This is a genomic window from Sorangium sp. So ce375, from assembly GCF_051473855.1.
In the GTDB taxonomy this organism is placed as follows: domain Bacteria; phylum Myxococcota_A; class Polyangia; order Polyangiales; family Polyangiaceae; genus Sorangium.
Genome location: NZ_CP150335.1, coordinates 8,196,979 through 8,312,321, shown reverse-complemented (window position 1 = coordinate 8,312,321; position 115,343 = coordinate 8,196,979). Strand labels below are relative to the sequence as shown.

90 protein-coding genes (2 of these 90 only partly in view) are annotated in these 115,343 nt (G+C 72.6%); 54 read left to right on the top strand and 36 right to left on the bottom strand.

Annotation, left to right across the window (positions count from 1 at the left end; all coding sequences use genetic code 11):
- The 3 genes from WME90_RS30760 to WME90_RS30750 form a co-directional block, all read left to right on the top strand.
- Window positions 1-375, top strand: the final stretch of a protein-coding gene (locus tag WME90_RS30760) for a class I SAM-dependent methyltransferase (RefSeq protein WP_437275591.1). The gene continues 390 nt to the left of window position 1, outside the view; the window shows 375 of its 765 coding nt (coding positions 391-765); its start codon lies beyond the left edge, outside the window; its stop codon occupies window positions 373-375.
- A gap of 46 nt (window positions 376-421) precedes the next feature.
- Entirely contained in the window at window positions 422-1,672 is a 1,251-nt protein-coding gene (locus WME90_RS30755) for an NAD(P)/FAD-dependent oxidoreductase (protein WP_437275590.1), read from the top strand.
- A 90-nt stretch (window positions 1,673-1,762) separates the two neighbouring features.
- Window positions 1,763-3,526, top strand: coding sequence for a serine/threonine protein kinase (locus tag WME90_RS30750; protein WP_437275589.1), 1,764 nt, complete (start codon window positions 1,763-1,765; stop codon window positions 3,524-3,526).
- A 31-nt stretch (window positions 3,527-3,557) separates the two neighbouring features.
- Here the strand turns inward: WME90_RS30750 and WME90_RS30745 are convergent, their stop codons facing one another.
- Genes WME90_RS30745 through WME90_RS30735 form a run of 3 tightly spaced genes read right to left on the bottom strand, consistent with a single transcriptional unit; the run spans window position 3,558 to window position 7,473 of the window.
- Window positions 3,558-4,451 carry a hypothetical protein gene (locus tag WME90_RS30745; RefSeq protein WP_437275588.1) on the bottom strand — a complete coding sequence of 298 codons (894 nt, stop codon included), beginning with the start codon at window positions 4,449-4,451 and terminating at the stop codon, window positions 3,558-3,560.
- Window positions 4,448-5,332 carry a hypothetical protein gene (locus WME90_RS30740; RefSeq protein WP_437275587.1) on the bottom strand — a complete coding sequence of 295 codons (885 nt, stop codon included), beginning with the start codon at window positions 5,330-5,332 and terminating at the stop codon, window positions 4,448-4,450. The genes WME90_RS30745 and WME90_RS30740 overlap by 4 nt, the downstream gene beginning before the upstream one ends.
- A gap of 8 nt (window positions 5,333-5,340) precedes the next feature.
- Entirely contained in the window at window positions 5,341-7,473 is a 2,133-nt protein-coding gene (locus WME90_RS30735; RefSeq protein ID WP_437275586.1) for a TonB-dependent receptor, read from the bottom strand.
- A gap of 288 nt (window positions 7,474-7,761) precedes the next feature.
- Between WME90_RS30735 and WME90_RS30730 the strand changes: the two genes are divergently transcribed.
- From WME90_RS30730 to WME90_RS30720, 3 genes are read left to right on the top strand one after another with little or no spacing between them, the layout of a single operon-like run.
- On the top strand, window positions 7,762-8,691 hold the full coding sequence (locus WME90_RS30730; RefSeq protein WP_437275585.1) for an MbnP family copper-binding protein: 930 nt from the start codon (window positions 7,762-7,764) through the stop codon (window positions 8,689-8,691).
- 5 nt (window positions 8,692-8,696) lie between these two features.
- On the top strand, window positions 8,697-9,941 hold the full coding sequence (locus tag WME90_RS30725) for an MbnH family di-heme enzyme (protein WP_437275584.1): 1,245 nt from the start codon (window positions 8,697-8,699) through the stop codon (window positions 9,939-9,941).
- Window positions 9,938-10,639 (top strand): hypothetical protein, encoded by a 702-nt coding sequence (locus tag WME90_RS30720; RefSeq protein WP_437275583.1) that lies wholly within the window; start codon window positions 9,938-9,940, stop codon window positions 10,637-10,639. Before WME90_RS30725 ends, WME90_RS30720 begins: the two co-directional genes overlap by 4 nt.
- A 205-nt stretch (window positions 10,640-10,844) precedes the next feature.
- On the opposite strand, the gene WME90_RS30715 is transcribed toward WME90_RS30720, so the two are convergent.
- Window positions 10,845-11,834, bottom strand: coding sequence for a hypothetical protein (locus WME90_RS30715; protein ID WP_437275582.1), 990 nt, complete (start codon window positions 11,832-11,834; stop codon window positions 10,845-10,847).
- 330 nt (window positions 11,835-12,164) lie between these two features.
- On the opposite strand from WME90_RS30715, the gene WME90_RS30710 reads away from it, so the two are divergent.
- The 5 genes from WME90_RS30710 to WME90_RS30690 are packed head-to-tail and all read left to right on the top strand — an operon-like array spanning window position 12,165 to window position 17,049.
- Window positions 12,165-12,758 (top strand): hypothetical protein, encoded by a 594-nt coding sequence (locus tag WME90_RS30710; RefSeq protein ID WP_437275581.1) that lies wholly within the window; start codon window positions 12,165-12,167, stop codon window positions 12,756-12,758.
- Between the two features lie 54 nt (window positions 12,759-12,812).
- A complete protein-coding gene (locus tag WME90_RS30705) occupies window positions 12,813-14,591 on the top strand; it encodes an OmpA family protein (protein WP_437275580.1) in 1,779 nt (592 codons plus the stop codon).
- 3 nt (window positions 14,592-14,594) lie between these two features.
- Complete coding sequence (locus WME90_RS30700) at window positions 14,595-15,116, top strand: Rab family GTPase (RefSeq protein ID WP_437275579.1); 522 nt, start codon at window positions 14,595-14,597, stop codon at window positions 15,114-15,116.
- The gene (locus tag WME90_RS30695) at window positions 15,116-16,261 is read left to right on the top strand and encodes a sensor histidine kinase (RefSeq protein ID WP_437275578.1); all 1,146 of its coding nucleotides are present in this window, start codon (window positions 15,116-15,118) and stop codon (window positions 16,259-16,261) included. Before WME90_RS30700 ends, WME90_RS30695 begins: the two co-directional genes overlap by 1 nt.
- Window positions 16,262-16,266: 5 nt before the next feature.
- A complete protein-coding gene (locus WME90_RS30690; RefSeq protein ID WP_437275577.1) occupies window positions 16,267-17,049 on the top strand; it encodes a response regulator in 783 nt (260 codons plus the stop codon).
- Here the strand turns inward: WME90_RS30690 and WME90_RS30685 are convergent.
- From WME90_RS30685 to WME90_RS30650, 8 genes are all read right to left on the bottom strand, one after another.
- Entirely contained in the window at window positions 17,018-17,752 is a 735-nt protein-coding gene (locus WME90_RS30685; protein ID WP_437275576.1) for a high-affinity nickel-transport family protein, read from the bottom strand. The two genes, WME90_RS30690 and WME90_RS30685, sit on opposite strands and share 32 nt — an antisense overlap.
- Window positions 17,753-18,088: 336 nt before the next feature.
- Window positions 18,089-18,331 (bottom strand): hypothetical protein, encoded by a 243-nt coding sequence (locus tag WME90_RS30680; RefSeq protein ID WP_437275575.1) that lies wholly within the window; start codon window positions 18,329-18,331, stop codon window positions 18,089-18,091.
- Window positions 18,332-18,485: 154 nt separating this feature from the next.
- On the bottom strand, window positions 18,486-21,200 hold the full coding sequence (locus WME90_RS30675) for a vWA domain-containing protein (RefSeq protein ID WP_437275574.1): 2,715 nt from the start codon (window positions 21,198-21,200) through the stop codon (window positions 18,486-18,488).
- A 316-nt stretch (window positions 21,201-21,516) separates the two neighbouring features.
- Window positions 21,517-25,149, bottom strand: a complete 3,633-nt coding sequence (locus WME90_RS30670) for a S8 family serine peptidase (RefSeq protein WP_437275573.1) — start codon at window positions 25,147-25,149, stop codon at window positions 21,517-21,519.
- Between the two features lie 132 nt (window positions 25,150-25,281).
- On the bottom strand, window positions 25,282-26,811 hold the full coding sequence (locus WME90_RS30665) for a hypothetical protein (RefSeq protein WP_437275572.1): 1,530 nt from the start codon (window positions 26,809-26,811) through the stop codon (window positions 25,282-25,284).
- A gap of 8 nt (window positions 26,812-26,819) precedes the next feature.
- Window positions 26,820-29,465: a TonB-dependent receptor domain-containing protein gene (locus WME90_RS30660; RefSeq protein ID WP_437275571.1), complete on the bottom strand. Its 2,646-nt coding sequence runs from the start codon at window positions 29,463-29,465 to the stop codon at window positions 26,820-26,822.
- Between the two features lie 235 nt (window positions 29,466-29,700).
- The gene (locus WME90_RS30655; RefSeq protein ID WP_437275570.1) at window positions 29,701-31,548 is read right to left on the bottom strand and encodes a serine/threonine protein kinase; all 1,848 of its coding nucleotides are present in this window, start codon (window positions 31,546-31,548) and stop codon (window positions 29,701-29,703) included.
- Window positions 31,549-31,831: 283 nt separating this feature from the next.
- A complete protein-coding gene (locus tag WME90_RS30650) occupies window positions 31,832-31,984 on the bottom strand; it encodes a hypothetical protein (protein ID WP_437275569.1) in 153 nt (50 codons plus the stop codon).
- Window positions 31,985-32,375: 391 nt separating this feature from the next.
- Between WME90_RS30650 and WME90_RS30645 the strand changes: the two genes are divergently transcribed.
- Genes WME90_RS30645 through WME90_RS30635 form a run of 3 tightly spaced genes read left to right on the top strand, consistent with a single transcriptional unit; the run spans window position 32,376 to window position 36,545 of the window.
- On the top strand, window positions 32,376-34,061 hold the full coding sequence (locus tag WME90_RS30645) for a protein kinase domain-containing protein (RefSeq protein WP_437275568.1): 1,686 nt from the start codon (window positions 32,376-32,378) through the stop codon (window positions 34,059-34,061).
- Window positions 34,062-34,076: 15 nt separating this feature from the next.
- The gene (locus WME90_RS30640) at window positions 34,077-34,721 is read left to right on the top strand and encodes a hypothetical protein (RefSeq protein ID WP_437275567.1); all 645 of its coding nucleotides are present in this window, start codon (window positions 34,077-34,079) and stop codon (window positions 34,719-34,721) included.
- Between the two features lie 12 nt (window positions 34,722-34,733).
- The gene (locus tag WME90_RS30635) at window positions 34,734-36,545 is read left to right on the top strand and encodes a hypothetical protein (RefSeq protein ID WP_437275566.1); all 1,812 of its coding nucleotides are present in this window, start codon (window positions 34,734-34,736) and stop codon (window positions 36,543-36,545) included.
- Here WME90_RS30635 and WME90_RS30630 read toward each other — a convergent pair.
- Complete coding sequence (locus WME90_RS30630; protein WP_437275565.1) at window positions 36,502-37,542, bottom strand: FG-GAP repeat domain-containing protein; 1,041 nt, start codon at window positions 37,540-37,542, stop codon at window positions 36,502-36,504. The two genes, WME90_RS30635 and WME90_RS30630, sit on opposite strands and share 44 nt — an antisense overlap.
- 37 nt (window positions 37,543-37,579) lie before the next feature.
- Here WME90_RS30630 and WME90_RS30625 point away from each other — a divergent pair, with 37 nt between their 5' ends.
- The 7 genes from WME90_RS30625 to rbfA all read left to right on the top strand — a co-directional run bounded on the left by WME90_RS30625 (window position 37,580) and on the right by rbfA (window position 46,568).
- Complete coding sequence (locus WME90_RS30625) at window positions 37,580-38,788, top strand: phosphoglycerate dehydrogenase (protein ID WP_437275564.1); 1,209 nt, start codon at window positions 37,580-37,582, stop codon at window positions 38,786-38,788.
- A 331-nt stretch (window positions 38,789-39,119) separates the two neighbouring features.
- Window positions 39,120-39,761, top strand: coding sequence for a ribosome maturation factor RimP (gene rimP / locus WME90_RS30620; protein ID WP_437275563.1), 642 nt, complete (start codon window positions 39,120-39,122; stop codon window positions 39,759-39,761).
- A gap of 30 nt (window positions 39,762-39,791) precedes the next feature.
- Window positions 39,792-41,435 (top strand): transcription termination factor NusA, encoded by a 1,644-nt coding sequence (gene nusA, locus WME90_RS30615; protein ID WP_437275562.1) that lies wholly within the window; start codon window positions 39,792-39,794, stop codon window positions 41,433-41,435.
- Window positions 41,436-41,474: 39 nt separating this feature from the next.
- Entirely contained in the window at window positions 41,475-42,623 is a 1,149-nt protein-coding gene (locus WME90_RS30610; RefSeq protein WP_437275561.1) for a DUF448 domain-containing protein, read from the top strand.
- A 15-nt stretch (window positions 42,624-42,638) separates the two neighbouring features.
- Complete coding sequence (gene infB / locus WME90_RS30605) at window positions 42,639-45,782, top strand: translation initiation factor IF-2 (protein ID WP_437275560.1); 3,144 nt, start codon at window positions 42,639-42,641, stop codon at window positions 45,780-45,782.
- Window positions 45,783-45,792: 10 nt separating this feature from the next.
- Complete coding sequence (locus tag WME90_RS30600; protein WP_437275559.1) at window positions 45,793-46,188, top strand: DUF503 domain-containing protein; 396 nt, start codon at window positions 45,793-45,795, stop codon at window positions 46,186-46,188.
- Window positions 46,185-46,568 carry a 30S ribosome-binding factor RbfA gene (rbfA, locus tag WME90_RS30595; protein WP_437275558.1) on the top strand — a complete coding sequence of 128 codons (384 nt, stop codon included), beginning with the start codon at window positions 46,185-46,187 and terminating at the stop codon, window positions 46,566-46,568. The genes WME90_RS30600 and rbfA overlap by 4 nt, the downstream gene beginning before the upstream one ends.
- Before the next feature lie 193 nt (window positions 46,569-46,761).
- Here the strand turns inward: rbfA and aat are convergent, their stop codons facing one another.
- From aat to WME90_RS30575, 4 genes are all read right to left on the bottom strand, one after another.
- On the bottom strand, window positions 46,762-47,484 hold the full coding sequence (gene aat, locus WME90_RS30590; RefSeq protein ID WP_437275557.1) for a leucyl/phenylalanyl-tRNA--protein transferase: 723 nt from the start codon (window positions 47,482-47,484) through the stop codon (window positions 46,762-46,764).
- A 61-nt stretch (window positions 47,485-47,545) separates the two neighbouring features.
- Entirely contained in the window at window positions 47,546-48,568 is a 1,023-nt protein-coding gene (locus tag WME90_RS30585; RefSeq protein ID WP_437275556.1) for a glycosyltransferase, read from the bottom strand.
- Between the two features lie 172 nt (window positions 48,569-48,740).
- Complete coding sequence (locus WME90_RS30580; RefSeq protein WP_437275555.1) at window positions 48,741-49,493, bottom strand: hypothetical protein; 753 nt, start codon at window positions 49,491-49,493, stop codon at window positions 48,741-48,743.
- Window positions 49,494-49,579: 86 nt separating this feature from the next.
- A complete protein-coding gene (locus tag WME90_RS30575) occupies window positions 49,580-52,546 on the bottom strand; it encodes a carboxypeptidase regulatory-like domain-containing protein (protein WP_437275554.1) in 2,967 nt (988 codons plus the stop codon).
- Between the two features lie 341 nt (window positions 52,547-52,887).
- On the opposite strand from WME90_RS30575, the gene WME90_RS30570 reads away from it, so the two are divergent.
- Together WME90_RS30570 and WME90_RS30565 are read left to right on the top strand one after the other, a co-directional pair.
- Window positions 52,888-54,315 (top strand): sigma-54-dependent transcriptional regulator, encoded by a 1,428-nt coding sequence (locus WME90_RS30570; protein WP_437275553.1) that lies wholly within the window; start codon window positions 52,888-52,890, stop codon window positions 54,313-54,315.
- Entirely contained in the window at window positions 54,312-55,319 is a 1,008-nt protein-coding gene (locus WME90_RS30565) for an ABC transporter ATP-binding protein (protein WP_437275552.1), read from the top strand. The genes WME90_RS30570 and WME90_RS30565 overlap by 4 nt, the downstream gene beginning before the upstream one ends.
- A gap of 207 nt (window positions 55,320-55,526) precedes the next feature.
- Here WME90_RS30565 and glmM read toward each other — a convergent pair whose 3' ends face one another.
- The 6 genes from glmM to WME90_RS30535 form a co-directional block, all read right to left on the bottom strand.
- Entirely contained in the window at window positions 55,527-56,969 is a 1,443-nt protein-coding gene (glmM, locus tag WME90_RS30560; protein WP_437275551.1) for a phosphoglucosamine mutase, read from the bottom strand.
- 302 nt (window positions 56,970-57,271) lie between these two features.
- Window positions 57,272-58,297 (bottom strand): SDR family NAD(P)-dependent oxidoreductase, encoded by a 1,026-nt coding sequence (locus WME90_RS30555; protein ID WP_437275550.1) that lies wholly within the window; start codon window positions 58,295-58,297, stop codon window positions 57,272-57,274.
- 113 nt (window positions 58,298-58,410) lie between these two features.
- Window positions 58,411-59,724 carry a bifunctional folylpolyglutamate synthase/dihydrofolate synthase gene (locus WME90_RS30550; RefSeq protein ID WP_437275549.1) on the bottom strand — a complete coding sequence of 438 codons (1,314 nt, stop codon included), beginning with the start codon at window positions 59,722-59,724 and terminating at the stop codon, window positions 58,411-58,413.
- Entirely contained in the window at window positions 59,721-60,578 is an 858-nt protein-coding gene (accD, locus tag WME90_RS30545) for an acetyl-CoA carboxylase, carboxyltransferase subunit beta (RefSeq protein WP_437275548.1), read from the bottom strand. Before accD ends, WME90_RS30550 begins: the two co-directional genes overlap by 4 nt.
- Window positions 60,579-60,588: 10 nt before the next feature.
- Window positions 60,589-61,254, bottom strand: coding sequence for a CoA transferase subunit B (locus WME90_RS30540; protein WP_437275547.1), 666 nt, complete (start codon window positions 61,252-61,254; stop codon window positions 60,589-60,591).
- Between the two features lie 20 nt (window positions 61,255-61,274).
- The gene (locus WME90_RS30535; protein ID WP_437275546.1) at window positions 61,275-62,033 is read right to left on the bottom strand and encodes a CoA transferase subunit A; all 759 of its coding nucleotides are present in this window, start codon (window positions 62,031-62,033) and stop codon (window positions 61,275-61,277) included.
- A 340-nt stretch (window positions 62,034-62,373) separates the two neighbouring features.
- Between WME90_RS30535 and WME90_RS30530 the strand changes: the two genes are divergently transcribed.
- Together WME90_RS30530 and WME90_RS30525 are read left to right on the top strand one after the other, a co-directional pair.
- On the top strand, window positions 62,374-63,702 hold the full coding sequence (locus WME90_RS30530; RefSeq protein WP_437275545.1) for a penicillin-insensitive murein endopeptidase: 1,329 nt from the start codon (window positions 62,374-62,376) through the stop codon (window positions 63,700-63,702).
- A 153-nt stretch (window positions 63,703-63,855) separates the two neighbouring features.
- Window positions 63,856-64,482 carry a hypothetical protein gene (locus WME90_RS30525; RefSeq protein ID WP_437275544.1) on the top strand — a complete coding sequence of 209 codons (627 nt, stop codon included), beginning with the start codon at window positions 63,856-63,858 and terminating at the stop codon, window positions 64,480-64,482.
- Between the two features lie 15 nt (window positions 64,483-64,497).
- On the opposite strand, the gene WME90_RS30520 is transcribed toward WME90_RS30525, so the two are convergent.
- Window positions 64,498-65,676: a hypothetical protein gene (locus tag WME90_RS30520; protein WP_437275543.1), complete on the bottom strand. Its 1,179-nt coding sequence runs from the start codon at window positions 65,674-65,676 to the stop codon at window positions 64,498-64,500.
- Window positions 65,677-65,718: 42 nt separating this feature from the next.
- On the opposite strand from WME90_RS30520, the gene WME90_RS30515 reads away from it, so the two are divergent.
- Window positions 65,719-68,571 carry an ATP-binding protein gene (locus tag WME90_RS30515; protein ID WP_437275542.1) on the top strand — a complete coding sequence of 951 codons (2,853 nt, stop codon included), beginning with the start codon at window positions 65,719-65,721 and terminating at the stop codon, window positions 68,569-68,571.
- Window positions 68,572-68,636: 65 nt separating this feature from the next.
- Window positions 68,637-69,125 carry an acyl-CoA thioesterase gene (locus WME90_RS30510; protein ID WP_437275541.1) on the top strand — a complete coding sequence of 163 codons (489 nt, stop codon included), beginning with the start codon at window positions 68,637-68,639 and terminating at the stop codon, window positions 69,123-69,125.
- A 16-nt stretch (window positions 69,126-69,141) separates the two neighbouring features.
- Here the strand turns inward: WME90_RS30510 and WME90_RS30505 are convergent, their stop codons facing one another.
- Window positions 69,142-69,879, bottom strand: a complete 738-nt coding sequence (locus WME90_RS30505; RefSeq protein WP_437275540.1) for a M15 family metallopeptidase — start codon at window positions 69,877-69,879, stop codon at window positions 69,142-69,144.
- A 215-nt stretch (window positions 69,880-70,094) separates the two neighbouring features.
- Window positions 70,095-70,490 (bottom strand): VOC family protein, encoded by a 396-nt coding sequence (locus WME90_RS30500; protein WP_437275539.1) that lies wholly within the window; start codon window positions 70,488-70,490, stop codon window positions 70,095-70,097.
- Between the two features lie 610 nt (window positions 70,491-71,100).
- Here WME90_RS30500 and WME90_RS30495 point away from each other — a divergent pair.
- The 3 genes from WME90_RS30495 to WME90_RS30485 all read left to right on the top strand — a co-directional run bounded on the left by WME90_RS30495 (window position 71,101) and on the right by WME90_RS30485 (window position 75,043).
- Window positions 71,101-71,838: a DUF2378 family protein gene (locus tag WME90_RS30495; protein WP_437275538.1), complete on the top strand. Its 738-nt coding sequence runs from the start codon at window positions 71,101-71,103 to the stop codon at window positions 71,836-71,838.
- Between the two features lie 829 nt (window positions 71,839-72,667).
- Window positions 72,668-73,111, top strand: a complete 444-nt coding sequence (locus WME90_RS30490; protein ID WP_437275537.1) for a gamma-glutamylcyclotransferase family protein — start codon at window positions 72,668-72,670, stop codon at window positions 73,109-73,111.
- A gap of 174 nt (window positions 73,112-73,285) precedes the next feature.
- Window positions 73,286-75,043 carry an ATP-binding protein gene (locus WME90_RS30485; RefSeq protein ID WP_437275536.1) on the top strand — a complete coding sequence of 586 codons (1,758 nt, stop codon included), beginning with the start codon at window positions 73,286-73,288 and terminating at the stop codon, window positions 75,041-75,043.
- Between the two features lie 54 nt (window positions 75,044-75,097).
- On the opposite strand, the gene WME90_RS30480 is transcribed toward WME90_RS30485, so the two are convergent.
- Window positions 75,098-76,129: an isocitrate/isopropylmalate dehydrogenase family protein gene (locus tag WME90_RS30480; protein ID WP_437275535.1), complete on the bottom strand. Its 1,032-nt coding sequence runs from the start codon at window positions 76,127-76,129 to the stop codon at window positions 75,098-75,100.
- Between the two features lie 164 nt (window positions 76,130-76,293).
- On the opposite strand from WME90_RS30480, the gene WME90_RS30475 reads away from it, so the two are divergent.
- Window positions 76,294-77,352: a serine/threonine-protein kinase gene (locus WME90_RS30475; protein WP_437275534.1), complete on the top strand. Its 1,059-nt coding sequence runs from the start codon at window positions 76,294-76,296 to the stop codon at window positions 77,350-77,352.
- Window positions 77,353-77,415: 63 nt separating this feature from the next.
- On the opposite strand, the gene WME90_RS30470 is transcribed toward WME90_RS30475, so the two are convergent.
- Entirely contained in the window at window positions 77,416-78,282 is an 867-nt protein-coding gene (locus WME90_RS30470; RefSeq protein ID WP_437275533.1) for an oxygenase MpaB family protein, read from the bottom strand.
- Between the two features lie 321 nt (window positions 78,283-78,603).
- Between WME90_RS30470 and WME90_RS30465 the strand changes: the two genes are divergently transcribed.
- The 10 genes from WME90_RS30465 (at window position 78,604) to WME90_RS30420 (ending at window position 90,773) form a co-directional block, all read left to right on the top strand.
- Entirely contained in the window at window positions 78,604-78,948 is a 345-nt protein-coding gene (locus WME90_RS30465) for a sigma-70 domain-containing protein (protein WP_437275532.1), read from the top strand.
- A gap of 302 nt (window positions 78,949-79,250) precedes the next feature.
- Window positions 79,251-79,619: a ribosome hibernation-promoting factor, HPF/YfiA family gene (hpf, locus tag WME90_RS30460; RefSeq protein ID WP_437275531.1), complete on the top strand. Its 369-nt coding sequence runs from the start codon at window positions 79,251-79,253 to the stop codon at window positions 79,617-79,619.
- Between the two features lie 456 nt (window positions 79,620-80,075).
- Window positions 80,076-80,555, top strand: coding sequence for a PTS sugar transporter subunit IIA (locus tag WME90_RS30455; protein WP_437275530.1), 480 nt, complete (start codon window positions 80,076-80,078; stop codon window positions 80,553-80,555).
- A gap of 44 nt (window positions 80,556-80,599) precedes the next feature.
- The gene (hprK, locus tag WME90_RS30450) at window positions 80,600-81,847 is read left to right on the top strand and encodes an HPr(Ser) kinase/phosphatase (protein WP_437275529.1); all 1,248 of its coding nucleotides are present in this window, start codon (window positions 80,600-80,602) and stop codon (window positions 81,845-81,847) included.
- Window positions 81,844-82,905 carry an RNase adapter RapZ gene (gene rapZ, locus WME90_RS30445; RefSeq protein WP_437275528.1) on the top strand — a complete coding sequence of 354 codons (1,062 nt, stop codon included), beginning with the start codon at window positions 81,844-81,846 and terminating at the stop codon, window positions 82,903-82,905. The genes hprK and rapZ overlap by 4 nt, the downstream gene beginning before the upstream one ends.
- An 11-nt stretch (window positions 82,906-82,916) precedes the next feature.
- Window positions 82,917-83,186 (top strand): HPr family phosphocarrier protein, encoded by a 270-nt coding sequence (locus WME90_RS30440; protein WP_437275527.1) that lies wholly within the window; start codon window positions 82,917-82,919, stop codon window positions 83,184-83,186.
- A complete protein-coding gene (gene ptsP / locus WME90_RS30435) occupies window positions 83,183-85,153 on the top strand; it encodes a phosphoenolpyruvate--protein phosphotransferase (RefSeq protein WP_437275526.1) in 1,971 nt (656 codons plus the stop codon). The genes WME90_RS30440 and ptsP overlap by 4 nt, the downstream gene beginning before the upstream one ends.
- Before the next feature lie 86 nt (window positions 85,154-85,239).
- A complete protein-coding gene (locus WME90_RS30430) occupies window positions 85,240-87,411 on the top strand; it encodes a bifunctional metallophosphatase/5'-nucleotidase (protein ID WP_437275525.1) in 2,172 nt (723 codons plus the stop codon).
- On the top strand, window positions 87,408-88,853 hold the full coding sequence (locus WME90_RS30425) for a hypothetical protein (RefSeq protein ID WP_437275524.1): 1,446 nt from the start codon (window positions 87,408-87,410) through the stop codon (window positions 88,851-88,853). Before WME90_RS30430 ends, WME90_RS30425 begins: the two co-directional genes overlap by 4 nt.
- A gap of 72 nt (window positions 88,854-88,925) precedes the next feature.
- Window positions 88,926-90,773, top strand: coding sequence for a hypothetical protein (locus WME90_RS30420; protein ID WP_437275523.1), 1,848 nt, complete (start codon window positions 88,926-88,928; stop codon window positions 90,771-90,773).
- A 45-nt stretch (window positions 90,774-90,818) separates the two neighbouring features.
- On the opposite strand, the gene WME90_RS30415 is transcribed toward WME90_RS30420, so the two are convergent.
- Window positions 90,819-91,625, bottom strand: a complete 807-nt coding sequence (locus WME90_RS30415; protein ID WP_437275522.1) for a helix-turn-helix domain-containing protein — start codon at window positions 91,623-91,625, stop codon at window positions 90,819-90,821.
- Window positions 91,626-92,124: 499 nt separating this feature from the next.
- The gene (locus tag WME90_RS30410) at window positions 92,125-93,813 is read right to left on the bottom strand and encodes an acyl-CoA dehydrogenase family protein (RefSeq protein ID WP_437275521.1); all 1,689 of its coding nucleotides are present in this window, start codon (window positions 93,811-93,813) and stop codon (window positions 92,125-92,127) included.
- 299 nt (window positions 93,814-94,112) lie between these two features.
- Here WME90_RS30410 and WME90_RS30405 point away from each other — a divergent pair, with 299 nt between their 5' ends.
- The 9 genes from WME90_RS30405 to WME90_RS30365 all read left to right on the top strand — a co-directional run bounded on the left by WME90_RS30405 (window position 94,113) and on the right by WME90_RS30365 (window position 101,962).
- Window positions 94,113-94,592 (top strand): RrF2 family transcriptional regulator, encoded by a 480-nt coding sequence (locus WME90_RS30405; RefSeq protein WP_437275520.1) that lies wholly within the window; start codon window positions 94,113-94,115, stop codon window positions 94,590-94,592.
- 9 nt (window positions 94,593-94,601) lie between these two features.
- On the top strand, window positions 94,602-95,654 hold the full coding sequence (gene cysK, locus WME90_RS30400; protein WP_437275519.1) for a cysteine synthase A: 1,053 nt from the start codon (window positions 94,602-94,604) through the stop codon (window positions 95,652-95,654).
- Entirely contained in the window at window positions 95,651-96,529 is an 879-nt protein-coding gene (locus WME90_RS30395) for a HesA/MoeB/ThiF family protein (RefSeq protein WP_437275518.1), read from the top strand. Before cysK ends, WME90_RS30395 begins: the two co-directional genes overlap by 4 nt.
- A complete protein-coding gene (locus WME90_RS30390; protein WP_437275517.1) occupies window positions 96,522-96,800 on the top strand; it encodes a MoaD/ThiS family protein in 279 nt (92 codons plus the stop codon). The genes WME90_RS30395 and WME90_RS30390 overlap by 8 nt, the downstream gene beginning before the upstream one ends.
- Before the next feature lies 1 nt (window position 96,801).
- Window positions 96,802-97,164 carry a hypothetical protein gene (locus WME90_RS30385; protein ID WP_437275516.1) on the top strand — a complete coding sequence of 121 codons (363 nt, stop codon included), beginning with the start codon at window positions 96,802-96,804 and terminating at the stop codon, window positions 97,162-97,164.
- Window positions 97,161-98,111: a PLP-dependent cysteine synthase family protein gene (locus WME90_RS30380; protein WP_437275515.1), complete on the top strand. Its 951-nt coding sequence runs from the start codon at window positions 97,161-97,163 to the stop codon at window positions 98,109-98,111. The genes WME90_RS30385 and WME90_RS30380 overlap by 4 nt, the downstream gene beginning before the upstream one ends.
- A complete protein-coding gene (locus tag WME90_RS30375; protein ID WP_437275514.1) occupies window positions 98,105-98,677 on the top strand; it encodes a Mov34/MPN/PAD-1 family protein in 573 nt (190 codons plus the stop codon). Before WME90_RS30380 ends, WME90_RS30375 begins: the two co-directional genes overlap by 7 nt.
- A gap of 128 nt (window positions 98,678-98,805) precedes the next feature.
- A complete protein-coding gene (sat, locus tag WME90_RS30370; protein ID WP_437275513.1) occupies window positions 98,806-100,551 on the top strand; it encodes a sulfate adenylyltransferase in 1,746 nt (581 codons plus the stop codon).
- 13 nt (window positions 100,552-100,564) lie between these two features.
- The gene (locus tag WME90_RS30365; protein ID WP_437275512.1) at window positions 100,565-101,962 is read left to right on the top strand and encodes a hypothetical protein; all 1,398 of its coding nucleotides are present in this window, start codon (window positions 100,565-100,567) and stop codon (window positions 101,960-101,962) included.
- A gap of 4 nt (window positions 101,963-101,966) precedes the next feature.
- Here the strand turns inward: WME90_RS30365 and WME90_RS30360 are convergent, their stop codons facing one another.
- From WME90_RS30360 to WME90_RS30340, 5 genes are all read right to left on the bottom strand, one after another.
- Window positions 101,967-103,988 (bottom strand): serine/threonine protein kinase, encoded by a 2,022-nt coding sequence (locus tag WME90_RS30360; protein ID WP_437275511.1) that lies wholly within the window; start codon window positions 103,986-103,988, stop codon window positions 101,967-101,969.
- Between the two features lie 391 nt (window positions 103,989-104,379).
- The gene (trxA, locus tag WME90_RS30355) at window positions 104,380-104,703 is read right to left on the bottom strand and encodes a thioredoxin (RefSeq protein ID WP_437275510.1); all 324 of its coding nucleotides are present in this window, start codon (window positions 104,701-104,703) and stop codon (window positions 104,380-104,382) included.
- A gap of 251 nt (window positions 104,704-104,954) precedes the next feature.
- Window positions 104,955-105,395: an Rrf2 family transcriptional regulator gene (locus WME90_RS30350; protein WP_437275509.1), complete on the bottom strand. Its 441-nt coding sequence runs from the start codon at window positions 105,393-105,395 to the stop codon at window positions 104,955-104,957.
- A 107-nt stretch (window positions 105,396-105,502) separates the two neighbouring features.
- Window positions 105,503-106,903, bottom strand: a complete 1,401-nt coding sequence (locus WME90_RS30345; protein WP_437275508.1) for a hypothetical protein — start codon at window positions 106,901-106,903, stop codon at window positions 105,503-105,505.
- Between the two features lie 431 nt (window positions 106,904-107,334).
- Window positions 107,335-108,789 (bottom strand): PLP-dependent aminotransferase family protein, encoded by a 1,455-nt coding sequence (locus tag WME90_RS30340; protein ID WP_437275507.1) that lies wholly within the window; start codon window positions 108,787-108,789, stop codon window positions 107,335-107,337.
- Window positions 108,790-108,943: 154 nt separating this feature from the next.
- On the opposite strand from WME90_RS30340, the gene yedA reads away from it, so the two are divergent.
- Both yedA and WME90_RS30330 read left to right on the top strand, forming a co-directional pair.
- Complete coding sequence (yedA, locus tag WME90_RS30335; protein WP_437275506.1) at window positions 108,944-110,113, top strand: drug/metabolite exporter YedA; 1,170 nt, start codon at window positions 108,944-108,946, stop codon at window positions 110,111-110,113.
- A 231-nt stretch (window positions 110,114-110,344) separates the two neighbouring features.
- Complete coding sequence (locus WME90_RS30330; RefSeq protein WP_437275505.1) at window positions 110,345-111,421, top strand: SMP-30/gluconolactonase/LRE family protein; 1,077 nt, start codon at window positions 110,345-110,347, stop codon at window positions 111,419-111,421.
- A 34-nt stretch (window positions 111,422-111,455) separates the two neighbouring features.
- On the opposite strand, the gene WME90_RS30325 is transcribed toward WME90_RS30330, so the two are convergent.
- Window positions 111,456-111,740, bottom strand: a complete 285-nt coding sequence (locus WME90_RS30325) for a hypothetical protein (protein ID WP_437275504.1) — start codon at window positions 111,738-111,740, stop codon at window positions 111,456-111,458.
- A 347-nt stretch (window positions 111,741-112,087) separates the two neighbouring features.
- On the opposite strand from WME90_RS30325, the gene WME90_RS30320 reads away from it, so the two are divergent.
- Both WME90_RS30320 and WME90_RS30315 read left to right on the top strand, forming a co-directional pair.
- The gene (locus WME90_RS30320; protein ID WP_437275503.1) at window positions 112,088-114,352 is read left to right on the top strand and encodes a hypothetical protein; all 2,265 of its coding nucleotides are present in this window, start codon (window positions 112,088-112,090) and stop codon (window positions 114,350-114,352) included.
- 14 nt (window positions 114,353-114,366) lie between these two features.
- On the top strand, window positions 114,367-115,343 hold the 5' end (the start) of the coding sequence (locus tag WME90_RS30315; protein ID WP_437275502.1) for a M20/M25/M40 family metallo-hydrolase. Its footprint extends 1,315 nt past the window's final position; only the first 977 of its 2,292 coding nucleotides appear in the window; the start codon lies at window positions 114,367-114,369; its stop codon lies beyond the right edge, outside the window.

The window sequence follows — 115,343 nt, the reverse complement described above, 5'->3', positions numbered from 1 at the left end:
AGAGGGCGCCTCTCCCTGCTCTTCAACCTGCGCGACGAGCGCGTCGACTGGGTCGCCCGCATCTCGCACATCCTCGATCGCCACGGCCGGGACGCTCCGATACACAGGTTGGGCGCGTGGCGCCGGTCGTTCTCCGACTCACGCCTCTTCGCGCCGCTCGGAGAGCACGAGTTCACCCACACGCAGGAGCTCGATCTCGAGGGGCTCCTCGAGCGCGTCGCGTCGATCAGCTACATCTCGGCGCTCCCCCTGAAGGAGCGGTACGAGGTCCTGAACGAGGTCCGCGAGCTGGCCGCGACCCACCCGGATCTCGCGGGGAAGAGCGCGTATCTCTTCCCGTATCGGACGCTGGTGCCCCTGTACGAGCGGCGGTGAGCGTCCGTGGGCCCGCCGACGCAGGCGCCGTGCTAGAGGGCGCCGCATGTCGGCGCACGAGGTCGTGATCGTCGGGGGCGGGCCGGCGGGCGTGAGCACGGCGCTCTTCCTCGCCCACCATCGCCCGGACCTCGCCGACAGGATCGTGGTGCTCGAAAAGGAGCGCTATCCGCGGGACAAGTGCTGCGCGGGCGGCCTCGGAGAGCGAGCGGACAGGGCGCTGTCGGCGATCGGGGTGACCGTCGACGTGCCCTCGGTCGTGGTGCACGGCATCAGCGCGGCGTTCCAGACCGGCGAGATCGCGCTCCGCGAGGGGAACATCGGCCGCGTCGTCCGGCGCGTCGAGTTCGATCGCGCCCTGGCGCTCGCCGCGCGGGCGCGGGGCGTCCGGATCGTGGAGGGGGCGCGGGTGACCGGCGCGTCGCTGGGCGAGCGCGGCGCCCGCGTCGAGAGCTCGGCCGGGGTCTTCGAGGGCCGCGTCGTCGTCGGCGCGGACGGCGTCGGCAGCGTCGTTCGCCGCGTGATGGGGCTGCCGTTCGGCAGGCTGCGCGCGCAGGCCGTCGAGGTCGACACCGAGCCCGTCGCGGCGGACCGGGCGCGCGATCTCCTGCACTTCGAGATGCGGGACCGCTCGTTCGCCGGCTATCTGTGGGACTTCCCCACGATCGTCGGCGGGCGCGAGCTGGTCTGCCGGGGGGCGTACGTGCTGCACGAGGGCGCGCTCGGCGCAGCGCGCCCCGCGCCCGACGCCGAGCGCGTCCTCCGGAGCAGGCTCGAGGCGCTCGGGCTCGACCCGGACCGCTACCGAAGAAAGCGCTTCGCCGAGCGAGGCCTCGACCGGAGGGCCACGATCGCGCGGCCCGCGGCCCTGCTCGTCGGCGAGGCCGCGGGCATCGATCCGATGCTGGGGGAGGGGATCGCCCAGGCGATCGCGTACGGGGCCCTCGCGGGCGAGTACCTCGCCGAGAAGCTCGAGGCCCGCGATCTCGGGTTCCACGACTGGGGCCGGCGCGTCGAGCGATCGCTGCTGGGCCTCGACCTGCGGTTCCGGCGCCGGGTGATGCGCGCGTTCTACGGCGCGCCGCGGGAGCGCGTCGAGCGTTACCTCCTCGGCGAGCCTTCGTTCCTGCGCTTCGGCATCCGGCACTTCGCCGGCAGATCCCAGCCGGCGGGCGACGCGCTCCGCGCGGCGGCGACGGGCGCGCTGGTCGCGGGCCGGATCGGGATCGAGCGGCTCGTCGCGTCGCTCCCGCCGCGCGCGCACGGCGCAGGCAGCGTCGACGGAGCGCGTCGCTAGCGAAGCGCGACGTGCGCCGTGCGCGCCTCGCGTGCCGCGCGCGAAGCGCACGAAGCGCGCGTGAGCCCCGCCACCCCCCCGACGATCGCCATGCTAGCATCGCTCGCCATGGTCGCGCCGTTCCAGCCGGCGGTCGGGACGCTCTTCGGGGAGTTCCGGATCGTTCGGCCTCTCAGCGCAGGGGGCATGGGCGCCGTGTACGTCGCCGAGCAGGCGAGCACCGGCAAGCTGCGGGCCCTCAAGCTCATGCACCCCCAGCTCTGCGCGGACGCCCGGCTGCGCGAGCGCTTCGAGCAGGAGGCGCGCGTCGGGGCGCTGGTGGAGAGCGATCACGTCGTGCAGGTGATCGGCGCCGGCGTGGACGCGGCGAGCGGCGTGCCCTGGCTGGCGATGGAGCTGCTCGAGGGGGAGGACCTCTCGCAGCGCATGAGGCGCAGCGGGCTGCTCCCGGCGAAGGACGTACACGAGATCTTCCGGCAGCTCTGCCACGCGCTCGGCGCCGCCCACAGGGCGGGCGTGATCCACCGGGACATGAAGCCGCAGAACGTGTTCCTCGCGAAGACGCGCAGCGCGACGGCGCCCTGGTCGGTCAAGGTCCTCGACTTCGGCATCGCGAAGATCGCCGCGGAGGCGAGCACCATGGCGACCGCGTCGCTCGGCACGCCCCTCTGGATGGCGCCCGAGCAGACCGACGCGCGCGGGCACATCACGCCGGCGACCGACGTGTGGGCGCTCGGGCTGATCGCGTTCGTGATGCTCACCGGGCGCATGTACTGGCGCGCGGCGAACGACCCGATGGGCACGGCGATGCCGGTGCTGCTCCGCGAGATCCTCTTCGAGCCGCTCGATCCGGCGTCGGTGCGCGCGACCGCGCTCGGGCGCGCCGGCTGCATCGTGCACCCGTTCGACGCCTGGTTCGCGCGCTGCCTCACGCGGGAGCCGTCGCAGCGGTTCCAGACGGCGCAGGAGGCCTTCGACGCGCTCGGCCCGGCGCTCTTCGTCGACCCGCGCAGCGTGCGCGCCGCCGGCGCCGCGATCTCGGTGGTGCCGCCCGGCGCCGCGGCGAGCACCGCCGCGGGGGCCGCCGCGCGCCTGTCGCTGAGCGGACCGACCGAGATGGCCTCGGACGCGCAGCGCCCGCCGTCGTCGCCCGCCGGCGCTCTATCGTCGGGCGCCTCCGCGCGCACGCCGGCATCACCCGCGCCCGTCATGGTGAGCAGCGCGCCTCCGGAGGCCCCTCGCAAGCCTGCGCGGTGGTGGCCGCTGCTCGTCGCGTGCGGCGTGCTCGGCGGCGTCGCGCTGGCGGCGGTCTCCTTCTACGCTGGCCGCGCGCAGCGCGAGGTCCGGATGGCGCAGCGCCTGCCAGCGCCGGCGCACCCGGAGGTGGTCAGCTCGGGCCGCGGCGACGAGGCGCGCCCGTCGGCGATGGAAGGCGCCGCGGGCGACGCGCACGACACGGCCAGCGCGGGCGACCGACAGCCGTCGCCCGCCCCTCGTCAGGCGCCGGTGCCCTTGCCGAGGGCGCCCCGCCCCTCGCGCGAAGACACGGCGCCGGCGGTGGCGGCGGCGCAGCCGAGCGCGGCGAGGCCGTTCGACTATGGCGCGGCCCACGCGGCGCTGCAGGCGAAGGGCGCTAGCGCGCGGTTCCACTGCAAGGGCAAGACGGGGCCGAAGGCGGTGACGGCGCGGGTGTTCTTCAACCCCGCGGGCGCCGTGCAGCGCATCGCGATCGAGCCGCAGGTCGCGATGACCCCGGCCGGGGGCTGCGTGCAGATGCTGCTCGGCTCCGCGCGGGTGCCAGCGTTCGACGGGAGCGAGCTCAAGGACGTGACGACGGCGGTCGCGATCGAGTGATCGCCGCAGGCGAGCGCGCGGCCGGCTCCCGTCACAGGTCTTCGGAGACGCACTCTCCCTCGCCGCGGAAGTGCCCGAGCGTGCGCGAGAGCGCCGCGACGAACGCCCCGAGATCATTGATGTTTCCGGCGCTTCCCGTCCCGTAGGTGCCCTCCTCGATCGCGACGAGGCGCACGGCGGCGAGCTCCTCCAGGGTGACCGCGCCGTCGTCGTCGGCGTCCGCGGCGGCGATGGGCGCGAACCGGCGCGCGGCGGTCGCGGCCTGGAGGTCGTCGTAGAAGAAGTGGTCGCCGTGGATGGTGAGCTCCACGGCGTCGGTGCCGCCGTTCGTGACGAGGACGCCCTCGGTCTCCTTGCCGGCCTTCTCGCCCTTGCAGTCGGCGTAGCGCGTCGCGAGCGAGAAGGTCCAGTCGAGGCGCTTCTCGACGGCGCCGCCGTCGTCGCCGTCGTCGCCGTCGTCGCCGTCCGCCTTCCGCGCGATCGCCTCGATGTGGACCGACGCGCCCGCCGCGAGCATGAGCGCCTTGTCCTCCTCCGTCGCGCCGTCGAGCGCGGTGTCCGCGTCCACCGGGCCGATCTCGAAGGAGACGCGCTCCCAGGGCTTCGCCTCGAGGTCGTCGAAGGTCACCACCGGCTTCGCGCCGGCCTTCGTGTGGTCGAACAGGATCGAGCCCTGCATGCGCGCTCCGACGTTCCCCTCGCGATCGGCGACGGTCACGTTCCGGAGGACGAACAGGAACTTCTCGTAGTGGATGCTCCAGCCGTCCGCGAGATCGGCGGCCGGGATCTCCTGCTCGATGTACTCTTCTCCCCACGTCGAGAACGCCACGCTCCCGGCCCCGAGCTCCCCTTCGCCGCAGCCGGTGAGCGCCGCCGCGGCGAGCGCCGCCGCCCCCCACACTCTCTTCGTCGCTCTCATCTTCATTCCTTCTCCTCGGGGGAGCCGGGCGCGAACGAGAGCGCGTAGGCGGTCCCCTTCTTGAGGCCCCGCGTGAAGCCGCGCCGGGCCAGACCCTCGGGATCGAGCTCGACAGGCGCGCCGTCATCGCTCTCGGCGACACCCTCGAAGTCGACCTGATCGAGCCAGACCGTCGGCTTCACGACGAGCGTGACGACGCCGGGCCCGTCGAGGAAGGCCTCCTCGAAGACGCACCCCTCCACGGACGGCTCGCCGGTCGCGTCGTCGAGGACGTCGGAGGCCAGCGCGCGCGCGCGGAACACCCGCGCGAGCTCGCCCTTCTCGGCGCGGCCCTCGACGGCGACGACATGCCCGTCGAGCGCCGCGGCCAGCGGGCCCGAGGGCGGCGCGCCGAGCGTGAAGCGCGCGGATCGCACGACGCCGCTCACGGCGTCCGCGTCCGCGAGGGCCGTCGTGCCCTGCAGCAGGTCGACCGAGGTCGGCTGCGCCATCTGGCCCCTCGCCTCGCCGGCCTGGTAGTGGCCCGGGTGCGCGTGCGCCTCGGGCACGGCCCACCGGGCGAGCCGCTCGAGCAGCGAGGGGCCGCCGCCCGGCGCGGCCCGCCGCGCCGTGAACGGGGCGCCTTCGAAGTAGTGGAGCGACCCGATCGACAGGTGCGCCTTCGACAGCGTGATGGTCCAGCCGAGCGCGTTCGTGAACGGCTCGACCGACGGCGCGTCGGGGGCGATCTGCGTCGCGAGCGTCAGGCGTTTGCCGGAGGTCGCGCCGTCGCCTCCGGCGCCGCACCCGGCGGCGAGCGCGACCGCCGCGAGCGCCGCGGCGAGCCGCCCCGCCGCGGCGAGGGCGGCGCGCCGGCGGGATCGGGCCTGTGGGGTGGTGGGTGTCATCGAGGACCTCAGCCGATGTAGAGGGAGAGCGAGACGAGGAAGCTGCGCGGGGCGCCGACCGTGACGTGCCGCGCGGGCAGGAGGTCGGGCGCCGCGCCGCGGGTGAAGCTCGAGGGGTAGACGAACTCGCCGTCGAACCACGCCGCGTCGAGGAGGTTGTAGACGTCGAGCCCGAGCTCGACGTGGTGGTAGCGGACGTGCGCCGTCACGTCGGTGACGAGCGCGTCGTGGCCGAGCTCTCCGAACGGCAGGGGGCGGCCGTGGAGCAGCGTCGCGCCGGCGCCGGCGCGGGCCTCGACGCGCCGGCCGAAGAGCGCGCCGAGGCGCGGCGTCACCGCGAGATCCGCGCGCGCGACGATCTGCGGCACGAAGGGGAGGAGATCGCCCGCCGCGTAGCGCCCCCCGGAGGCGGTGAACGCGGCGCGGGTGTACGTCAGGCCGACGCTCGACACGAGCCACGGCGCCGGGTGCGCCACCGCGTCGAGGGCCACGCCGGTGCGGGCCGTGGCGGGCACGGGCTCGTTGCGGGCGGTCGCCTCGTCGAAGACGAGATCGTCGCTGAGGCGCGTGTGGAACAGCGCCGCCGACGCCCGCACGAGCTCGTCGGCGTAGCGGAGCCCGGCCTCGGCGGAGAGCACCCGCGTGAAGGGGGTCCGCTCGCCGTCGCCGAGGCTGCGCGCCTGGGGCGAGCGGAACCCCTGGCCCACGCTGGCGAGCGCGCGGAGCCCGGGGAGCAGCGCCACGTCGACCGTGCCCTTGCCGCCCACGTGGACGCCCTGCGCGCTGCGCGCCGCCGCGCCCTGGCCGACGTCGTCGACGACCTGGTAGGCGAGGCCATCGGCGCGCAGCCCGCCGCGCAGCGTGAGCCGCCGCGCCGGCCGGATCGAGGCGTCGAGGTATCCGGCGATGTCGGTCGCGCGGATCTTCGCGTCGACGAGCGTGGCGGTCGGCCTGCCGTCGACGGCCGCGAGGCGCCGCTGCGACTGCTCGATCCAGTCGGTGCGCGCGACGACGCCCGCCTCGAACGTGTCGCGATCGGAGAACAGGGGGAAGGCGAGCCGGTACGACGCGGTGGCGCCCGCCGTGATCGCCTCGTTGAGCTGCTGGGTGGCGTCGCCGTTCGTGGGATCCGTGAGGTACCCGGTGAAGTTCGAGCGCAGCCGGAGCGCGCGCAGCACGACGAACGGCGTCAGCGAGAGGCCCTCGCCGCGGGCGGCGCCGTCGCCCGAGCCGCGCAGATCGACGACCAGCTGCGCGCGCGACGAGTCGCCGCCCTGATCGGGATCGTACGAGGCGAAGCGGTCGACCTTGCCCGACTCGATGTCGCAGAGGCGCAGGACGCCGGCGGAGCCGCAGCGGGAGGCGAACGCCGACGCCATCACCCGCGCGGAGACGCCGGCGAGCGGCCGGTAGACGGCCTGCGCGACGAGCGACGTCCGGCCGGCGGCGCGGGCGGGCCCGAAGCCGTCGGTCCCGTACGCCTCGAAGGCGGCGAACGTCTCCTCGTCCGCGCCCTCGGGGTGGTAGGCGAGGAAGAGCCGGCGTGCGCCGAAGGCGCCCGCGGAGGCGGTCGCGGTGATCCCCGGCTCTCCATAGGCGAGCTCGAAGCGCATCGTCCCGGCGACCGCGAAGTCGCCCTGACGCGGGTCGTACGACCCCGGCTGCGCCCGGAGCTCGCCGATCACCTCCGGCATCACGAAGTGGAGGTCGGTATAGCCCTGGCCGTGGACGTTGGAGACCTCGTTGACCGGCGCGCCGGCGACCCAGACCTCCAGGTCCTGCCCATGGACCGCGTCGAAGCCGCGGAAGAAGATCTGGTGCGCCTTGCACTCGCCGCTGTGCTGGGAGGTGAACACGCCCGGCACGAGCTGCATCACGTCGCTCGCCGTCCGGTGAGGCGCCGCCCGGATCTCCGCCTGTCCGCGCACCGACTCCGAGGCGCTGCGCGGCGGCGGCGCCCCCCGCACCACGACCGTGACGGGCGCCGCGCCGGAGGCGGGCGCAGCGGCGTTGGCGCCGCCCTCGGCCGAGGTTGCCGCTTCGGCGGCGGGCGGAGGCGCCGCGCCTTCGCCGGCGCGCGCCGGCGCGGCGCACGCGATGAGAAGAAGCGCCGTGAGCGCCGTGGGCAGGGGACGGACCACAGGGGCCGGTCAGTAGCACGACTTTGTTGATTCGTGTTACGAAGACGGATGCGTGCGCTCGCCCGGCGGACGCGCCGGCGCGCTGGCTCGGTATCCCAGGCGGCGCGCGCGGCGGCCCGTGGTCGCTGTCCGCCGATCGTCGAAGGCCGCTCCAGGGCTGTCCGCGGGCCCCCTTTCGACGCCGGATCGACTCGCGCTCTCGGGCGGATCGCGATAGCGACAACATGTCGCATTCAGGCGAGGGGCGATGCGGCCTATCGTGGCGCGCGGTTCCCCGGGAGGACGCTCATGCAATCCGGTCTTCGTGCATCACGGCTCTGGTTCCCGCTTGTCGGGGCGGCGCTCGCGCTCATGGCGTGCGGCGGCGATGACGAGGTGAACCCCGTCGACGGTACATCCACCTCGACGGGCGTCGGGGGCGGAGGGGGGAACGGCGGCGAAGGCGGCGGCGATCGGGTCGCCGTCGAGCTCCAGTTCGAAGGCCGCGTCGGCGACGAGGTGTTCTCTTGCGGCGAGACGTACCCTGTCGGCACCCCCTCGACGGACGTCCGGTTCGACGATTTCCGCCTCTACATCCACGATGTGCGCCTCCGCCGCGCGGACGGCGAGGAGGTGCCGCTCTCGCTCGAGCAGGACGGGCTGTGGCAGTTCCAGGACGTCGTGCTCCTCGATTTCGAGGACAAGTCGGGCAGCTGCGCCAACGGGACGGAGCCCACGAACGGCCTGGTGCGCGGGACGGTCCCGGCAGGGGAGTACGATGGGCTGTCGTTCAAGCTGGGTGTCCCGTTCGAGCTCAATCACGCCGACGTATCGGTCGCGCCGTCGCCGCTCAACCTGTCGGGGCTGTTCTGGAGCTGGAACGCCGGTTACAAGTTCCTGCGCGTCGACAGCATCTCCACGGCGGACGACAAACCGTTCCTCATGCACCTCGGGAGCACCGGCTGCGTGGATGGCGCGGACCGCGAGGTGACCGCGTGCGATCGCCCCAACGTCGCCGAGATCGCCTTCCAGGACGTCGATCCGCTCAAGGCGAAGGTGCTCGTCGACTATGCGGCGCTCGTCTCGGACAGCGACGTGTCCGCGAGCGCCGATGACACCCCCGGCTGCATGTCGGGTCCGTCGGATCTCGACTGTGTGCCGCTCTTCACCCATCTCGGCATCGACAGCACCGACGGCTCGCCGCGCGCCGACCAGCAGTCGTTCTTCAGGATAGACTAGGCGCCATGGCGATTTCCGCTGCGATGATCGCTCTCCGCCGCGCGGCGATCTCCTCCGTGCTCGCCGCGCTCGCGGCCCTCTGCTGCGCCTGCAGCGACGGCGATGGTCTGCGAGGCGCGGGCGGGTCGACGGGCGAGGGCGCCGGCGGTCAGGGCGGGGGAGGCGAGGGGAGAGGCGACTCGGACGCCTATGCGTGGGGGCTGCCGCCGGGCTTCCCGGTGCCCAAGGTCCCCGAAGACAACCCGATGTCGTCGGTCAAGGTCGAGCTCGGCAGGCGGCTGTTCTACGACGTGCGCCTTTCCGGCAACGACACATACTCGTGCGGCTCGTGCCATCGCCAGGAGCTCGCGTTCACCGACGGCCGCGCGAACGCGCAGGGCTCGACCGGCCAATTCCACTCGCGCAGCTCGATGAGCCTGGCCAACGTCGCTTACCTCACGACGCTGACGTGGGCGAATCCGCTCGTGGAAGCGCTCGAGGAGCAAGCGCTCCTCCCCATGTTCGGGGAGACGCCGGTCGAGCTCGGGCTCGCCGGCATGGAGAGCGAGCTGCTCGAGCGGCTCGAGGGCGAGCCGCTGTATCGGGATCTCTTTCCCGACGCGTTCCCCGGCGACGGCGAGCCCATCCGCCTCGCCAACATCACGAAGGCGATCGCGGCGTTCGAGCGGTCGCTGCTCTCCTACCGATCGCCCTACGACCGTTACCGCTACGGCGGCGACCCCTCCGGGATGTCGGACGCGGCGCTGCGCGGGATGGACCTCTTCTTCTCCGAGAAGCTGGAGTGCTTCCACTGCCACGGCGGCTTCAACCTGTCGGACTCGGTGGAGCACGACGGCACCACCTTCACGGAGGTGATGTTCCACAACACGGGGCTCTACAACGTCGGTGGGGACGGCGCTTACCCGGAGGGCAACGGGGGAGTCTACGAGATCTCCCACAAGGAGGCGGACATGGGCCGGTTCCGCGCGCCCACGCTGCGCAATATCGCCCTCACGGCGCCGTACATGCACGACGGCAGCATCGAGACGCTCGAGGAGGTGCTCGACCATTACGCCGCGGGAGGGCGTACGATCGAGGCTGGCCCCAATGCAGGTGTGGGGAGCGAAAACAAGTTCAAGAGCGAGCTCATCAGCGGGTTCGATCTCACAGAAGAGGAGAGAGCGGACGTGATAGCCTTCTTGCAGACCCTGACGGACGATGAATTTCTGACGGATCCGCGCTTCGCGGATCCGTGGGTGGAGGCGCCATGAGCCGAAGGCCCTTCCTGAGCCGGGCGCTCCTCGTGCCCGCGCTGGCGGCGCTCGCGTCGGTCGCGATGTACGCGGGGGCGTGCGGCGACAGCCACGAGCACGGGGATACGTCGTCCGACCCGAGCCTGGCCGACGTCATCTACGAGGGGGGCACGACCGACGAGGCGCTGGAGGCGCTGCTCGCGGTGGAGCCGAAGGATGAGCCCTCGCAGGGCACGGTGTTCGACGCGCCCGAGGACGGCGCGGCGCTCCCCGGCGACGCGGCGCCGGAGCTGACGTTCCATGTCGCGGGCACGGCGCGGCGAACAGCGCCTGGGGCAGCGCCGGAGCTCGGGCTCGCGGCGGGGATGCGGGAGCTCGCCGCGCCGGGGACGAGGGAGCTCGCCGCGCCGGGGGCGTCGATCGTCGCGGAGCTGGGGGCGCTCCTCGGGCCGGCGCGCGCCGCGTGGGCTCACGGGACGCCCATCAACGGGCGCGCCTACTTCCTTGTCTTCGCGACGGCGGAGCGAGAGCTGCTGCTCCGGGTCTTCACGACCAAGCTGAGCTACACGCCGGACGCGGCCGCCTGGGACAAGCTCCGCGCGGCCGGCGCGCCGATCACGGTCAGCGTCATCAACGCGGTGTTCGAGAACAACCGCATCGTGCAGGGCGGCGGGCCGTTCTCGGGCGAGCCGCTCACGTTCTCCATCCAGCCCTGAGGTCGTCGCGCGGCGCGCGCGGCCGTCGATCGCGACCGCTCCCGCCCGGCGCGCGGGGAGCGGTCGGCCATCGGCCCGATGATCGGGCGCGACGTCGCCGCTCCCTTCGACGCCGCTCCCTTCGACGCGCGAGGGGCGGCCCTCGTCGTCCAGGCGGCCGCTGCTCCGGGCGAGCGTCTGCCCGGCTCGGAGCGGCGGCGCAGGCTCAGGACGAGCGGGGGAAGATGAGCGTGTACGAGCCCGGCGCGGGGTTGAAGAGCACCGCCTTGTCCGGGTGCTTCTCCCTGTCGAAATGGGGATACCACGGCAGCGCCCGCCAGGACTCCGACTCCTTGATGAACTCGCGGACGATGAGATCGAGCTCCACGTACTTTCCGCCCGTCGCCGCGGAGAGCTCCGGTCCGAAGCTCCAGCGCTCGCGCCCGGGGCGCGGGGCGACGTCGTTGTGCAGCGCCCCGCCGTAGGCGATCACCATCTTGCCGGCGGCGTCCTCTCGGCCGAGCAGCGCCTTCGCCTCGGCGGCCGTCAGGCGCGCGATCATCTCGAGCATCGATGTCACCGCGTCCGGCCCCGCGCGCACGATGGCGTCGTACTCCTGGCAGGAGGGCGTGAGCAGGTGGGGCCGGATGCCGAGCCGCTTCGCCTCGCTGCCGAGCGCGAGAAACTCGCCCTGATTGCCCGCCGACTGGCCCTGGGTGACCGCCTTTTGCTCCTCCTCGACCCGCGCCACCTGCTCTCTCTTGCAGCGCGGATCCACCGCCCAGAGCTCGACGATGAGATCCGAGGCGCGGCCGGCGAGCGCCGGCAGGAAGAGCTCCGTGAAGCGCCGTGTCGTCGAGGGGACGCCCTCCGAGCTTTGTTGCGCGTGCGCCTCGCCCACCGCGAGCACGCGCGGGCCGCTCTCCAGGACGTGGGCGAGGGCCTGGGCCGGCGTATCGAAGGCGAGGCAGCCCAGCGCGCCGCAGGGCGCCGGCGCAGGGGAGGCCGCGGCCGTGGGGGCGGCGACCTGCGCGGCGGGGGGCGGGGCGGCCGGGGGCGAGCTGGAGCCGCCCGCCGCCGGGAGCGAGGTGGAGCCGCCCGCCGCCGGGAGCGAGCTGGAGCCGCCGACGGCGCTCGCGGAAGGAGCGCCGCAGGCCGGAGCGCAGCAGGCCGCGAGCAAGGCCGTGGCTATCAGGGAGGTTCGCGGAGTGCGCATGGGGGCATCCTACCGGGTCCCGAGATCCCCTGTGCGTTGCGACGCCCCGGAGCGCCCGAGCGGCTCCCTGGCCGGGCCGGCTCCCTGGCCGGGCCGTGGCCAGCCCCGGCGCCCTCCCGAGGGCTACCAGTTGCCAGGGTGCTGACCCATGTTGCGCAGCACGTGACGTGATGTGCGAGGGGCCTCGTGTCCAAACGGCGCAGAAAACGTGGGGGAGCGAGCTCGGTGAGGCGTCGCGAGCGCGACGAAGCGATACGAGAGCGCGATGACGAGCGAGCTCCGCTCGCAGAAGGCGACACACGCGGCACACACGGAGAGGGGAGCGTCATCATGACCATGAGGACGAGCGGGCGGGCGGAGCAAGAAGCCGCCGCAGGACACGCAGAGTCCGCGATCATCAACAGCCTGGAGCAGGTGCGCGACATCCTGTTTGGCGCCCAGTTCCGCGAGCTCGCTCGCCGGCTCTCGCACACCGACGCTCAGGTCGCCGCCCAGGCGGAGGAGCTGCGGACCGAAGCGCGACGGCGTCTGGACGTGCTGGAGACGCACCTGCGCCGTGAGATCGAGGCGCTCGGCGCGTCCATCGAGGCCGAGCGCGCGGCCGCCGCCGCCGCGCTGGGCAACGCTGCGCGCGAGTCGCGGGAGGCGCTCGAGCTGATCGCGCAGCGGGTCCAGCGGCTGGAGGATCTCGTCGGGCACACGCAGCGCGAGCTCCGGCAACAGCTGCTCGATCAGTCCAAATCGTTCCTCGACGAGACGCAGCGTACGCGGAGCGAGCTGAGCGCGATGGTCGAGCGCGAGCTGGCCGCCGTGTGGGGCGACGGCGCCGACGCGGTCGCGCCGGACACGCCGCCGGCGCGCGAGGCGGCCGTGGAGTCGGAGCGGTACAAGAAGACGGAGCGCCGCTCGGACGAGGCCGCGTGAGGCGGCCGCGCCGCTCCGGCCGACGGAGCGGGCGCGGCGGTCCGGAGAGGAACGATGCGAGAGCCGAGAGCGCGTCGCGGGACGCCCCCGCCGAGCAAGACGCTCGAAGACCTGCGCCCCCTGCTCGTGGGCCCCGAGCAGCACCGGATCCGGCAGCTCGAGGAGCGGCTGGACAAGTCCATGGCCGAGATGGTCGCGGGCGTGCTGCCCGAGGCCGTGATCGAGAGCCGAAAGAAGGGAGAGGCGCTCTCCTGGGCGCTGGAGCCGCTCCTCGCCAGCGCGATCCAGGAGCGCGTGCGCCAGGACCCGGGCTCGTTCGCGGACGCGATCTCCCCCGCCATGGGGCCGGCCATCCGCAGGGCCGTGCGCTGCGCTCTCCGGGCGATGATCCAGCGCTTCAACGAGGCGCTCGCCCACGGCCTGTCCTGGCAGAGCGTGCGCTGGCGCGTCGAGGCGCGCCGCACGGGGCGTCCTTTCGCGGAGGTCGTGCTGCTTCGATCGATGGTCTACCGGACCGAGCAGCTCTTCCTTGTCCACCGCGGGACGGGGCTCGTCCTCGAGCACCTCAGCGCCGACAAGATCCCTTACAGGGATCCCGATCAGGTCACGGCGATGCTCACCGCCATCGACGCGTTCGCCCACGACGCGTTCCGGACCGACGCGCGGCTGGAGCGCTTCCGCGTCGGCGATCTGACGGGGTGGGTCGAGCACGGCCCGTCGGCGCTCCTCGTGTCCATCGTGCGCGGCATGGCGCCGCCGGCGTACGGGCTCGTCTTGAGCGAGACGCTGGAGCGCGTCCACCTCACGTACGGCGGTGAGCTCGCCGGCTTCCGCGGCGATCGGGCGCCGTTCTCGAGCTCCCGCGAGCTGCTCTCGCGCTGCCTCCAGCAGCAACGCCAGCCGATCCCGCGCCGAGGTCGTGCCCTGCGCGCCGTGGCCGCCCTGCTGGTCGCGGTCGTCGCGATCCCGCTCGCCTTCTGGATGCGCGCCTCGCGGGAGGAGCAGCGCCGGCTCGACGCCTGGCGCGGGGCGCTGCAGGGCGAGCCCGGCCTGCTGGTCACCGCGGCGGAGCGGCGCGCTGGCCAGCTCGCGTTCACGGGTCTTCGCGATCCGCTCGCCCCGGACCCGAGGGCGGTGCTCGAGCGCGGCGGCCCCGTGCCCCCGTCGGTCACCCTGCGCTTCGCGCCTTTCTATTCTCTCCATCCGCAGATCGTCCAGCGCAGGGTGGCGCGGGCGCTGGAGCCGCCGCCCGGGATCACCCTGTCGCTGCGCGGCGGCGTCGTCGTGGTCAGCGGGGTCGCGCCGGAGCGCTGGATCGAGCGCGCGCGCTGGTCGGCGGCGGTGCTCCCGGGCGTCTCGGGGTTCGACGGCGAGGGCCTGAGGACCGAGGAGTCGATCGACCGAGCGCGCGCCGCGGCGCGATCCCTCGAGGGGATGGAGCTCCTCTTCCGCCGCGGCGCCGCGCGGCTCTCCGGCGACCAGGCCGCCCGCATCGACGAGGTCGCGGCCGCGGTTGCGCGGCTGAACGCGCGCGCGCTCGAGGCCGGCATGACCGCCGAGATCCGCGAGATCGGCTACGCGGATTCCGTCGGATCGGAGGCGTCGAATCGAGCGCTCAGCCAGGCTCGCGCGGAGCACGTCGCGGCCGAGCTCGTGGCGCGCGGGGTCCCGGCCGATCGCCTGCGAGCGAGCGGCGAGGGGCTGCGGCGTGATGTCCTGCCCCCGTCCTGCGCCGGGGGCGCGGCGCGGGCAAAGTGCCTCTCCGGCGCGGATGAGCGCCGCGCGCGCAGCGTGATCTTCCTTGTGGACCTGCGCGCGGCGAGCAAGGACTGAGTCATGGCGGAGAAACGCAAGGTCTGCGTGCTGGGCGCGACGGGGGTCGGCAAGACAAGCCTCGTCGCCCGCTTCGTGCGCAGCATCTTCTCCGAAGATTACCGGACGACGATCGGTGTGACGATCGAGACACGGCGCGTGAGGTGCGATGAAGGCGAGCTCGACCTCATCCTCTGGGACCTCAGCGGAGAGGACGAGTTCCAGGCCGTCCAGATATCGTATCTGCACGGCTCCGCGGGCTGGCTCCTCGTCGTCGACGGCACGCGGCGCATCACGGCGGAGACGGGGCTCCGCCTCCTCGCCACCGCGCGGGCGGCCGTCGGAGACGTCCCGACCGTCGTCGTCCTGAACAAGGCCGATCTCGCCGTGGCGTGGGACATCGACGACGCCACCGAGGCCAGGCTGCGGAGGGCGGGCCTCTGGGTCACGAGGACGAGCGCCAAGACCGGCGCCGGGGTCGAAGGCGCGTTTCGCGCGCTCACGCGCGCCATGATCGCGACCGATGCGCCTTTGTGGCGGGGCTGATGGACGTGGACACCTCGCTCCTCGCGGCGCTGGACAAGCTCGTACTCGAGCGGCTGCACGACGGGACCTTCGTCGTCTGCGGCGAGCCGCCGACGTGGTTCCGGCGGCTCGGGCTCGCGCCGCCGTGGCGCGGCGCGCCGCTCCCGATCGATCGCGCGCTGCCATTTCTGGAGGTGTTCCTCCCCGAGGCGGAGCGAGCCTGGTCCGCCGAAGGATCGCCGAGCGTGCAATCCGATTGCTGGACGCAGATGACGGAGGACGACGAGGCGCTGCACCTCGAGGCGACGGCGCTCCGTGTGGGCCCGGCGCGGGTGCTCGTGATCACCCGGAACGACGCGCTGTTCCACGAGCGCCGCCGCGTCCTCCAGCGGGCGCGCGAGCTGCGCCTTCTGCACGAGGCGCTGTCGCGGGAGGTCGAGCGGAAGGACGTCCTCGTCCACTGCATCGTTCACGACCTCTCCGGTCCGCTGAACAGCCTCCTCGGCGCCCTGTCCCTGCTGGGAGAGCAGCCGCTCCCGGAGAAGAGCGGCGCGCTCGCCGCGCTGGCGTTGAAGGCCGCCCTGCGGCAGCGCGAGCTCATCCGCGAGATCCTCGACGTCTTCACCGCCGAGGGGATGGCCTCCGATCCCTCCGATCCCCCCGTGGTGGCGGACCTGCGCGGCACCGTCGCTCGGGTCGTCGAGGCGCTCCTGCCCGTGGCGTGCAGCCGGGGGGTTCGCCTGGAGGGACCGCCGGAGATCGGAGGACAGCCGTACAGCGTCGTCGGTGAGGAGCGCAGGCTCGCGCGCGCGGTCTCCAACCTCGTCGAGAACGCGCTCCGCTTCACGCCTGCGCGCGGGTCGGTGCGGGTCTCGGTGCACGACGAGCCCGGGTGGGCTCGCGTGGCGGTGGAGGACGAGGGGCCGGGCGTCTCGCCCGTCATCGCGCCGCAGCTGTTCCAGAAGTTCGCGCACGGGCGCGACCCGGACGCGGGCAGCGGCCTCGGGCTCTACGGCGCGCGCATCGCCGTGGAGCGGTGGGGCGGGGCGATCGGGTACGAGGCGCGGCCGGAAGGTGGGGCGAGGTTCTGGCTGCGGTTGCGGCGCGTCGGCGGGGCAGACACGGCGGCGGGCACGGGGCCTCAGGGAGCGGCGCAAGGGGAATGACGGCCATGGCCAAGCTCTTGCTGGTCGATGATGACTCGGGGACGCTCGTGTGGATCGCCGAGGCGCTGCAAGGCGCGGCGTACGACGTCCGCACGGTCAGCGGCGGGAGCGCGGCGCTGGAGCTCGTCCGGACCTGGAGGCCGGATCTCATCCTCGCCGACCTCCTGATGCCCGAGATGGATGGCTTCGCCTTCAACCGGCTGGTGCAGGCGCACGAGCGGATCCCGGTGATGCTCGTCTCCGTCGCGAACAAGCCGGCGGAGGCGATCCTGCAAGGGGTCGCCGGCTACGTGCGGAAGCCCGTCACGGCGGGGGAGCTCCGCGCCGCTGTCGAGCGTGTGCTCGGCGCCGTCGAGGGGGTCGCCATCCTCGTCGTGGACGACGACGCGGACATCCGAGCGTGCTACCGGCTGATCCTCGAGCCGCGCTTCACCGTGCTCGAGGCCGAGAACGGGCGCGACGCCCTCGCGCTGCTCTCGCGCGAGCCCGTGGCGCTGGCCATCGTGGACGTCCACATGCCCGTCATGAACGGGGTGGAGCTCATCCGCGCGATGCGCGACGACGCGAGGTTCTACACGATCCCGGTCGTGGTGCAGACGAGCGACCGGGCGGCCGCGCGCGCGCCCGTCTGGACCGATCTGCACGTGGCGCAGACGATCCTGAAGGAGGAGTTCCTGGACTGGCTCATGACCCAGATCGACGCGCACCTCGCGCCGGCGCCGTCGCGCGAGACCGACGCGGCCCGCCCGGGCGCCGTCAGCCGGGGATCCACTGCGGGTTCGCCGTGAACAACCCGGAGCCGACGCTGATATCGTAAGCCAGGAACAGGCCGAAGCCCACGCTGAGGAGGCTGGCGACGGCGCCGAAGGCGTTGTGTATCCCGCTGGTGCGCGCGCGCGCATAGGCGAACGGCAGCGCGAGCACCCCGGTGATGAGCGTCATCCCGGCGATCGTGCCCACGCCGAACAGCGCGATGTAGCCGATGCCCCACCGCGGGTCGCGCACGGTGGTGAGCACGAGGAGCGCCACCGCGGCCGAGCCCGCGAGGCCGTGAATCACGCCGATGAGCAGCGGCCGGAAGCTCGAATAGAGGCGCGAGCCGCCGAACACGCGGTCCGCCCAGCCGAGGTCGTCCCGGTGGCCGTGGGCATGATCCGCGCCGTGCGCCGGCGGCTCGCCCCGCCGGACCGCGCGGTAGAGCCGCGCGAGGTGATACCCCCCGAGGCCGATCAGCATCAGCGCGACCGCGAGCTCCATGGCCAGGCCGACGTGCGGCGGCACCACGAGCCCGAACAGCAGGATGGCACCGCCGATCAGCATCAGCGTGAGCGTGTGGCCGACGCCCCACATCGCGCCGATCCGCAGCGCCGTGCCGAGGCTCCGCACCCGGCTCACGACCGTCGCCACCGCGATCACATGGTCCGCATCGGTGGCGTGGCGCACGCCGAGGGAGAAGCCGAGGAGCAGCAGCGGAAACGCCGAGGCGAGCATGGCCCGTCTCGTAGCACGGACCACGCATGTCGTGCCACGGCGCGCGGCGCCCTCTCCCGTTTCCCCGCCGGCCAGCTTCGGTCTCGTCGCGGTGAGCCGTCGCCAGCGCGGGCTCAGCCACCAGGACGCTTCGTCGAGCTCACCAGCGCAGCGCGGCGATAGCCGGTCGGCGCGGCCTCGAAGGCGCGCTCGCGGCCATGACAGCGATCGTCCTTCGGTGCGCGCATGCGCTCGCGCTCTCCTCTATTTGGTTTATTTAGCGTGGATCGGGGACTCCAGAGCGTTTGGAGAGGCCCCTGTCCCGCGGGGCGGCGAGCGCCGTTTCAGGCAAGCATGTCAATTCGCGCGGTCTCGACTGAGCTCGTCGATGGCCTGCTGCATCCAGACGGCGTCCTCTTCCGCCTGCTTCAGGCCGTGCATCATCTGCTGGCGCAGCACCCCCGTGGTCTGACGGATACCTCGCCGAAACACATCGGCCGCGCGCTCGTGGACAACCTTGAGCCATGGGGCGAGGTCGCGCTTGTCGAGCGGCCCTGGAGCGTCCAGGACGGCAATGCAGGCATCGATGGCCTCGCGCATGGAGCGGGACTCGAGCGCGTCGGCAAAGGCGGAGAACTGGAGCAGCGATTCTCGCAGCGCAGCGCGCCCGGTCGATGAGACTCTCTCTGTCATGGCCGCGCTCAGCCTACCACCTGGGCGACGCCTCCGCCCGTGCGCGCGCTGCGATTGGGCATCAGCGCAGGTGGGATCGCCCTGCCGTCTCCAGCAACATCGCGAGCACGAGCGGATCGCCGAGGCCTTGCTCTGCGCCCATGTGCGCGCGGAGGCGCGAGAGGCGCGCCGCGTCCTCCAGGAACAGCGGCTCGTTCAGCCGGGTCGCTGCCTCGTGAAGGATGTCCTCGCGCTCGGAGAGGAGCGCGGCGGCGCCGGCGCGATCGCCGCGCGCCACGCGCGCGGCCGCATCGGCGAGCGACTCGCCCGCGGCGAAGCCCTGAAGAGTCCGCGTCATCGACGCGTCGACGGACGCAGCGCTCCCTGCGTCGCTGTCTGCAAAGCGCACCTCGACGGGGATCTCCTCGATCACGTTCTTTCTGGAGAGCCGGTCCTTGTACTTGAGCTCGACCGTCGCGACGGCGCGCTTCCCCGCGCCAGGGCCGGCGCTCAGCTTGAGCAGAAGGGCGTGGCGGTCATCGCGGGCGAACACAGGCATGAAGAAGCGCATGCCGCCCTCGGCGTCGTCGCGCCGGTCGACAGCGATCCGGTCCCGCGACAGGGCGGCGACGTCGGCCGCGATCTCCTGGGCGCGGACGCGGGAGGCCTCGGCGTCGTCCAGCCGGCGCGAACCGTAGACGCGGAGCAGGTCGACGCCCGCCTTCAGGCGCACGCGCACCTCGACGGCGGTCGCGACCGGGTCGAGGCGCTTGTCGAGCTCGGTCGACAGCGCGGGCGCGATCTGCTCGGGATGTCGCAGGTAGTAGTAGCCGCCGGCCCCGTCGCTCGCGATCGAGCTCATGAGCTGACCGTCGAAGTCGTCGCCGAGGCCGAGCGCGCTCGTCTGGATGCCTCGCTGGAAGGCGTCGAGGGCGAGCCGGGCGAGCCGCTCGTTGTGGGTGAGGCCGCTCGTCGCGCGGCCGTCGGACACGAGCAGCACCACGCGCACCGCGTCCTCGGGGATGCCCGGCCGGCTCGCCTGCGCGTAGCCCAGCGAGAGCCCCGCGCCGATGTTGGTGCCGCCTCCCTCGCGGAGCCCGTCGACGGCGCGGCGGATCGCCTCGCGGCGCGGGCCGACCGGTCCGTCCTCGATCACCACCTCGGCGTCGCTGGAGAAGGTGGTGAGCGAGAAGTCGTCGGCGGGCGCGAGCCGGTCGACGAGCGCCTGCGCCGCGCGGCGGGCGCTGTCGATCGGCGCGCCGGCCATCGAGCCGCTCGTGTCGAGGACGAGGTGCACCGAGAGGTGCGGCCGCGCGGGCGCCGCCGCCGCCGAGGAGCGGAGCGCGAGGCGCAGGTGGAAGGCGCCGCCGCCCGGGCCGAGCGCGGCGCGCTCCAGGTCGGTCCGCAGGCCGAGCGCCTTCCCCGGATCGAGCGGGACCGCCGGGGCGTAGCGGGCGCCGACGTCGCCGACGAGCTCGCGCTCCGCCGCGGGCACGACGCCGCGCGCGAGGGCGGCCTCGAACGCGGCGAGGTGACCGCCCCCGGGCCGGTACGTCGTGGCGAAGCGGCCGTTCGGATCGATGGCGACCTCGGGCTCCGGGGCGTAGGCGGCCGCGCTCCGCGTCGAGACCGGCGGCGAGCTCGCGCCGGCGCGCCCGCGGCCGCTTCCGAACCCCTGCCCCGATCCGGCGCCCGCGCCGTGCCCGATCGTCCCGATGGACCCGAGCGCCGCGCTGCCGCCCGCGAAGCCTCCAAGGCCGTCGAGGGGGAGGCCTCCAGCGCCGGCGGCCGCCGGGGCGCCGTCGAGCCCCCACGGCGCGGTGGGCGCGCCCGGATCGCCGCCGCCCCCGGCGTTGAGCAGCCCGATCATCCCGAACTCGGCCGCGTCGCGCAGCGCCTGCTGCCGCACGTACGGATCGGGGCTGTCGCTCGGGCCCTGGACCCCCCACCGGTTCCCCGTCGCCGCCGCGCGGGACGTGGACGGCTGGCCCATCGACCCTTCCTCGCCTCTCGCCCTCGTCCCCGTGCCGCCCTCCTTTGCGTCGGCGGCGGGCTCCGCGGCGCGCTCGCCCTCGCGCTCGAGCATCTCGCGCTCGTCCGCGGAGGCGAGGTACCGCTGCACGAGCGCGATCCGATCCGCGCTCATGCCGGTGGATGGGTCGACGAGGGGCGGCGCCCAGCGCGCGAGCGCGCCGAGGAGCCCGAGGTGCAGGGCCGCCGAGGCGGCGTGGAGGGCGAGGCTCTTCCGGCTCACGAACGAGCGGCCCACGCGCTCGCCCGCGGCGGCGTCCGCGCGGATCTGGATCCGCACGCCCGCGATGTCGACGTCCACGCGGCCGTGCGCGGGGAGGGGAACGATCGCTGCGCGCGCCGCGCCGGTGATCGCCGCGCGCGCCGCGCCGGCGTGCAGCTCTCGCGCCGCGGCCGCGGACAGCGGCGCGCCGGGGGTGAGCGTGAGGGTCCCCGTGGCCGCGCCGAGCAGGACGAACCGGACGCGCCCCGCGCTGTCGACCTCGAGGAGCGGCGCGCGCCGCGCGCCGAGAACGCGCTCGGGGAGGAAGCAGTCGCACGGGCGACCGTCGTCGCGCCCCTCGCCGACGTCGAACGCTCGCGGCGGCGTCAGGTGCTGGACGAACAGCACGGTCGCCCCCCAGGAGATGACGATCTCCACGGAGCGCACCGGGGCCTCGGCGGCCTCGCCCGCGCTCGCCGCGCCGGGCTGCCTCGCGGCCGTGAGGTTCGGATCGGCGGCGGCGGCGACGCCATCCACGGCGTCCGTCGTGTTCGCGCTGGGCATAGATCTCTCCTGTGCGCCGCGCGGGGCGGCGCGCTCACGTCGTCAGGAATCCGGCGGAGGACACGTGGATCCGCGTGCTTCAGGCGGGCGCTCGGCCGCGCTGGCCGGCTGTCCGTCGTGCCTGCGGAATGACAGCGGCGGCGCGCGGAGGTTCCGCGGCTCGAACCTCACGCGCCGCAGCGGCGCCTGTGCTCCTCCCCTCTCCGGCGAGGTACTCTCGCCGCTCGATGACGCGCAATGTCCTGCCGAGCTGCGCTGCGGGGCCGGCGGAATGGGGGCGTGCGTGCTGCAGGTCGGGTGGCGCTGAGCGTGCTGCCTACGTCCTCCGCCGCCTCCCCCACAGCGCCATCGCCCCGACCAGCGCCGCTCCGAGCGCCGCCCCCGCGCCGCGATCGCCGGACCCGCCCCGCGGCTCGGCGCCCGCGGCCTCGCACGAGCAGCCCCCGCCCAGCCGGAGGATGAGCGGGGCCTGCTGCGGGCCTTCGCACACGTCCACCGTCAGCGGGCGCGACGCCCTCCGCGCGCCCCCTTGATCGAGCGGCGTGTCGAGGTTGCCCGTGTTCCGGTTGTCGTGATGGAAGCTCTCCCAGGCGATGAGCGCGCTCGTCGTCGCCTCGGTGTGCCAGGCGAAGAGCCAGCCGTCGCGGGTGCCCACCGCGACCTCGAGCTTCCCGTCGCCGTCGAGGTCGCCCACGGCGGGCGTCGTGGCGATCGACTGGCCGGTGAACTTCGGGAACCCGCGCGGCTCCCGGCCGCACCCGTCGAAGGCGTGCAGGAAGTAGCCGCTCGATCCGCTCAGCACCTCCGGGTAGTCGTCGCCGTTCAGATCGACGACCGCCTGGCTGCCCGAGATCGCGTAATCCTCGAGCACGAACGGGGCGCGCGGCAGCATCGCGCCCGATCGGCCGCTCCACACGGCGAGCAGGTGAGGCTCCGGGGGCGCCGCCCCCTGCGCGCCCGCGAGGGCGAGCGCGGCCGCTTCGGATGCGCCCGCGGCGATGACGTCGGGGGTGCCGTCCTGATCGATGTCGCCGAGCGCGGGCTGCGACAGGAGCGGGATCATCGTCCGGGCGCCGGCGGCGGGCGAGAGGGCGCCGAACGTCGGGTCGAGCCCGGCCTGCGAGCCGCTCGCCCGCGGCAGCGCGCCCGCCGGCGTCCCCAGGAGCTCGCTTTGCTCGCCGGGCGAGGCAGGGAGGACGAGCGGCGGCGCGCCGTTGCCCTGGACGACGCCCGCCAGCGCGCCGCCGAACCGCCCGACGACGCCCGAGGCCGTGATCCCCTTCGCGGCGAGCGGGTGGAGCGAGAGCGACGGCACCGTGATCGGCCACCCCGCGAGCACGGGCCCGGAGGGCGCGGTCGTGCCGCGCGCGTCGATCACGTAGACCGCCCCGGCCTCGCCGTCCTCGCCGAGGCGCTCGCTCGACCCGACAAGCAGATCCGGCAGCCCGTCGCCGTTGAAGTCGGCCACGGCGGGCGTCGCGAGGAGGCGGCTCCGCGCCGGCTCCTCGGCGAGCGGGCCCGTGTAGTGCACCTCGACGGGAAACCCGCGCAGCGGGCTGCCGCGCTCGTCGAACGCGTGGATCGTGCCGTCGAACGCCGCCTGGATCACGTCGAGCCGCCCGTCGCCGTCGAGATCCGCGAGGACCGGCGAGGCGAAGGCACCGCGCGCGATCCGCGCGACCGCGGACATGCACGGCGCGCTCGCCGGCGCCCCGGGATCGAGGGGGCAGGAGGGGACCTCGGGCAGGCGTACCGGCCACCCCTCCCGGTCGCCCCCGTCCGCGCCGACGACGTAGATCGTGCCCGGCCAGGTGGAGATCGCGATCTCCTGCTTGCCGTCGCCGTCGAGGTCCGCGATGGCGGGCGCGCTCAGGATCGGCTCGCGGCCGAGCTCCCAGTCCACCTCGCTGTACGCGGGGGCGCCGCGGTAAGCGGGCGTCGCCGGGGACGCCGGCGGTCTGAGCAGGCCGTCGGTGACGCGGGTCATGAACGGGAACCCGGGCAGCGGCCGCGGTCCCTTCGGCGTCATCTTCAGCACGTGCAGCGCGCCGCCGGCCGTCGGGTAGACGAGCTCGCGGACGCCGTCGCCGTCGATGTCGGCCATCTTCGGGCTGCCCTCGCCGCTGTCGCCGACGTGGACGGGGAACCCCTCGACCAGCGTCGGATCGCTGTCGACGTGGTACGTGCGCCGCGCCTCGCTCTCCACGTCGCCGGTGCCGTAGTGGGCGGTCGCGCGGACGCGCACCGTGATCGCGCGATCGTCCTCGCCGAGGATGCCGTCGGGGTCGCGGACGTGGGACGTGTCGATGGTGCGCACGTCGAGCGAGGCGATCGGGCCCTCGCTGCCGGTGACGACCGTCGGCGCGACGTTCTTCTCCTTGTGGATCAGCTTGAAATCCGCGTTGAGCGGCTGCGCGCCTGCCGCCCACTCGACCTGGTAGTCGTACGCCGTCGCCCGCTTCGCCGAGATGGTGCCCTCGATGGGCACCGGCCCCTGGACCCGATCCTTGTAGACGACCTCGAACCACCGCGGCGACGTGATGTCGATGGCGGGAGGCACGCGCCCCTCGCCGAGCGCCTCCACGGCGCGGCTCGCGTTGACGCGGCCGTGGCCGAAGCGCTGCTCGAACCCCGTCTGCGAGAAGCGGTACGGCGACCCCGGCTCCTGCGACTCCGGCACGGCGATGTCGTCGGCGGTCGCGATGAGCAGGGCCTGCACCTCCCCCGGGGACAGGGACACGCCTCGATCGAGGGCGACGGAGTAGAGCAGCCCCGCGATCCCGGCGAGCTCGGCCGTCGCGTCGCTCGCGCAGCCGGGGCTCGACACGGCGAGCGCGTTGTTGCCGCCGAAGCTCGAGCACGGCGAGGCGTCGATGAACGTGGTCGACGCCCAGACGCTCTGGCCGTCGTAGCGGACGGCGCTCACGGGAAGCGCGTGGTTGCTCGTCGCGGGCACGTTGTGGTGGCGCGAGCCCTCGTTGCCCATCGACGCGACGACGAGCGTCCCCTCGGCGTGGGCGTAGTCGAGCGCCTCCTGGAGGAAGCCGGTGTTGTCGACCGCGGTCACAGGGCACTGCACCACGTCGGCCCCGCTGTCGGCCGCGTAGAGCAGCGCCTTCGCGAGGTCCTGCGCGTCGGCGACGTGGCTCTCGCCGACGCGCAGCGGGATGAACCTGCACCGCGGGCAGACGCCCGCGCCGCCCAGCTGGTTGTTCGTCTGCGCCGCCGAGGTCTTCGCGCCCTCGGTGCCGTGGCCGTCGCGGGCGTCGTCGAACGGATCGTTGTCGTTCTTGAAGAAGTCCCAGCCCGCGATGTCGTCGACGTAGCCGTTCCGATCGTCGTCGATCCCGTCCGAGAAGTGGAGGATGAGGTCGCCGGCGTCGAGCCGGCCGTTCCCGTTCCGATCGCCCCGCGGCCGCCCCTCCGACGCCGCGGGCGCGAGGTCCGGCGTGTCCCTGTAGTCCGCGATGGTGAGGACCCCGTCGCCGTTGCAGTCGAAGCCGTCGAGCGCGCCGGCGCCGGCGCACGCCGCGCCGTCCGCGCGCCGCGGCTTGTGGGCCGCGAGCTCGCCCGGGTTGAGCCACACCTTCTCGAGCAGGTCCCCCTCTCCCCAGAGGATCCCGGAGTCGGTAACGGCGATCCTGACGCGCGGATCCCCCTGGGTGAAGCGCCAGGCGAGATCGATCGCCATGCCGGCTGCGGACTCCTCCGGCCGGACGCGCGCGCTCTGGGCCGGGATGAAGGAGTAGAAGCTCCACTGCCCGCTCTGCGTGGCCGAGACGCCGTAGGCGGGGTCGTTCGGCCAGTGCGCGGGATCGGCCATGTCCGCTGCGCTGGCCGACGGGGGCGGCGGCCAGCCGCCGGACGCGTCGGATGGAACGAGCGCGCCCGCGGCGGCGCCGCCGAGCGCCCCCAGAAGAGCAAGCGAGGGAAAGCAAGTGCAGCGCATGCCGAGACCCTACCATCGGTCCGCGCGCGCGAGGCAACCGGCGCCTCCAGCAGGAAACCGGCGCTTTCACCGCGCCCGCGCCCGGATCGTGGCGACCTCCGCGCCGCGGGCGACCGGGCGCCGCGGCGGCGCTCAGCGAACGCAGAGCGGAGGCGTCGGGTGCTCGGCGCAGTACGCCTCGTCGTCCGGCGCGCCGATGCGCAGCACGACGTCCTGCGACGCGAGGCGCGGCCGCGCGCCGCAGACGTCGGCGGAGGTCGCGGCCTCCGACGGCGCGCACACCCCGGCCTCGTTGGGCACGGTCCAGGCCTGACCGGTGCCGTAGATGAGGCTGAGCGCGTAGCGCCCCTCGGGCAGGCAGCCGTACACGACCTTGATCTCGCGCCCGAACTGCCGGCTGAGCGCCTCCTCTACCTTGGCCACGTCCTGCTCCGCGATGATGTCGTTGCCTTCCCTGTCGGTCTGGTGGCTGAGCACGAGGACACCCCCCTGCTCCGGCGCGGTCGGGTGCATGCACAGCGCCGCGGGCCGGACGCCGATGAGCGCGCTGTCCCGCGGCTCGTTCAGCGGCTCCGGGCCGAGCATGGCCGTGGTCACGAGGTCGTCGTAGATCGTGAGCCCCTGGAGGAGCACCACGGGCGCGGCCTGGCTGGTCAGCGGCGCCTCGTCGTCCTGCTTCGCGAACACCGAGATCGGGAACAGGGCCGGGATCAGGGTCGAGTCGGGGACGTGGTCCTCGCCGTCGAGCGCTCCATCGCCGTTCACGTCCTGCCGCGCGTAGGTGAGGGTCGGCGCGGCCTCGCCGCCGACCGGCAGCGAGAGCGGGGGCTTCGCCGCGCTCGCGACCTCGCTGTCCGGCAGCCCCGCGGCGAGCCGCAGGCGCAGGAGCGACGCCTCGGTGCCGGCGGGATCGGCCAGGCTGAACGTCTCGAGCTGGAAGTCGGACGTCATGACCACCTCGCTCGGGCTCTGCGTGACGCCGGACGCCGGCGCGAGCACCTCGGCGACGTGGAAGAGCGGCCGCTCCAGCGGGAGCGGGAGGCCGAGGGTGACCGCGATGCCGCTGACGCGCGCGCCCGTCTCGGGGATGGGGGCGGCGATCGTGATCGCGCGGTACCGCGGGGCGGCGCCGCCGAGCACCTCTGTCGCGTTCTCTAGCGCGCCGCCGGCCACGTCGCCCCGGGTCGGCAGGTTGGCGATGCTGAAGGTGGGGTCGAAATTGCCGTCGTAGTCGTAAAATCCGCGGACCTGGTAGGTGCCGGCGGGCAGCGGCGAGAGCCTCCAGGTGGCGCTCACGGTGACGGGCGGCTCGTCTGGCTCCGGGCAGTGGAGCGCGCCGTCCTCCGAGCGATCGAGCGCGGCGCCCAGGCCTCCGAAGAGCTCGTCGCCGGGGATCACGTCGATGCTGGCGGCCGAGGCGCCGAGCCCCTCGGGCGGCGGCAGGAGGCGCGTGTCGAAGCCGAGCACGATCGCGGCGCCGACGACGTGGCCGTCCTTCGTGCAGGGCCGGGGGCCGGAGTACGTCACCGTGCCGTCGAGCACCCCGGCGGGGCCGCTCTCCTCCGGCAGCGGGACGAAGACCTCCACGTCGTCGCAGCCCTGGAGGGCCGCGAGGAGTGCGCCGAGCACGAGGAGACGGGTGCGGGGGCTGGGTCCGAGCATGGCGGTGGCTAGAGCGAGTAGCTGAAGAATCCCATGAAGCGCCGGCCGATGCGGTTGCCGAACGGGTGCATCTGCAGCGGCTCGTCGCCGAGCCCGTCGAGCGCGTTGAACACGGTCGCGGAGAGCTCGGCGCGGTGGAGGAAGCGGTAGCCGACGCGCGCGTTGAGCAGCGTGTACGCGGGCAGCGGGTACTGTCGGGTGGCGATGACCGTCCCCGTCGGGACCTGCTCGGTCCACAGCTGCGAGGACTGGTAGTGGAGCGTGATCTCGCCGTCGATGCCGATCGGCGTGCGGAGCTGGACCCCCACGTTCACCTTGTGCCGGCTGGTGCGCGCGTCCTCGATGGCGTCGCGCCCGTCCGGGCGCTGGTGCTCCGACAGGTTGAGCGCGTAGTTGGCGAAGATGTCGAGCCCCTCGACGGGGTAGACGCGGCCCCCGAGCTCGCCGCCGAAGACGTGGTAGACGTCGCTCTGGTTCTCGAAGCCGCCGAAGCCGGAGGTGTATCGCCCCGTCTCCGGGTTCAGCCCCCCGTACCCGTGGGCGCGCTGCGAGAGGGTCGTGCGCTGCGGCTCGGCGAGCACGATGAGATCGCTCACGCGGTTGTAGTACGCGGTGACCTCGAACTCGAAGTAATCGCTCTGCTGGTTCAGGTAGCTCGCCTCGGCGGTGATGATCTGCTCGGGGTCGATGATGATGTCGGATCTGTCCGACGGCCTCGTGGTCGAGAGGAGCTCGAGGCCGGGCAGCGCGAGCTGGATGGGCAGGTCGACGTAGGCCTCGAGCGACGTGGGCGAGCGGAACGCCGTCGAGCCGGAGAGGCGGATCGCCTGGCGCTCGGTCGGCTTGACGATGACGGAGCCGCGCGGCGACGGGATGAGCCGCTGCAGGTAGGGCACGTAGTCGAGCCTCCCGGACGCGACCAGCGTGACGCGCTCGCCGAGCTTCATCGAGTCCTGGAGGAACACCGAGGCCTGGTGCTCGAGCAGCGTGTCGTCCTCGAGGTAGCTCCACGCGGTCGCCTTGAGCCGGTAGCCGAGGCCGATGTGGAAATCGTGCACGACGGGCGCGGGCGCGCGGAGCGTCTTCACGAACTCGAGCTCGGCGTTCAGGATGTGCTGCTGCGGCCGACCTGCGTACAGCGTGTGCCCGAGGTAGGCGGCGTTGAGCAGCGAGTACCCGTCGAGGTTCGAGTAGTACGTCCGCGCGTTGACGTTCTCGCTGCGGTACGCGACCGCGACGTCGGCGTTGGCGACCTCCAGGTTGTAGTCGTTGAAGGGGCCGATGCCGTAGATGTCGAGCTCGCTCCGGGCGTAGCCGGCGCCCACCGTGAGCTCGCGCTGCGGCCCGAGCCGCTGCGAGGTCCGGAGGTCGATGCGGACGTTCTGCGCGCCGAGATCCTGGCTCTGGCCGCTCGTCTCGAGGTCGATGCGGTCGTCCGCGACCTCGCGGCTCCACCGGGGGTAGCGGGTGTAGCCCGCGGAGAGGCGGTACGCGAAGTCGCCCTCGCGCGCGGAGGCCCACACCGAGGCGTAGCCCTGCCTGTGATCGCCGTAGCCCGCGCGGAAGCCGCTCTTCCCGACGCCGGGCTCGATGGTGATGATGTTGACGATGCCGGCGAACGCGTCGGCGCCGTAGAGCGCGGAGCCCGGGCCGCGCACCACCTCGATGCGCTCGATCTGATCCACGTCGATCGAGAGCGCCTCCCAGAAGGTCGAGCCGAGCACGTCGTTCTTGACCGTGCGCCCGTCCACGAGGACGAGGAGCTTGTTGGCGAGGCGGCTGTTGAAGCCGCGCATCGAGACGTTCTCGTCGCCGCCCGTGATTTGCATCACGTCCATGCCGGCGACGCGCCGGAGCAGCTCGGGGATGCGTGTGATCCCGGAGAGCCGGATGTCCTGCCGGGTCACGATCGTCGTCGAGTTCGGGGAGTCGAGCGGGCTCTGGGCGCCGCGCGAGGCGGTGATGACGGTCTCCTGGTAGACGTCCTCGGTGCGGGCGGCGCCGACGATCCCCGCGGCGTCGGCGGGCGTCGCCTTCGATCCCGGCGCGGGCGCGGGCGCCTTCGTCGCGGGGGTCGCGGGCGCGCCCTGCGCGGCGGGTCCCCCGGCGGGGGGCGGCGAGGAGGGCGCCTCGCCCGGGGCGGGCTGCTGCGGCGCCGGCGGCTGCGGCGCGGGCGCCGGCGGCTGCTTCGGCTCGGGGCCCGCGGCGGCGCGCTGCGCGGCGAGGCGCTTCTCCAGCTGCTCCACGATCCGCGTCACCTCCTCCCGGTCCGCCGGATCGCTCCCGATGTACTCGCGGTACGCGGCGATCGCCTGCTCGATGTGGCCGGCCTCGGCGTGCGCGCGCGCGATGTTGAAGACGACGTTCGGGTGCGGGAGGATCTCGTTGGCCTTCTGGAGCTGCCGGATGCCCTCGTCGAACTGCTTCTGGGCGATCAGATCCATGCCTGCCCGGAAGTGGAGGCGCGCCTCGGTGCGGGCGTCGGCGAGCGCGCCGCGCGCGGCGGTCAGCGAGCCGAGGGCGATGGCGCAGGCGAGGAGCTTCCGCGCGAGCGCCGGCGCGCCGGGCGGCCGCGCGGCGCGGGCGTCGTTCGTCGGGGCGAGCGCCGGGAAAGGGGCGCGGCGGTGGTGCGAGCAGGAATCGGAAGACGCCATGAGTTCGCCCTGTCCTCAGCGGGGCCGGGGGATCGACGGCGATCCCGACGAGAGCTCGGGAGCGCTGACAGCGCTGCTCCCCACATCACACCGAACACTTCATCGACGAGCCGACGCGAGGGGCGCTCGGCGCGCTCCTCGCGCGAGCGCGAAGCGACTGCGGCCATGGTACGAGGTTGCAGCTGCGAAAGCGCTGCAATTCGAACAGAGCGGCCGGCGCGCGTGCGCGCCCTCGTCAGTAGGGGTTGCTCTTGTACGGCTCGGGCTTCTGGGCGTTCGCCCTGGGTTTGCTCGGGATTACCGGCGCCGAGGTCGCGGCCGGGTCGAGCCTTGCGCGCACCTTCTCCTCGGCGCCGGAGACGTGGACCGTCGCGGGCTTGTAGCCCGGCCTCTCGAACACGAGCTCGTGCTCCAGCGCGAGCGCGGCCGCGGCCCCTCGCCAGACGATCTTGCACGGCGTCTCGGCGCAGAGCTCCTTGTTGCCTTCCCTGACCGCCGCGCCGGGCGGCGTGCTCTCGATCTCCAGCGCCCGCGCGGCGGGCGCCGGCGCTGCCGGGGCTGTCTCTGCTGGCGGCGGGCTGACGGCGCCCTGCTCGCGCGCCGCCGCGCCCGTCTCGGCGGCCGGCGCGCGCGTCAAAACGACGGCGGTGGCGCTGACCCCGGCCGCGAGGACCGAGGCGAGCGCCCAGGGGACGACCTTTCGACCCGGGCTCGCGCCCGTCTGGGTGGAGGAGAGCCCCTCCGCGGGCGACGTCGGGCGAGGCCCCATCGCGTCGGTGATCGACGGGGGGACGAAGACGGGCGCCGCCGGCGGCTTGAGGGCGCTGTCCGTGGCGAGCGGGCCTGTATAGGTGGGCTGTGAGCTCGTGGGGGGCGACGAGCTCGGCGTGGAGAGGCCCGGGAAATCTCCCGTCGTCGAGAACGGAGGGACCGACGGATACGGCGTGGTCGCCGGATACGGAGGGGCCGACGGATACGGCGTGGTCGCCGGATACGAAGGCGCCGACGGGAACGGCGTGGCCGACCGATACGGAGGTGCCGACGGAAACGGCGTTGCCGGCGGACTCGAATGCGCGAGCGGGGACGAGGGCGCCGACGGATAGGAAGGCGCCGAGGCGCGGTAGCTCGGCGCGCCTGACAGCATCTCGCCCGTGTCCCGCGTGGAGATGCCGCCTGCGGTGAACTTGAGCGCGGTGACGAGCTCGTTCATCGAGGAGAAGCGCAGCGCCGGGTCCTTCTCCAGGCAGCGATAGACGATCCCCTCCATCGTCTGCGAGATGGAGAGCTGCGGGTTGTGCGCCTGCATCGGCGGGATCTGCTCGTGGACGTGCGACATGAGCGTCCCGACGCCCGCGCCCTTGTCGAAGGGCACCTGGCCCGACAGCATCTCGTACATCATCACGCCGAGCGCGTAGATATCGGTGCGCGCGGAGACCTCGTCGCCGGTGATCTGCTCGGGCGCCATGTACTTGGGCGAGCCCATGAACAGGCCCTGTTGCGTCAGGTCCTCGCCGCTCTGGGTGTCCTTGACGAGCCCGAAATCGAGCACCTTCACGTGGTCGTGCTCGTCTTCGTGATCGACGAGCAGCACGTTGCCCGGCTTGAGATCGCGGTGCACGACGCCGAGCCCGTGCGCCTCGCGGAGCGACCGGCAGATCTGGCGGGCGATGTGCGCCGCGCGCGCCTCCGAGAACGGCCCCTCTTCGCGGAGCACCCGGTGGAGGGTCTTCCCCTCGATGTACTCCATCGCGATGTAGTAGATATCGTCGTCGCTCTGCCCGTAGTCGAACACGGTGACGGTGTTCGGGTGCGTGAGCTTCGCCGCGGTCGACGCTTCGAGGAAGAAGCGCCTGTGGAACTCGGGGTCGTGGTCGCCTTCGTACTTGGGGCTCAGCACCTTGAGCGCGCAGATGCGGCCGAGCGGCGCCTGCTCCGCCCGGTACACCTTCCCCATACCGCCGCGGGCGATGACGCTGACGATCTTGAAGCGGCCGTTGACGACACGCCCCAGCAGCGGGTCCGTCGCGGCAGCTTTCGACACCTTCGAGCTGCCGGTTCCCTCTCGCTGTCGGCTATCGGGCATGTCGCGTCTCTCCTCGGGCAGCGGGAGGAGGTGAAGATTGGACACACAACAGCCGCCTCGGGAGCAGTGTGACTGAGGCGACTCTGAGGTGTCAATCTGCAGTGCCACGATACAGCCGGGAAATGCGCGGTGCGTGGTGCGCTGCCGTCCCTACGGTCGATGCGTCGCGAGGCCCATGAACGGAGCTGAGGAGCCGTCGGCGCGCACGCGGTCGCCGTCGTCGCCGAATCCGATGGCGAGCGGCGCGAGCGCCTCGTAGGTCGCGGGCTACTCGAAGAAGGGCTCATCCACGGCTCGCGCGCCGAGGAGCGCGGCGCGCGGGCAGGGCGCCCGCGTCGATCTTCGTCCGCGCCGCGGTGAGCTCCCCGTTCTGGCCCTCCGGCGGCGTGAGCCGGACGATGTCCGCCGCGCCCTCTGCATCGTCCCGGACGAACATCAGCCCGTCGGTCCGTCGTCAGATCGCAGTCGGTTCGTCCTCAGATCGCAGAGGAGAGCCCGATCTCCCCGTCCGTCCGGCAGGCGGGTCGCGGCTTCAACGGCTCGTTGGCCCGGCGCACTTCACGCCAGCGCGGGCGTGCGCGCGGCGGTCGCGCCGGGCTGGTCGGGCCGGCTAAACAAATCAGCGGCCCTCGTCAAGGGATCCTGGCGGTGCGGGCGTCCGAAGGGGCGATCTCGGCCCAAAACAGCGGGGCAGCGGCCGCCGCGGCGCTGCGTCCGGCCCATCCCTCCGAACGACCGTTGCGCTCGACGTTCAGATGGACGACGCTGTGCGCCGCAGCCGGTGTCGGGCACGCTCCGGTTCGCGCTCCTTTTATCCACCGCGGGCCGTGACCAAGACACCCCCTCCTCCCATCACTGCCGGAACGGTCATCAATGACCGTTACGACATCCGTCAGAGCCTCGGTAAGGGCGGCATGGGCGAGGTCTTCCTAGCCTTCGATCGCTCGACGCAGCAGACCGTGGCCCTCAAGGTGGTCCGCGAAGAGTCGCGCATGCCGGGCGACGACGAGGCGCTTCGCCAGGAGCTCCTCCTCGCGCGCTCGGTCGGCCACCCGAACGTCTGCCGCGTGCACGACCTCGCGCCGAGCCCATGGGGCCCCATCCTCGTGATGGAGCAGATCCCCGGGCAGACGCTCCACACGCACATCCGCAAGCGCAAGGCCCAGGGCGGCTACTCGGCGGACGAGTTCCGCAAGATCGCGAGCGAGGTCTGCAACGGGCTCGCGGCCATCCATGCCCAGGGCCTCGTGCACGGCGACCTGAAGCCCGGCAACGTGATGGTCTCCGAGGGCCGCGCGGTGATCCTCGACTTCGGCTTCGCTCAGGAGCGCGCGCGCGCCTCGGCGCGCCGTCCTGGCGCGCCGCCCGACGGCGGCACGCCGAACTACATGTCTCCCGAGCGGCTGCGCAACGGCGGCGCGAGCCCCGAGGACGACGTGTACGCCATGGCCTTGACGCTCTGGGAGATGTGGACCTGCCGCGTCCCCGAGCCCGGCTACAAGCCGCGGCTCAAGACGATGAAGCAGCAGATCATGTTCGACGTCCCGGCGGGCCTGTCGATCGACGAGGTGAGGCAGATCTTCCGCGGCCTCAACGAGGACCCGTCGATGCGGCCGCAGGCGCGGCACATGCGCTTCTTCAACCCGTCGCAGCTCACGACGAGCCCGATCCAGCTGCCGCGCGAGCGCCTCGATCCGGGGCCGCCGCCGGGCGGCTTGAGCAAGCTGAACTTCACCCCCGGGGCGCAGTCGCTGCTCGTGACGTACGCGACGAACGCGCCCGAGATCGTCGGCTCTCTGCTGCCGCTGCACGACACGAAGCTCGGCCTCGGCCGTCGCAGCGATCAGAGCCTGTGCGTCCCCGAGGCGACCGTCTCGGGGGCGCACGCGATCCTGAAGTGGCAGACGGGCTCGTGGCTCATCGAGGACCAGGGCAGCACGAACGGCAGCTACGCGGAGTTCAACTACGAGCGCAAGTCGCAGATCTCGCTGATGCACGGCGGCGAGATGCAGGTCGGCGAGTGCCGGATGAAGCTCGTGACGTTCGGCCCGGACTCGCCGCAGCACCGGCGCGCGAAGCAGTACCTCGCGAAGCGCGACGGCCTCACGGGCCTGCTCGTGCGCGAGCACCTGATGAAGGCGATCGACGAGGACGGCCTGTTCGCCGACTGGGCCGAGGTGCCGATGCAGGTCGCGCGCTACGAGCTGCGCGGGCCGAACCGTCAGGTCAGCGAGCGCCCGACCATCCTGGAGATGCTCGCCCTGCGGAAGGCGGCGCAGCGGGTGATCGACCTGACCGAGATGCTCCTGCTCAGCCTTACGCCGGCCGTCGCGGGCCGGACGGGGCCGCTCAAGTTCGTGGTCTCGATCGTGGGGCCGAGCATCGACGAGGCCCGTCACGTCGTCGAGCAGGTGGTCGCGCAGGTGCAGGGGCTGCTCCCGGAGACGCTCGAGCTCGGCGCGACGCTGGTCAAGGGCGAGCCCGGGCGCCCTGCGCGGACGCTCATCGATTGAACCTGAGCGTGTCCGATGAACAGCCGGCCTCCGTTCCCGTCCACCTCCAGCCCGCCGTCTCAGCCCTCGCCGTACCGCTACCTCGGTCGCGGCGGTAGCGAGCGCCCGGTGCGGCTCCAGATCATCATCGCGCTCGTCGCGGGCCTCATCCTGGTCGCGGTGCCGCTTTACCTGTGGCGGCGTCCGAAGCCCGAGTCGATCCCGTCTGCGGACGCGGCGACGGCCGACGCCGGCGTCCACACCTGGGACGCGGGCGCGCTCGCCGACGCGGGCGCCGAGCTGCCGGAGGGTGTCACGCTCTCGCCGTTCACAACGATCAAGTGCGAGAACCCCGGCCCGGGCACCACCCCGCCCGAGCGCTGCGATCACGTCACCTTCTTCGAGGACGGCCTGTCACGCGCGATCCGCGACAACGTCCAGTGCGCCCCTTCCGGCAAGTCGGGCGTCACCGTGAGCTTCGTCCTCGAGACGGACTTCCGGCGCAAGCGGACGAACCTCTACGTGGGCAAGTCGACGACGGTGAGCCGCGCGAAGACGAAGGAGCTGCTCCGCTGCGTGAAGCGGGCCATGCCGACGCCCGACTGGGGGACGATCCCGCACCAGTATGTGAAGTACAAGATCAACGTCATGGCGACGTACCCTCCCAACGAGTCCTTCTGAGGCGAGCGGCTCGTGCGTAGCGCATTGATCGTGCTGGTGCGCTGCGCGATTCCCGTCCTCGGGGCGCTCCTCCCGATCGAGGCGCAGGCGCAGCAGGGCGCGGCGTCTGCCGAGCCGGCTCGGCGCGCGGAGTACTCGAGCTACGAGAGCGCCACGATCGAGCGCGTCCTGTCGCGCCTCGGCGCGACCCTCGATCCTGCCCCCGAGGGCAAGACCGTCGAGGGGATCGACGTGGTCCCGCTCAAGGTGATCGAGGACCGCGATCCTGCGCCGGCCTTCCTGAACTGGTTCCACGCCCTCTCGCGGCCGCACGTCATCCGGCGCGAGGTGCTGCTCGCCGTCGGGCGCCCTTACGAGCAGGCGCTCGCCGACGAGTCGGCGCGCAACCTCCGCGACCTGAGCCAGCTGTCGCTCGTCCTCGTCTTCGCCGTGCGGGGCAGCGCTCCGGATCGGGTGCGGGTCGCCGTCGTCACCAAGGACGTCTGGAGCCTGCGCCTCAACTCGGACTACCGCATCGCCGGCGGCCAGCTCGAGTACCTGTTCCTGCAGCCCAGCGAGCAGAACCTGCTCGGCGTCCACCACGCCGTCGCGGGGCAGATCGAGCTCGATCCCGGCGCGCTCGCGCTCGGCGTCACGTACACGATGCCGCGCATCGGGGGCAGCCACGTGCGGCTGCGGACCGAGCTGAACGCGATCCTCGACCGGAAGACCGGCGAGTTCGAGGGCACGAGCGGGGAGCTCATCTACGGGCAGCCGCTCTACGCGACGCAGGCGGAGTGGGCCTGGGAGGCCGAGATCTCCTGGCGCGACGAGGTGACCCGCCGCTTCGTCGGCACGAAGCTCGACACCTTCGACGCGGCGGCCACGCCGGGGGACGACGGCGTCCCGTACCGCTACCGGAGCGACCTCCTGGTGGGCAGCTACGCCGTCACGCGCAGCTTCGGCGGGGGCGGGGCGCGATCCTCGGCCGTGAAGCACGACTTCTCGGTGGGCGTCGAGGCGAGCCGCAAGGTCTATCGCTTCGACGCGCCCGCGGGCCTCGCCCCGGCCGCGATCGCCGAGTTCGAGCGGCGCGTGATGCCGGTGAGCGACACCCGCGTCGCGCCGACGTTCAAGTACGCGACGTACTCGACCCGCTTCTTGCGCGTGCTCGACTTCAACACGCTCGCGCTGCAGGAGGACTACCGGCTGGGGCACGAGCTCGCGATCTTGATCTATCCGGTCACGACCGCGCTCAACTCCACCCGGAGCTTCCTCGGGGTCTCCGCCGCGGCCGCGTACACCGTCGCGCTCGGCGACGGCCTCGCGCGCGCCGTCGTCGAGTCCGTCACCGAGCTGGACGGCTCGCAGATCTTCGACGCCTCCATCGAGGCGCGCGCGCGGATCCACACGCCGAGCTTCGGGGTCGGGCGGCTCGTGTTCGACGTGCGCCTGTTCGACCGATACAGGAACTACCTCAACAGGAAATTGGTGCTCGGCGGCGAGACGCGGCTCCGCGGGTACCCGACGGCGGCGTTCATCGGCGAGGACGTGCTCTCCGCGAACCTCGAGCTCCGCACGCGGCCGCTGGAGATCTGGTCGTGCCAGGTCGCGGGCGCGGCCTTCTTCGACGCCGGCGACGCCTTCGACGGCTTCGACGATCTGCGCCTCAAGCAGTCGGCGGGCTTCGGGGTCCGGGCCCTCTTCCCGCAGCTCAACCGCGTCGTGATGCGCGCCGACTGGGGGGTGCCGCTGACGCGCGGCTACAGGGAGCCCGACGCGCTGCCTGGCGACATCCTCGTCACCTTCGAGCAGGCGTTTCCGATGCTCCCTGCGGACGAGTAGGCGCGGCGCCCGCGCCCGGCGGCGCCCCCCTGGCCGGGGCGCCGCTCGGGGCCGCCGCGCCCGCGCTCGCCACCCGCGCGCGGTGGGTCGAGAACGCGCCTCGAAGAGCGGGCGTCACCGGCTCTCGGTCGAGCGCCGCGAGCGCCTCGGCCGCCGGCCTGCCCGCGAGCAGCGCGTGCCAGGCCCGCTCGAGCGCTCCCTGCAGACGCGCGGCGTCGTCCTTCGGTGGCTCCTGCCGCTTGCCCTGGCTGGCCGTCTCCGCGCCGGGGCCTCCCGCGCGCGCTTCGTGGAAGGCTCGCGCGACGCTGCCGCGGTTCGTGTAGCGACCGCCCTCGAACCCCGCGACGTCGAGGAGATCCGGCGCGATGGGATCCCCCTCGTCCAGGGGGATCCGCCCAGCGAGCTCCAGCGTGCCGTCTTGGTCGACGTCGACCGAGAACCGCGGCGGCGCCGCGAGCTCGACGGCGTACCGGGCCGCGCCGAACGGCTGCACGGCCCAGATCTCCAGCTCACCGGCCTCGTTTCTGAGCACGACGTCCGGAGCGCCGTCGCGGTTGAGATCGGTCCCGGAGCGGAACACCCCGAGCTGCTCCGTCGGGTCCGGCTCGGATCCCGGGAGGAGCGACGGCACCAGCTGGGTCGCCTCGCTGCGATCCACGCGCCCGCTGTCGAGGGGCCCCGCGGCCATGACCACGCCGTGCGGCGTCGCCACGCGGACCGCCGACGTGCGGCGCCCGAGCGCGTCCGTCCCGCTGTAGCCGCGCAGCACCACCTCGCCGTCGCGGCGTAGCGCGCCGCGGAGCTCGACCTCGAGCTCCAGCCCGAGCTCGGCGGCCTCCGCGTCGATGGCGCGCAGCCGAGCGTCGAGGTCCGGGGGCGCGACGAACGCGCCGAGCGGCGGCTTGCCTGCGGTACCCCAGGGAGAAACCTGATGATCGCTGGCGCAGGAGCTGACGCAACCGAAGTAACTGGCGAAGACGACGAACAGAACGCCCATCGTCTGCGATGGCTTTTCTGTTACGGTTCCCGTCCGCATGCGCCTGCTAGTAGCCGACAAGATGGACCTCTCGGCTCTGGAAGAGCTCAAGGTGCTCGGGATGGAGATCGAGTCCCGGCCGGAGCTCACCAGAGACACGCTGCCGGCGGCCCTCGACGGGATCGGCATTCTGGTCGTTCGTTCCACGGAGGTCACGGCGAAGGCGATCGAGGCCGGGCGGCAGCTCAACTTGATCGTGAGGGCAGGGGTCGGCGTGGGGACGATCGACGTCGCGGCCGCGAGCGCGCGCGGCGTCTACGTCGCGAACTGTCCCGGCAAGAACGCGACCGCGGTGGCAGAGCTGACGATGGGGTTCATCCTGGCGCTGGACCGCCGCCTGGTCGATGCGACGTCGGACCTCCGGGCTGGCCGCTGGGAGAAGGCGAAGTACTCGGTGGCCCGGGGCCTGTTCGGCCGGCGGATCGGGATCGCGGGGCTCGGCGCGATCGGCCGCGAGGTGCTCCTGCGCGCCCGCGCGTTCGGGCTCGAGCCGCACGCCTGGTCGCGCTCGCTGACGCCGGGCCGCGCCGCCAAGCTGGACGTCAGCTATGCGCGGACCTTGGAGGATCTGGCCGCGCGCTCGGACATCTTCACCATCCACCTGACGGCCACCCCCCAGACGCGCGGCATCGTCAGCCGGAGCGTCCTCGAGGCGCTCCCCGACGGCGCCATCGTCGTGAACGCCGCGCGCCCCGAGGTGATGGATTACGCCGCGCTCGAGGATCTCATTCCGCGCAAGGGGCTGCGGGTCGGCCTCGACGTCTTCGCCACCGAGCCTGACAAGGGCTCGGCGCCGTTCGAGTCGCACCTCCTCGGGCGAGGGCTCGTCTACGGCACCCCGCACGTCGGCGCGCAGACGGAGCAGGCGCAGCGCGCGGTCGCCCTCGAGACGGCCCGGATCATCCGCGCCTTCATGACGGAGGAGGAGCTGCCCAACGTGGTCAACATCTGCGCTACCTCGCCCGCTCGCTACGCGGTCGTCGTCCGGATGATGGACAAGGTCGGCGTCCTCGCGAACACCCTCAGCGTGATGAAACGGCACGGGATCAACATCGAGGAGATTTCAAACACCGTCTTCGAGGGGGCCACTGCCACCTGCACCAAGATGCGGGTCTCCGGCCGGCCGAGCGAAGCCTGTCTGAAGGAGATCGCGGCGTTCGAGGAGGTCCTGCACGTGGATATCGTCGCGTTGCCGAATCTGGCGTAACTCTGACGGACCTGACGAACCCGACGGGCGCGACGCGAGGCTGCCGCGACCGCCGGCGAGCCCTCCGGCGGTGACGCGGGCCGACTCGGGGTGAACCGGTGGGAGATCCCCGGCCGCGCAGGGGCGGTTTGCCCGTATCCCCCCTTGCATGAAGGCCCGCATTCGACTAGGTTGTCCGCCGACAACTAGGCGGATCCGCGAGCCGGGTTCCCAGTTCGGGGAATCGGCTCTTTTTTTTTGGCGCAGAGGCGCCGGGCACCGTCGCTCGGGGCACATCGCGCTGGGAAGCCCCGGATCCGCCGAAGGTGACGTCTCTCACATGCAGCAACCGATGGAGCCTTCGACCAGAGCCGTGTTCGATCTCGAGCGCGTTCGCGACGCCGTCGCGCCGGCGCTGGCCTCGCACGGGGTCACGCTCGTCGATCTGGAGTGGACCACGGAGCCGGCGGGCTGGACGTTGCGGGTCACGATCGAGCGCCTGGACGCGAACCACGCGGACGACGTGGGCGGTGGGGTCACGCTCGAGGACTGCGCGGATGTGTCGCGCGACGTCTCATCGGTCCTCGACGTCGAGGATCTCATACCCAACCATTACAACCTCGAGGTCAGCTCTCCTGGCCTCGATCGGCGGCTGCGTACAGCGGCCGAGTTCGCCCGCTTCCTCGGCAGGACAGCGAAGGTGAAGCTGTCGCGCCCCGCGCCGGACGGCCAGCGGCTGCTCCGGGGCGAGCTCCTCGAGGCTCCGGAGGGGCAGGTCGCGGTGCTGGTCGATGGCAAGCGGATCGAGGTCCCGTTCGCGGATGTCGTGGAGGCGCGCCTCGTCTTCGAGCTCACGTCGCAGCCCAAGCCCAAGAAGGGGCAGCGGCAGGGCAAGGAGCCCGCTAAGGAGTCGAAGCAGACGAAGCGGCTGGCGGAGGCGGCTCCGCGGTCGGGCCCACAGCGGAGCGAGCGCGGCTCCGAGAAGCGCAAGTAGAGAGAAGAAAGATCAGGAGACAGGGACGTCATGGCAACGATGGCAGCGATGCCGACCTCGGAGACGAGCCTCGGCAGCATCCTCGATCAGGTCGCGAAGGAGAAGGGGATCGACAAGAAGATCCTCGTCGAGACGATCGAGGCCGCGATCTTGAAGGCCGCGCAGAGCGTCTTCGGCCCCACCCGCGAGCTCGAGGCGCGCTTCAACGAGGATACCGGGCAGATCGACCTCTTCCAGTACATGACCGTGGTCGAGGCCGTGACGGAGCCGGAGCGCGAGATCTCCATCACTGACGTGGACAAGCTGAAGCTGGACGCGACCCTGGGCGAGGAGCTCGGCTTCCAGGTCTTCTGGCGCCCCGAGGACGCGGAGAAGGCGCGCGATCAGGACAAGGAATACGGCGACATCCTGAAGCTCAAGCACGGCCGGACGACCTTCGGGCGCATCGCCGCGCAGACGGCGAAGCAGGTCCTGCTGCAGCGCGTGCGCGACGCCGAGCGCGATCTCATCTTCAACGAGTACAAGGATCGCAAGGGCGAGCTCATCCGCGGCATCGTGCGGCGGTTCGAGAAGGGCAACAACATCATCGTCGACATCGGCCGCACCGAGGGCGTGCTCACGTTCCGCGAGCAGACGCCGCGCGAGACGTACCGGCCCGGGGACCGCATCGTGGCGTACGTGAAGGACATCGATCGCGAGGCCCGCGGCCCGCAGGTCATCCTCTCGCGCTCCGATCCCCGGCTCGTCGAGAAGCTCTTCGAGGCCGAGGTCCCCGAGATCTACGAGGGCATCGTGCGGATCGTGTCGGTCGCCCGCGAGCCGGGCGCCCGCTCGAAGATCGCGGTGACCAGCCGCGACGCGGACGTCGACCCCGTGGGCGCGTGCGTGGGCATGAAGGGCTCGCGCGTGCAGGCGGTGGTCCAGGAGCTCCGCGGGGAGAAGATCGACATCGTGCCGTTCGATCGGGATCCGGCGCGCTACGTCATCGCCGCGATCCAGCCGGCCGAGGTGCACAAGGTGATCGTCGACGAGGCCGACGGGCGCATGGAGCTCGTGGTCCCGGACGAGAAGCTGTCGCTCGCGATCGGGCGCAAGGGCCAGAACGTGCGGCTCGCCGCGCAGCTGACGAACTGGAAGCTCGACATCATCAGCGAGACCAAGTTCAAGCAGATGGAAGAAGAGGCGATCTCCGCCTTGCAGCAGATGGACGTGGTGACGGAGCAGATCGCCAAGTCCATGTATCGGCTCGGCTTCCGGGCGCTCGAGGAGGTCAGCGAGGCGTCGCTCGAAGAGCTCGCGGCGATCCCGGGCCTCGGCGGCGTCGAGGCCGCCGAGCGCATCAAGTCGCAGGCGGACACGACGATGGAGCGGCTGCGGCAGGAGCGGATCCGCTCCGCGAGCTCGCGCACCGAGCCGCTGACCGACCGCGAGCGGCTGATGTTCATCCGCGGCGTCGGCGATCGGACGGTGGTGCTGCTGGAGGAGGCCGGGTACCGCAGCGTCGAGGACGTGCTGCGAGAGGACGAGGATCGGCTGGCGATCCGCACCGGCCTCGGCATCAAGAAGGCGCGCGCCATCAAGCAGGGGGCGCGGGATTTTGTTGAAAGCGAGCAGAAGGTGCTCGATGCAGCGCGGGCGGACGTTCGTCGCGCCGTAGAGGCGAGGCACGCGTAGGCTGCGGGGCGGAGCAGAGGGTCGAGGATGGGATCAGCGGTGAGCAGACAGAGCGACGCGGGTGAGCGCGAGCCCTTCGAGAAGGGGCGAGTGCGCACGTGCGTCGGCTGCGGGGAGCGCGTCGGCGTCGACGACGTCCGCGGCGCTCGTCCGCTCGTCCGGCTCATCCTCGGTCCCGGCGGTGTGATCGCTGTCGATCCGGGGGACGGCGGGTTCGGGCGGGGAGCTCACGTCCACCCGCGGAAGGACTGCCTCTCGGCGGCGGTCGCCCGGGGGCTCGCCCGCGCCGCGAAGGCGCGGGTCCACGCGATCGTGAGGACCGCGACCGCGGGAGGAGGCGCCGAGGGCGCCGGCGATCAGGCCGCGCCGGGCGCGGAGCCGCTCACGGCCGTCTCGCTGGCGCGGGCGATCCGGGAGGCCACCGAGCGCCGGCTCCAGGGGCTCGTCCGCGCCGCCGTCCGCTCTCAGAGCGTGGCCATCGGCGCCGATGCGGTCGTGGGCTCGTGCGTGCGGGGTGAGGCCGCGCTCGTCCTGGTCGCGTGCGACGCGGCGGCGGGCGCGGATCTGCCCGAGGTCCAGCGGGCCATCGCCGAAGGGCGCGCCGTCGCGTGGGGCAGCGAGCAGGTGCTCGGCGCCCTGGCGGGTGGCCCGCGAGAGCGCGGCGTGGCCGTGATGGCGATCTCGTCGGCGCCGATCGCGGCCGCCGTCGCGGACGCAGCGCACGTGGTGGACACGTGCGCGCGCGTCGAGCGGGGCGAGGACGCAGCGGAAGGTGAGCGCCGCGGCTCCGGTCGCAGGGGGCGGCCGACGCGCAGCGCGGCCGCCCGATCGGAGGGGGGCGGGAGCCCCGAGCTGCGGAAGGTACCGACCAGCCATGCTGGCCTCTCGCGTCGGCGTGGGCCAGGAGCTCCGGGCGTGGAGCGCGAGCTCCCCGCGCCCGGGGTTGGCTCGGGGTCCGAGGACGTCGAGGGAAGACCTGGCGGTCCTGAGGGCAGGCTTACCAGCCGCGAGGAGCGGCAGGTGCCAGAGTGTGGGTCCGGTCGGCTTCTTGCAACTGCGCCGGGCACTGGGGGAGGCGGCGCGGTCGGGGGCAGGGTGGCGGTGTCCGGTCCTACCGGACGCGCCTCGACGGTGGACAGAGTGGCCGCAAATCGTCGCCCGCGCGGATGGGTGAGGCGGATTGGTTAACGTGGAGCGAGGTGCATGAGCAAAGTCCGGGTCTACGAGGTCGCCAAGCAGCTGAACATGGACCAGAAGACGCTGGTCGCGCTCTTCCAGTCCATGGGTATAGGCGACGTGCGCAATCACATGAGCGCCGTCGAGTCCGACGTCGTCGAGCGGGTTAAGCGGCACCTCGAGCGGCAGAAGTCGCCTGAGGTGGTGGAGGAGCGGATCCGTCCTACGGTCGTGAAGCGCCGCGCGCGGCCCGGGGCCGAGCCCGAGCCGTCCTCGCCGGGCCGCGGGCCTGACCTGTCCGAGGCGCCCGTGCGCGCCGCTCCGGAGCCTGCGCCCTCTCGGCCTGCGGCTGCGTCCGCTCCGGCTTCCCCGCCGCCCGAGCGCGCCGCTCAGGAAGAAGCGCCGCCCCGTCGACCTGCTCCGCCGCCCGTTGCTCCCGTCGCAGCGCCTCCGGCGCCGGCCCCCGAGCCGATCGCCGCGAGCCCGCGCGAGCCTGCTCCCGCCCCCGCGCCCAGCGCGCCTGCCCCGGCGATGCCGCCCGTTGCGGCTGCGCCCCCTGCGCCGCCGCCCCCGGCGGCTCCCGCTCCCGCAGCCACCGCGCCAGTCGCGGCGTCCGCGGTCGCGGAGGAGACGAAGGTGACCTCGCCCGAGCCGAAGCCTGTGCCGCCCACCGCGGCGCCGCCTGCCCCAGCCGCCGCGCCGGCGTCCGCTGCCCCACCTGCCCCCGCCGCGGCTGCGCCCGAGGCGGCTGCTCCCGCCCCGACGCAGGCAGCCGCGCCTGCGCCGACCCCCGCGCCTGCCGCTGCGCCTGCAGCAACGGCGCCTGCTGCTGCGCCCGCGGCAACCGTTGCGCCCGCGCCCGCAGCGCCTGCGCCCGCAGCGCCGGCGCCTGCAGCAGCGGCCGCGCCAGCAGCACCCGAGGTGGCACAGGCCCGACCGCAAGCTGCGCCCTCGGCGCCTGCTCCGGCGCAGGGAGCGTCGCGGCCGACATCGGCGCCGCCCGCGCAGCAGCGGCCTGCAGCGCCGGCTGCGGCCCGTCCGGGCACGCGGCCGACGACGCCGCCTGCGTCGGCTCCCGCGGCCAAGCCGGAAGAGCCGGCCGCCACGCCGGGACAGGCGCCGCGTCGCCCGTCCTCGCCGCCGAAGACCGGAATCGAGGTGTGGCAGGGGCGTCCCGGCGTCACGATGCCGGCTGCCCGCACCGGCACGCCGCCGGCGCGGCGCACGACCTACGATCCGCGCGCCAACGCCCAGCAACCGCGGCCTGGTGGTCCCAGCTTCGGGCCCGGCGGCCGGCCCATGGGCGGCCGGAACACCCGCCCGGGGATGTTCGGGCGGCAGCGCCCGGGAGGCGGCGGGCTGCCGCGCAAGCCGGTCCAGGTCTCCACGCAGGAGATGGCCTCGCACAAGAAGGTCATCAAGATCGAGGAGCAGGTCACCCTCCAGCAGCTCGCCGCGAAGATGAGCCTGAAGGCGACGGACGTGCTCATGCGGCTCCTGTCGATGGGCATGACGGGCGTGAACATCAACAGCACGCTCGACGCCGAAACCGCGAAGATCCTCGCGAGCGAGTTCGGCTGGAGCGTCGAGGACGTGGCCGTCAGCGAGCAGGACACGCTGACCGCGGCCATGCAGGCCGGGGCCGACACCGACGAGGACGTCGAGATCCGTCCGCCGATCGTCACCGTCATGGGCCACGTCGACCACGGCAAGACGTCGCTCCTCGACAGGATCCGGAAGGCCACGGTCGCCGAGGGAGAGGCCGGCGGGATCACCCAGCACATCGGCGCTTACCGCGTCGAGACGCCGCGCGGAACGATCGCCTTCCTCGACACGCCGGGCCACGAGGCGTTCACGGCGATGCGCGCCCGCGGCGCCTCGCTCACCGACATCGTGATCCTGGTGGTCGCGGCCGACGACGGCGTGATGCCTCAGACCAAGGAGGCGATCTCGCACGCCCAGGCCGCGAAGGTGCCGATCATCGTCGCGGTGAACAAGATCGACAAGCCGGGCGCCGACGCCGACAAGATCAAGCGCGACCTCGCCGCGCTCGGGCTTCAGCCCGAGGAGTGGGGCGGCGAGACGATGTTCAGCAGCGTGTCGGCGAAGATGGGGCAGGGCATCGACCAGCTCCTCGAGTCGGTCCTGCTGCTCGCCGAGGTCCAGGACCTCCGCGCCAACCCGAAGAAGCGCGCCAGCGGCACCGTCATCGAGGCGCTGCTCGATCGTGGCCGCGGCCCGGTCGCGCGCGTCATGGTCCAGGACGGCACGCTCCGCACGGGCGACATCCTCCTGGCCGGCGCCGCGTGGGGCAAGGTCCGGGCGATGACCGACGAGCTCGGGCGCTCCGTCGCCGAGGCCGGCCCCGCGACGCCGGTCGAGGTCCTCGGCCTCAACGAGGTGCCGAGCGCGGGCGATCCCGTCCACGCCGTCAAGGACGGGAAGACCGCGGAGGAGATCGCCGAGACCCGCCGCAAGAAGGCGTCGAAGACGCTCATCCCGCAGGATTCGCGCGTCTCGCTCGAGTCCATCACGAAGAACCTGCAGGAGGCCGATCAGCTCGAGCTCAAGCTGATCATCAAGGGCGACGTGCAGGGCTCGGTCGAGGCGATCGTCCACGCGCTGGCGAAGCTCTCGACCCAGAAGGTGAAGGTCACCATCGTGAACGGCGCCGTCGGCGGCATCACCGAGGGCGACGTCAACCTGGCGGTCGCGTCGAAGGCGATCATCGTCGGCTTCAACGTCCGGCCGGCCGGCAAGGCGGGGGCTCTCGCCGAGAACGAGGGCGTCGAGATCCGGACCTACAACATCATCTACAACGCCGTCGATGACATCCGGAGCGCGATGGAGGGCCTCCTCCCCGCGACCAAGGTGGAGAAGGTCCTTGGCCGCGCCGAGGTCCGCCAGGTCTTCAAGATCACGAAGGCGGGCACGGTCGCCGGCTGCATGGCCATCAGCGGCTCGGTCAAGCGCACCGGCGAGGCGCGCCTCATCCGGGACAACGCCGTGATCTGGACGGGGCGCCTCTCGGGGCTGCGTCGCTTCAAGGACGACGTGAAAGAGGTGGTCGAGGGGTTCGAGTGCGGTATCTCGCTCGAGGGCTACTCGGACATCAAGGAGCGCGACATCATCGAGAGCTTCGAGATCGAAGAGGTCAAGACGAAGCTCTGAGCCTCACCCGATGTTCGTCGGCGTCCTCCGTCTCCGCCTCGATATCGTCGGGGCCCGCTCCCTCAAGGACAAGCGCAGCGTGGTGCGCTCCTTGAAGGAGCGGGCGCAGAGCCGGATGCGCGTGTCGATCGCCGAGGTCGGCGTGCTCGACGATCCAAGGCGGGCGACGCTCGGGGTCGCGGTCGTCTCGAACTCGGCGGTCATGTGCGACAAGGTCCTCGCGGACGTGGCCGCGATGGCGGGGTCGCTGCCGCACGCCGTCCTCACCGATCGGGCCACCGAGATCGTGCCGTTCGGCGATGGAGGAGCGGGGGTGCAGGGCGGCATCGAGCAGGTGCTCGGCCGCGACGATGGGGATCTGGGAGCGTCCTCGGACATGTTCGAGGACACAGAGGACGACGAATGAGCGGCATGGTGAAGCGGGCGACGCGGGTCGCCGAGCGGCTCCGCGAGGACCTGTCCAACCTGCTCCGAGAGCTGCGCGACCCGAGGATCGCCGGCGTGCTCGTGTCGCGCGTGGAGATCACCGACGACCTGCAGAGCGCGAAGGTCCACGTGCGCCACGAGTTCGGGGCGGAGGACGCGACGGCGCGCCGCGCCCTGCTCAAGGGGCTAGAGGCGGCGTCGGGCCGGCTGCGCAGGGACGTCGCCCGCACGATGGGGCTTCGCGTGGTGCCGACGCTGCGCTTCTTTTACGACGAGGGGCCCGACGCCGAGCGGCGGATCGAGGAGCTGCTCCGCGAGATCAAGGACGGCTCGGGCGGCTCGGGCGGCGAGCGCTCCTAGAGCGACGGTCACCCGCTTCGGATACGGGCCCACCTCGACGTTTTCGGTGCTCAGCGCACCGGAGTGCGCTTGCGCGCCGAAAACGCCGATCTGGGCCCGTCTCCTGTGCGGGTGACCGCCGCTCTGCGCTGCATGGTGCAGAGGTGGGCGGGAGCCGCTGTAGAGCGGCGCCGAGACCGCGCCTCGGGCGCGATCACCGGGAGATGAGCCGCTCGATCGACTGCGCCGGTTCGAGGTCGAAGCGCCACGGTCCCATCCGGGTCGGGGCGTCGAGCGCCACCTTCAGCGCGCCGAGGAACTCGCGCCGAGGCCACTCCACGGCGCCGAATCGCTCCAGGTGGGCCGTGTACGCCTGGCAGTCCACGAGCGCGAAGTCCCAGGCGACGAGGTTCCCGAGGAGCGTCGCGAACGCGATCTTCGAGGCGTCGGGCGCGCGTGTGAACATCGACTCGCCGAAGAACATCCGCCCCAGCGACACGCCGTAGAGGCCGCCGACGAGCTCGCCGTTCGACCACGCCTCGATGCTGTGCGCGACCCCGGCGGCGTGCAGCGCCGTGTATCCGGCGATGAGCTCCTCGGTGATCCACGTGCCGTTCTGGCCCGGCCGCGGCGCGGCGCTGCAGCCCCGCATGACCTGCTCGAACGCCGTGTCGGTCCGCACCTCGAGCTCGCCCCGGCGCACCCGCTTGCGCAGCGAGTGCGGGAGGTGCGCCTCGCGCAGCGGCAGGACGAAGCGCGGATCCGGGGAGAACCAGAGCAGCGGCAGCCCCTCGTGAGGCCAGGGGAAGATGCCCCGGCGGTAGCCGGCCAGCAGCCGCTCCGGCGAGGCGTCGCCGCCCACGGCCACGATCCCTTCCGGGGTCGCGCGCTCTGGCGGAGGGAAGTCGAGCTTGCTCGTGAGCACCGGCACCCGCATCGCTGTGAGATCGAATCCTCCCAAAAGAACGCGCGGTTGCAAAGCGTCGCCGGGCGCGCGCTCAGGAGGCGCACACATAATCGGCGCCCTCGACGAAGCCGCGCGCCGAGAGGTGGCCGCGGATGAGCGCGCGCGCCCCCCGCGCCCCGACGGCGACGACGACGGTCTCTGCGCCGCGCTCCAGCCGCGACGGGTCGACGATGGGCGCGCCCTGCGCGATCCGGCCGATCTTGCGCGGGTCGATGTCCACGAAGCGCGCGGGCGTCACGCCGTTTCGGGCGAGCGCCCTCGCCAGCCGCCGGCCTGTCTTGCCTGCGCCCCACACGGCGAGCGGGCGCGCTGGACCCAGCTTCCTCGCGAGATAGTGCGCTTTTGCCTCGAGGAAGCGCGCGATCGCGTACCGCGGATCGGCGAACGTGGCGCGGCCCTCACGGTGCCGCCAGCGCAGGCCGAGCTCCGGGAGCTTCGCCATGCGCGCGCCCGCGGCGTCGAGGCGCAGCCACAGATCGTAGTCCTCCGCCCACGGGACCTCCCGGAACCCGCCGACCTGCTCCAGCGCGCTCCGCCGCAGCATCACAGACGGGTGGCACAGCGGGGACTCCACGAACATCTCCCGCGCGTGGTCCTCGGGGGTGACGATGGAGTTCAGCCAGTCGACATAGCGCAGCATGCCCTCGCCGATCGGCCCGGCGGCGAACGCCTCGACGCGCGCCCCGACGACGCCGAGCCGGGGATCCCGCAGGAGCATCTCCGCTTGCCGCGCGAGGCGCTCGCCGACCGAGATGTCGTCGCCATCCATGCGGGCGAGGAGCTCGCCGCGCGCCGCCTCCGATGCGCGAGCGAGCGCCCGCGCGATCCCCACGCCGCCCGTCGCGAGCTGGACGACGCGGCGGTCGCGCTGCGCGATGCGCGCGACCTTGTTCGGCCCGCCGTCCGTCGAGCCGTCGTCCACGGCGATGACCTCGATGGCGACCGCGCGCTCGGCGAGCACGCTCTCCAGGGCCTCCTCGATCGTCGTCTCCGCCTGCCGGTACGGGAGCAAGACGGAGACGAGCGGCGCCACACGGAGACCATGGCGGCGCACCCGCGCAGCGTCCACAAGAAGGGCGCGCGCACGCACGAGAAGGGCGCGCGCCGCCGGCTCGATGGCCCGGCGCGCTCGATCGCGATCGCGAGCGCGAGCGCCAGGTGCTGGCCGGGCGCGAGCGCCAGGTGCTGGCCCACACCGAGCTCCTCGCAGGAGCGGGCGCGGACGCCTAGCGCTTCTTGAAGTCGCCGAGGTGCGTGATGTACCAGCGGCCCTGCCACGAGATGATCGTGTGGACGTCCAGGCTCGCCGGCTTGCCGTCGATCTCGTACTTCAGCTTGCCGTGAAAGGAGCGGTAGTAGCCGATCTTGTTGACCTCGTCGCCCGGAGGCACCCACTTCGGCTTGGAGCCGACGACGAAGCCGACGAACTGCGCCCCCTCCCAGCTCTTGCGCTTCCGGTGCATCGACTTCACGTCGTTCACGTAGGCGGCGTGGAGGTTGTCCCAGTACTTGCCAGGGTCCTTCACGTCCTTGAGCGGGATGAACGGCGCCTTGGGGAACCAGAACGGCTCGGCCAGCGCCGGCTCGTTCTTCACGACGGCGTCGAACAACGCCCTGGCTTGCTCCGTGAGCTCCTTGCTCTCGAGCGCCGGCAAGATCTTGTTGTCCGCGCTGACGGGCGCCGCGGCGCTGGCGGCGGCTCCGGCGGTGGGCTCCGCTCCCGGGCCGGGCGGCGCGGCGGCCTCGGTCGTCTCGCGACCGCCCCCGTCCTGCGGCGGCTCCTGCGCGCCTGCGTCCTCCGCGCGATGCGCTGACGCCACCTCGGCCGCGCCAGAGCCTGGCGTCGCTGTCGCCGCAGCGGGCGCGGCGCCGACCGAGGGGGGCCGGGCGCTCTCGGCTGGCCGGGCGTCGGGCGCCGGTGTGGGCGCCGCGCAACCCGCCACCACCGCCAGCGCGGCCGCGACGACCTGCTTGATCATGCGCGTGCCCTATCGCAGCGCCCCGGCGCCGACAAGCGATGCCGAGGCGCGGGCGGACGCCGCGCCCGCCCGAGGGCGGGCCTGGCTCACTTCTCCACGATGATGAACTGAACGCGCCTGTTCTTGGCCTTGTTCGCGGGCGTGACGTTCGGCGCGACGGGGCGGTCTTGCCCGTAGCCCTTCGCGAGCAGCCGCGAGCCGTCCACGCCGGCCCGGATCAGCCAGGCGCGAACCGCGTTCGCCCGGGCCTCGCTGAGCGTCTGGTTGTGCTCACGCCCGCCCGTGTTGTCGGTGTGCCCCTGGATCTCGACCTTGCGGATGTTCGGATTCCGCTGGAGCACGTCCGCGATCTCCTCCATCAGCGCGTTCGAGTCGCCCAGGATCTTCGCCGAGTCGGTCTCGAAGTGGATCTGCCGCGAGATCTTGATCTCGTTGCCCAGCACCTTCACGAGCGAGACCTTCGGCCGCTTGTTCACGCTGAGCGCTGCGCGCGTGTCCTCGCTCGTCCGGACGTCGGCCTCGTTGACGTGGTTCATGTAGCCCTGCGCCTCGACCTTGAGCGTCACCGCGCCGGCCGGCAGGTCGGCGAAACGGAAGGCGCCGCTCCCGTCGGTCGTCGCCGTCTGCTCTCGGCCCGCCGCGTCGACCAGCCGGATCGTCGCGCCAGCGACCGCGTCCCCGCTCTCCGCGTCCTTCACCGTCCCGACGACGTTGCCCGTCTTGGGCAGCGCCTCGAGGGAGCAGTCGACGTCCACGAACGTCGGCCCCTGCGGCTGTGCCGGGCTCGGCGCAGCGCCAGGCCCTCCCGGCTGCGGACCGAAGGGAGCCGGCTGCCCGGGCTGCGGACCGAAAGGCCCGGGCTGTCCAGGTTGCGGACCGAAAGCGCCGGGCTGCGGACCGAAAGGCCCAGGCTGTCCAGGCTGTGGACCGAAGGCGCCCGGCTGGCCGGGTTGCGGACCGAAGGGCCCGGGCTGCGGACCGAAGGCGCCGGGCTGCCCAGGCTGCGGACCGAAAGCGCCGGGCTGCCCGGGTTGCGGACCGAAAGCGCCGGGCTGCCCGGGTTGCGGACCGAAAGCGCCGGGCTGCCCGGGTTGCGGACCGAAGGCGCCGGGCTGCCCGGGCTGCGGACCGAAGGCGCCGGGCTGCCCGGGCTGCGGACCGAAGGCGCCGGGCTGCCCCGGCGCTGCCCCGCCAGCGAGGATCGTCGCCTGGCAGGTGCCGGGTTTGTACCCGTTCGCCCGGACGTTGAAGGTGTACGTCCCCGGCTCGAGATGCCGCGTGAGGAAGCGGCCGTCCGGCCCTGTCGCGTACGGCGGCTGAGCCACGCCCTCGATCGCCACGATGGCGTCCGCCACCGCCGCGTCCGGCCTGTTCTGCTCGTGCACGAAGCCGCGAACGAAGCTCTGCGGCGCCGGCACGAGCTGCGGCGGCTCCTTGATGATCTGCGGCGCAGGGGCCGGCGGCGGCTCCTTCTGCTTCGTGTCGTACGCATAGCCAACGCCGAGATAGAGCGTCCACGGCGCCTGCGGCGCGACCTCCTCGATGAACACGGACGTCGCCGACAGGCCGAGATCGAACGCCGCGTGCCCGGAGAGCCCGCGGAACGCCTTCTCGAACGGCGTCACCCGAACGCCGAGCGACAGGCGCGACGGCGCCGCGGCATAACCCGGTCCGCCCTGGTTCTGCGGGTCAGGAGACGAGAAGTCGTCGAGCCCGAGGCAGACGTCGCCGCGCGACACGGTCTTCGTGTGGCACTCGTAACCCTGCCGGTTCACCGGGATGTCGAGGGTGTACTCGAGGTACGGCTGCACCTTCGGGAGCGGCATCTCGACGCCGAGGTGGGTCTGGAAGAAGTCGACGCGGTTGATGCCGAGCCCGAACCGCTCGATCCGCGTGATCGGCTGCCGCTCGCGGTCGTCCGTGAACGCCTTCGCCCGCTGCTTCTCGACCTCCTCGACGAGGACGCCGGAGTTGTCGAGCTTGTAGCCGAGGTTCACGTTCACCCGCAGCGGGAACCCCTTGCCCTGCGGCTTGCGCAGATCGAGCGTCGCGAGCCCGCGGAAGACCGCGCTCGTGCCGCCGCCGGCGAGGCCGACGTCGCCCGTCCCGTTGAGCAGAAGCAGCTGCGCCTCGCCGCCGAAGGAGAACGGCTTGCCGATCTTCGTGGGCGTGAACGCCTTCACGCCCAACGTCGTGTCGCCGAGCACCTGCAGCAGCCGCGGTCGACCCTGGTCGTTCGCGTTCGCGAACGTGCGGATCGACGCGTACCCCTCGAGGAACGGCAGCGGGGTCGCGTTCAGTGCGAAGAACGCCCCCACGTGGCTCGCCGAGTCCTCCTTCGCATCGGGACCGCACGTGATCGGGTAGCCGGCGAGCGTCGACTCGGCGGGATCGCAGAGAAAGCCGCTCGTGGAGAACCAGTCGAGCAGGAACGACACACGGAAGGTGCCCGGCGCGCCCGAGCCTGCGTACGACGTCCTGAGCAGGCCGGTCGAGCCCCACAGGTTCGGCTGCGCGGTGAGCGAGAGCGCCCGCTCCTCCTCGTCCCACGCGGTGGATTTCGGCGCTGCCGCGCCGGCCTGGAGGCCCTGATCTCCGACCGACGCCTGCGCGCCGAAGGAGAAGCTCGCGTCCGGCGACGGCTGGCCCGGCTGCTGCCCGAGCTGCGGCGGGGGAGCGTCGCCCGGAAAGCCCGGCTGCGGCCCGAAGGCGCCGGGCTGGGTGGGCTGCGGCCCGAAGGCGCCGGGCTGGGTGGGCTGCGGCCCGAAGGCGCCGGGTTGCGCGGGCTGCGGCCCGAAGGCGCCGGGCTGCGGCCCGAAGGGACCGGGCTGGGCGGGCTGCGGCCCGAAGGGACCGGGCTGGGCGGGAAGAGGCTCGGGACCGAACGATCCCGGCGGCTGCGCCGGTTGGCCCGGAAGCGGCTGAGGTCCGAAGGGCGGCTGCGGCTGCTGCGCCTCGGCAGCGCCCGCGAGCGTGAGCGAGCCGACGAGCGGCAGCGCCGTGAGCGCAGCGCGCCGGGGCCTGTCGGCGAACACCTTCCGAAGCGTATGCATCGAGCCTCACCCGCGAGATCGATCAAGGAAACGCCCGCCAATCGGGACGGTGGAGACCTCGCGCGCGGCCCGTTGTATCACTCCGGGCGGCGCGTGAAACAGCGGTTTTCATCGGTGGCAGCTCCGCGACAGGCGCGCCGCACGCCTCGATAAGTGCGGCCTCACCGCGCGGGGAGGCCGGTTGTTCGGCGTCCGCTGCGTGCGTCGCGGCGGCGCGCCGCTGCGACGGCGACCCGGTCGCAAACGTGCTCGACCCAAGCGCCCGCGATCCCGGCGGCGCTCGGCCGGGGCCGACCCGCCGCCCAATTCTGCAGGCGCGCGTGCTAGGAAAGCCAATCACCATGGCATCCCGGGGGCGTATCCTGATCGTCGACGACGAGGCCAACGCGCGCGCGGCGCTCTCCGAGATCCTTCGCGAAGAGGGATACACGACCGAGACCGCGGCCGACGGCTTCAAGGCGCTCGGCAAGCTCGAGGAGTTCGCGCCGGACGTGGTCCTGACCGATCTGAAGATGCCTGGGCTCGACGGCATCCGGATGATGGAGAAGGCGCAGCTCGCGCTGCCGGACGCGACCTTCGTCGTGATGACGGCGTTCGGCACCATCTCTAGCGCCGTCGAGGCCGTGAAGAAGGGCGCGTACAACTACCTGACGAAGCCGCTCGATTTCTCGGTGCTCGCGGTCGTGGTCGAGCGCGCGGTGGAGCGGGCGCGGCTGCTCCAGGAGAACTCGCGGCTCCGCGAGCGGCTGCGCGAGCGCAACGCGTTCGGGCACGTGATCGCGAGCCACCCGAGCATGGCGAAGGTCCTCCGGCTGGTCGAGCAGGTGGCGCCGAGCCGCGCGAGCGTGCTCATCGTGGGCGAGACGGGCACGGGCAAGGAGCTCATCGCCGAGATGATCCACCGCGCCAGCCCGCGGGCGAAGGCGCCGCTCGTCCGGCTGAACTGCGCCGCGCTGAGCGAGTCGCTCCTCGAGAGCGAGCTGTTCGGCCACGAGCGCGGCGCCTTCACCGGCGCCATCGGCCGCCGCGAGGGCCGCTTCGAGCAGGCGAGCGGCGGCACGCTGTTCCTGGACGAGGTGAGCGAGATCCCGCTCGCCACGCAGGTGAAGCTCCTGCGCTTCCTGCAGGAGCGGACGTTCGAGCGGGTGGGCGGCAACGAGACGCTCAAGGTCGACGTGCGCATCCTCGCCGCGTCGAACCGCGATCTGCGCCAGCGCATCGCCGAGGGCGTGTTCCGGGAGGACCTCTATTACCGGCTCAACGTCGTCACCCTGGAGATCCCGCCGCTCCGCGAGCGCCGGAGCGACATCCCCGAGCTCGCGACGTTCTTCCTGGGCCGCTACGCGCAGGAGAACGGCAAGCGGATCGAGGGCTTCACCGACGAGGCGCTGTCGGCGCTGACGTCCTACTCGTTCCCCGGCAACGTGCGCGAGCTGGAGAACGCGATCGAGCGCGCGGCGGTGCTCTGCGACGGCGCGCGCATCGAGCTCCGGCACCTGCCCGCGCAGATGTCGTCCGAGCCGGCCGAGGCGGTCGACGGCATGCCGCGCGTCCCCGGGAGCACCATCTACGATCTGGAGCGCTACGCGATCCTGCGCACGCTCGAGGCGTGCAAGGGCTCGACCTCGAAGGCGGCGACGATCCTCGGGATCAGCCCGCGCAAGATCCAGTACAAGCTGCACGAGTACAGCGCGGCCAACGCGCGCGGCCGCGCGCGGCCGGGCGACGGCGCGCCCGGCGAGAGCCCCGAGGGCGAGGAGGGCGCATGAGCACCGGAGCCGAGCCCGTCGTCGAGGCGCGCGACAGGGGCGCCGCGCCGGCCCGTTCCGGCGAGGAAGGGACGCCGGACGGCGAGCTGCTGATCGACGTCCGCGGCCTCCTGAAGACGTTCCAGGTGGGGTTCCTGCGCCGGCGCTCGGTCGAGGCGGTCAAGGGGGTGAGCTTCTGCGTACGGCGCGGCGAGATCTTCGGCTTCCTCGGGCCGAACGGGGCCGGAAAGACGACGACGATCAAGATGCTGACGGGCCTCATCGCCCCGACGGGCGGCGAGGCGTACCTGTTCGGCGCGCGCGTGCCGTCGCCCGAGGCGCGCCGGAAGATCGGCTTTCTACCGGAGAACCCGTACGTCTACCCCTACCTCACCCCGCGCGAGTTCGTGGAGCTCTGCGGCCGCCTGTCCGGGATGCGCGGCGCGGCGCTGCGCAAGCGGACGATGGAGGTGCTCGATCAGGTGAAGATCGCCTACGCGGCGGATCGGCAGGTGCGCCGGCTGTCGAAGGGGATGCTGCAGCGCACGGGGCTCGCGGCCGCGCTGGTCTCCGATCCGGAGATGCTGATCCTGGACGAGCCCATGAGCGGCCTCGATCCGGTGGGCCGCAAGGAGGTGCGTGATCTCATCTTCGCGGAGCGCGACCAGGGCCGGACGATCTTCTTCTCGACCCACATCCTGAGCGACGTCGAGGCGATGTGCGATCGCGTGGCGATCCTCCGCGAGGGCCAGGTGGTGGTGAGCGGCGCCATCCGCCAGCTCCTGCGGGGCGACGTGCTGCGCACCGAGGTCACGCTGGCGGGCGCGAGCGAAGGCCTCCTCTCGGATCTCGGCGCGAAGGGCTTCGCGACCACGCGCCGTGGCGGCGTCGTGGTGGTCGATGTCGAGGGCGAGGCGCGCGTGCGCGACGTGCTGGAGGCGTCGCTCACGGCGGGCGCGCAGGTCGTCGAGGTGGCCCCGCGCCGCGAGACGCTAGAAGACCTCTTCATGCGCCGCGCCCTGTAGCCAGCGCCGTGGTGTCCCTCAGAAAACGGTAGGCCCCCGGAGAGGGTGTCCTCTGCGCGGGGTGGGGGATGGGCCGATGTCTGAGGCGCACGGATGGATCATCCGGCAACGCCGGATGATCCATCCGTGCGCCGAGTTCGGCGGGGCCCCCACCCCGCGCAGAGGACACCCTCTCCGGGGGCCGGGCAGCCCCAGCTACGCCCCTGGTTACGCCGATGCCCCAGCGACGTCCTGCTTCGCGGCCTCGATGATCTCGAGCGCGTACGCCCCGATGGTCGACGCGTCCTCGCCCTCGACCATGACGCGGAGCTTCGGCTCCGTCCCGCTCCAGCGCACGAGGATGCGCCCCTTGTCGCCGAGCGTCTTCTCGATGCGATCCACGGTGACCCGCGTCCGCTGCATGCTGTCGAGCGGCAGCCGCGTCGTGAACGTCGCGTTCTCCAGCACCTGAGGCACCCGCTGCATCGCCTTCGAGGCGAGCTCGCTCAGCGGCTTGTCCTCCTCCATCATGATCGCGAGCACCTGCAGCGCCGCAACGATGCCGTCGCCCGTCGTCGCGTGGTCCAGGAAGATGAGGTGCCCCGACTGCTCACCGCCGAACGAGTAGCCGCCGTTGCGCATCGCCTCGACGACGTAGCGATCCCCGACCGCCGTGCGGACGACGTGCCCGTTCTGGGCCTTCAGCGCCCGCTCGAGGCCGAGGTTCGACATCACCGTCGTCACGATCGTGTTCCGCGGCAGCTTGCCCGTGCGCAGCATCCGGAGCGCGCAGAGCGCCATGATCGCGTCGCCGTCCACGACCTCGCCGCGCTCGTCGACCATGATCACCCGGTCCGCGTCGCCGTCGAGCGCGATGCCGATGGCCGCGCCGCGCTTGAGCACCTCGGCCTTCACGTGCTCCGGGTGCAGGGCGCCGGTCTCGCGGTTGATGTTGCGGCCGTTCGGCTTCACGCCGAGCGCCGTCACGTTCGCGCCGAGCTCCGTGAACACCGAGGGCGCCACGCGGTAGGCCGCCCCGTGCGCCGCGTCGACGACGACCTTCACGCCGTCGAGCGAGAGCGCCGCGGGGAACGTGCTCTTGCAGAAGACGACGTACCGCCCGCGCGCGTCGTCGAGCTTCACCGCGCTGCCGATCGCCGCCCCGACCACCCGCGCCTCGTCGAGCTCGTGGCTCTCCATGAGCCGCTCGATCTCCTCCTCCGCGGTGTCGGGCAGCTTGTAGCCGTCGGGCCCGAAGATCTTGATGCCGTTGTCCTGATACGGGTTATGGCTCGCGCTGATCACGACCCCTGCGTCGGCCCGCATGCTCTGCGTGAGCTGCGCGACCGCCGGCGTGGGGATCGGCCCGCTCAGCATCACGCGCCCGCCCATGGCGCACACGCCGGACGCGATCGCGGTCTCGAGCATGTAGCCGGACAGGCGCGTGTCCTTCCCGATCACCACCCGGACTTGCCGCGACTTCCCGTGGCTCGCGACGAACGCGATCGCGCGCCCGAGCCGCAGCGCCATCTCGGGCGTCATCGGCGGCTGGTTCGCCACGCCGCGCACCCCGTCGGTGCCGAAGAGCTTGCGGCCTGCGGACTGCTTCTGCGGTTCGCCCGTCGCCGACGGAGCGCTCTCCCTAGGATCCTTCTTGGTCTGCTTCGGCACGGTCCCTCTCTGTGGTGTGGGGCTGAGGAGACCACCCTTAGCAACCTTTGCCAAGACGGCCTACGGCCAATCGCAGGCGCTGCGACCGTGGGGGCGGCCGCCGTCGCGCCGGATTTGTGGCGTAGCCGCTATAGCGCCGCTTCTGCGCTGTTTTTGCAGCGCGGTCGCTATCGCACCGCTTCTGCGGCGCGGTCCCTATCGCGCCGCTCTTGCAGCGCGGTCGCGATAGCGCCGCTCTTGCAGCGCGGTCGCGATAGCGCCGCTCTTGCAGCGCGGTCGCGATAGCGCCGCCGTTGCAGTCGCTACCGCGCCGCTTCCGGCGGAGCCTCGTTGTTCCGCCGAGCCGCCTCGTTGCTCAGGCGCAGCAGGGCCGACCCCTGCGCCGGCGTGCGCAGGTCTCTGCCCCGCGTCGTACCCTCGCCGCCGCCGGGCGGCGGCAGCAGCGCGTTGATGAGGCCCATCAGCCGCACCGTCGCCTGCGGCGCGATCCCGTGCGCCCAGCTAAGCAGGTGCGACGACAGCCCGAGCTTCACCTCGGCGCGCCCCTCGCGCGCCGCCGCCACCACCCGCCGCGCCGCGCGCCGCGCGTCGATCGTCGCGATCGGGAGGGACGAGGCCAGGCCGAACCAGCTGAACTCGTGCTGCCGGCTTCCGCCGAACGCGGCGTTGTAGATCGACCCCGTGCGCATCGGACCCGGGATCACCGTCGTGACGCGCGGGCCCCTCGCGCCCCCGTGCGTGAGCTCCGCCTGCACGCTCTCCGAGAAGCCCATCATCGCGAACTTCGACGCGTTGTACCCGAGCAGGTGCGGCACGGCGACCCGCCCGCCGATGGACACCACGTTCACGATGCGCGCCGCGCGCCCCTGCCGCATCAGGTGCGGAAGGGCGCGCAGCGTCGCGTGGACCGCGCTCCAGAAGTTCGAGCGCATCGCCTCGTCGAGCTCCTCCACCCGGAGGTCCTGCATCGGCGCGACCTGGATGACGCCGGCGTTGTTGACGAGCACGTCGATCCGGCCGAACGCCCTCGCCACGCCGTCGATGAACGCCTCGGCCGCGGCGCGGTCGCCGAGATCGCACGCCGCCGCGTGCACCTCGACGCCGAGCGCCTGCAGCCGCTGCTCCGCCCGGTAGAGCGCCTCCGCGTCGCGGCCAGCGATCGCCACCCGGGCGCCGTGCCGGCCGAACTCCTCGGCCAGCAGCAGCCCGAGGCCGCGAGAGCCGCCCGTGATGACCACGACCCGACCGCGCAGATCGAGCTGCCGCAAAGCGCGGAACGCCGTCCGCGCGAGCGCGGCCGCCGCGAGCGCCGCCACAGAGAAGAGCACCGGAGAACGCCGCTTCCTGAACGTCATGCCCCGCAGACCGGCATCGCCCGTGCCACCCGGCACACGCAGGCGGGCAGCGACGCGCCTGCACATCAGCGCCGCTCGCGCCCGCTTCAGAGCGTTACGACAGGATCCGGCGCGATGCCGAGCAGCGCCGACCGCACCTCGCCGACCAGGTAGATCGAGCCGGCCACGACGACGAGCCCGCTCGGCCCGGCGACCTCGATCGCCCGCGCCACCGCCGCGCGCGGATCGCCGAGCGCCTCGCCCGGCGCGACCTCGCGCAGCGCATCGAGCGGGGCGGCCGCGCGGCCCTTCGGCGTCACATAGAACCGCCGGTGCACGCGCGGCGCGAGCGCCTGTAGCATTTCGCCCCACCCCTTGTCGGCCATCGCTCCGAAGACGAGGACAGTGCGCGCCGCGCCGGGTCCCTCCTCGTCGAGCCACGCCGCGAGCGCCTGTGCGCCGTGCGGGTTGTGCGCACAGTCGAGCAGGACCTGGGCGCCTCCCGCGTCGATCCGCTCCAGCCGGCCGGGCCAGCGGGCCGCGGCGAGCCCACCCGCGAGCGCCTGATCGACCTCGGGCCACCGCCCGGCGAGCTGCCACGCGATGCCGGCCGCGACGCCCGCGTTCTCGGCCTGGTGCGCGCCGCGGAGGCCGAGCTGCACCTCGAGCTCGCGGCGCCCCGGCCCGGCGACGTGCGCCGCGCGCCCTCTGCGCTCCACCGCGATCTCGGCCGCGCGCCCGCCGCGCTCCGCCCGCGCGACGCGGAGGCGGGGCCCGGCGCCGATCGCCCGCGCGGTCGCCTCGATCGCGGCGTCGGCCTCCGGATCGAGGAGGCCGAGCACCGCGGGCGCGCCGGGCTTGAGGATGCCCGCCTTCTCCCGGGCGATGTCGGCCAGCGTCGTCCCGAGCACGGCCTGGTGGTCGAGCGCGATCGACGTGATCGCCGTGCAGAGCGGCGCGGCGATCACGTTGGTCGCGTCGAGCCGCCCGCCGAGGCCCACCTCGAGGATCGCGAGGTCGACGTCCGCCTCGCGGAAGGCCACGAACGCGGCCACCGTCAGCGCCTCGAAGAACGTGAGCGGCGAGGGGACCCGCTCGAGCGCGGCCGCGAGCGCGCGCTCGAGCGCCGCGTCGCCGATCATCTCGCCCCCGACGCGGATGCGCTCGGCGAAGCGAGACAGGTGCGGCGACGTGTAGAGGCCGGTGCGGAGCCCGGCCGCGCGCGCGATCGACTCCACCATCGCGCACACGCTCCCCTTGCCGTTCGTGCCGGCGACGTGCACCGCGGGGAGGCCTTCGTGGGGATCGCCGAGCGCGGAGAGCGCCTCGCGGACCCGGCCGAGCCCGAGCTCCATGCCCCGCGGCGCCCGCTGTCCCAGCGCCTCGAGCAGCGCGGGGAGCCGCGGCGCCGCCGAGGTCATCGCCGCGCCCGGCGATTGGCCGTGAGGTGCTGGAGCAGCGTCCCGAGGTACGCCTTCATCTCGAGGCGCGGGACGATGGCGTCGACCATCCCGTGGTCGAGCAGGAACTCGGACCGCTGGAAGCCCGCCGGCAGCGTCTGCCGGATCGTGTTCTCGATGACCCGGGGGCCGGCGAAGCCGATGAGCGCCTTGGGCTCGGCGATGTTCGCGTCGCCGAGGAAGGCGAAGCTCGCCGCGACGCCGCCCGTCGTCGGGTGGAGCAGCACCGACAGGAACGGCAGCCGCGCCTTGCGGTACCGCTCGAGCGCGGCGACGCTCTTCGCCATCTGCATCAGCGAGAGGATGCCCTCCTGCATCCGCGCGCCGCCCGACGACTGGAGGAGCACCACCGGGAGCTCCTCGCGCGTCGCGCGCTCGAACAGGCGGGTGATCTTCTCGCCGACGACCGAGCCCATGCTCCCGCCCATGAAGGCGAACACGAACGCGCCGTAGGCGATGTCGCGCCCGCCCAGCCTGCCCCGGCCGATCTCGATGGCCTCCTTCGCGCGGCCCTTCTTGTGGAGCGCCGCGACGCGGTCCCGGTAGCTCTTGCCGTCGCTGAACCGGAGCGGATCGTTCGGGACGAGGTGCTCGTCCCACGGGGCGAGCTCGCCGTCGTCGAGCAGGAGCCTCCGCCAGCCGTCGGCGTCGAGCTTGTGGTGGTGGCCGCACTGCGAGCACACCTCGAAGGTGCGCGCGAGCTCGGCGGCGTCGTGCGTGTGCGAGCAGCCGTCGCAGCGACGGAACACGCCCGCTCCAAGCGAGCGCTTCTCGCTCGCGTCGGTCGTCGGCAGGGTCTTTTCAGGCCAGGTCATCAGCGAGCCCTCAGGCGCTCCGCAGGTCCATCTCCTTCACGTCGGAGGGGACCCGGAGCGTTGGTTGTGTCTTCTCCTGCACCTCTCGGGCGCTCACGCCGGGCGCGAGCTCGCGCAGCACGAGCCCCTCGGGCGTCACATCGAGCACGGCGAGATCGGTGATGATCCGGTGGACGACGCCGCGCCCGGTGAGGGGCAGCGAGCACTCGCTCAGGATCTTCGGCGCGCCGTTCTTCGCCGCGTGATCCATGATCACGACGACGCGCTTCGCGCTCACCACGAGATCCATCGCCCCGCCCATCCCCTTCACCATCTTGCCAGGGATCATCCAGTTGGCGAGGTCGCCCTTCTCGGAGACCTCCATCGCCCCGAGGATCGCGAGGTCGATGTGGCCGCCCCGGATCTGCGCGAACGACTCGGAGCTCGAGAAGACCGCAGAGCCGGCGAGCATCGTCACGGTCTCTTTGCCGGCGTTGATGAGATCCGGATCCTCCGAGCCCTCGATCGGGTAAGGGCCGATGCCGAGCAGCCCGTTCTCGCTCTGGAGCACCACCTCGATCCCGGCGGGGATGTAGTTGGCGACGAGCGTCGGCATCCCGATGCCGAGGTTGACGTAGTAGCCGTCCTTGAGCTCCAGCGCGGCGCGCTGCGCGATCTGTTCCCGCGTGAGTCCCATCGTGTCCCCTGTCCCCGCGCCTAGGCGGCCGACGCCTTGCGCACCGTCCGCCGCTCGATCCGCTTCTCGTAGCGCTCGCCCTGGAAGATCCGGTGCACGAAGATCCCGGGCGTGTGGATGTGGTCCGGGTCGAGCGAGCCGACGTCGACGAGCTCTTCCACCTCGGCGATCGTCACCTTCGCGGCCATCGCCATCATCGGGTTGAAGTTCATGGCGGTGTGGCGGTAGACGAGGTTGCCGAACCGGTCGCCCTTCCAGGCCTTCACGAGCGCGTAGTCGCCGCGGATGGCGGGCTCGAGCACGTAGTCGCGGCCGTCGAACTGCCGCACTTCCTTCTTCTCGGAGTACCTCTTCACCGCGCCGTCCGGGCCATAGAGCACCGGCAGCCCGCCCTCGCTGATGGCCGTGCCCGCCCCGGTCGGGGTGTAGAACGCAGGGATCCCGGCGCCGCCGGCGCGGATGCGCTCGGCCAGCGTGCCCTGCGGCGTGAGCTCGACCTCGAGCTCGCCGCTCAGGTACTGGCGCTCGAACTCCTTGTTCTCTCCGACGTACGACGAGATCATCCTCCGGATCTGCCGGTTCTGAAGGAGGATCCCGAGGCCGAAGGCGTCGACTCCGCAGTTGTTGGACACGACCACGAGATCCTTCGTGCCGAGCTGCCGGAGCGCCGCGATGCAGTTCTCCGGGATGCCGCAGAGGCCGAAGCCGCCCGAGAGGATCGTGGCGCCGCCCGGGATGTCTCTCACGGCGTCCAGCGCGCTCTTGTAGACCTTGTCCATGGCCGACCGAGAGGTAGCCCAACTGGCCGCGAGGCAAAAGCCTCCGCTGCCGCGGCGGTATGCCGTGGCGCCGGCGCCGCAGCGCGGCACAGGGGCCGGGCGGCGCCGGCCGCGGCGCGGCGCCGCGAGGTGAGCCGCGCTTCGGCCGCGCTCGCCGAGAGCCCTCGTGTGTGTCCGAGGTGCAAGAGGTGTTTGTCGCGTCCATCAACGCGTGTTCCGTGCGTGTTCCGCGTGTGTTTCGCGCGTGTTTAGCGCACGGTTCCGGCGCGGCCCTCGACGGGCGCGGTCAGGCGGCGCCGGCTTCTTGGCCCGGCCTAACGAAACCCCGTAACGCAGCCGTGTGCCTCGACCGCTCTCCCTGCTGTTCACGATCCTGGCGCTCTCCTTGCCTGGCTCCCGGGCGGCCGCCGCGGCGCCCGAAGCGCCGGCGCGCTCGCACGCGCGCCCCACCGCGGAAGCACCGCCGCGCCACGTCGCCGCTGCCTCCAAGGCGCGCGGAGCGACGCCGCGCGCGCCGCGGGCGCGGCTCGCGAAGGACGAGAGCAAGGGGCACCGGCCTCGCGCCGGCGATGTGGGCCCGCGATCGCCCGAGAAGGCCAGGGAGAAGGCTGCGCCCAAGGCGCCCGCCTCGTCGGTCGGCCACCCCAACGAAGGGCGCCTCGAGGGCGGCGTGCGGCTCGACACATCGCGCAAGGACCTCCGCGTCGTGCCCGCCTACGCCGGCGCCGACGTCCGCTGGGGGCTGCCGGCGCTCGTCGGCATGATCGAGCGCGCGGCGCGCGGCGTGGCCAAGCGCTTCCCGGGCGCCGTGCTCGACGTCGGCGACCTGTCGCGCCAGCGCGGAGGCGAGGTCCACCGCCACAACTCCCACGAGAGCGGCCGCGACGTCGACCTCGGCTTCTACGCGCTCGACGCGCGCGGCAAGCAGGTCCACGCGCCGCTCTTCCTCCGGTTCGACGCCCGGCTCACCTCGACCAACGTGCCCGGGGCGCGCTTCGACCTGCCGCGCAACTGGCTGCTCGTCCAGCACCTGCTCACCGATCCCCGCGCCCGCGTGAGCCACATCTTCATCTCCGATCCGCTCCGGTCCGCGCTGATCGCCCACGCCAAGCGCATCGGCGTCTCCCGCGCGCTGATCGTCCGCGCGCAGCTCGCCATGATGCAGCCCACGGGCGCCGAGGCGCACGACGACCACATGCACGTGCGCATCTCCTGCCCCGCGGCCATGCGCGGCAGCTGCATCGAGCTCGCGAAGAACGCACCCTCCCACGCGCGCGCGCGCGTAGCGAGGGCGAGGAAGACGGACAGGGCGCTCCGGACACCGTCACCGTCCGCGCGCGCCGAGGCCGCGCGCACCCCGAAGGCCGCCGCGGCGCCCGCGACGGAGCGGGCTCGCGAGGCCGGCGCGAGCCGGCGCGAGCCGGCGCAGCCATCGCGCCCTGACGACAGGCGAGCTCAACGGGAAGCGCGCCGCGCCGCCCCGCGCGCCGGAGGCGCCGAGGCGCTGCCGCTCGCCGCCGCGCGCGCGGCGGAGCAGCAGCCGATGGGCGGCCTCGATCTGTCCTTCCTACGCCCGGCTGCGTCCGAGGTGGAGATCGAGGCCGACTCGGACGGCGCCGACGCGAGCGGCGCGCTCGACGACAGCGGAGCACTCAAGATCACGGACTGAGACCCTCCGTGCGCCGCGCGCCACTCACCATGACGGCGAACGGCGGGTAACGCGGTGCATTGCAGGGAGTTCCGCAATCTCTGACCAGGGCGCTATGGCGCCTAGACCCCGACAGAAGTCCTCGGGCAGACTGGGGCGGAACAAGAGGGGTTCATGCGGCAAGAGGACTTCCACACCGCGATTCCCACGCTCCCATCCGCGCCATCGCTCGTCGCCAGCGATCACGATCGTCGCGCGTTGCTCGCGGCGCTCACGTTCGTCGGCAGGCCTCCCCGGAGCGCGGCGGCGCTCGCCAGCTGGTTCGAGAAGCACCTCGTGGCGCCCGGGAAGATGGAGCGGCCGGCGTACGTGACCGAGGGCTTCTCCAAGCACGTGGCGCTCGGCCTTCAGGTCCCGGCGGCCCCGGATGCGTCCGAGATCGAGGAGCTCGTCGACGCGGCGCGGTTCCGGGTGCTCGCCGCGCTCCGCGCCTTCATGCCGCCCACCGCCGACGATCGCTTCCTCGCCGCGGCCGTCGACGGCGGGCGCGTGCGCCCCACCGGAGGCCCCGGGCCCTGGGAGCCGTGCCCGCGCGAGGACGACCTGCTCAGCGACATCGTCCTCAGCCTCTTTGCCGCGGACATCCTCAACTTCCGCGAGTTCCACGAAGCCTATCTCTGCGTCTGCAAGACCTGCCTCCGCATCGACTTCGACCCGAGCCGCTCCGGTCGCACCGGCTGCCCCGAGCACGAGCCGACCGCCACGGTCAGCGTGATGCGCCGCAGCGGGCCGTCGCTCTGACGCGCCGCCCTGGGCTCAGAGGCAGCCGAGGCGGCACTTGGACGCCTGCTCCAGGCAGTCCGACAGGCAGCTCTGATAACGCTGGTACTGCGTGCTCTGCGTGGGCTCTTTACCGCACTGCGTCGCCCTGCACGCCTTGTGTCGCCGCTCGCACGCCCCCACGCACCCGGTGTTTCCGCCGGCGGGCGCAAGGCCGGCCGCGGCCGCCGCGCGGGGCTCCGCCCCCGGAGAGGCCTGCGCGGCCGGCGCCTGCGCGGCCGGCGGATCGCTCCGCTGCGCCGGGGCGGTCCGGTGCGCCGCCGAGGCGGACGACGGCCCGCAGCGCTCCAGGGCGCGGCGCATCACGTCCTCCGCCGAGCCGGGCTGGATCTCGCACGCCCGCGCCAAGCTCTCGATCCGGCGGTCGATCGCGGCGGCCGCGCGCGACGCGACCCCGTCCGGCCGCGCCGCCGACGGCGGAGCGCCCTTGGGCGCGGCGCTCGCGGACGCGGCGCTCGCGGACGCGGCGCTCGCGGCGCCCCCGCGCGCCGCGTCGTCGCCCGACGCGCTCGACGCCCTGCCGATCAGGAAGGCCACGATCAGGCTGGCCGCGACGAGCCCCAGGGCGGCGAGCGCGAGCCGCGAGTCGATGCGGCGCGGGGCGCGAGCCGGCGCACCTCCCGGCCCCGCGGCGCCGGGCGACCGCGCCTTCGTGGGCTCCGGCCCGGTGACGTTCGGCGTCCGCGGGGTAGGCGTGATCGCCGGCGGCGCCAGCGTCGGGACCTCCAGCGCAGGCGAGGGTGTCGGCATCTGCGGGAGCTTCGGCAGCGGCGCCGGCCGCGGGATGTCCGTGTGCGCCGGCTCGATCGACGCGGCGGACGGCACCGTCGGCGTGTCGGGCCACTCGACGAGCGGCCTCGCCGCGCGGAGCCGATCGACGAGCGGCCCGAGCTCGCGCCGCTGCTCGAAGCGCCGGACGAGCTCGTGCGCTGCTCCCTGGATCCCCCGCTCCCAGGGGATGTCCGGCACCCCGAGCTCCTCCGCGAAGCGGCGCAGCTCGGCCAGGCTGAAGCAGGCCGTGATGCGCCCGCGGATCTCTGCGGCGCTGTGCGCCGTGCTCCCCGTGCTCCGCGACGTCCCCGTGCCCTCGCCATCCACGCCGGGCAGCTTACCGCACGCGCCACCGAAGCCGAACCTGGTATAGGCTCCGGACATCGTGTCCGGCGCTGCGGCACCCGGGGACGTGGAGGCCAGGAGATGAGCCGAGAGGACAGTGCAATTGGCGCGGCGCTCCCCGCCCTCGCCCCGCTGATCGGGCGCGAGGCGGAGCTGTCGGCCCTGGCCCGCGCGCTCGACGCGGTCGAGCGGGAGCGCTCCACGCGGACCGTGACGCTGGTCGGCCCGCCGGGCATCGGCAAGAGCAGGCTCGCGCGCGAGTTCCTCGAGCGGCGGCGCCAGGGCTCGGCCGCGCTGCGCGTCATCACGGGCAGCGCCGGCGACATGGCGTCCGCGTACGGCGTCTTCACGCGGCTCCTGCGCGCCCGCTTCGGCCTCTTCGACGGCATGGACAAGGACGCCGCCCGCGCCGAGGTCCGCGCGCAGGTGGCGCAGGTGATGGGCGACCGCAAGGTCGGGGACGTCATCTACTTCCTCGGCCAGTTCATCGGGCTCGCGTTCGGCGACAGCCCGCTCACCCGCGCGGTGCAGGACGATCCCGCGCAGGCCGACCTCATCCGCCGCGCCGTCCTGAAGGCGTTCCTCGAGGCGGACGCCGTCCACGGCCCCCTGTGCCTCGTCTTCGAGGACCTCCACGCGGCCCACGACGACTCGCTCTCGCTCCTGCGCTATCTCATCGAGTACCTCGCGGGCCCGGTCCTGCTCGTCTGCGCCGCCCGCCCGGAGCTGCTCACGCGCCAGGACGACTGGGGCAAGGTCGGCGAGCGGCGCCACACGCTCCTTGAGCTCACGCCGCTCGGCGAGGGCGCCGCGGCGGAGCTGGCGAGGGCGCTGCTCGCGCCCTGCGCGCCGCGCGGGGGCGAGGACGTCGTCATCATCGACGTCGTCGACGTCGTCGACGTTAGGCGGGCCGAGTCGCAGGGCCAGCCGGGCGTGCCGTCCGAGCTCGTCGAGGCGGCCTGCTCCTTCGCGAACGGCAACCCGGCGCTGCTCGAGCAGATGGTCCGCATCTGCCACGACCAGGGCGTGATCGAGGAGCTCGCGCCCGACTCCGCGGGCGGGGCGCGCTGGCGCGTGCACCTCGGGAAGCTGTCGACGGCGCGCCTGCCGATGACGGTCGAGGACGCCGTGAACGTCCGCCTCGCCGCGCTCGATCACGACGGCCGGCAGCTGCTCGAGCAGGCCGCGACGATCGGCCCGGTGTTCTGGAGCGGCGCGCTGTTCGTCCTCGGCAGGGCCGGCTGTCAGGCCCCGGAGCTGTGGGGCGAGGAGCAGAGCGACAAGGATCTCGACCGGATCAACGCCGCGCTCCGCGCGCTGTGCGACCGCGGCTACCTGCGCAAGCAGAGCGAGTCGAGCTTCGCGGGCTCGGACGAGTACGTGTTCGTGCACGCCAAGGAGCGCGAGGCGCTCCAGAAGCGGATGAGCGCCGCGGCCCAGCGGCGGTACCACCACGCGATCGCCGAGTGGCTGGAGCAGCAGGTGGCGGTGCGCGCGAGCGAGGAGTTCCTCGCCGAGCTCGCGACGCACCGCGAGCGCATCGGCGACGCGGTGCGGGCGGGCCTCTCGCTGCTCGACGCCGGCGACGTGGCGCGGGGGCGCTACTCGAACGCGAAGGCGGCCGAGTACTACGCGCGCGGGCTGTCGCTGCTCGGCGACGCGCACGTCGCGCGGCGCATCGACGCGCTCCACGACTACGGCGACGTCCTCCAGCTCGCCGGGCGGATCGACGACGCCCTCGCCGCGTTCCGCGAGATGCTGACGCTCGCCTACCGGCTCGACAACCGGCGCAAGGGCGGGGCCGCGCACAACCGCATCGGGCGGCTCTTCCGCGACAGCGGCTCGCTCGACGAGGCCGGCAAGCACCTCACGACCGCGCTCCGCCTCTTCGAGGGCGCGCGGGACGAGCGGGGGATCGCCTCGACGATCGACGACATCGGCAAGCTGCACTGGCTCCGGGGCGAGTACCAGGAGGCGCTGAAATGGCTGCGCGACGCGCTCGTCCGCCGCGAGCGGATGGGGGATCGCCGCTCGATCGCGCTGTCGCTGAACAACCTCGGGCTCGCCCTGCAGGACTCGGGCGAGTTCAAGCAGGCGCTCAACACGTTCGAGCGTTCGCTTTCGATCCGGCGCGAGATCTCGGACCTGCTCGGCGTCGTGATGAGCCTGAACAACCTCGGCATGATCGCGCAGGATCAGCGCGATCACCGCCGCGCCCTCGAGCTCTTCGAGGAGGCGCTGGAGGTGGCGCGTCAGGTCGGCGATCGCAACCGGACGGCGCTGATCATGACGAACATCGGCGGGACGCTCTACCGGAGCGGCGATCCCGACGAGGCGGTGCGCGTGCTGCAGCAGGCCGAGGAGCTCTGCGACGAGCTCGGCGACCGGCTCGGCCTCGCCGAGGCGCGGCGCGCGCTCGGGAAGGCCTACATGCTCCGGGGCGATCTGGAGAAGGCGCGCGACTCGATCAGCCGGGCGGTGGATCTGTTCGCCTCGGTCCGGAGCAAGGTGCACCTCGGCATCGCGCTCCGGACGCTCGGCGAGATCACGGCGGCGGGCGGCTGGGGCAGCGCGCACACGAAGAGCGCGCGCGCGTACTTCGCGCGCTCGGTGAGCATCTTCGAGGAGACGGGGAACGAGCTCGAGCTCGCGCGCACGTTCCAGGCCTACGCGCGGTTCCTGACGACCGACCGCAGCTTCGTGGCGAACATGGCGGCGCGGCGCGAGGCGGTGACGATGAACGAGAAGGCCGAGGCGATCTTCGCGCGGCTGAAGGTCACGTCGGTGCGCCTGGAGGACGAGCCCACGCTCCCGACGGGCCCCCCGGGCCAGTCGATCCCCACGAAGTCGTCGGTCGGCGCGACCGCGGGCCGCTCGCCCGCCCCCGAGGAGCCGTCGTTCCCGAACCCTGGCAGGGCATCGACCTCCAGCTGAGGCCGGGCGGTTCGCGCGGGCCGGCGTGCTCTGGCGCGAGGGGGCGCCCGTGATACGCATGCCGCGTGAAGGCCCAGCACGAGAAGCGCGTCTCCGAGTCGGTCACCACGATGACCGAGTACGTCCTGCCGACGCACACGAACGCGCTCGGGTCGATCTTCGGCGGGCAGGTGCTCGCGTGGATCGACCTGTGCGCCGCCATCTGCGCGCAGCGGCACACCGGGAGCACGGTCGTCACCGCGGGCATCGACGACCTCTCGTTCGATCGTGGGATCAGGGTCGGTCAGGTCGCCCGCCTGACCGCGCGGGTGACGGCGACCTTCCGCACGTCGCTCGAGATCCTCGTGTCGGTCGAGGGGGAGGACGCGACCACGGGCGACGTCTGGCCCACGGTCACGGCCTTCGTGACATTCGTGGCCGTCGACGCGTCGCTGCGGCCGACCGCGGTGCCGCCCCTCCGCCTCGAGACCGACGACGATCGCCGTCTCGCGGAGGCCGCGGCGGAGCGGCGCGCGCGCCGGCTCTCGCGGCGCGGGGGCGGCCGCGGCGCGTGATCGCGATCGCCGCGCGCTACTTCTTCTTGATCCGGTCGGGATCCCCGAGGAACTCGAAGTGCATGGTGTCCTCGAGGTCGTCGTGGCCCAGCCAGTCGAAGCCGTAGCGCTCGAACGCCTTGATCCAGCAGCGGGACAGCGCCGTGCGCTCGTAGGCCGTGCGCTTCTTCTCCTGGCACAGCGGGCTCGTGGGCCACGGATCGACGCAGCCGCAGCACGGGTTCCGGTCGGGATCGATGTCGATGGCGATGCCGAAGAGGTGGTTCGAGATCTCGGCGCCGCGGTAGCTGTTCGCCGTGCGGAACCCGCCGACCGCGCGCGGCGTGTAGCGGCGCGACTTGCGGGTGCACGTCGCGCGGATCCGCTTCTCGACGCAGTGGAGCGCGGGCGCGATCTTCTCGTGGATGGAGAGCGGGAGGCCCATGAACTGCACGGCCGTCGCCTGGGAGTGGGCGCTCTCGGAGTTGTAGCGCCGCGTCTCCTCGGTCTCGACGTGGCCGTAGTTCTCGGCGAGGTAGCGGACCGCCCGGGCGTGCTTCTTCGGGTTGAGCATGCCCTTCTGGACGAAGGTGCGCCGCTTCAGGAACTTCTGCGGGCTCTGCACGCGGCACTCGTAGCTCTTCGTCTTCTTTGCCCGGGTCGGCTCCTTGGCCTCCGCGACGGGCCCGCCGCCGAGCCCCGAGGGGCCGGCCGCGAGCAGGGCGATCGCTGCTGCCACGAGCAGGTGCACCCGTGTCCGTCCGTTCGCGTTCACGGCGGGAGGTTAAGCAGGCCGCGTCAAGCGAGGCAAGGACTTGCCGTAGAAGCCTGTCAGGAGAGCTCCGTCAGGGGCGCTGGCGCATCCTTGCCGCGGACGGCGCACAGCGTCGCTCGTGTTCGCGCGCTCACGGCCGTACGAGCTCATGGGGTGAGCCATGGTGAGCCCATCGGGGGAGCGAGGGCGACCTCTTGCGGTGAGCTACGGCGAGCTCATGGGGAGGTCCACGGCGAGCAGATCTCCACGAGGACGCCGTTCAAGTCGCGCACGTAGGAGACACGCTGGCCCCAGGGTTTGTCGTGGGGCTCCGATACGGGCGCTGCGCCGGCCTTTACGGCGCGCGTGAACGCCGCGTCGACGTCCTCGCTGGTGACGATGATCTCGAACCCGGCGGGGCGATTGCCTGGCCGGTTCTTCGCGATCTCGGGGAGGCCTTTCTGGGCGAAGTCCTCCTGCACGAACCCGAGCGGCACGCTGCCCTTCAGCTCACAATATTCTTTGCCGCCGGAGACGAACCTGCGCTCGAAGCCGAACGCGCGCTCGTAGAACGCCGCGGCCTCCACCGCATCGGGCACATAGACGATCACGCCTCCCAGTCCTGTATTCATGAGGTCCTCCTCGGGGCTCCTGCCCACGCGCGCCGGCATCCTACGACGGCGCTGCTGACAGCGTCCGGTCAGCAGCCGCGCTCGATGGCCGTGCGCGAGCGCGCGAGGCGCGACACGCCCGCGCATGGTCGCCCTCACCCCATCGCTGTGGATGGCGCAGGACAACGCCTGATCGACAGGCACCCTGCGCTCGACGCTGAGGTGCGGATCCGCGAGCTCGGCAGTCGCCGTGTGCTGACCCGAGTCTCGCGATGCGTTGACGCAAGACGTGCGGCGCGTTGACGCAAGACGTGCGGCGCGCTGACGCGGGCCTCGCGGCGCGCTGACGCGCTGTGCCTTTGGCTCGGCACGCCGGTGAAGGTGTGTCTTCGCAAACGCGTGCCCCGGCCGGAGCGGAGATCAGCGCCGTCCCGGTCGTCACCACGCGGTTGCACCGCTGAATCAACGTTTCATCCATGCAAGGGAAATGCGCCCTGGACCTCGTGTTCGCGCCGTGACTCGCACGGCGCGCCGCCGGCATGGCCGTTGCTAGGTGGAGCGTGTGCCCTTCGCTGCAGTGGTTGCCGCAAGCGGCCCTTGTGTTGAGTCTTTTTTTCGCGGCGAGCTCCATATGAAAGAGGTCCGCAGCGACCAGCACCGGCAAGCGAACGAGACGCCGATCCCCAGGAGCGGTGTGATGCGCGCCGCGCCTCGGAGCGTCGTGCCGCCGAGCTCACCGTCCAGCCAGGGGCCGCTCGTCGGGCCGAACGGGGCTTCCTTCGAGGTGCGTCCGTCCGATCCGCTCCTCGGCAACATCGACATCGACGCGGTGGTGGCGGGGGTCCCCGAGTCCTACGCGATGAAGGGGATGTTCTTCAACGCGCTGGCGGCGACGCTCGGGGAGCGTTTTGCACAGGTTGTGTCGACGTTGTCGAGCCCGCCGAGGGGCGGGCTGTACCTGCCGTTCTCAGACTATCCGACGCGCGACTTCCTGCGTCTCTACGACGCGGCTGCGCGGCTCTCGCACCCGAACCGGAGCTCGCGCGAGGGCTACCGTCGGCTCGCGCGGCAGCAGGTCGCGGCGTTCAGGGACAGCGCGCTCGGGCGGATCACGATGAACCTCGCGACCGACCCGGGCGCAGCGCTGATGCGCTACACGGGGAGCCTGGGCGCGCTCGTGAAGGGGCCGCTGGCCAGGGCGCGGCAGCTGGGGCCCTCGGAGGTGCAGATCGACATCAGCAACCACCGAAGTACGCTGGAATACCCGCTGGGGAACTTCGAGGCGCTCGTCATGGGATACGGCGCCAAGCCGACCATCTCGGTCGAGGTGCGAGGGCCGGACGCGCTGCAGTTCGTGGTCAGCTGGTAGCCCGCGCCGGCGGGAGGGTCTGCGCGGCGGGGGCGGGTGGGCGCTCGGCCATCCGCCAAGACCGGGACGGAAGAGCTTGCGCAGGGAACACCACCCGGCATGTCTCCCTTCGGGCCATGCCGGCTGGGACGTTGCGTTGCGCGCCACACAAGGCGCGCCTGAGACGTCGCGCCCGCTGGGACCTCAGGGCTGCCTCATCGTCGGTGCTCGCCGCGCCCACCCGCCCCCGCCGCGCACACCCTCCCGCCGGCGCTACGGTGGTAAGGGGGAGGGGGATCCGGTCGCGGCGGTGAGGGGGCCACGACGAGGGGGGCCGACGACGAGGGACGTGCGTGTCGAACGGCTGGGCGCAGGACCAGGGCGCGTGCAGTAGACAGCACAATATTACAGTGGTTGAGGTTGCTCGCGGTCGTCTGAGGGAGCCTGGGGGGCAAATACACCATCGCTCCAGCACGAGTCGGTCGAGAATTGATGCCATTGAAGCTAGATGATGGGGCCGTGAATGACTTCTATTCGCGAGCACGCTGCCCGTGACTACGGCGCTCGAACGACGCTCGTACACTGCGTGTCAGGAAGGGGCGCGACGACGAACGCGTGAGTCGAACGAGAGAGTCACGCGAGCGTCGAGCAACTCAGGAGCTGGTGGATGCTCCTTGGAATTGGCAAATTCGCCGCGAGGGCCGCAGCCTTCACGGTACGCGGGTGCAACATTCCTTTGGAGCTATAGCGTCCCTCGGCACGTCAGCGTGGGGCCGACCAGCTTGCGCTCGCGCCCTCCCTTTGCGAGCGTCTGAGCCGGGCCGTCGAGCCCGCCCCGAGGACCACGCCAATGACTACCCACGAGATCGTCCTCTTCGTCTACGACAACCTCATGAAGGGCGAGGACCAGCACGAATGGGTCGCGTCAGCCCGCCCGCTCGGCGAGGCGACCACGACACCGCAGGTTGCGCTCGTCGACCTCGGCACGAGCGGCGCCCTCGTCCAGGGGGGGCTCATCGCCGTGACCGGCGAGCTCTATGCCATCGCTCCGGCTGCTCTGGCCGTGCTCGACGTGCACCGCGGACACCCCGTCTTGCACCGGAGAGCAGCCATCCGCCTCGCCGACGGCCGCGAAGCCCAGACCTACTTCCTTTCCATGGAGCAGGCCGCCGGCTGTCGACGCGTCCGCGAGGGCGACTGGCGGAAACGCCGCGGCGCGCCCGGCGCCGTGCGGACCCGGGACAACAGCCCGCTCGTGAGCTGGGCGAAGCGCCGCTTCGACCCCTCCCGCTGACCAGTCTGCGCGCTCCTCTCTGCCCTCGCAGGGCGCTCAGCGCGCGCCGCGCCGCGCGAGTCGTCGCTGCACAGGAACATAGCCCTCCCTCGGCACACGGCGCATGCTGTACCCTGGGAGCAGACATGGCGCGTCGCTCGTCGAGCGGCGCGTGCCAGCGCAGGTGCTATGGGCATGGCTGCGAGGGAAAGCGTGGCGGAAGTTTCAGCGCACGACCGACTCGGCCACGATGACGGCGAGCCTGAATCCGCGACTGCCCAGCTCGCCGAGATGGTCGTCGAGGCGGCCGCCGCGCTTTCAGGGAAGTTTCAGCCGCAAGCGCTCCGCGAGATCATCGCCGAGCAGGCCGCCCGGCTGCTCGGCGCAGACCTCTCGCTTCTGTACGGCGTCGCGGTGGAAGACCAAGGGCGCCCGGTCCGGCTGCTCGCCTCCTCCAGCCTGTCGAGCACGTTCGCCGCACAGCTCGAGGACCTCACCGGCACGTCGTCCCTCGTGCTGCGCGCCGCAGAGAGCCGCCGCGTCGAGCACGCCGTGGTCGACCAGGCCGCCTGCGAGCGCTTCTCCGACTTCAGCGCGCTCGCGGCCAGCATGGCGCCCTGCTGGGTGCTCGCGGCGCCCTTGCTCAGCGCAGGCCGGCTGTTCGGCGTCCTCTTCTGCGCGTTCGGGAGCCGCAGCGCGCCTTTCCAGGAGATCCTCCCGTGCGTGCGGGCCCTCTGCGCGCTGTTCGCCCTCGCGCTCGCCGACGCTGAGCCCGCTGCGCCCGCTCGAACGCGCCCCGGGAGCGTTGACTACGTCGGAGGCGCGAGCACGCTGGAGCCCCTCGAAGCTGCGTTTCGCGAGGTTGAGTGGCGCCTCGCGGAGGAGCGGCGATGGCTGCGCAGCGTAATCGAAGACTTCCCTGTCGCCATCGCCGTCTTGGACGAGCGCGGCGGCCCCTCGCTCCTCGCGAGCCGCCGCTGCCAGGAGCTCTGCGGCGGGCCGCACCCGCTCGCGGTGGTGGAGATCGGGCCGTGCGCGCTGCTGTGCGAGCCGGGGGGACGGCCGCTCCTGCTGCCTGAAATGCCCCTCGTTCGTGCAGCGCGGGGCGAGGGGACGACGTGTAAGGAGCTGTGGTTTCGAAGGACGGACGGGAGCTACGTCCCTGTTGTAGTGAGCGCCGGCCCCATCCGGGGAGAGGACGGCGCGATCCACGGGGCCATCGCGAGCTACGAGGACGTCACTATTTTCAGGGAGATCGAACGGCTCCGCGAGGAGTGGACCTCCCTCGTGGCGCACGACCTCAAGCAACCGCTGTCCGCCATCTCCGCCTACGCGGGCATGCTGTCGCGGCTACCCGAGTCCGCCGGTGCGACGGCGTGGAGCCAGAAGATCCTGTCGAACGTCCGGCGCCTCGATCGGATGGCCGAAGACCTGCTCGACGCCTCCAAGATCGAGGCGAGGCATCTCTCCCTCGAGCGGCGGCCGACGGACGTGCGCGGCCTGCTCCACGCGGCCGTCGAGCTCGCAACCGCTGAGAGGCCGGATCGCGCGATCGTGTTGACGGCGGACGAGGACGTGCCGCCCGTCCTCGTGGACGCGGCGCGCATGGACCAGGTGCTCGGAAACCTCCTTCTCAACGCCGCCAAGTACGGCGACCCAAGCGCGCCGACCCGCGTGACGCTCTCTCTCCGCGACGCCGAGCTCGAGGTCGCGATCGAGAACCGTGGGCCAGGGATCCCTCCGGACGAGCTGCCGAGGCTGTTCCAGCGCTTCCAGCGGCTCTCCTCGGATCGATCCAGGAGCCGCCCGTCGGGCACGGGCCTCGGGCTCTACATCTGCAAGGGCATCGTCGAGGCGCACGGCGGTCGGATCTGGGCGCAGAGCGAGGTGAACAAGACGACGTCCTTCCACTTCACGCTCCCGCTCACGGAGACGTCACCGGGCCACGGGTGACCCCCGCGGCCTCCGGCAGCGGAGGCGCGGGGACCGCCGCGCAACGGCGCCCGCTCAGCCGTTCTTGATGCGCGCCACGATGGCGTCGGTGAGCGCCTTCGTGTCGGCCTTGCCGCCGAGATCGCGGGTGCGCACCCCGTCCCCGTTCAGCGCCCCGTCGATCCCGGCGCGCAGGCGGCCGGCGAGCTCCCGGTGGCCCACGTGGTCGAGCATCATCGCGGCGGCCAGCATGAGCGCGATCGGGTTCGCCACGCCCTTGCCGGCGATGTCCGGCGCCGAGCCGTGCACCGCCTCGAAGATGGCTGCGTGCTGGCCGATGTTCGCCCCCGGGGCCATGCCGAGGCCGCCGACGAGCCCCGCGATCTCGTCCGAGAGGATGTCGCCGAAGAGGTTCGTCGTGACGATGACGTCGAACTGCCACGGGTTCAGCACGAGCTGCATCGCGCACGCGTCCACGATCCGCTCATCGGTCGCCACGCGGCCCTCGTACGACTTGCTCACCTCGCGCGACGTCTCGAGGAAGATGCCCGTGAGCGCCTTCATGATGTTCGCCTTGTGGACGATGGTGACCTTCTTGCGCCCGTTCTTCTCCGCGTAGTCGTAGGCGAACTCGGCGATGCGGCGCGAGCCGACCCGGGTGTTCACGCCGGAGCCGATCGCCACCGCCTGCTCGTCGCTCCCGATCGGGATGTAGTGCTCGAAGCCCACGTAGAGCCCCTCGAGGTTCTCCCGCACGAGCACGATGTCGATGTTGTCGTAGCGGCCGCCCGGGATCAGCGTCCGCGCGGGGCGCACGTTGGCGTAGAGCTTGAATTCCTGTCGCAGGCGCACGTTCGACGAGCGGTACCCGCCGCCGATCGGCGTCTCGAGCGGCCCCTTGAGCGCGAGCTTCGTGCGGTGGATGCTGTCGAGCGTGGCCCGCGGCAGCGGGTCGCCGGCCTCCTTGACGCCGGCCATGCCGGCCACGCACGTCTCCCATTCGAAAGGCGCGCCGAGCGCGTCGAGGGCGCGCAGCGTCGCGTCCATGATCTCGGGGCCGATGCCGTCGCCGGGGATGAGGGTCGCAGGGTGCTTCTGTGAGGTCACGGGCTGTCTCTCGATCTCGGGGTGAATCGTCGCGTCGACGAGGAAAGGCGCACGCATAGCCGAGGTGCGCGCCGCGATCCACCTCGCCGGGGCCGCGGAGGGCGCCGCCCGCCCGCAAGTCCCTTGAGGATCCCCGCCGCCGCCGCCATCATGACGTGGGTCCCATGATTTGCCCGCGCTGCCACCGCGCGTACACCGATCGCTCGTACGGCTTCTGCCCCGACGACGGCGCGCGCCTCGTCCAGTCGCTGTCGGCCGCGCCGCCGCCCGCGCAGCCGACGCGGCAGTTCGGCGCCATCCTCGAGGATCGCTATGTGATCCAGGGCTTCATCGGCGCCGGCGGCATGTCGCGCGTGTACCTCGCCGCGGACAGCCGCACGAAGGAGCAGGTCGCGATCAAGATCCTGAACCGCAGCTTCGCCGCCGATCGGGCCCAGCGCGAGCGGTTCCTCCGCGAGCTCGAGGTGGCGGCCGCGCTCGGGCACCCCAGCATCGTCCGGGTCCTCGACGCGGGCGAGCGCAAGGACGGGTCCCCGTTCATCGTGCTCGAGCTCCTCACCGGCGAGTCGCTCGGCGTCCTGCTCCGCCGCGAGGTGGCCGTGAGCGAGGCCGTCGCGCTGCCGCTGATACGGCAGGCGGCGTCGGCGCTCGCCGCGGCGCACGCGGCCGGGATCATCCACCGCGACGTGAAGCCGGACAACCTGTTCCTCGTGCGCTCCCAGGGCGGCCCACGCGTGCTCAAGATGATGGATTTCGGCTTTGCGAAGGTGAAGACGGGCCCGGCCACCGCCGCTGGCCTCGTGCTGGGCACCGTCCCCTATATGGCCCCGGAGCAGGCCCTCGCCGATCCCATCGATGGCCGCACCGACGTCTACGCCCTCGGCGTCACCATGTTCCGCATGCTCGCCGGCCAGCTGCCGTTCTCCTCGCCGGACGACGTGGTGGTCGTCGCGCAGCACGCCTGCACGCCGGCCCCCCGGCTCAGCACGATCCGCCCCGGCATCGATCGGCGCCTCGAGGCGCTTGTCGCCACGGCGCTCCGCAAGGCCCCCGGGAACCGCTACGACTCGATGCAATCGCTCCTGGAGGACCTCGAGCGCATCCTCGGCGTCCGCCCCGGCGAGCCGATCGGCGCGCCGCTCAGGAAGACCCCGGACGTCTACGAGCCGGTGAACCCCGCCGCCCGGGAGGCGCTCAAATTCCTGCGGCGCCAGCTGCCCTGAGCCGGCAGGCGGCCTCTCGCGCTGCGCTGCGGCTGGGCTCGCCGGCGCGTGGACGCGCGCTTGTCACCGCGCGCCGAGGTCCTCGATGCGGTAGCCGTCCGGGTAAGTGGGGTTCCTCCGCTTTGTGAGCAGGCGCGGCGAGCGCCGGCGCGGCATGGCCCGCAAGAGCGGGCCGCGCGCCCGGAGCGCCGCCTCCACGACGCCGCGCAGCCCGGGCGGTGGCCGCGGCAGCCCGGTGGCGTCGAGCAGGCGATCATCGATCATCGCATGGATGACCGGTGTCCCGAGCGGCCATAGGGCCCTCGGCAGCACCCAGCCCAGCACGAGGTCCCGCGTCGCGACGGCGAGCTTCCGGTTGTCCTCCGAGAACCGCAGGTGCTCCGCCTCGTAATCGACGTTGAACCGCTCGAACGCCTCGTAGCTCGGCGGGATATCCTTGATGTTCATCAGCGTCCCGACCTGCTTCCAGTAGTGGTACGCCGCGAGCTTCTCCTTCTCGAGCAGCGCCCGCCAGGCGAAGCGCGCGTTCCAGCGGATGGGCTCGAAGATGAACGTCGACAGCGTGTACAGGTACTCGTCGTTCGGGATGGTGTAACGCCCGTGCTGCCGGTTCATGCGCCGCAGCGCCGCCCGGCCCCGCTCGCTGTCGTATCCGTTCTCCAGCATCTCGGAGAGGATGAGGACCGTGTCGTCGTAGCGCTTCTGGGTCCGCTGAAGGAACTCCCCTGTCTGCACCAGGAGCGGTGTGCCCTTCGCGACGCCGAATACCCGGAACAGCGCGAGCTCGAGGGCGCGCTGCGTGTCCCACGGGAAATCATAGCAGGTCGAGAGAAATGCGATCTCCTGGTGATCCTTGACCGGATCGAGGTTCGCCTCGATATGGTCGCGGATCGCATAGCGCGATCGCGATTCGGGAGGGGCCCAGCGCATGGAAGATCTCCTGATATGTATCCGCTCGATGACGCCTACGTGTCTATCACACCTCGCGTATCCTGACGGAAACGTTGTTGAACAGATAGAGATGCCGAGGGGGACGAGGCGAGGAGAGGAGAGGGCGACCGCAGAGCGCTGTGAGCACGGGCCCGCGCCGGGCGAGCCGGCTGGCCAGGCTCTGCGCGGCGAGGCTGCGCGGGAGCTCCGCGGAGCGCGGCGTCGAGGCGCTCGATCAGCTCGGTCTTGCGCTCGGCTTTACGCTTGTTTTTGCGCGCGCAAGCGCGTGCACCGCCTGCGCGAAGGTGGCACCCTAGCCCCGTGCCGCCTGTCATCGACGACATGATCCAGGAGCTCCTTACACGCCATAGGTCGACCGGTCGGGTGGACCTCAACGACATCGCCGAAGTCGTCGACCGCCGGCCGGTCTCGTACGAGGAGGTGGAGTACATCATCGACCGGCTCGAGTCCGAGGGCCTCCGCGTCGCCGAGCCGCTCGATCGGGGCGATGTCGAGGTGCTGCGCGCCGTCCTCGTGAGCGCGAGGCGGCTCGCGGCCGAGCTCGGGCGCACTCCCACGATCGGCGAGATCGCGCTGGCCTCGGGCCATGCACCACACACGGTGCGCCGGGCGCTGGAACAAGCGGGGCGTGCCAAGGCTTGTTGAAGAGGAGGCGCACGGCCGCTCAGGACGCGGCGCGGCAAGCCGCGGTGACGCGCGGGCACGCCGAGGTGCCCGAGAGGTGACGAGCCGCGGCAAGACGCGGCAAGTCACGGCGAAACACGGCGAAACACGGCGAAACACGTCACGGTGAGCGGAAACGGAACGACGCCAAACAAAAACGAAAGCGCCACGCACGTTGAGTGCAGACCAGAGCTCTACATCAGTGTTACTATGGAGATGGAGGGGTGCTCTGTAGCCGTAGTCGATTGTTTCATCTACGCATCAGGGAAGGAAGGCTGGACCCGATGAACATCACGATCACGTTCCGGCATATGGTGGGTACCGAGGCCGTGAAGAAGTACGCCCATGAGAAGGTTGCCAAGCTCCAGAAGTTCCTTAGGCAGGCGATGACGGCGCAGGTGACCCTCTCCGTCGAGGGGCTGATGCACGTCGCCGACGTTCGCATCTCCTCCGGCGGTCTGGCCTTCCATGCGACCGAACGGGGTGAGGACATGTACGCATCGATCGACATGGTCCACGACAAGCTGGAGCGGCAGATCCGCGATGGGAAGGGGCACACCATAGCGCGCAAGCGCGGCGGTACGAGCGCCGGCGAGTACGCCGTCGAGGTGGAGCGCGAAGCGGTGGCCGCCTCGGGGCGCACCCGATCGTGAGGCGCCGCGCGCGTCGCCGAGGCGCGGCGCGCGAACCGGAGCGAGGGCCGTCGCGCGCGTCGCCGCGGCGGCATGCTCCCGCCACGTGAGCCGCCGCTCGGCGTAGGCGGCATGCCTCGGGGCCAGGGCCGCCGCGCGCGTCGCCGCCGCGGCGCGCTCTCGCCGCAAGAGCCGCCGCTCGCCGCCGAGGCGGCACGCTCCCGCCACGCTCGCCGCCATCGGCTCACCCGGCGGGCGCGACCTGCCCGGGGGGCCGCGGCGGTCGCCCAGCGATCGCGGCGCGAAGAACTCTCCCTCCGGAACCGCTCGCCGCGATAGCGTCCTTGAGTCGCGTACCCGAAGTGCCCAGGGTACGATGGCCACATCGGCTCGCTTGGCCCTGGCCGAGCGCCGCGCCGACCGTGCCACGCGCGCCGTTCCTGAGCCCTCTCACCTCGCCCGAGCGCCGAAATCAGCATGCAAGTCCGCGACATCTTGACCGCGCACCAGGTATCCGTCGCCAGCGAGCAGGAGGGGGTCGTCCGCTCCAAGGCGGACGCGCTCCACCGGCTCGCCGCCCTGCTCGCGACAGGACAGCAAGGGGTCAAGGCCGACGACATCGAGCGGGTGCTCGGCGAGCGGGAGCGCCTGCAGTCCACCGGCGTCGGGAGCGGCGTGGCCATCCCCCACGGCGCGATGGAGGGCGTCGATCGGCTGACCGGCGCGGTCCTGATCTGCCCGAAGCCGATCGACTTCGACGCGATCGACGGGGCGCCTGTGTCCATCCTCGTCGCCGTGATCGGGCCGAAGCGCGCCACGGGCGAGCACCTCAAGACGCTGGCGCGCATCTCCCGGCTGCTGCGAGACGAGGCGTTCCGGCGGCGGCTGCTCGGCGCCTCGACGGGGCGGGCGGCGTTCGAGCTCATCGCCGCCGAGGAAGGGAGGTCGGCGTCATGAGCGGCTCGCGCAGCGGCGGACATGAAGGGGAAGGAGGCGGCCGGATGCCCCCCTCGACCGGCGGAGGGCGGGCGGACCGCCCCGCCATCGCGGTGCGGAGCCTGATGGCCGACGAGGGGCTCGGCATCGATCTCACGCTCATCGCCGGCGCCGCGGGCCTCGACCGGCCCATCATGAACACCCGCATCCAGAAGTCCGGGCTCGCGCTCGTCGGCCACTTCCACGGCATCGTCCCGACGCGGGTGCAGATCCTCGGGCAGACCGAGCTCTCGTTCCTCCACAAGCTCTCCCGCGAGGACCGGCTCCTGTCGCTGCGCGGCTTCTTCGAGCTCGGCCTGTGCTGCGTCATCGTCACGCAGGGCGATCAGCCGTTCGAGGCGAACGGCTCCGGCATCGGGTTCGTCCCCGTGCCGGAGCTCGCGCAGTGCGCCGAGGAGAGCGGGACGCCGCTCGTCGTGTCGGCGGTGCGATCGAGCGCCACGATCACCGCGCTCCACGCGCTGCTCGACGATCGCCTGGCGCCGCGCCTCCGCCTGCACGGCGTGCTCGTCGACGTCTTCGGCGTGGGCCTGCTGCTCATGGGGTCGAGCGCGATCGGCAAGAGCGAGTGCGCGCTCGATCTCGTGATGCGCGGCCACCGGCTCGTGGCGGACGACGCCGTGGAGTGCGACTACCGCCCGCCCGGCATGGTCTTCGGCGCCCCGGCGGAGCTCCTCCGGTACCACCTCGAGGTGCGTGGCCTCGGCATCCTCAACGTGAAGGACCTCTTCGGCGTCACGTCGATCCGCGAGCGCAAGCGGATCGACGTCGTGGTGAAGCTCGTCGAGTGGTCGAAGGACACCGAGTACGATCGGCTCGGGCTGGACGAGCGGTACCACACCATCCTCGGCGTGAAGATCCGGGAGCTGGTCATCCCGGTGCGCCCGGGCCGCGATATGGCCTCGATCCTCGAGGTCGCCGCCCGCAACGAGCTCCTGAAGAACGCCGGGTTCCACGCGGCCCGCGAGTTCTTCGGCAACGTCGAGGGCGAGCTGCTCCGCGAGCGCTCGCCGGAGGAGTCGTCGATCCCGCCGCCGGCGAGGCTCGCGGAGGAAGGCGCCTCGCGGAGCGCCGCGCCGCCCGGCCCGCCTCGCCCCCCGCCGCCAGGCCGCGGCGTGGACGCGCCGAGCCCCCCGAGCAGCGCCTTCCGGCCGCCCGGGGATCGGGGCAGGCCGCCCCCTGATCGTCCGAGCTCCGGGTTCAGCCCCACGGAGTCGTCCGTGAGCCTGCCGCGGCCGAGGAGGCGAGGGTGAGCAACGGAGGCGATCAGCAGCAGCACGGCCTGCACGGGCTCGACGGCGCGTCGGGGCGCGTGGTCGTCGTCACGGGCCTGTCCGGCGCGGGCAAGTCGACGGCGCTCCACGCCCTGGAGGACCTCGGCTTCTTCTGCGTCGACAACCTGCCCACGTCGCTCGTGCAGCCGGCGGTCGAGGCGTGCGAGTCGGGCGGGATCACCCGGATCGGGCTCGGCATCGACGTCCGGGTGGGCTCCTTCCTGGCGGGCGCGACGGCCGCGCTCGACTCGATCCGGACCGGACGGGACGTGGTGATCCTCTTCCTCGACGCCTCGGACGAGACGCTGCTCCGGCGCTTCAGCGAGACCCGGCGCCCGCACCCGCTGACGACCGGCGGCAGCGGCGCCATCGCGATGCTCGACGGCGTCCTCCTCGAGCGCGAGCGGCTCGCGTCGCTGCGGGCCCGGGCCACCATCGAGCTCGACACGACGCGGCTGTCGACGCACGATCTGCGCCGCGTCGTCATCGAGCGGCTGCGCCCTGCGAAGGTCGACGCGCCCCGGATGTCCACCCGGTTCGTCTCGTTCGGCTACAAGTACGGCATCCCGCTCGACGCCGATCTGCTCTTCGACGTCCGCTTCCTCGACAACCCGTATTTCGTCCACGGTCTCCGCGAGCTGACGGGGAACGACGAGCCGGTGCGGGAGTACATCCTGAAGAACGCAGATGCCCTCGAGTTCATCTGCAAGACGGAGCAGCTCCTCTCGTTCTGCATGCCGCGCTACGCCAGCGAAGGAAAGAGCTACCTCACCGTCGGCATCGGGTGCACCGGCGGCCGGCACCGCTCCGTCGTGCTCACCAACGCGCTCAGCGACAGCCTGCGGCGGAAGACGGGGCTCCCGATCACGGTCGTGCACAGGGACGTCGCCCGGGCGAGCACGAGTGGTGTACCCTCGGGGGTGGGAGAGGGCATGGCCGGGACGCCCGGCGTGGATCTCCGGCTGCCGCAGCCGGGAGCGACCCCGTCGGAACCTCGACCGGCAACGGACACGAGCGTGACGGGGGGCGATCGGTGACGACCGAGGCGGTGAAGAGGCGATTCACGATCATCAATGTGCGCGGGCTCCACGCGCGCGCGGCGACGAAGCTGGTGCAGCTCGCCGGGCGCTACGACTGCGAGATCTCGCTGACCGGGCCGGACGGGCAGTCGGCCAACGCGAAGAGCGTGATGGGCGTGCTCCTGCTCTGCGGCTCGATGGGCACCCAGATCGAGGTGAGCGCGACGGGCGATCAGGCCACCGACGCCGTCTCCGCCATCGGCGAGCTGATCGCCTCGCGCTTCGGAGAGCACGAGTGACGCGGGGCCCGAGCGCGCTCTCCTCGGACGCCCCGGGCGAGCACCCCGCACCGGCGGACGCCGCCCGGAGCGACTCGGCGGCGCCCGCCGCCCGCGTCGACTCGATGCCGCCCGGCTCCCGGACCGAGACGCTGCGGGGAATCTCCGGATCGCCCGGGGTCGCCATCGGCGCGGCCGTCGTGATGGGCGGGCACCGGACGAACCACCCGCGCCGTCGCGTCGGCTCCAGCGAGATCACGGCGGAGCTCGAGCGCTTCGAGGCCGCGGTCGAGCGCGCGCAGGACGAGCTCCGCGACATGGCGAAGCGCATCGGCGATCACCGCGCCGAGGCGTCGATCCTCGAAGCCTACCTGCTGATGCTCGGCGATGAGGCGCTCGCCGACGCCGTGAAGCGCCAGGTCATCGAGGAGCGCCGCTGCGCCGAGTGGGCGGTGGCGACCGCGTGCGAGGCGATCGCGGGTCGCTTCGCGGCGCTCGACGACCCGTACCTGCGCGAGCGCAGCCACGACGTCATGTTCGTCGGCGAGCGCCTCTTGCGCGCCTTCAGCCTCCCGCCCCAGGAGCCGCCGTCCTCGCGCGACACCTCGCCGCTCTCCACGCGCAGCCTGATCGAGCTGCAGAACTCGATCGCCATGCCGGCGACGTTCGGCGCGGCGCTCCCGCGCTTCTCCGGGCCGACCATCCTCATCGCGCACGACCTCTCGCCGGCGGACACCGCGGCGATGGTCGACGAGCCGGTCGTCGGCTTCGTCACCGAGGTCGGCACCCGGACGAGCCACACATCGATCATGGCGCGCGCGCTGGAGATCCCGGCGGTCGTCGGCGTCAGCGACGTGCTGCAGCGCGTGATCACGGGCGACATCGTGGTGATCGATGGGCTGCGCGGCACGGTCGTCGTTCGCCCCGGCCCCGTCGAGCTCGCGGAGGCGCGCGCCCGCGCCGAGCGCTACGTCGCGCTCTCCAAGGAGCTCTCGGAGTCCAGGCACCGGGCTGCCCAGTCGAAGGACGGCGTCAAGGTGTCGCTCCGGGCGAACGTCGAGCTCCCGGCCGAGGCGATCCTCGCGCGCGACCAGGGCGCCGACGGCATCGGCCTCTACCGGACCGAGTTCCTCTACATCGATCGCACGTCCCCCCCTTCGGAGGACCAGCAGTTCGAGATCTTCCGCGCCGTCGTCGAGGCGCTCCGCCCGAAGCCGGTCACGCTGCGCACGTTCGACATCGGCGGCGACAAGTTCGTCTCCACGTTCCAGGTGCCGCCCGAGATGAACCCGATGCTCGGGCTCCGCGCGGTCCGGCTCGCGCTCTCGCGCCCCGACGTCTTCCTCGAGCACCTCCGCGCCATGGTGCGCGCCTCCGCCTACGGCGACGTGCGGATCATGATCCCCATGGTCGCGGGCCTCGGCGAGCTCCGGCAGGTGCGCGCGCTGCTCCACCGCGCCCAGGAGCAGGTGCGCGCCCGCGGCCAGCCGTGCGCGGACGAGATCCCGCTCGGCGTGATGATCGAGGTGCCCGCCGCGGCGGTCATGGTCGATCATTTCGCGCGCGAGGCCGCGTTCCTGAGCCTCGGGACGAACGATCTCATCCAGTACGCGCTCGCGGTCGACCGGACCAGCCGCTCGCTCGCCTACCTGGCCTCGCCGTTCGATCCGTCGATCCTGCGCCTGATCACGAAGGTGATCCAGGCGGGTCAGGACTTCGGCAGGCCGGTCTCCCTCTGCGGCGCGATGGCGAGCGATCCGCTCGCCGCCCTGCTCCTGCTCGGCCTCGGCCTCCGCGACTTCTCGATGGAGGCGGCGGCGATCCCGGAGATCAAGGAGACGCTCCGGCGCGTGACGGTCGCCGACGCCGAGGCGGTCGCGGCCGAGGCGCTCGCCTGCGCGACGGCGGAGGAGGTCGAGTGCTGCGTCGCCGCGGCGTTCGCGCCGGACCTCTACGACCTGCTCGCGGGAGAGCGCGCCACGCGGTGACCCGCGCTGCGGGCCGTCCGACCCGCCGTCAGCACCCCCTTTCTGCTTGAGCTTGCGCGGTGGGCTTCTTAGCGTGAGCCCGCTTCATGGAGTCCCGAAAAGCCATGCTGGCCGCCTGCGCGGTGGCGCTCGGCCTGTGCGCGGCGGGCTGCGAGGAGGAGGCGCCACCGACGCGGCTCGTGGGGCAGGTGCACCTGACGCTGCTCCACACGTCGGACATCCACTCTCGGCTCTTCCCGTACAACCTGCAGCTCGGCCAGGTCGACGCGGCGCTCGGCCTCGGCGCGGCGACCTCGATCGCGAACGTCGGCGGCGCCGCGCGCATGTCCCATCTCATCGGCCGCGAGCGCGCGCGGTCGTCGCGCGCGCTGCACCTCGACGGCGGCGACTGCTTCCAGGGGGCGCCGATCTTCAACTTCTACTCGGGTGAGGCGGAGATCCGCGCCCTCGGCGCCATGGGCGTCGACGCCATGATCGTCGCCAACCACGAGTTCGACCGCGGCGCGCTGAACCTCGGCATCCAGCTCCAGCAAAACGCCGGCTTCCCCATCCTCGCGGCGAACTACCTGCTCGAGGACCCTGCGCAGCCCGGCGCCTCGCCGCTCGGCGCCATCCTTCAGCCGTTCACGGTCTTCGACCTCGCCGGCCTCAAGGTCGGCGTCGTCGGGATGGGCAACCTCTCCAGCCTGACGTCGATCTTCGAGGCGCCGAACCGGCTCGGCGTCACCCCGCTGAACACGACGGAGGTCGCCCAGTTCTACGTGGATCTGCTCCGCCCCACGGTCGACGTCATCGTCTTCGTCACCCACCTCGGCCTCGACGGCGACGAGCGGATGATCGAGACGACGACGGGCATCGACGTCGTGCTCGGCGGGCACAACCACATCGTGCTCCAGCCGCCGAAGCGCGTCCGCGACTGCTCGCTGTACTACGACGACGAGGAGCAGAGCCACTACATCCTCCTGAACGACGAGCGCTCCCCCGGCGACGGCGCGAAGCGCCGGCGCTACTGCGCGCCGCGCGACGTGGTCCTCGCGCACTCCGGCGCGTTCGCGCAGTTCGTCGGGCGGCTCGATCTCGTGCTGTCCAGGGACGCCTCCGAGCTCGGCGGCGGCTACGATCCGCTGAACGGCTACGAGGTGCTCTCGGATCGGTACGAGCTCTTCCCGGTGACCGAGGACGTCCCCGCCGATCCGATCGTCGCCTCGGTGCTCGAGCCGTACGCGCAGGGGCTCGACGCGCTCGCGAACCTCGATCTCCTTGTCGGCTACGCGCTCGACGGCTCGCGCCGCGCCGCGCCGAGCGGCGGCGACTCGCCGCTCGGCAACCTGATCGCGGGGGCGATGTGGCTGCGCCTCGGCGTCCAGACCGACTTCGCGCTCACGAACACGACGGGCATCCGCGCCGACCTCGTGCCCGGCCCGGTGACGGTCGAGCAGATGTTCAACATCTTCCCCTTCGACAACTCGATCTCGAAGATGCAGCTCTCCGGCCTCGAGGTGCAGGATCTCTTCGACCTCGTGGCGCGCCGATCGAGCGGCCGAGGGTGCGTATCGCAGGCGCAGATCGCCGGCGCGCGGGTCGTCATCGACTGCGCCGCGCGCTCCTCCGATGGCGAAGCGCCCGGCGTCGCGACCCACGTGTACATCGGCGCGCGCCAGCCGGCGATCGCGTGCCCGAACGGCGACGCCGACTGTCCGGGCGGGGAGGTGGGCAGCTGCGACGTCGAGGCGCGGCGGTGCTGGCGGCCGATCGATCCGATCGCGACTTACGAGCTCGCGACGTCCAGCTACCTCGCCCAGGGCGGCGGCGGTTTCCGCGTGCTCCAGCGCAACACGACGCAGCTCGACACCCAGGTGCAGCAGCGCGACGCGCTGATCGACTACATCCGCGCGGGCAGCCCGTGCGGCGCGGACGAGCGCGGCGAGCTCGCGTCGTGCCAGCGGGACGCCGACTGCGCGGGCGTGGGCGAGGGCTTCGTCTGCGCGTGCCCCGAGTCGGTGGTCGAGGGGCAGGCGTGCAAGACCGGCTCCGCGCCGTGCTCTCGGGGCGCGTGTGTGCTCTCCCGCTGCCGCGACGACGTCGCCGCTCACCAGCGCGCCGTCTGCGCCGACGCGCCGACTTCGTTCGTGCGGGAGCGGTGCGAGAGCGCGCTCGCCCCGTGCAGCGCCGCGGGCGAGCAGTGCAAGTACCTCGCGTGCGTCGACCGGCGGCTCGGCAACTTCTCCGACGGCCGCCTGCGGATGGTGGGGCAGTGACGCCGCGGGCGCGGCTCCGTGTGGCGCTCGCGGCCGCGGTGGTCGCCGGGTGCGGCAGCGACGGCGGGCCGCCCCGGGGCGTCTCCAGCTTCTGGGTCCAGGTCGTGCAGGTGAACGGGGAAGCGCCGCCCTCCGCCGAGGAGCCCTTGCCGGCCAACCGCGGCGACACGGTGGACACCTGGTCGTTCAGGATCGAGGCGCGCGACGCTGCCGGCCGCCGGGCGCCGTTCGACGGCATGGTCAGGCTCAGCGTCGAGCCCGGGGCGGTGCTCGACGTCGAGGCCGACGACGAGGGCGTCGCGGTCGGCCGCAACATCCGGCTGACGGCCGGGGTCGCCGAGGGCGTTGCCCGCGTCGTGGCCGTCTACGGGCCCACCCGGCTGTGGGTCGAGGACCTCGGCTACCGGCCCGTGTCCCGGGGCGACGTGCCCGCGTGCTCGAACGGCGCCAACGATGACGCGCCGGGCGACGTGCTCATCGACTTCCCCGCCGATCCCGGGTGCGCCTTTGCCGACGACGACACCGAGGAGGGCGGCACGTTCGCCGCCGGCGTCTCGAAGCCGGTCGCCTACGCCTTGCCGCGCATCGCCGACGTGCAGGGCGGCGGCTCGGCGACGCCCTACCCGTCCGCGGCGATGCAGATCGACACCGCGGCTCCCCGGCAGGTCGTCGTCACGCGCGTCTCGAGCGACGGCTTCTACGTCACCGATCTCGCCGGCCAGGGCGGCGGCTACAACCACCTCTTCGCCTTCAATTTCAACACTCCTGCCAACATGCGTATCTGCGATCGGCTCGAGTACCTCGCGGGCACGGTCAACGAGTTCTTCGGCTTCACCGAGCTCTCGTTCCCTTCCTACGAGATCGCGCCCGTCCAGGAAGGAGCGGAGTGCCTGGTCCCGGAGCCCACGGTGCTCGACGGGCCGACGATCGCCGGCGCCTCGGCCATGGAGGGCCTCGAGAGCGGGCTCGTGCGTGTCGAGGGGTTCCACATCAGCGAGCGCTTCGGCCCGAAGCCCGCGAGGGGCAACGTCTTCGCCGCCGACCAGTCGAGCTGCGATCTGAACGGCGATGGGCAGGTCGACTTCGAGAGCCCGGCCGAGCGGAGCTGCGCGAACGCGTGCTCGGACGATCCCGAGTGCAGCGAATGGACGAGCTACTCCGCGCGCGGCAATTACAAGATCACGGACGGGTCGAGCACGATCCAGATCCAGACCGGCGCGGTGAGCGCCTTCGATCCGACGTCTCACCGGGGCGAGGTGATCGACGCGGTGACCGGTACGCTCCGGAACTTCTCGGGCGGCTCGCTGAACTGGACGATCGAGGCCCGATGTCCGGACGATCTCGTCTGCGCGGCGCCCGGCTGCGCGCCCGCCGCGAAGTCCTCGAAGGAGGCGTGCGTCCGGACGCGCAGCCTCGACGACAGCGACGCGGAGACAAACTAGCCACCTCCTCCCTTCACCGCGGCCGCGCCGCGCTCGCCGGATCACCCAGGCCCAGGAAAGCCACCGCCCGCCATGAACCGAAGCGCGCTCCGCGCCCCTGCTGTCTCCGCGGCCTTGGTGCTCACGCTCGCACCGCCGGCGCTTGGTCAGCCGCAGCCGCCGCCCGCGCCTGCGCCGGCCGTGCCGGCGCCCGCCGCGCCGGGCGCGGACCAGGCCGCGCCGACGCCCGCGCCCGCTGCACCCCGCTCCGACCACGCCGCGCCGGCGCCCGCGTCCGTCGCACCGGCCCCGGCCCTCGCCGCGCCTGCCCCCGCGCCTGCCGCGCCGCCCGCGCCCGTGGCTCCCATCCTCCCGCGGCTCACGCCCTCGCCGCCGCCCGTGGCCGAGCAGCCGCCCGTCCGCGCGGGGGATGCGATGGACACGCGCCTCACCTGGACCCTCGGCGACGACGACCTGCTCCACGACACTGGCCAGGCGCAGCCGCTCTCGCCGAACCTCAGCATCGGCGATCGGAAGCAATACCGGCTCTTCTTCGACAACCTCAACTCCCGCTTCAGCGGGCGCGAGAACCTGACGCACCTCGCGCTCTACAAGCGGATGCCGGGGTTCATCAAGGGGCTGGACACCGAGGCTTCGCTCGTCCTGCGCTTCGACCTCGCCGCGCTGTCCCGGAACAACAACAACGTCAATCAGGCGCTCTACGACGCCGGCTCGTACATTCGCGCCTTCTATCACACCGATGGCAGCGCCGATGGGAAGACGGGTATCGGCGTCACGCTCTGGCCGCTCGATACGGACCGGTTTCGCCTCGGATACCTGTACGAGATCTCGTGGGGTGGGACGAACGCGTCCATCAACCAATCGATCTTCCCACGCCTCATCGGCACCGCGCCCGGCGCGAAGGTGCAGCTCGACACCGAGCGGTTCAGCGTGTACGCGGGCTTCAAGATCGCGAGCCTCACGCAGGTGCAGCGGGTGCTCACCCCCGGCACGAGCGAGGTCGAGGAGTTCCGCATCGCGCAGACGAACTACGGCGTTCTCCTCGGCGGGGGCGCCGATCCTCACCCCTACGTCCACGTCGACCTCGGCGCCGGCTACTTCCAGCAAGGCCGCTTCGACTGGCCTGACGTCGCGGGCAAGCCGGTCTACACCTACGGCGCCTCGGCCCGCGTCGTCGCCCACGCGAAGGGCGAGCCCGTCCCGCAGTCGGTAGACTTCATGCTCTATCGCAACGACCCGGACAGGCCGCAGATCCTCTTCAACGCCGAGTCGTACACGCCGGGCAAGACGACGTGGGCCGTGATCCTCGAGGCCTCGAACCTCTTCCAGAACCTCAAGGACTTCGACTCGGCGGGCGCGACCACCCGACAGCCGGCCCGCGCCGCCGCCCTCCAGGCGGTGGTCAAATCCGGCTACGCGCGCGCGAGCGTCACCGGCATGTTCCGGGATCTGCCGTTCGTGCTGCGCAACCAGCCGAGCTTCATCCCGTTCCAGTCCATCCCGGAGACCGGCGGCTCCTCGACGGATGACGAGATGTTCATCGCCCTCGCGGCCGACTATTACATCGCGTCCGCGCGGCTCACGCCCGGCATCGGCGCGGGGCTCCAGCTCCCCGCCTCGTTCGGCACGATGTCCTTCGACATCATGAGCGCGCCGATCGCGCGCACCGTCGTCGTGCGCGAGCAGGGCAGTGTGTCGATCCTCCCCTACGACACCTCGGCTGTGCCCATCTTCCAGGCGCGCGTGAGCCTCAAGTGGGATATCAGCACGATCCTCTCCGCGGTCGCGTGGGTCCAGTATGTGCGCGACAACAACGGCACGTTCATGGAGCGCGATCCCTCCGACGGCACCGTGGCCCTGCGCACCTTCGTCAACCCTGACTTCTTCGGTCTCGGCACGAGCGCCCAGGCCCGCTTTTGAGCCGGCCGCCGCGCCGCGCGCTCACCGCGCGCCCGCCTCCGGCGCTCATCGCGGCTGGAACGCCTTGAACGCCGCCACGGCCCGCGGCGAGGTGCTCACGGTCTCGACGATGCGGAAGCCGCCGCGCAGGTAGAAGCCCTCGAAGTGCAGGACGCTCTCGCCGTCGGCGGGCTCGATCTCCCAGTAGCGGGAGCGATCCTTCGACGTGCCGAGCACGGCGATCCGCCGCCATCCCGCCGGGACGATCCCGGTCCATTCCGGGCCCCGCTTCTCCGTCAGCTCGAAGTCGTCGCGGCTGTGCTTCACCCGGAAGCTCGCGTCCGGCCCCGAGCCGATGCGCGCGTCGAGCGCGCCCCCGGGCGGTCCCTTCGCCAGCTGGTCCTGGCGTCGCGGCCCCCGCTTGCTCACGCGGTAGCTCGCGACCGAGTGCGGATCGAGGTAGTAGGTGCCGCCTTCCTTGCTGGCGCGCAGCCGCCCCGCGTAGATCGCCTGGCGCACCGCGCTCTCCGAGATGCCGAGCTGCTGCGCCGCGTCCGGCACCGTCAACGTGAAGCGCGTCCGCGGCGTCGTCGGCGCCACCTCGAGCGGCAGCCGCTTCCGCGCCACGCAGTCGAGCATCACGTGGAACGTCGGGTCGCGGTACACGTCGGCGGTCGCGATGCCCCGGCCCGCGACGGAGGCTCTGTCCAGCAGCGGGTTCTCCGGACCGAGCACGAGATCCAGCAGCTCGACGTCGGACACCGAGGGATCCCTGACCGCCGCCAGCACCCGGGACAGAAAGGCGCCCAGCTCGCCCGTCGGCGTCGCGAACTCGACCGTCTCGCCGGACAGCAGCGTGTATTGCGTCTTCATCTCGCCTCTTCGCAGCTCGTCGTGTGCGCTCGCCCACACCGCGCGCCGCACGCGTGCCCGGGGCCACGCGAGCCCGATCCGTCCAGGAGGCGGACGAAGTCCCACGCACGCGCCGGAGGCGCGCGCAGGCGGATCTCACCCCACAGCGGACGAAGCGCCGACGAAGCCCGCCTTCATGGACGGGGTCGCCCGCACGTCGCCCGAGTCGGGCACGCGTTCAGCGCCGCAGCTGTCCATTACTGTATGCCCGTTCAGGTTGTCTCGTCTAGTGGCTTCGGACGCCGCTAGGACAAATGCCGTCCCGCTTCCGCGGTCGCATCTCATCCGCAACTATCTGAAACTAAACGTTAATTCCGTACTTACAGAACGCGCTGGGCTCGCGGAAAAATCGTCGGAGCTCACCGGCGGGGCGCGGATCGGGGCGCATCACCCGGGTTGCGACGCCGTCGCACCCGGGTCGGCGAGGGATTCTGTTCAGTGGGTCGGCCCCACCGTTTGTTCAGGTGTCGGGCCGCTGTCGCGTCTCGGCGAGGGCCTCGATCGTGTCGCGATCGTGATCTCGGATGCAGTCGACGCCGTTGCGCTGGAACTGGATGGCGGCGGCCAGCGCGGTCCGGCTGCGCTCGCGGTCGATGGCCCACGCGGCGTGTCGCACGAGCAGCGCGAGCTGAAGCGCGCGGCCCAGGGTGATCGCGACCCGGCGGGCGCCCGCCTCGAGGCCGGGGCGGTCGGCGGCGGCCATCTCCTTGATCCACGCGCGGGCGTGGGACACCGCGCGCGACGCGGACGTCTCGGCCTCGGCGAGCTTCGGCTCGACGACGCCGGTCAGCAGGCGCGCCACCTCGGCCGCGAGGACGTCGAGCGAGCTGTCCTTCAGGATCACCCGCAGCGCGTCGAGGGCGAGCACGTTCGTCGTGCCCTCCCAGATCGTGAGGACCTGCGCGTCCCGGAGCAGGCGCGGCAGCCCCGTATCCTCGACGTAGCCGGCCCCGCCGAACGCCTCGAGCACCTCGCTCAGCACCGACACCGCCTGCTTCGCGGTCGTCAGCTTCGCGAGCGGGATGATCAGCCGCAGGAGCTTCGCCTCCGAGTCGGTGAGCGAGCCCGTCTCCTCGCGCCCGAGCAGCTCGATCGCGCGGAAGGTCAGGTGGAAGGCGCCCTCGAACTCGGCCTGGAGCTCGGCGAGCGTGTCCATGTGCAGCGGCTTCTCCGCCAGCGGCGTGCCGAACTGGACGCGGCCCTGGGCGTACGAGCGCGCCAGGGCGAGCCCGCGGCGCATCCCCGCGATCGCGCCGATCGCGTTCCAGGTGCGCGTCACGTTGAGCATCGGCGCGATCGCCCGGACGCCGTTCGTGAGGCCCGTCACCGGCGTGGCGAGGACGCCGTCGAGCGTGATCTCGGCGGTCGGCACCTTGCGGGTGCCGAGCTTGTCCTTGAGCCGGTTGATCACCACACCCTCGCGGCGCCCCGCCTCGCCCGCGAGCTCCACGTAGAAGAGCGCTAGCCCGCGGCTGCCCTCCGGGTTGCCCTCGGGGCGCGCCAGCGTGAGCGCCATCTCCGACGTGGCGGCGGAGGCAAACCACTTCGTCCCGTGGAGCCGGTAAGCCCCGTCGGGGCCCGGGCGCGCCGCCGTCTCGCTCCGCCCCACGTCCGAGCCGCCGGTGCGCTCGGTCATCCACTGGCCCGACGTCCAGGCGGTCGCGGGGTCACGGCTTGTGAGCCGGGGCACTGCGCGATCGATGAGCGCTCTGTTGCCGCTCGCGAGGAGCGTCCGCGCGGCGCCGTCGGTCATCGCGAGCGGGCACGTGTACACGTCGCTCGACGCGTCGAAGAGGTACGCGAGCGCGAACTGGTGGACGCGGGAGAACGCGCCGTGCGCCTGCTCGTAGGCGGTCGCGACGACCCCCTGCTCGCAGGCGATCCGGGCCGCCTCCTTCCAGAGCTGGGTCAGCTCGACCTGATCGACGCGCCTTCCCCAGGCGTCCCACGACGTGAGCTTGGGCTCGTTCGGGCGATCGGCGAGCTGCAGCCGGTAGAGGCGGCCGCCGGCGAGCTCGCCCATCTCGCGCAGCGAGGGCGTGATCGACGCGGCCACCTCGCGGGGCAGCACCCGCGCGAGGTAGGACCGCAGCACGCGGTCGTCGTCGTACTGGTTCCCGAGTGTGGGAGGGTCTTGATAAAAAGCCACCGGCCGACTCCTAGGTTGGTGCGCCGCAGCCAGAACCGTGTGACGCGCGCGCGCGCCGATCACGTTCCGCGCGCCCCTGGGGGCACACGCGGCGACTCGCAGCCTCGTATAAAGCTCGAACCTACTGAACCCGTCCCATCCGGTTCAACAGGAAGCCGAGGGGGCGTCGAGCCGGCGCAGCGAACGGTGAACCTCTGCTGCGAATTTCGCTGCAGCGGCCGGTTTTTGTGCGCTGTTCGGGTGCTGTGTCGCACGGAGAGAAGCGGAAGTCGCTGAATGTGCAGTTCTTGACTTCTCCGATGCACCAATGCATATGGCTGCGGGTGAAGCTCTCGAACAAGGGTCGCTACGGTGTGCGCGCATTGTTCGATATCGCATTCCACAACGACGGGCGGCCGACCCAGATCCGCGAGATCTCGGAGCGGGAGGTCATCCCCGCGCGCTTCTTGGAGCAGATCTTCCAGGACCTGAAGAAGGCCGGGCTCATCAGCTCGAAGCGGGGGCCGCGCGGCGGCTACCACCTGGCGCGGCCCGCGAGCGAGATCAGCCTGGGCGACGTCGTCCGCGCCCTGGAGGGGCCGGTCGCCGTGATCGCCCCGGATGACGACGGCAGGTCGGAGGGCTCGCCGCTCGACCCGCCGACCGCCGTGTTCCACGATCTGGCGCTCGCGATCGAGCGCTGCTTCGACTCGGTGTCGATCGCCGACGTCTGCGAGCGCGGCGTCGAGCTCGGCGTGCGCCGCAAGGGGCGGCCGGAGCGCTCGACCTACGTGATCTGAGCCGACACCATGAGTAGCCCCGACCGATCCGCAAAGTCCACCGGCGTCCCCCGCGCTCCCGCGGAGGTCGCGGCGCAGCTCCCTCCACTCCCGTCGCACCCGCGCGTCGTCGACAGCCTCCTCGACCTCGTGGGCGACACGCCGCTCTTCGAGATCCGCCTTGTCGACGCGGCCACGCCCCGGGGGCGGGTCTTCGGGAAGGCCGAGCAGCAGAACCCGGGCGGCTCGCTGAAGGACCGGATCTGCCTGGCGATGATCGAGGGCGCCGAGGCGCGCGGGCTGCTCGGCGCGGGCGGCGTGGTCATCGAGCCCACGTCGGGCAACACCGGGATCGGGCTCGCGATCGCGTGCGCGGCGAAGGGGTACCGCTGCATCCTGACGATGCCGGCGAGCATGAGCCTGGAGCGGCGCCAGCTGCTCGAGGCCTACGGCGCGGAGGTCGTGCTGACCGAGCCCGAGCTGCAGATGGAGGGCGCCATCGCGAGGGCGCGCGAGCTCGCGGCGGAGATCCCGGGGGCGCTCATCCTCAGCCAGTTCGACAACCCCGACAACCCGCGCGTCCACGCGGAGACGACCGCGCGGGAGATCCTGCACGCGATGGCCGGCCTGGACGCGCCGGGGCGGCCCGGCCCCCGGCAGTCGCTGGCGATCGACGCGTTCGTCGCCGGCGTGGGGACGGGCGGGTCGGTGAGCGGCGTCGGGCGCGTGCTCAAGCGGTTGCGCGCGGCGACCCGCGTCATCGCGGTCGAGCCCGAGTCGTGCGCGACGATCTCGCGCGGCGAGCGCGGGCCCACGAAGATCCAGGGGCTCGCCGCCGGGTTCATCCCCGCGAACTACGACCGGAGCGTGGTGGACGAGGTCCGGACGGTCAGCGATCGCGCCGCGTACGACACGAAGGTGGCGCTCGCCCGGCAGGAGGGGCTGCTCGTCGGCATCAGCGCGGGCGCCGCGGTGCGCGTCGCGCTCGACGTCGCCCGCGAGCTCGGCCCCGACGCCAACGTCGTGACCGTCCTCTGCGACACCGGCGAGCGTTACTTCAGCCTGGACGAGTATTTCCGATGAGCGGCGGCGGCGGTGAGGTGATCCGCGGGTGCGTGCTCCTCGTCGGGGCGGGGGGCATCGCCGCGCCCGCCGCGCTCGCGCTCGCCGCGGCAGGGGTGCGGGAGCTCCGGGTCGCCGACGATGACGAGGTCGAGCTCACGAACCTGCACCGGCAGATCCTGTTCGACGACGACGACGTCGGCCGACCGAAGCTCGACGCGTTCTCGGAGGCGCTGCGCCGCCGCTTCCCGGGGCTCCGCGTCGACCGCCGTTACGGCCGCTTCGCGCCGAGCGCGGCGGCGGGGCTGATGCCGGGCGTCTCGGTGGTGGTGGACGCGACCGACAACTTCGCGTCGCGGTTCCTCATCGCCGACGTGTGCCGCCTCACGAGGACGCCGGTGGTCCACGCCGCTGCGATCCGCTGGCGCGCGACGGTGATGGCGGTCGCGGGGGAAGGGGCGCCCTGCTACCGCTGCCTTTTCGAGGACCTCCCGACCGGGGACGCGCCGGATTGCGCCACGGCCGGGGTGGCGGGCCCGGTGTGCGGCGTGGCCGGCGCGCTCGCGGCGGATCGCGCGCTGGCGATCCTCGAGGGCGACACGTCGGTCTTCGGCCGGATCGCGACATACGACGGCCTCAAGGACACCCTGCGCAGCGTCCCCGTCTCCGCGCGGCCTGGCTGCGCGCTGTGCGGCGCGAGCGCCGCGATCGCGACGATCGACGCGTCCCGCTACGTCGTCGCGTGCGCGGCCGAGAGCGGATCCCCGACCCACGAGAGCGGATCCCCGACCCAGGTTGAACAGGACCGCGAGAGCGGATCCCCGACCCCCGTTGAACAGGACCGCGAGAGCGGATCCTCCACGCACCACAACACTGGAGAGCAAGACCATGGCTGACACCGCGACCGTCCGCATCCCGACCCCGCTCCGCACGCTCACCGGCGGACAGGACGAGGTCAAAGCCGCCGGCGGCACCGTCGGCGAGCTGATCGAGGACCTCGAGAAGAGCTACCCGGGCATCCGCGATCGACTCCTCGACGAGAAGGGCGTGCGCCGCTTCGTGAACATCTTCGTGGGCGACGAGGACATCCGCTTCCTCGACGGGCTCAAGACGCCCGTGAAGGGCGGCGATCAGGTCGCGATCGTGCCCGCGATCGCTGGGGGCTGAGGTGGACGACCCGCGCTATCTCCGCCAGGTGCTGCTCGCGGAGATCGGTCCAGAGGGACAGGCGAGGCTCGGGGCGGCGACGGCGCGCGTGCTCGGCGGCGGGGGCGGCGACGCGCCGCACCTCGCGCACGAGGTGGCGGAGCGCTACGCGCGCGGCGCCGGCTTCGGCGCGCTCGCGGTGGGCACGATCGACTTCGACGCGCTCGCGCCCGCGCACCTCGTCGCCGCGCCCGCCGCGCGCGCCGTGCTCGCCGGCGCGCGCGCGGCCCTCGCCGAGATGCGCGCCGCCCTCGCTCTGGGCGGCGCCGCGGCGCCTGCGGGGAGCGCGGGGCAGGGGAGCGCGGGGGAGGTCGACCCGTCATGAGGCGCTCGCTCGCCCGCTCCCGCCGCATGGCGTCGGTCGTCGACGCCGTGGGCGACACGCCGCTCTTGCGGCTCTCGCGCGTCGGCCGCGACACGCCGTCGGTCGAGGTGTACGCCAAGCTCGAGTTCGCGAACCCCGGCGGATCGGTCAAGGATCGCGCGGCGCTGCGGATGATGACCCGCGCCGCTGCGGACGGCCGCCTCACCAGCCAGAAGACGCTCATCGACTCGACGAGCGGCAACACCGGGGTCGCTTACTCCCTCTTCGGCGCGGCGATGGGCTTCAAGGTCGCGCTCGTCATGCCGTCGAACGTGTCCAAGGCGCGCAAGGACATCGCGCGCGCGTTCGGCACGGAGCTCATCTTCAGCGATCCGATGGAGGGCTCCGACGGCGCGATCCGCCTCGTGCGCACGCTGGTCGAGAAGGATCCGGAGCGGTATTTCTACCCGGATCAGTACTCGAACGAGGACAACCCGCTCGCGCATTACCACGGCACGGCGCGCGAGATCCTGGAGGCGGTCGGCGACAGGATCACGCACTTCGTGGCCGGGATCGGCACGAGCGGCACCATCGTCGGGACGAGCCGGCGGCTGCGCGAGCACCACCGCCCGATCCGCTGCATCGCGGTGGAGCCCGCGGACGCGCTCCACGGGCTGGAGGGGCTCAAGCACCTGCCGAGCTCGCTCGTGCCCGCCATCCACGACGCGGGCGCGTACCACGAGACGATGCGCATCACGACGGAGGACGGCTGGGACATGTCCGATCGCCTCGCGCGCGAGGAGGCGCTGCACGTGGGGCACTCGGGCGGGGCGGCCGTCTTCGCGGCCTTCGAGGTGGCGAAGCGCCTGCACCGCGAACAGCAGGGGGGGTGCGTCGTGGCGATTGTCCCGGACCGGGGCGACCGCTATTTTGCGCCCATGAAATGGGAGAAGCGTTACTTATGGTGATGTCTCCGCAGCCGTGGACCGCCGGTGGGGTGGTCCTCAAGGCGAGCGTCCTGAAGGCGGTCGAGGAGGAGGCGCTCGCGGGCTATGCGCGCGACGAGGAGGCCTGCGGCTACCTGAAGGGGCCCGCGGGCGAGCCGCTGCTCTGCGACGAGCACGTCCGGATGGACAACATCGCGAACAAGCTCCACGCCATCGATCCGGAGCGGTACTTCCGGACGGCGCGGACGTTCTTCGACTTCAACGGCAAGCGCTTCTCCGACGCCGTCGAGAAGGGCGCCTCGGCGGGGCGCCCGGTGAAGGTGCTCTACCACTCCCACCTCGACGCCGGCGCGTACTTCAGCCCCACGGACGCCGCCATGATGAGCGGCGGCGAGCCGCCGGCCGAGGAAGGGGGCCAGATCGTGCTGGGGCCCGGGCCGGCGTTCCCGCTGGCGTTCCTCGTCACCAGCGTGCGCGGCGGCTCCGGCGAGGGGCGTCCGGAGGAGACGCCCCGCATCGCCGAGCACCGCCTCTTCGTGTGGGACGGCGCCGCGTTCGTCGCGTCGACGTTCTCCGTCGTCGATTGAGCCCATCGCGCCGGGACGTGTGTCCCCGCGCTTTCGCGCAGCCCCCATCCGCTCGTCGAGGGATCTGCACCCGAGGCCGGAGAGGCCGAGTCCGTAGTCGTCAGTTGATCATCGAAGGAGTTGCCTAAATGTCAGGTTTTGTTGTCTGGTTCACCGGTTTGAGCGGCGCCGGCAAGAGCACGCTCGCGGCGATGCTCTCGGCCGAGCTCCGCGCCCGCTCCGTCCACGTGGAGGTGCTCGACGGCGACGAGGTGCGCACGAACCTTTCGAAGGGCCTCGGGTTCTCGAAGGAGGACCGCGATACGAACATCCGGCGGATCGGATACGTGGCGAAGCTCATCGCCCGCTCGGGCGCGTGCGCGATGACGGCCGCCATCAGCCCTTACAAGGCGATCCGTGACGAGCAGCGGGCCCAGATCCCCCACTTCGTCGAGGTGTTCTGCTCCTGCGAGATCCCCGTGCTCGCCGAGCGCGACGCGAAGGGGCTCTACAAGAAGGCGCTCGCGGGCGAGATCAAGAACTTCACGGGCATCGACGACCCGTACGAGGCGCCCGAGAGCCCCGAGGTGGTCGTCGACACGGGCAAGGAGACAAAGGAGGAGAGCCTCGGCAAGATCCTCGCCAAGCTCGAGGAGCTCGGGTACGTCCCGAGCCGCGGCGCCGCGGTCGCGGTGTCCGGCGCGGCCGCCGCGGGGGCGGCGGCGGGCGGCGCTCGCGGGCTGATCGCGCCGCACGGCGGCGAGCTCGTGAACCGGTGGGTCGAGGGCGCGGCGAAGGCGTCGCTCGCGGAGCGGGCGAAGGGGCTGCCGGTCATCGACCTCGACGAGCGGACCGAGAGCGACGTCGAGATGATCGCGATCGGCGCGTTCTCGCCGCTGCGCGGCTTCATGAACTCGAAGGACTACCTGCGCGTCGTGCGCGAGATGCGGCTCGAGAGCGGCCTGCCGTGGTCGATGCCGATCACCCTCGCCGTCTCCGAGCAGGTGGCCGAGGGGCTCCGCGTGGGCTCCGAGGCGGCGCTCCGCGCGCGCGACGGCCGCATCGTGGCGGTCATCGAGCTGAGCGACAAGTGGCGGCCGAACAAGGAGCTCGAGGCGCAGGAGGTGTTCCGCACGACCGAGACGAAGCACCCGGGCGTCGCGTACCTGATGGGCACGGGCCCCGTGTACGTCGGCGGCGAGATCCGCGTGCTGGAGCGGCCGGTCGACTCGGCGTTCCCGGCGTACGACCGGAGCCCGGCGACGACGCGGGCGTACTTCGCCGAGAAGGGCTGGCGCCGCATCGTCGGGTTCCAGACGCGCAACCCGATCCACCGGGCGCACGAGTTCATCACCAAGACGGCGCTGGAGATCTGCGACGGCCTGATGATCCACCCGCTCGTCGGCGCGACGAAGTCGGACGACATCCCGGCGGACGTGCGGATGCGCTGCTACGAGGAGCTCATCGCGAAGTACTATGTGAAGGACCGCGTGCTCCTCTCGATCTACCCGGCGGCGATGCGCTACGCGGGCCCGCGCGAGGCGATCTTCCACGCGCTGGCGCGCAAGAACTACGGCTGCTCCCACTTCATCGTGGGGCGCGATCACGCCGGCGTCGGCAGCTACTACGGCACGTACGACGCGCAGGAGATCTTCAATGCCTTCAGCCCCGGAGAGCTCGGCATCACCACGCTCAACTTCGAGAACGCGTTCTACTCGACGACGGTCGGCGCGATGGCCACCGCGAAGACGGCGCCGGGCGACGCGTCGACGCAGGTCAACCTGTCCGGGACGAAGGTGCGCGAGCTGCTCCAGCGCGGCGAGCTGCCGCCGCCGGAGTTCTCCCGTCCGGAGGTCGCGCGCATCCTCATCGAGGCGATGCGCGGCTCGAAGTAGCGAAAGGGGCCTGATGGCCGCGGCGCGCGGCGCCGTCGATCGGGGCCGCCGCGCGGCTCCCGGCGTGGCGCGCGTGGCGCGCGCCGCGGTCCTCTCGCTCCTCACCGCGCTCGCCGGGCTCTCCGCGGGGACGCCGGCGCGCGCGGATCTCAGCGACGACGCCGCGCGCGTCGCGCGGATGTGGTCGCTGTCGGGCGCGCGCGTCGCGCGCCTCCCTCCTGTCTTCCTCGAGCACGGCCGCACCCGGGTCGTGGCGATCGACCCGCCGTCTGTCGGCGAGGGCGGCGAGGGCGGCGCGCGCGGCGCGACGGCGGACGAGTGCCTCACCGCGGCGTTCCTCGCGGCGCGCACCGCGGAGTTCACGCTTTTGCCCGAAGGGTCGCCGGGCGACCTCACCGCCCTCGAGGGCCTCGTCCACCGGCTGCGCGGCGCGGAGCCCGAGGACGATCGCCGCGTCCTCAGCGCCGCCGGCGTCGCGGCGATCACGCGGTGCGGGGCCGCGCGCGAGGAGCTGCGCCGCGTGGCGATCGACGTGCTCTCGACGCGCGGCGCCTTCGATGTCGTCGTCGCCGCGTCGAGCGGGCCGCTGGAGCGCGTCGAGGCCATCCTGCCGGAGCGGGCGTCCGGGCCGGTGGCGCCGCGCGGCGACCCCGGGCGGCCCTCCGAGCCGGGGCCGCTCGACGCCCGGGTCGCGCGGGCCGCGCGCCGCGCGCGCGCGGACGGGGCGCCGCGCGTCGCTTCGACCGACATGCGCGCCTCGTCGATCGGGACGGGGCAGTTCTCGGTCAAGCTCTCCGAGGGCTGCCACCGCCTCGACCTGATGGCCGAGGTGCCGAGCGCGCCGCTGCGCCGCGCGACCGACCTCGACGCCGAGGCGCGCGAGGAGAGCACGGGCAGGCTGCTCGAGCGCGACAGGTCGGACGCGCCCGACGCCCGGCTCGATTTCTGTCTGGGCGAGCCCGGCGTCGTCGAGGTGCCGTTCCTGGGGGCCGCGGGGCCGGTGAAGGTCGTGCTGTCCGACGCGCAGTGGCCGATGTCCGCGTTCGTGCCGGGGCACTTCGGCGCGCGCGCCCGGGGAAACCTGGCCGCCGCGCTGCGCCGCCGCCACGCGCCCGCGCCGCGCGCGCAGGCCATCGCCGAGGCGGTCGGCGCGCAGGGCGACACGCTCGTCCCCGTCCAGGTCGAGCCGGGCCGCTGCTACTTCGCGGCGGCGGCGCTGGTCCGGGGAGAGCTGCGCGCGCTCCGGCTCTCCGTCGAGCTCGGCGACCGCGCCGGGCGCGACGACGCCGGCGAGAACGGAGAGAGCGCCGGCGTGGCCTTCTGCTCCGAGATCGAGGAGAGCGCCGCCCTCCGCGTGTCCGCGCGGGGCGGCTCGCCGGTCTGGGTCGTCGCGGTCTGGCCGATGGACTGACGGCTCACTCCGCGGCGCGGGGGGGCCTCGGGCGGCGGCGCGGGGCCTGCTCCTGGCTGGGGTTGGCCACGGAGCCCGGCTGGGCCCGCTCCGGCAGCAGCTGGCGGAGCTGCCAGGCTTGGAGGAAAGCCCGTCGCTCCGCGGCGCGCAGCGCGTGCTGGTGCTGGCCCATCATGAACGCCGGCACGACCAGCATGAACAGGGTCGTCAGCGTCAGCGCCGTCATCGTCGCGATCTTCGAGTGCTCGACGGCCTGGGGCAGGATGACCATCGCGCCGCCCGCGAACTCGTACGAGCGGGGCAGGACGCCCGAGTACTCGATCCACGCGGCGACCAGGACCGCGACGCAGCTCGTCACGACGACGGCGAAGCGGTAGGCCGTCCGGTACGTGAACGAGTTGCCGTACGTGAGGATGACGAGCAGCATCGGCATGAAGAGCAGCGGGCCGAAGCCGCGCCCGATGCACAGGAAGCTGAGCACGTTGAAGACGAAGCCGGCGTAGGCGTACCACTCCGCGGAAGGGCGGTGGACGACGCGCGCGGCGATGAACTTCATCAGCGCCGCCAGGGCGGTGAAGCCCAGGATGAAGGCGAAGACCTGCCACTCGCGGATGCCGAGCCAAACGGCGGCGACCAGCGTCGCGATCGCCGTCGCGAGCAGCTCGGCCCGCATGCCCGCGCGCAGCTGCAGCCGGTGGCGCGCCGCCGCGGCCGCGTCCAGCTCGGCGAGCACCTCCGCCGGCATCTCGCGCGGGGGCTCGGTCAGGATGCGCCGGAGCGTCTCCAGGGCGCGCTCGTTGGACGGGTCGAAGGCGAGCGCCTGGCCGACCTCGCTGAGCAGCGCCTTCCGGGCGCCCTCGGCCTCCTTGCCGCCGGCGAGCGCCTCCGCCACGCGCTCCTGGGCCAGCCCCGCGTGCCGCGCCGCGAGATCGCGGCGGAGCTCCACGTCCTTGTCGCCGTCGAGGAACCGCTCGACGGCCTCGTAGAGCGCGCGGGCCGACGGGTAGCGCTCGGACGGCTCGCGCCGCGTCGCCGTCACGCAGATCGCGTCGAGCTCCGGGGGCACCTCGCGCTCGGGCGCGCGCACCGACGCCCGCGCGTCGGCGCCGTGGATGAGCGAGTCGAGCATCTCGGTGCGGTCCTTCTTCGGGTGCAGCGGCTTGAGCGTGAGCAGCTCGAAGAGGATCGCGCCGAGCGAGTAGATGTCGCTGCGCACGTCGAGCGTGTCGACGCACCCCTGCGCCTGCTCCGGCGACATGTACCCCAGGGTCCCGAGCACGTCGCCCGGGATGGTCCGCGTGCTCATGGGATCCTCGCCCATGTCGATCGTCTGGAGCGGCGTGTCGATGAGCTTCGCGACGCCCCAGTCGAGCAGGTACACCTCGCCGAAGTCGCCGAGCATGATGTTGGCGGGCTTCAGGTCGCGGTGGAGCACGCCGCGGGAGTGCGCGAAGTCGACGGCGATGCAGATCGACGAGAACGCGGTGAGCAGCTTGCGGCGCGAGAAGCTCTGGAGCGCCGTCGGGTCGCCCTCGCGGAGCTCGTTCAGGATCCTCGCCAGCGTGAGGCCCCGGAGGCGCTTCATCGTGAAGTACGCCGAGCCCTTGCTGTCCACGCCGAGGTCGTAGACGGGCACGATCGAGGGGTGCTCGAGCTGGCCCTGCACCCGGGCCTCGCGGAGGAACCGGTGGCGCAGCGTCGTGTCGCCCTGGTGCTCGGCGCGGATGACCTTCATGGCCACGTCGCGGCCGATGCGGCGGTCCCTGCAGAAGTGGACCTCGCCCATCCCCCCGACGCCGAGCAGCGACCGCATCTCGTAGCGGGGCGCGTCGCTGGACAGGTCCGCGAGCTCGGCGCGGGCGCGGCCGAGGCTCACGGGCGTGGGGCTCTGTCCGTGCGAATCTCCGCCCTTTCCGCGAGATTTTCGCATCTCGGGGAGCTGCTCGAGCGTCTCGAAGTCGTCGTCGAACAGGGCCATGGAGTCGGGGAAGCCAGGCTCGGTCGCGCCGTGCCAGAAAACAACCACACCGGCAGGGCTCCGCGTGGCGACCCTCGACCGCCTCGACGGACGGCAGCGAGCGGCGTTGCGGAGTGCTGGGCTTCTTTAGACGAGGAAATCGCGTATCGGGTGGTCGTGTCAACGGGATGCTGCGTCCGTAGAAGACGGCCGACCGGCAATGCGACGGCCGCGCGCCGCGCACCCCACGCGCGGCCGGGGTGAAGGCAGGCGTTGCTCGCGAAATGAAGGTCGATGTCGGGCGTTCAGCGCCGCTGGCGCGCGCTGTGGTGGCATCTCCGTCGCGCGGCGTGAGCGTTGTTGGGCGCGTTACGGCGCCGGCGGTCGCCCGCGGAGGCTCGGTGCGCTCGAGGTGCTCGATGCGCGCACGCGCTCGAGGTGCTCCGCGTGCTCAACGTGCTCAACGTCCGACGAGCGCGAGCAGCGTCCTCTTGTTCGTGAGGCCGACGTGCCGCCCCACGGGCTCGCCCTTCAGGAAGGCGACCACCGTCGGCAGACCGCGGATGCCGAAGCGCTGCGCGGCCTCGGGCGACTGGTCGACGTCGAGCTTGACCACCTTGACCTGGCCCGCCGTCTCGGTCGCGATCTCATCGACGATCGGCGCGAGCCGCTTGCAGGGGGCGCACCAGGACGCCGAGAAGTCCACGAGCACCGGCGTGTCCGTCTCCAGGACCTCCTGCGCGAAATTCCGGTCGTTGATCTCGATGACATTGCTGCTGCCCATGGCGCTGTCCTTTCGGTCTTCTCTGGATTGAACGGGCCGTGGCTGGGATGCGCCGGCGCGACGCCGGCCCGAGCTTCGACAGCCACGCTCGCATCAACTGTTATAGGTACGGTTTCAGTTTCTGCCAGGGGAGCGGCTCGGCCGCCCGCCGCGATGACGGCCTCGCGCAGGTCGGGGCAAGGGGCAGCGCGCCTGTCGTCCTGGACACGGGCCGCGCGGGGCCTCGCCGCGCGGGCGAGGCGCCCTGGCGATCAGCCCGCCTTGACGGGCGCCGGGCGGCCGAGGTGCTGCGCCCGGAGCGCGATGTCCGCGACGGTCTTCTGCGCGAGGCCGCGCAGCAGCCCTGCGTTGGCCGCCTCCGCGACCTCGTCGAACGCCCGCTGGATCCCCGACCCGATCGGGCACCTCGCGTTCGGCTCGCACGGGCTCGGCGCGATGGCGCCTTCCGGCTCGACGGCGGCGTACACCTCGCTCAGCCGGATCTTCTTCGCCGGCCTCGCCAGGCGATAGCCCCCCGAGCGGCCTTCCCGCGCCTCGATGAGCCCGGCCTGCGAGAGCCGCGCGAGGATGCGCCGCAGGAAGGCCGGGTTCGTGTTGATGCTCGCCGACAGCGCGTCGCTCGCGCAGCTCTCGTCGGACTGCGCGAGCAACGCGAGGGCGTGGGTGGCGATGGCGAAGCGACCCGAGGACATCGAACGGCCCCTCGGCCGTATCTGAGGGCTCCGGGGGTTCCGCTGTCAAGGCGCGGCGGACGGTCGAGCGTTCGCGCGCGCGCCTCCGCGCCTCGGCGCCTGGTCCGTCAGCGCGACCTGGGCGAGGTGCGGATCAGCACGAGGGCTTCTCCCTTGCCGTCCGCGAGCCGCAGCTCGATCGACGCGGGGACGGGCGACGGGCCGGCGCAGCGGCTGTCGGACACGACGTGCCGCGCCCTGGCGAGCGAGCTCTCCCCCGTCGAGGTGTCGACGAGCCGCAGATCGACGCCGGTGCCGTCGGCGTCGAGCGCAGCGATCACCTCGGCGCACGTGTTGGCCGGGATCGGGAGCGGGAGGATCTTGAGGCGCGCGGCGTCGAGCGCCACCGCCTGCGCGCCGGCGGCCGCGGCGGCGTCGGCGGCGTCGGCGGCGTTGATGCGCCCGAGCAGCCTGCCGGCGGCGAGCGGATGCGCGACGAGCGCCGGCGGGGCCTCGGGCTCCTTGCGGACCTCCACGGCGAACGGGCCAGGCTGCGCCATCGACTCGACATCGACCCGGGCGGGGCCGCCGCGCCCGCAGGTGAAGAGCGTCGCCCGGGCGCCGCCCCGGGCGCGGCCGAGGAGCGCGTGGCCGTCGCTCCAGAGCTCCGCGAGCACGTCGGCGAGCGGCTTGCCGGCCAGCACGTCGATCCGGGCGCAGCCGGCCGGCAGCTCGATCGGCAGCGTCGTCCGGCTGCCGAGCCGCGCGGCCCCGGTCGACACGCGCGGCGCGCCGTAGCCCCGGCCGGCGAGCGCGCGGCCGTGGGCGGCCCGCGCCTCGGCGAGGTCGCGGCCCTCGGTGACGCGCTCGATCGGCGTGGCGCCGGAGATCTCCGCCTCGGCGCCCGGCTGCGAGCGGCCCACGACAACGGCCACGAGGCCCTGCGTGCCGCGCGAGCGGATCGCGATCGACAGCTCGATGGAGACCGCCGAGCAGAGGAGCAGCGAGCGATCCTGGCCCCGCTCGCGCGCGCGCGCGACGACCCTGCCGGTCTCGTCCTCCGCGACCACCTCGAGCGAGGCGACCTCGTCGCTCGGGGAGACGAGCACGTCGACGCAGCGGCCGCCGTCGAGGTTCGCGCCGATCCGGCTCGCGGCCCTCGATCCGACGGGCATCGCGACGCGCCGGACGTCCTCCCAGCGCGCGCCGATCGCGGCGCGGTGCGCCCTGACCTTCGCCTCCAGGCCGGGCCACGACTCGAGGCGCCCGCTCTCGTCGCCGGACCTGCCGCGCGCGCCGACGGCGCGGGCGACCGCGTCGGCCGCCTTGACCGGGACGCTCTGCACGCCGACGCTCACCGCCCCGGAGCCCGACATGACGCGCGCCATCACATAGAGCCTCCGCGGGTGCGGCGGGCAGACGAGGATGGAGGGGCGCGCGTCGGCGGCCTCGTCCGTGGAGAAGGCGCTGCCGTCGTCCTCGAAGGCGAACAGGTCGACGTCGCTGATCGTCGGCGAGACCCGCGCCATCGCGAGCATGCAACTCGCCGGCGGGCACCTCGACGAAGGCGCCGAGCCGATCGCCGTCGGACGCCATGTCCGCCCCGATCACCCGCAGCGCGCTCGCGCCGGCCTGCGCTGCGCGCTGCGCGTCGCCCCCGAGGAGGGCGCTGCCGTCGATGCGATCCGGCAGCGCGCGCAGCGTCTCCGGCGCCGGCGCGCCTGCGGAGGCGATCGCGCCACCGTGGCAGGCTGGCAGGGCGGCGAGCGAGGCCGCGAGCGCCCAGGCCGCGCGGATGGGCGCAGGCGTCGGCGCGGGTGAAGGAAGGGACGCGGGATGTCGGGGGCGCAAGGGCGTGGGCTCGTCGGGGCGCTCGAACGAGAGAGGAGGTTCTACTTCAGCGCGGCTACGGCATCCAGGGCGCGCCGGCCGCCGCCGCGCGGCGCCGCCGTCGACCGCGTCACCCCTCGGCGGTCTCGGCGCAGATCCGTCCGAGCGTCCGGACCGCGTGCTCGCTCAGCTCGGTGAACGGGTAGCCGCAGTTCACCCGGATGTAGTTCGAGAAGCGGTGCTTGGCCGAGAAGATCGGCCCCGGCGCGACGCTGATGCCGTGCTCGAGCGCGCGCTCGTTCACGTCGAGCGCGCTCGTGCCGGACGGCAGCTCGACCCAGAGCACGAAGCCCCCGGCGGGGCGCGAGACGCGGGTGCCGGGCGGGAAGTGCTCGGCGATCGCCTCGCTCATGCGCGCGACCTGGGCGGCGAGCCGGCGCCGGAGCGTCCGCAGGTGGTGGTCGTACCCGCCGATCTCGAGGAACTCGGCGATCGCCATCTGCGGCAGCGTCGCGGTCGCCACGCTCTGCGCGAACTTGAGCTGCTCGACCTCGTCGAGGAAGCGGCCGGGCGCCGTCCACCCGACCCGGTAGCCCGGCGCCACCGTCTTCGTGAACGACGAGCAGAGCATCACGAGGCCCTTCTTGTCGAACGCCTTGGCGGGGCGGGGGCGGACGTCGCCGAAGTGCAGGTCGCCGTAGATGTCGTCCTCGATGAGCGGCACCTCGCGGCGCGCGAGCATCGCGACGAGGCGCTCCTTCGCCTCGTCGGGCATGGCGCTGCCGAGGGGGTTGTTGAAGTTCGGGATCGCGAGGCACGCCTTGATGCGGTGGCGGCCCAGCATCTCCTCGAGCACGTCGAGGTCCATGCCGGTGCGAGGGTGCGACGGGACCTCGATCGCCTTGATGCCGAGGCTCTCGATGAGCTGGAGGAGCCCGTAGTACGCCGGCGACTCCAGCGCGACCGTGTCGCCCCTGCGGGCGACCGCGCGCAGGCAGAGGTGGAGCGCCTCCATGGCGCCGACCGTGGTCACGATGTCGTCGGGGGAGAGCGCGACGCCCCACTCGACCGAGCGCCTGGCGATCTGCCGCCGCAGCGCCGGCAGGCCGGGCGGCGGATCGTACGAGACGCCGGCGCCGCCCGCGCTCCGCGCGATCGCGCTGAGGATCCGGTTCAGCTTGTCGGTCGGCAGGAGCTCCGGGCTCGGGCACGCCGCGCCGAACGGGACGATGTGCGGGTCCCGACAGGCCCGGTAGACCTTCGAGACGAGGCTCTTCACGCTGACGCGCGTGGCGGTGGTGCAGGCGCGCGCGGCCCGCGGCTCGGGCAGCGCCGAGCCCCGGCGGGCGCGGACGTAGTGCCCCGACTGCGGGCGCGCCTCGATGAGCCCGCGGTTCTCGAGCTGCAGGTACGCCTGCAGCACCGTCGCGACGCTCACCCCCTGCTGCCGGCTGAGCCGCCGCACCGACGGGATCCGGTCGCCCGGCCGCAGCGTGCCGCGCGCGATCAGATCGGCGATGTGCGCGGCGACGCGGTCGTAGAGGTGGGCCTCGTCCTCGGTCTCGATGGGCGCCTGGACCTGCACGAGACGAAGTGTACAGCCAGGCGAGCGCTGCGGTACCGGTACAGCTGCCGGGCGTGAGGACCAGCACAGTCGCCTGTTCCCACAACTGTGCTGGCCTCAATTACTGGCCGACTGCCTCTGTACCGGTCGCTCGCTTGGCCCCACTCTCCAGGGCATGAAATTGACCTCACTTGTTTCGGAGCCGCCATCGCGCCTCCGAGAGGCGTCGCGGATCGAGCTCGGGAAGGGTGGCCTGTGGACGCACCGCCTGCGGGGCGGTCCGCTGCTCCTGAGCTGTACCGCCGGCGCGGTCTGGATCACCCGCGAGGGCGAGCCGGAGGACGTGGTGCTGGAGGCGGGATCCAGCTATGGAGGCGAGGGGCGCGGGCTCCTCGTGGTGGAGGCGCTCGAGCCGGCGCAGATCGCGGTGGCGAGGGGCGAGGCGGGGAAGACGGCGCGCGCGGCGCTGGCGAGGGCGCGGGGCAGCTGGCTGGTGCTGCTCTCGCTCCTCGCGCTGTACGTGATCTGGGGCTCGACGTACCTGGCGGTCTCGGTCGCGCTCGAGACGCTGCCGCCGTTCTTGCTGGCCGGGACGCGCTTCATGGTGGCGGGCGCGCTGCTCTACGGCGCGCTCCGGCTGCGGGGCGCCCCTCACCCGACGCCGCGGCAGTGGGGCGCGGCGGCGCGGATCGGGGTGCTGCTGCTCGTGCTCGGCAACGGGCTCGTCGTCATCTCGCAGCAGTGGGTGAGCTCCGGCGTCGCGGCGGTCGTGGTGTCCACGATGCCGCTCTGGCTGGCGCTCTTCACCACCGCGCGAGGCCGGGGCCATGCCGGCGCCCCGGAGGTCTCCCGCCGCGAGTGGATCGGGCTCCTCGTCGGCTTCGCGGGCGCGGCGCTGCTCCACCTCGGCGGCGACCTGCGCGCGGCGCACGCCGGGGCCCTGCTCATCTTGCTGGCCCCCGTGGCGTGGGCGCTCGGCTCGCTGTACAGCCGCTCGCTGCCGCTCCCGGAAGGGCCGATGGCGGTCGCGGCGGAGATGCTCGCGGGCGGCGTTGTGATGCTCGGGGTGAGCGCGCTCTCGGGCGAGCACCTCGCGGCGGCGCCGTCAGCGCGGTCGCTGCTCGCGCTCGCCTATCTGACGCTGTTCGGATCGATCGTGGCCCTCAGCGCGTACACGTACCTGCTCCGGAACACGCGCCCGGCGATCGCGACGAGCTACGCCTACGTGAACCCGATCGTCGCCATCGCGCTCGGCGTCCTGCTCGGCGGCGAGCGCGCCTCCGCGACGACCTGGGCCGCGGCGGCCATCGTCGGCGCCGGCGTCGTCATCGTCTCGCGGCGTTAGCTCCGCCCGAAAGGAGCCGGTCACGGTGGCCGGACTCCTGCGCCGCGTCGCGGCGGCCTCGCGCGGGCGGCCCTCGCGCTGTCTCCTCGGGATTGTGCCCCGCTCCGCGCCCCGCGTCGGCTCCGATGCCGCGTCGCGACAGCCGCCTTCGCGCTCCGGGCGCGCGCCGTCGAAAGTAGGCAATGCGGGGGGGCGGCGTGTAGTGTTCGCTGGGAGGAGGCGAGACACTAGATGAAGCGAGGGTACCGGCTGCTCGGCTGGGCGCTGCTCCTGTCCGGGGCGCCGTCAGCGTGCAGCGGCGGCCACGTGGGCGCCGAGCCGCACGGCGGGGCGAGCGCGACGTCGGGCGCGGACGCGGGCGCCGGAGAAGGCGGGGGCGGGGCGGCGAGCGCCGGAGAGGGCGGCGGGGCGGTGGGCGCCGGAGAAGGCGGCGGGGCGGCAGGAGTCGCCGCGGGCGCGGGCGCGGGGCCGAGCGGCGAGTGCGCGGCGCTCGCGCCCGGGCCCCTCGAGCCGGTGCTGGTCACGGACGTGTTCAGCGGCAGCGACGACTTCGCGTTCGACGGCCAGGGCTACCTCGTCGCCAAGCAGGGGCCAAACCTCGTTCGCTTCGACGCCACGGGCCGGACCTCGAACTTCGCGTCCCTGCCCGGCACCGTGCTCGGGCTGCGGTACCGCTCCAACGGGACCCTCGTGGCGGCGCTGCCGACCCGGAGCGCCGTGGTCCAGGTCTCGGCGTCCGGCGTCGTCGGCGATTACGTAGCAGGCCTCGCGGACCCGAACGGCCTCGCTCCGGACGCGCAGGGCAACGTCTGGGCAACCGCCGGCGACCGGGTGATTCGCATCAATCCGAATGCCACGGTCGATGAGATCGCGAGCGGCGCCCCCGAGGTGAGCAAGCCGAACGGAATTGTTTTCGACCCGACGCGAAGGGCCGTTTTCTACACAAACTCCTCTGCTGGCGAAATCCGCAGGATCAACCTCGCCAACCCTGGCGAGCCTCCCTTGCTCGTGGTCACGGTCGCTTCGTCCGTGCTCGACGGACTCGTCCTCGACACGTGTGGTCACCTCTACACGGTCGATAACGAGAACCGGACGCTCTATCGGGTGCGGCTCGATGCGGGCGGTGCCGCCCTGGGAGAGGCGGAGCTCCTGGCGCGCTTTCCGACCGGGGTGGCCAATGCGCAGTTCGGGGCGGGTCCGGGCTTCGATACGAGGACCCTTTATGTCGGAGGCGCAGCCGGCTCGCTCTACGCCGTTGCCGTCGGCATCGCCGGCGCGTCGGTCCCCGCGCCGCTGGAAGCGCCGTGATGAACGCTCCCCGGAGGCGCGCTGGAGGGTGGGCTCAGCGAACGCCTTCGGCCGCGGCCACTTCACCCTTCTTGAGCTTCCCTTGAAGCTCGCCGAGCCTCACCGCCGTCCGATCGAGGGCCCGCGCGGCGCCCTCGAGCGCGATCCGTCCATACCCGATGGCCACCTCTGCCCAGGAGGTGCCCAGCTCGCGCAGCGTCTCGACGAAAGGCGGCTTGACCGCCTGCGCCCCGCTGGCGTCCGCGGCCTGCGCGGGCCCGGCGGCCCCGTTCACGCTGTTTTCGGCCTTCGGCTCCGTGATGCTCTGGGTCTCACTCATGGTCTGCCTCCCACTTCGGTATGTCCCCCCGCGACGACCGCGGGCGTACAGCAATGATGAATCGAACGTTGACCCCCGTGCCCCGCGCGTCGCCCGCACTCGCGGGCTCGCAAGACGCGATGTGCACTGGAGCGAGGAGGGCCTCGCCGCACGGCCGTGCCCGCGAGCAGAGCCACCTTGTGGCTTTGTCGGAGGCACAATCGCGACGCCACGACACTGCGACGCGACGCGTTAACTGTCAAGGCCTCATGTCGATTTTGTTGCAGTCGGTTTTCCCTAGGTTGTTTGATGAGGACGCTGCGGCGGCCATCGCGTTCGCTCGGCAGGTCAAGGAAGGGAGTCGCCCCATGTCGCTCGCGCGCTGGAACAAGGCCACGCCGTCAACGCTGTTGTGGCTTCTCGTGGTGCTGTCGCTGCTCGCAGTTCCCTCGCTCTCGATGGGGCAGGCCCCGGGCGAGCCGACGGCGGCGCCGGCTGCAGGCGCGGCGCCCGCGGCGCCTGCGTCGAAGAGCGCCGCGACGCCGGCGCAGGCGCACGGGCCTCCGCCGGATTCGTGGGCAGGACAGCTCGAGATGCTCTCTCGCTGGGTCGACCAGCGCGGCGCCTCGGGGCGGTGCGAGGAGCGCTGTTATGCGCTCGATCGGCTGCGCATCACCGGCGAGGTGGGCGAGGGGCCGCTCCAGTTCGAGCTCTCGGGCGGCGTGCTCACGGACGGCCCCGTGGCCGTGCCGCTCTTCGGGAAGCCGGAGCACCTCCGCATCGAGGCCACGCTCGACGATGGACGGCCCGCGTCGCGCCGCGAGGCCGCGCCGATCAGCTTCGAGGCCGACCACTACTACCTCTGGACGGCCGCGCGCCGCTTCGTGCTCCGGGGCTCCCTGTCGCTCGAGGGCGATCTCACGCTCCTTGTCGCCGGTCCGCTCAACAGCTTCGAGGCCGACATCACCGGCGGCTCCGTCGCCGAGGGCACGCGGCTCTCGGGGCTCCGCGACGCGACGCTCCACTTCACGCCCGAGGGGGGCGGGACGCAGAGCGCGGGCCCCACGGTCTTCCAGCTGTCGCGCGCGGTGCGGGTCGGTCGGGAGATCGGCTTCGAGTACCGGCTCGTCATGCGGTCGGGCAGCGACCTCGGCGTCGTGCGCCTGCCGCTCGCGTTCGGGGAGAAGGTGCTCGACGTCGCCGGCGCGAGCGGCTTCAGGGTCGAGGGCGGGGAGCTCGTGCTGCCCACGTCGGGCCGCGCCGCGGAGATGAAGATCTCGGGCACGCTCCCGAAGGTCGGCGCCTTCTCGCCCGATCCGCGCTCCGCCTACGAGTGGTGGCTGTTCGAGTCCGACGCGGAGCACCGCCTCACCGTGACGGGCGACGGGCGCCAGGTCGACGCCGCCGAGTCGCCGATCCCGCGGACCCAGGCGACGTCGCGGCTCCTGCTCGTGCAGCGAGGGCAGCGCGTCGAGGTCGCGGTCGAGCCGCTCGCGGGCGTCGAGGTCCTCGCCGCGGTGGTGCGCTCGCACCGCCGCACCCTGGTCCTCACCGAGCGCGGGGACCTCGTGGCCGACGACGCGCTGACCTACGAGAACAACGGCATCGATTACCTGACCTACGCGCCGGGCGCGCGGCCGATCTACCTCGCCACCGACGGGAAGGCCCAGCGGATCATGCACCAGGGCAAGGCCGCGGAGGAGGTGCTCGTGCCGCTGCAGACGGGGAGCCACGCGATCCAGGTGCAGTCGCTGGCGCAGGCGGCGGTGCACTCGCTCGGGGGATCCCTGGAGCTGCCGATGCCGAGCTATCCGCTCACGGCGAGCGAGGTGGCGCTCACGGTCGGGCTGCCCGAGCGCGTTGTGCCGCTCGCGCTGCTCGGCGGCGACCGGCCGGTGTGGTTCGCGGACGCGGGCGACGCGTTCGCGGTGGCGATCGGCTTCGTGGCGGCGTGGATCGCCGTTCGACCCGGCGGGGCGACGAGCCGCGGGCGCGTGCGCGCGCTGCGCGCGCTGGGCGGGGTGCTCATGGCGGGCCTGTGGTTCCTGGCGCCTGCCACGTTCGTGGCGCTCGTGGTCGGCATCGCGACGGCCGTGGCCGCGTGGCTCGCGGGGCGGCTCCTCGGGGGCCGGGGCCGCGCCGCCGCGATGGTGGTGCTGCTCGGCATGGGCGGCATGGCGCTCCTTGTCGGGCTCTTCGCGGTCTCGGCGGGGCGCTACAAGGCGGAGCGATGGAACGCTACGTCGTACAGCGATGCGCCGGCGTCGGCGCCCGGCGTCGCGCGCAGGGCCAAGGATGACGACCTGGCCAAGGGCGGCGGAAGCGCGCTCGCCCCTGGAGGCGCCGTGCTGGAGGGGGTGACGCCGGTCGCGCTGTCGCTCCCGGACTACGAGCGGGCCGTCCAGGCGCGCCGCGAGCTCGTCACGCGCGAGCGCGCCTTCCGCCCCGTGCTCGTCTACACGACGCTCTCGGCGCTCGTGCCGCTCGTGCTCCTGTGGCTGGCCGGGGCGACGGTGCTCCTCGCCGCGCACCGCGCGCCGCTCACGGAGCTCTACCGGCGCGCGGCCGCGCGACTCGCCCGCAGGCCCGACGAAGAGGGCGTCCAGGGCGAGCCGCCCGCGCGGGCGCGCTGAGGTCGACCGCAGCCATGGCGTGGTCGCCTCGTCTCGCCGTGGCCCTCGCGCTCCTCGCGCTGGTCGCGCTCCGCATCGCGCAGCTGAGCCCTCCCGACGTCGTCGCGGCGAGCGCCCCGCTCGAGGTGTTCTCGGCCGAGCGGGCCAGGGCGCACCTCGTGCACCTCGCCGCCGAGCCGCGCCCCACCGGCTCGGCGGGGCACCGGCGGGCGCGCGACTACCTGCTCGCGGAGCTCTCGGAGCTCGGCGTGCGGGCCGAGGTCCAGCGCGCCTCGGTCCTCAGCCGGCAGTGGGGCCTGCCGTACGACGCCGCGCACGTCGAGAACATCGTGGCGCGGCTGCCGGGCGCGGACAGCACCCGGGCTGTCGCGCTCGTCGCGCACTACGACTCGGTGCCCGGCAGCCCGGGGGCCGCCGACGACGGCAGCGGGGTGGCGGCGCTCCTGGAAGCGCTGCGCGCCCTGAAGAGCGGCCCCCCGCTGCGCAACGACGTGCTGCTCCTGTTCACCGACGCGGAGGAGGGAGGCGTCCTCGGGGGCAAGGCGTTCATGGACGAGCACCCGCTGCGGGGCGAGGTGGGGATGGCGCTCAACTTCGACGCCCGCGGGGCCGGCGGCGTTGTCGCGATGTTCGACACCGGGCCCGGCGACGCCTTCCCCGTCCGCGAGCTCGCCAGCGCCGCGGCCTACCCCGTGGCGTCGTCGCTCTTCCCGGAGGTCGCGCGGCGCATGGGCCACAGCACCGATCTCAGCGTCTTCAAGCGGGCCGGCATCCCCGGGCTCAACTTCGCCTTCTCCGACGACGCCGCGCACTACCACGCCCCGTCCGACACCGTGGACAACCTCGACCTCCGGAGCGTGCAGCACGCCGGCGACTACGCGCTCTCGCTCGCGCGGCGCTTCGGCGCGCTCGACCTGCGGGAGCTCGGGCGCGGAGATGCGGTGTACTTCAACACGTGGGGCGCCCACATCGTCTCGTACCCGATCGGCTG

Excerpts from the sequence above, each read along its gene's own strand:
- WME90_RS30755 (WP_437275590.1), top strand. The coding sequence starts at position 422 with ATGTCGGCGCACGAGGTCGTGATCGTCGGGGGCGGGCCGGCGGGCGTG.
- WME90_RS30750 (WP_437275589.1), top strand. The coding sequence starts at position 1,763 with ATGCTAGCATCGCTCGCCATGGTCGCGCCGTTCCAGCCGGCGGTCGGG.
- WME90_RS30745 (WP_437275588.1), bottom strand. The coding sequence starts at position 4,451 with ATGAAGATGAGAGCGACGAAGAGAGTGTGGGGGGCGGCGGCGCTCGCC.
- WME90_RS30740 (WP_437275587.1), bottom strand. The coding sequence starts at position 5,332 with ATGACACCCACCACCCCACAGGCCCGATCCCGCCGGCGCGCCGCCCTC.
- WME90_RS30730 (WP_437275585.1), top strand. The coding sequence starts at position 7,762 with ATGCAATCCGGTCTTCGTGCATCACGGCTCTGGTTCCCGCTTGTCGGG.
- WME90_RS30725 (WP_437275584.1), top strand. The coding sequence starts at position 8,697 with ATGGCGATTTCCGCTGCGATGATCGCTCTCCGCCGCGCGGCGATCTCC.
- WME90_RS30720 (WP_437275583.1), top strand. The coding sequence starts at position 9,938 with ATGAGCCGAAGGCCCTTCCTGAGCCGGGCGCTCCTCGTGCCCGCGCTG.
- WME90_RS30715 (WP_437275582.1), bottom strand. The coding sequence starts at position 11,834 with ATGCGCACTCCGCGAACCTCCCTGATAGCCACGGCCTTGCTCGCGGCC.
- WME90_RS30710 (WP_437275581.1), top strand. The coding sequence starts at position 12,165 with ATGACCATGAGGACGAGCGGGCGGGCGGAGCAAGAAGCCGCCGCAGGA.
- WME90_RS30705 (WP_437275580.1), top strand. The coding sequence starts at position 12,813 with ATGCGAGAGCCGAGAGCGCGTCGCGGGACGCCCCCGCCGAGCAAGACG.
- WME90_RS30700 (WP_437275579.1), top strand. The coding sequence starts at position 14,595 with ATGGCGGAGAAACGCAAGGTCTGCGTGCTGGGCGCGACGGGGGTCGGC.
- WME90_RS30695 (WP_437275578.1), top strand. The coding sequence starts at position 15,116 with ATGGACGTGGACACCTCGCTCCTCGCGGCGCTGGACAAGCTCGTACTC.
- WME90_RS30690 (WP_437275577.1), top strand. The coding sequence starts at position 16,267 with ATGGCCAAGCTCTTGCTGGTCGATGATGACTCGGGGACGCTCGTGTGG.
- WME90_RS30685 (WP_437275576.1), bottom strand. The coding sequence starts at position 17,752 with ATGCTCGCCTCGGCGTTTCCGCTGCTGCTCCTCGGCTTCTCCCTCGGC.
- WME90_RS30680 (WP_437275575.1), bottom strand. The coding sequence starts at position 18,331 with ATGCGCGAGGCCATCGATGCCTGCATTGCCGTCCTGGACGCTCCAGGG.
- WME90_RS30675 (WP_437275574.1), bottom strand. The coding sequence starts at position 21,200 with ATGCCCAGCGCGAACACGACGGACGCCGTGGATGGCGTCGCCGCCGCC.
- WME90_RS30670 (WP_437275573.1), bottom strand. The coding sequence starts at position 25,149 with ATGCGCTGCACTTGCTTTCCCTCGCTTGCTCTTCTGGGGGCGCTCGGC.
- WME90_RS30665 (WP_437275572.1), bottom strand. The coding sequence starts at position 26,811 with ATGCTCGGACCCAGCCCCCGCACCCGTCTCCTCGTGCTCGGCGCACTC.
- WME90_RS30660 (WP_437275571.1), bottom strand. The coding sequence starts at position 29,465 with ATGGCGTCTTCCGATTCCTGCTCGCACCACCGCCGCGCCCCTTTCCCG.
- WME90_RS30655 (WP_437275570.1), bottom strand. The coding sequence starts at position 31,548 with ATGCCCGATAGCCGACAGCGAGAGGGAACCGGCAGCTCGAAGGTGTCG.
- WME90_RS30650 (WP_437275569.1), bottom strand. The coding sequence starts at position 31,984 with ATGTTCGTCCGGGACGATGCAGAGGGCGCGGCGGACATCGTCCGGCTC.
- WME90_RS30640 (WP_437275567.1), top strand. The coding sequence starts at position 34,077 with ATGAACAGCCGGCCTCCGTTCCCGTCCACCTCCAGCCCGCCGTCTCAG.
- WME90_RS30630 (WP_437275565.1), bottom strand. The coding sequence starts at position 37,542 with ATGGGCGTTCTGTTCGTCGTCTTCGCCAGTTACTTCGGTTGCGTCAGC.
- WME90_RS30625 (WP_437275564.1), top strand. The coding sequence starts at position 37,580 with ATGCGCCTGCTAGTAGCCGACAAGATGGACCTCTCGGCTCTGGAAGAG.
- rimP (WP_437275563.1), top strand. The coding sequence starts at position 39,120 with ATGGAGCCTTCGACCAGAGCCGTGTTCGATCTCGAGCGCGTTCGCGAC.
- nusA (WP_437275562.1), top strand. The coding sequence starts at position 39,792 with ATGGCAACGATGGCAGCGATGCCGACCTCGGAGACGAGCCTCGGCAGC.
- infB (WP_437275560.1), top strand. The coding sequence starts at position 42,639 with ATGAGCAAAGTCCGGGTCTACGAGGTCGCCAAGCAGCTGAACATGGAC.
- WME90_RS30600 (WP_437275559.1), top strand. The coding sequence starts at position 45,793 with ATGTTCGTCGGCGTCCTCCGTCTCCGCCTCGATATCGTCGGGGCCCGC.
- rbfA (WP_437275558.1), top strand. The coding sequence starts at position 46,185 with ATGAGCGGCATGGTGAAGCGGGCGACGCGGGTCGCCGAGCGGCTCCGC.
- aat (WP_437275557.1), bottom strand. The coding sequence starts at position 47,484 with ATGCGGGTGCCGGTGCTCACGAGCAAGCTCGACTTCCCTCCGCCAGAG.
- WME90_RS30580 (WP_437275555.1), bottom strand. The coding sequence starts at position 49,493 with ATGATCAAGCAGGTCGTCGCGGCCGCGCTGGCGGTGGTGGCGGGTTGC.
- WME90_RS30575 (WP_437275554.1), bottom strand. The coding sequence starts at position 52,546 with ATGCATACGCTTCGGAAGGTGTTCGCCGACAGGCCCCGGCGCGCTGCG.
- WME90_RS30570 (WP_437275553.1), top strand. The coding sequence starts at position 52,888 with ATGGCATCCCGGGGGCGTATCCTGATCGTCGACGACGAGGCCAACGCG.
- WME90_RS30565 (WP_437275552.1), top strand. The coding sequence starts at position 54,312 with ATGAGCACCGGAGCCGAGCCCGTCGTCGAGGCGCGCGACAGGGGCGCC.
- WME90_RS30550 (WP_437275549.1), bottom strand. The coding sequence starts at position 59,724 with ATGACCTCGGCGGCGCCGCGGCTCCCCGCGCTGCTCGAGGCGCTGGGA.
- accD (WP_437275548.1), bottom strand. The coding sequence starts at position 60,578 with ATGACCTGGCCTGAAAAGACCCTGCCGACGACCGACGCGAGCGAGAAG.
- WME90_RS30540 (WP_437275547.1), bottom strand. The coding sequence starts at position 61,254 with ATGGGACTCACGCGGGAACAGATCGCGCAGCGCGCCGCGCTGGAGCTC.
- WME90_RS30535 (WP_437275546.1), bottom strand. The coding sequence starts at position 62,033 with ATGGACAAGGTCTACAAGAGCGCGCTGGACGCCGTGAGAGACATCCCG.
- WME90_RS30525 (WP_437275544.1), top strand. The coding sequence starts at position 63,856 with ATGCGGCAAGAGGACTTCCACACCGCGATTCCCACGCTCCCATCCGCG.
- WME90_RS30520 (WP_437275543.1), bottom strand. The coding sequence starts at position 65,676 with ATGTCCGGAGCCTATACCAGGTTCGGCTTCGGTGGCGCGTGCGGTAAG.
- WME90_RS30515 (WP_437275542.1), top strand. The coding sequence starts at position 65,719 with ATGAGCCGAGAGGACAGTGCAATTGGCGCGGCGCTCCCCGCCCTCGCC.
- WME90_RS30500 (WP_437275539.1), bottom strand. The coding sequence starts at position 70,490 with ATGAATACAGGACTGGGAGGCGTGATCGTCTATGTGCCCGATGCGGTG.
- WME90_RS30495 (WP_437275538.1), top strand. The coding sequence starts at position 71,101 with ATGAAAGAGGTCCGCAGCGACCAGCACCGGCAAGCGAACGAGACGCCG.
- WME90_RS30490 (WP_437275537.1), top strand. The coding sequence starts at position 72,668 with ATGACTACCCACGAGATCGTCCTCTTCGTCTACGACAACCTCATGAAG.
- WME90_RS30485 (WP_437275536.1), top strand. The coding sequence starts at position 73,286 with ATGGCTGCGAGGGAAAGCGTGGCGGAAGTTTCAGCGCACGACCGACTC.
- WME90_RS30475 (WP_437275534.1), top strand. The coding sequence starts at position 76,294 with ATGATTTGCCCGCGCTGCCACCGCGCGTACACCGATCGCTCGTACGGC.
- WME90_RS30470 (WP_437275533.1), bottom strand. The coding sequence starts at position 78,282 with ATGCGCTGGGCCCCTCCCGAATCGCGATCGCGCTATGCGATCCGCGAC.
- hpf (WP_437275531.1), top strand. The coding sequence starts at position 79,251 with ATGAACATCACGATCACGTTCCGGCATATGGTGGGTACCGAGGCCGTG.
- WME90_RS30455 (WP_437275530.1), top strand. The coding sequence starts at position 80,076 with ATGCAAGTCCGCGACATCTTGACCGCGCACCAGGTATCCGTCGCCAGC.
- hprK (WP_437275529.1), top strand. The coding sequence starts at position 80,600 with ATGCCCCCCTCGACCGGCGGAGGGCGGGCGGACCGCCCCGCCATCGCG.
- WME90_RS30430 (WP_437275525.1), top strand. The coding sequence starts at position 85,240 with ATGGAGTCCCGAAAAGCCATGCTGGCCGCCTGCGCGGTGGCGCTCGGC.
- WME90_RS30420 (WP_437275523.1), top strand. The coding sequence starts at position 88,926 with ATGAACCGAAGCGCGCTCCGCGCCCCTGCTGTCTCCGCGGCCTTGGTG.
- WME90_RS30415 (WP_437275522.1), bottom strand. The coding sequence starts at position 91,625 with ATGAAGACGCAATACACGCTGCTGTCCGGCGAGACGGTCGAGTTCGCG.
- WME90_RS30405 (WP_437275520.1), top strand. The coding sequence starts at position 94,113 with ATGCACCAATGCATATGGCTGCGGGTGAAGCTCTCGAACAAGGGTCGC.
- cysK (WP_437275519.1), top strand. The coding sequence starts at position 94,602 with ATGAGTAGCCCCGACCGATCCGCAAAGTCCACCGGCGTCCCCCGCGCT.
- WME90_RS30395 (WP_437275518.1), top strand. The coding sequence starts at position 95,651 with ATGAGCGGCGGCGGCGGTGAGGTGATCCGCGGGTGCGTGCTCCTCGTC.
- WME90_RS30390 (WP_437275517.1), top strand. The coding sequence starts at position 96,522 with ATGGCTGACACCGCGACCGTCCGCATCCCGACCCCGCTCCGCACGCTC.
- WME90_RS30380 (WP_437275515.1), top strand. The coding sequence starts at position 97,161 with ATGAGGCGCTCGCTCGCCCGCTCCCGCCGCATGGCGTCGGTCGTCGAC.
- WME90_RS30375 (WP_437275514.1), top strand. The coding sequence starts at position 98,105 with ATGGTGATGTCTCCGCAGCCGTGGACCGCCGGTGGGGTGGTCCTCAAG.
- sat (WP_437275513.1), top strand. The coding sequence starts at position 98,806 with ATGTCAGGTTTTGTTGTCTGGTTCACCGGTTTGAGCGGCGCCGGCAAG.
- WME90_RS30365 (WP_437275512.1), top strand. The coding sequence starts at position 100,565 with ATGGCCGCGGCGCGCGGCGCCGTCGATCGGGGCCGCCGCGCGGCTCCC.
- trxA (WP_437275510.1), bottom strand. The coding sequence starts at position 104,703 with ATGGGCAGCAGCAATGTCATCGAGATCAACGACCGGAATTTCGCGCAG.
- WME90_RS30350 (WP_437275509.1), bottom strand. The coding sequence starts at position 105,395 with ATGTCCTCGGGTCGCTTCGCCATCGCCACCCACGCCCTCGCGTTGCTC.
- WME90_RS30345 (WP_437275508.1), bottom strand. The coding sequence starts at position 106,903 with ATGGCGCGGGTCTCGCCGACGATCAGCGACGTCGACCTGTTCGCCTTC.
- yedA (WP_437275506.1), top strand. The coding sequence starts at position 108,944 with ATGAAATTGACCTCACTTGTTTCGGAGCCGCCATCGCGCCTCCGAGAG.
- WME90_RS30330 (WP_437275505.1), top strand. The coding sequence starts at position 110,345 with ATGAAGCGAGGGTACCGGCTGCTCGGCTGGGCGCTGCTCCTGTCCGGG.
- WME90_RS30325 (WP_437275504.1), bottom strand. The coding sequence starts at position 111,740 with ATGAGTGAGACCCAGAGCATCACGGAGCCGAAGGCCGAAAACAGCGTG.
- WME90_RS30320 (WP_437275503.1), top strand. The coding sequence starts at position 112,088 with ATGTCGCTCGCGCGCTGGAACAAGGCCACGCCGTCAACGCTGTTGTGG.